General features: G+C 72.7%; 99 protein-coding genes and 1 pseudogene (1 of these 100 cut by a window edge). 55 read left to right on the plus strand and 45 right to left on the minus strand.

The window, feature by feature from the left end; all coding sequences use genetic code 11:
- Positions 1-1,668 (minus strand): annotated as a pseudogene (locus tag ACFZB9_RS23180) (hypothetical protein); the annotation flags it as partial.
- A gap of 328 nt (positions 1,669-1,996) precedes the next feature.
- On the opposite strand from ACFZB9_RS23180, the gene ACFZB9_RS23185 reads away from it, so the two are divergent.
- Positions 1,997-6,793 carry a hypothetical protein gene (locus ACFZB9_RS23185; RefSeq protein ID WP_391449983.1) on the plus strand — a complete coding sequence of 1,599 codons (4,797 nt, stop codon included), beginning with the start codon at positions 1,997-1,999 and terminating at the stop codon, positions 6,791-6,793.
- Positions 6,794-6,933: 140 nt separating this feature from the next.
- Here the strand turns inward: ACFZB9_RS23185 and ACFZB9_RS23190 are convergent, their stop codons facing one another.
- Both ACFZB9_RS23190 and ACFZB9_RS23195 read right to left on the minus strand, forming a co-directional pair.
- Positions 6,934-7,737 (minus strand): thioesterase family protein, encoded by an 804-nt coding sequence (locus tag ACFZB9_RS23190; protein ID WP_391449985.1) that lies wholly within the window; start codon positions 7,735-7,737, stop codon positions 6,934-6,936.
- A gap of 50 nt (positions 7,738-7,787) precedes the next feature.
- A complete protein-coding gene (locus tag ACFZB9_RS23195) occupies positions 7,788-8,810 on the minus strand; it encodes a serine protein kinase RIO (protein WP_391449986.1) in 1,023 nt (340 codons plus the stop codon).
- Positions 8,811-9,211: 401 nt separating this feature from the next.
- Here ACFZB9_RS23195 and ACFZB9_RS23200 point away from each other — a divergent pair, with 401 nt between their 5' ends.
- Positions 9,212-9,679: a calmodulin-binding protein gene (locus tag ACFZB9_RS23200; protein WP_391449988.1), complete on the plus strand. Its 468-nt coding sequence runs from the start codon at positions 9,212-9,214 to the stop codon at positions 9,677-9,679.
- Here ACFZB9_RS23200 and ACFZB9_RS23205 read toward each other — a convergent pair.
- The 3 genes from ACFZB9_RS23205 to ACFZB9_RS23215 all read right to left on the minus strand — a co-directional run bounded on the left by ACFZB9_RS23205 (position 9,666) and on the right by ACFZB9_RS23215 (position 12,868).
- A complete protein-coding gene (locus tag ACFZB9_RS23205; RefSeq protein WP_391449990.1) occupies positions 9,666-10,928 on the minus strand; it encodes a CaiB/BaiF CoA transferase family protein in 1,263 nt (420 codons plus the stop codon). The two genes, ACFZB9_RS23200 and ACFZB9_RS23205, sit on opposite strands and share 14 nt — an antisense overlap.
- A 55-nt stretch (positions 10,929-10,983) precedes the next feature.
- Entirely contained in the window at positions 10,984-11,541 is a 558-nt protein-coding gene (locus ACFZB9_RS23210) for a DUF2165 domain-containing protein (RefSeq protein WP_391449992.1), read from the minus strand.
- A 178-nt stretch (positions 11,542-11,719) separates the two neighbouring features.
- The gene (locus ACFZB9_RS23215) at positions 11,720-12,868 is read right to left on the minus strand and encodes a PP2C family protein-serine/threonine phosphatase (RefSeq protein WP_391449993.1); all 1,149 of its coding nucleotides are present in this window, start codon (positions 12,866-12,868) and stop codon (positions 11,720-11,722) included.
- Positions 12,869-13,057: 189 nt separating this feature from the next.
- Here ACFZB9_RS23215 and ACFZB9_RS23220 point away from each other — a divergent pair, with 189 nt between their 5' ends.
- The gene (locus tag ACFZB9_RS23220; protein WP_391449995.1) at positions 13,058-13,291 is read left to right on the plus strand and encodes a hypothetical protein; all 234 of its coding nucleotides are present in this window, start codon (positions 13,058-13,060) and stop codon (positions 13,289-13,291) included.
- 66 nt (positions 13,292-13,357) lie between these two features.
- Here ACFZB9_RS23220 and ACFZB9_RS23225 read toward each other — a convergent pair whose 3' ends face one another.
- The 4 genes from ACFZB9_RS23225 to ACFZB9_RS23240 form a co-directional block, all read right to left on the minus strand.
- Positions 13,358-14,416, minus strand: a complete 1,059-nt coding sequence (locus ACFZB9_RS23225) for a DUF3048 domain-containing protein (protein WP_391449997.1) — start codon at positions 14,414-14,416, stop codon at positions 13,358-13,360.
- Positions 14,417-14,684: 268 nt separating this feature from the next.
- Complete coding sequence (locus ACFZB9_RS23230) at positions 14,685-16,778, minus strand: NEW3 domain-containing protein (RefSeq protein ID WP_391449998.1); 2,094 nt, start codon at positions 16,776-16,778, stop codon at positions 14,685-14,687.
- A gap of 43 nt (positions 16,779-16,821) precedes the next feature.
- Positions 16,822-18,933: an alpha-galactosidase gene (locus tag ACFZB9_RS23235; protein ID WP_391449999.1), complete on the minus strand. Its 2,112-nt coding sequence runs from the start codon at positions 18,931-18,933 to the stop codon at positions 16,822-16,824.
- 94 nt (positions 18,934-19,027) lie between these two features.
- A complete protein-coding gene (locus ACFZB9_RS23240) occupies positions 19,028-21,256 on the minus strand; it encodes an RICIN domain-containing protein (protein WP_391450001.1) in 2,229 nt (742 codons plus the stop codon).
- A gap of 475 nt (positions 21,257-21,731) precedes the next feature.
- Here ACFZB9_RS23240 and ACFZB9_RS23245 point away from each other — a divergent pair, with 475 nt between their 5' ends.
- The 3 genes from ACFZB9_RS23245 to ACFZB9_RS23255 all read left to right on the plus strand — a co-directional run bounded on the left by ACFZB9_RS23245 (position 21,732) and on the right by ACFZB9_RS23255 (position 25,058).
- Positions 21,732-23,078 carry an ABC transporter substrate-binding protein gene (locus ACFZB9_RS23245; protein ID WP_391450003.1) on the plus strand — a complete coding sequence of 449 codons (1,347 nt, stop codon included), beginning with the start codon at positions 21,732-21,734 and terminating at the stop codon, positions 23,076-23,078.
- A gap of 97 nt (positions 23,079-23,175) precedes the next feature.
- Positions 23,176-24,111, plus strand: a complete 936-nt coding sequence (locus ACFZB9_RS23250; RefSeq protein WP_391450005.1) for a carbohydrate ABC transporter permease — start codon at positions 23,176-23,178, stop codon at positions 24,109-24,111.
- Entirely contained in the window at positions 24,108-25,058 is a 951-nt protein-coding gene (locus ACFZB9_RS23255) for a carbohydrate ABC transporter permease (RefSeq protein WP_391450007.1), read from the plus strand. The genes ACFZB9_RS23250 and ACFZB9_RS23255 overlap by 4 nt, the downstream gene beginning before the upstream one ends.
- 86 nt (positions 25,059-25,144) lie before the next feature.
- On the opposite strand, the gene ACFZB9_RS23260 is transcribed toward ACFZB9_RS23255, so the two are convergent.
- Positions 25,145-25,954 (minus strand): DeoR/GlpR family DNA-binding transcription regulator, encoded by an 810-nt coding sequence (locus ACFZB9_RS23260; protein ID WP_391450009.1) that lies wholly within the window; start codon positions 25,952-25,954, stop codon positions 25,145-25,147.
- Positions 25,955-26,348: 394 nt separating this feature from the next.
- Between ACFZB9_RS23260 and lgt the strand changes: the two genes are divergently transcribed.
- The 4 genes from lgt (at position 26,349) to ACFZB9_RS23280 (ending at position 31,040) form a co-directional block, all read left to right on the plus strand.
- On the plus strand, positions 26,349-27,227 hold the full coding sequence (gene lgt, locus ACFZB9_RS23265; RefSeq protein ID WP_391450010.1) for a prolipoprotein diacylglyceryl transferase: 879 nt from the start codon (positions 26,349-26,351) through the stop codon (positions 27,225-27,227).
- A 208-nt stretch (positions 27,228-27,435) separates the two neighbouring features.
- Positions 27,436-28,896, plus strand: a complete 1,461-nt coding sequence (locus tag ACFZB9_RS23270; protein ID WP_391450012.1) for an MFS transporter — start codon at positions 27,436-27,438, stop codon at positions 28,894-28,896.
- 78 nt (positions 28,897-28,974) lie between these two features.
- A complete protein-coding gene (locus ACFZB9_RS23275) occupies positions 28,975-30,456 on the plus strand; it encodes an alkaline phosphatase family protein (RefSeq protein ID WP_391450014.1) in 1,482 nt (493 codons plus the stop codon).
- Entirely contained in the window at positions 30,453-31,040 is a 588-nt protein-coding gene (locus ACFZB9_RS23280) for a hypothetical protein (protein WP_391450016.1), read from the plus strand. Before ACFZB9_RS23275 ends, ACFZB9_RS23280 begins: the two co-directional genes overlap by 4 nt.
- A 42-nt stretch (positions 31,041-31,082) precedes the next feature.
- On the opposite strand, the gene ACFZB9_RS23285 is transcribed toward ACFZB9_RS23280, so the two are convergent.
- From ACFZB9_RS23285 to ACFZB9_RS23315, 7 genes are all read right to left on the minus strand, one after another.
- Positions 31,083-31,862 carry a hypothetical protein gene (locus ACFZB9_RS23285; protein WP_391450018.1) on the minus strand — a complete coding sequence of 260 codons (780 nt, stop codon included), beginning with the start codon at positions 31,860-31,862 and terminating at the stop codon, positions 31,083-31,085.
- 22 nt (positions 31,863-31,884) lie between these two features.
- Positions 31,885-32,160, minus strand: a complete 276-nt coding sequence (locus ACFZB9_RS23290) for a hypothetical protein (protein ID WP_391450020.1) — start codon at positions 32,158-32,160, stop codon at positions 31,885-31,887.
- 245 nt (positions 32,161-32,405) lie between these two features.
- On the minus strand, positions 32,406-33,095 hold the full coding sequence (locus tag ACFZB9_RS23295; protein ID WP_391450022.1) for a response regulator transcription factor: 690 nt from the start codon (positions 33,093-33,095) through the stop codon (positions 32,406-32,408).
- On the minus strand, positions 33,092-33,715 hold the full coding sequence (locus tag ACFZB9_RS23300) for a response regulator transcription factor (RefSeq protein ID WP_391450024.1): 624 nt from the start codon (positions 33,713-33,715) through the stop codon (positions 33,092-33,094). The genes ACFZB9_RS23295 and ACFZB9_RS23300 overlap by 4 nt, the downstream gene beginning before the upstream one ends.
- Before the next feature lie 246 nt (positions 33,716-33,961).
- Positions 33,962-35,524, minus strand: a complete 1,563-nt coding sequence (locus ACFZB9_RS23305; protein WP_391450025.1) for an AMP-binding protein — start codon at positions 35,522-35,524, stop codon at positions 33,962-33,964.
- A 1-nt stretch (position 35,525) separates the two neighbouring features.
- On the minus strand, positions 35,526-36,767 hold the full coding sequence (locus ACFZB9_RS23310; RefSeq protein ID WP_391450027.1) for an acyl-CoA dehydrogenase family protein: 1,242 nt from the start codon (positions 36,765-36,767) through the stop codon (positions 35,526-35,528).
- Positions 36,768-36,824: 57 nt separating this feature from the next.
- Positions 36,825-37,673: a 2,3,4,5-tetrahydropyridine-2,6-dicarboxylate N-succinyltransferase gene (locus ACFZB9_RS23315; protein ID WP_391450029.1), complete on the minus strand. Its 849-nt coding sequence runs from the start codon at positions 37,671-37,673 to the stop codon at positions 36,825-36,827.
- Between the two features lie 534 nt (positions 37,674-38,207).
- Between ACFZB9_RS23315 and ACFZB9_RS23320 the strand changes: the two genes are divergently transcribed.
- Positions 38,208-39,410, plus strand: coding sequence for a multicopper oxidase domain-containing protein (locus ACFZB9_RS23320; RefSeq protein WP_391450030.1), 1,203 nt, complete (start codon positions 38,208-38,210; stop codon positions 39,408-39,410).
- A 68-nt stretch (positions 39,411-39,478) separates the two neighbouring features.
- Here ACFZB9_RS23320 and ACFZB9_RS23325 read toward each other — a convergent pair whose 3' ends face one another.
- On the minus strand, positions 39,479-41,113 hold the full coding sequence (locus ACFZB9_RS23325; protein ID WP_391450032.1) for an FAD-dependent oxidoreductase: 1,635 nt from the start codon (positions 41,111-41,113) through the stop codon (positions 39,479-39,481).
- A 222-nt stretch (positions 41,114-41,335) separates the two neighbouring features.
- Here ACFZB9_RS23325 and ACFZB9_RS23330 point away from each other — a divergent pair, with 222 nt between their 5' ends.
- The 10 genes from ACFZB9_RS23330 (at position 41,336) to ACFZB9_RS23375 (ending at position 50,603) form a co-directional block, all read left to right on the plus strand.
- Complete coding sequence (locus ACFZB9_RS23330) at positions 41,336-42,553, plus strand: SchA/CurD-like domain-containing protein (RefSeq protein WP_391450033.1); 1,218 nt, start codon at positions 41,336-41,338, stop codon at positions 42,551-42,553.
- Between the two features lie 3 nt (positions 42,554-42,556).
- A complete protein-coding gene (locus tag ACFZB9_RS23335; RefSeq protein WP_391450035.1) occupies positions 42,557-42,997 on the plus strand; it encodes a cupin domain-containing protein in 441 nt (146 codons plus the stop codon).
- The gene (locus tag ACFZB9_RS23340; protein ID WP_391450037.1) at positions 42,994-44,262 is read left to right on the plus strand and encodes a beta-ketoacyl-[acyl-carrier-protein] synthase family protein; all 1,269 of its coding nucleotides are present in this window, start codon (positions 42,994-42,996) and stop codon (positions 44,260-44,262) included. Before ACFZB9_RS23335 ends, ACFZB9_RS23340 begins: the two co-directional genes overlap by 4 nt.
- Entirely contained in the window at positions 44,259-45,524 is a 1,266-nt protein-coding gene (locus tag ACFZB9_RS23345; RefSeq protein WP_391450038.1) for a beta-ketoacyl synthase N-terminal-like domain-containing protein, read from the plus strand. The genes ACFZB9_RS23340 and ACFZB9_RS23345 overlap by 4 nt, the downstream gene beginning before the upstream one ends.
- Before the next feature lie 43 nt (positions 45,525-45,567).
- Entirely contained in the window at positions 45,568-45,825 is a 258-nt protein-coding gene (locus tag ACFZB9_RS23350) for an acyl carrier protein (RefSeq protein ID WP_391450039.1), read from the plus strand.
- A 1-nt stretch (position 45,826) separates the two neighbouring features.
- A complete protein-coding gene (locus ACFZB9_RS23355; protein ID WP_391450041.1) occupies positions 45,827-46,312 on the plus strand; it encodes an SRPBCC family protein in 486 nt (161 codons plus the stop codon).
- Between the two features lie 32 nt (positions 46,313-46,344).
- Positions 46,345-46,677: a TcmI family type II polyketide cyclase gene (locus tag ACFZB9_RS23360; protein ID WP_391450042.1), complete on the plus strand. Its 333-nt coding sequence runs from the start codon at positions 46,345-46,347 to the stop codon at positions 46,675-46,677.
- Positions 46,678-46,742: 65 nt separating this feature from the next.
- A complete protein-coding gene (gene accD, locus ACFZB9_RS23365; protein WP_391450044.1) occupies positions 46,743-48,509 on the plus strand; it encodes an acetyl-CoA carboxylase, carboxyltransferase subunit beta in 1,767 nt (588 codons plus the stop codon).
- Positions 48,506-49,102, plus strand: a complete 597-nt coding sequence (locus ACFZB9_RS23370) for an acetyl-CoA carboxylase biotin carboxyl carrier protein (protein ID WP_391450046.1) — start codon at positions 48,506-48,508, stop codon at positions 49,100-49,102. Before accD ends, ACFZB9_RS23370 begins: the two co-directional genes overlap by 4 nt.
- A gap of 97 nt (positions 49,103-49,199) precedes the next feature.
- On the plus strand, positions 49,200-50,603 hold the full coding sequence (locus ACFZB9_RS23375) for an acetyl/propionyl/methylcrotonyl-CoA carboxylase subunit alpha (RefSeq protein ID WP_391450048.1): 1,404 nt from the start codon (positions 49,200-49,202) through the stop codon (positions 50,601-50,603).
- A 96-nt stretch (positions 50,604-50,699) separates the two neighbouring features.
- On the opposite strand, the gene ACFZB9_RS23380 is transcribed toward ACFZB9_RS23375, so the two are convergent.
- The 5 genes from ACFZB9_RS23380 to ACFZB9_RS23400 form a co-directional block, all read right to left on the minus strand.
- Positions 50,700-51,767 (minus strand): methyltransferase, encoded by a 1,068-nt coding sequence (locus ACFZB9_RS23380; protein WP_391450050.1) that lies wholly within the window; start codon positions 51,765-51,767, stop codon positions 50,700-50,702.
- 64 nt (positions 51,768-51,831) lie between these two features.
- A complete protein-coding gene (locus tag ACFZB9_RS23385) occupies positions 51,832-52,965 on the minus strand; it encodes a nitrous oxide reductase family maturation protein NosD (RefSeq protein WP_391450051.1) in 1,134 nt (377 codons plus the stop codon).
- Positions 52,966-53,244: 279 nt separating this feature from the next.
- Positions 53,245-53,988 carry a YcnI family protein gene (locus ACFZB9_RS23390; RefSeq protein ID WP_391450053.1) on the minus strand — a complete coding sequence of 248 codons (744 nt, stop codon included), beginning with the start codon at positions 53,986-53,988 and terminating at the stop codon, positions 53,245-53,247.
- Positions 53,989-54,090: 102 nt separating this feature from the next.
- Positions 54,091-54,864, minus strand: coding sequence for a hypothetical protein (locus tag ACFZB9_RS23395; RefSeq protein WP_391450055.1), 774 nt, complete (start codon positions 54,862-54,864; stop codon positions 54,091-54,093).
- A 108-nt stretch (positions 54,865-54,972) separates the two neighbouring features.
- A complete protein-coding gene (locus tag ACFZB9_RS23400) occupies positions 54,973-55,521 on the minus strand; it encodes a CGNR zinc finger domain-containing protein (RefSeq protein ID WP_391450057.1) in 549 nt (182 codons plus the stop codon).
- A 90-nt stretch (positions 55,522-55,611) separates the two neighbouring features.
- Here ACFZB9_RS23400 and ACFZB9_RS23405 point away from each other — a divergent pair, with 90 nt between their 5' ends.
- Entirely contained in the window at positions 55,612-57,258 is a 1,647-nt protein-coding gene (locus tag ACFZB9_RS23405; RefSeq protein WP_391450059.1) for an FAD-dependent monooxygenase, read from the plus strand.
- A 149-nt stretch (positions 57,259-57,407) separates the two neighbouring features.
- Positions 57,408-58,517, plus strand: a complete 1,110-nt coding sequence (locus tag ACFZB9_RS23410) for a threonine aldolase family protein (RefSeq protein WP_391450061.1) — start codon at positions 57,408-57,410, stop codon at positions 58,515-58,517.
- Positions 58,518-58,612: 95 nt separating this feature from the next.
- Here ACFZB9_RS23410 and ACFZB9_RS23415 read toward each other — a convergent pair whose 3' ends face one another.
- Together ACFZB9_RS23415 and ACFZB9_RS23420 are read right to left on the minus strand one after the other, a co-directional pair.
- A complete protein-coding gene (locus ACFZB9_RS23415; RefSeq protein ID WP_391450063.1) occupies positions 58,613-59,038 on the minus strand; it encodes an ArsR/SmtB family transcription factor in 426 nt (141 codons plus the stop codon).
- A gap of 75 nt (positions 59,039-59,113) precedes the next feature.
- A complete protein-coding gene (locus ACFZB9_RS23420; RefSeq protein ID WP_391450065.1) occupies positions 59,114-59,572 on the minus strand; it encodes a MarR family transcriptional regulator in 459 nt (152 codons plus the stop codon).
- Between the two features lie 63 nt (positions 59,573-59,635).
- Between ACFZB9_RS23420 and ACFZB9_RS23425 the strand changes: the two genes are divergently transcribed.
- Positions 59,636-60,535, plus strand: coding sequence for an alpha/beta fold hydrolase (locus ACFZB9_RS23425; RefSeq protein WP_391450067.1), 900 nt, complete (start codon positions 59,636-59,638; stop codon positions 60,533-60,535).
- 5 nt (positions 60,536-60,540) lie between these two features.
- Here the strand turns inward: ACFZB9_RS23425 and ligD are convergent, their stop codons facing one another.
- On the minus strand, positions 60,541-61,566 hold the full coding sequence (ligD, locus tag ACFZB9_RS23430) for a non-homologous end-joining DNA ligase (protein ID WP_391450069.1): 1,026 nt from the start codon (positions 61,564-61,566) through the stop codon (positions 60,541-60,543).
- Positions 61,563-62,279 carry an HAD family hydrolase gene (locus tag ACFZB9_RS23435; RefSeq protein ID WP_391450071.1) on the minus strand — a complete coding sequence of 239 codons (717 nt, stop codon included), beginning with the start codon at positions 62,277-62,279 and terminating at the stop codon, positions 61,563-61,565. The genes ligD and ACFZB9_RS23435 overlap by 4 nt, the downstream gene beginning before the upstream one ends.
- Before the next feature lie 163 nt (positions 62,280-62,442).
- On the opposite strand from ACFZB9_RS23435, the gene ACFZB9_RS23440 reads away from it, so the two are divergent.
- The 7 genes from ACFZB9_RS23440 (at position 62,443) to ACFZB9_RS23470 (ending at position 70,454) form a co-directional block, all read left to right on the plus strand.
- Positions 62,443-62,991 (plus strand): SigE family RNA polymerase sigma factor, encoded by a 549-nt coding sequence (locus ACFZB9_RS23440; protein WP_391450073.1) that lies wholly within the window; start codon positions 62,443-62,445, stop codon positions 62,989-62,991.
- 76 nt (positions 62,992-63,067) lie between these two features.
- Positions 63,068-64,447 carry an LCP family protein gene (locus ACFZB9_RS23445; RefSeq protein ID WP_391450075.1) on the plus strand — a complete coding sequence of 460 codons (1,380 nt, stop codon included), beginning with the start codon at positions 63,068-63,070 and terminating at the stop codon, positions 64,445-64,447.
- Positions 64,448-64,583: 136 nt separating this feature from the next.
- On the plus strand, positions 64,584-65,075 hold the full coding sequence (locus ACFZB9_RS23450; protein ID WP_391450076.1) for a DUF6542 domain-containing protein: 492 nt from the start codon (positions 64,584-64,586) through the stop codon (positions 65,073-65,075).
- A 203-nt stretch (positions 65,076-65,278) separates the two neighbouring features.
- Positions 65,279-66,889: a D-alanyl-D-alanine carboxypeptidase/D-alanyl-D-alanine-endopeptidase gene (dacB, locus tag ACFZB9_RS23455; RefSeq protein WP_391450078.1), complete on the plus strand. Its 1,611-nt coding sequence runs from the start codon at positions 65,279-65,281 to the stop codon at positions 66,887-66,889.
- Positions 66,883-68,499, plus strand: a complete 1,617-nt coding sequence (locus ACFZB9_RS23460) for an ABC transporter substrate-binding protein (protein WP_391450080.1) — start codon at positions 66,883-66,885, stop codon at positions 68,497-68,499. The genes dacB and ACFZB9_RS23460 overlap by 7 nt, the downstream gene beginning before the upstream one ends.
- 94 nt (positions 68,500-68,593) lie before the next feature.
- Positions 68,594-69,520: an ABC transporter permease gene (locus tag ACFZB9_RS23465; RefSeq protein ID WP_391450082.1), complete on the plus strand. Its 927-nt coding sequence runs from the start codon at positions 68,594-68,596 to the stop codon at positions 69,518-69,520.
- Complete coding sequence (locus ACFZB9_RS23470; RefSeq protein ID WP_391450083.1) at positions 69,513-70,454, plus strand: ABC transporter permease; 942 nt, start codon at positions 69,513-69,515, stop codon at positions 70,452-70,454. Before ACFZB9_RS23465 ends, ACFZB9_RS23470 begins: the two co-directional genes overlap by 8 nt.
- A 7-nt stretch (positions 70,455-70,461) precedes the next feature.
- On the opposite strand, the gene ACFZB9_RS23475 is transcribed toward ACFZB9_RS23470, so the two are convergent.
- Positions 70,462-70,671, minus strand: a complete 210-nt coding sequence (locus ACFZB9_RS23475; RefSeq protein WP_391450085.1) for a DUF6011 domain-containing protein — start codon at positions 70,669-70,671, stop codon at positions 70,462-70,464.
- A gap of 135 nt (positions 70,672-70,806) precedes the next feature.
- Between ACFZB9_RS23475 and ACFZB9_RS23480 the strand changes: the two genes are divergently transcribed.
- From ACFZB9_RS23480 to ACFZB9_RS23490, 3 genes are all read left to right on the plus strand, one after another.
- On the plus strand, positions 70,807-71,526 hold the full coding sequence (locus ACFZB9_RS23480) for a hypothetical protein (RefSeq protein WP_391450087.1): 720 nt from the start codon (positions 70,807-70,809) through the stop codon (positions 71,524-71,526).
- A 110-nt stretch (positions 71,527-71,636) separates the two neighbouring features.
- Positions 71,637-71,861, plus strand: a complete 225-nt coding sequence (locus ACFZB9_RS23485) for a hypothetical protein (RefSeq protein ID WP_391450089.1) — start codon at positions 71,637-71,639, stop codon at positions 71,859-71,861.
- Positions 71,862-71,958: 97 nt separating this feature from the next.
- Positions 71,959-72,558 carry a TetR/AcrR family transcriptional regulator gene (locus ACFZB9_RS23490; protein WP_391450090.1) on the plus strand — a complete coding sequence of 200 codons (600 nt, stop codon included), beginning with the start codon at positions 71,959-71,961 and terminating at the stop codon, positions 72,556-72,558.
- A 16-nt stretch (positions 72,559-72,574) separates the two neighbouring features.
- Here the strand turns inward: ACFZB9_RS23490 and ACFZB9_RS23495 are convergent, their stop codons facing one another.
- The gene (locus ACFZB9_RS23495) at positions 72,575-75,313 is read right to left on the minus strand and encodes a molybdopterin-dependent oxidoreductase (RefSeq protein ID WP_391450092.1); all 2,739 of its coding nucleotides are present in this window, start codon (positions 75,311-75,313) and stop codon (positions 72,575-72,577) included.
- Positions 75,310-76,152, minus strand: coding sequence for an FAD binding domain-containing protein (locus tag ACFZB9_RS23500; protein WP_391450094.1), 843 nt, complete (start codon positions 76,150-76,152; stop codon positions 75,310-75,312). The genes ACFZB9_RS23495 and ACFZB9_RS23500 overlap by 4 nt, the downstream gene beginning before the upstream one ends.
- A gap of 676 nt (positions 76,153-76,828) precedes the next feature.
- Here ACFZB9_RS23500 and ACFZB9_RS23505 point away from each other — a divergent pair.
- The 4 genes from ACFZB9_RS23505 to ACFZB9_RS23520 are packed head-to-tail and all read left to right on the plus strand — an operon-like array spanning position 76,829 to position 82,699.
- Positions 76,829-78,721, plus strand: a complete 1,893-nt coding sequence (locus ACFZB9_RS23505) for an ABC transporter substrate-binding protein (protein WP_391450095.1) — start codon at positions 76,829-76,831, stop codon at positions 78,719-78,721.
- 52 nt (positions 78,722-78,773) lie between these two features.
- On the plus strand, positions 78,774-79,718 hold the full coding sequence (locus ACFZB9_RS23510; protein ID WP_391450097.1) for an ABC transporter permease: 945 nt from the start codon (positions 78,774-78,776) through the stop codon (positions 79,716-79,718).
- A complete protein-coding gene (locus ACFZB9_RS23515) occupies positions 79,718-80,635 on the plus strand; it encodes an ABC transporter permease (protein ID WP_391450099.1) in 918 nt (305 codons plus the stop codon). Before ACFZB9_RS23510 ends, ACFZB9_RS23515 begins: the two co-directional genes overlap by 1 nt.
- 3 nt (positions 80,636-80,638) lie before the next feature.
- Entirely contained in the window at positions 80,639-82,699 is a 2,061-nt protein-coding gene (locus tag ACFZB9_RS23520) for a dipeptide ABC transporter ATP-binding protein (RefSeq protein ID WP_391450100.1), read from the plus strand.
- A 162-nt stretch (positions 82,700-82,861) separates the two neighbouring features.
- Here ACFZB9_RS23520 and ACFZB9_RS23525 read toward each other — a convergent pair whose 3' ends face one another.
- Positions 82,862-83,704 carry an SAM-dependent methyltransferase gene (locus ACFZB9_RS23525; protein ID WP_391450102.1) on the minus strand — a complete coding sequence of 281 codons (843 nt, stop codon included), beginning with the start codon at positions 83,702-83,704 and terminating at the stop codon, positions 82,862-82,864.
- Between the two features lie 263 nt (positions 83,705-83,967).
- Between ACFZB9_RS23525 and ACFZB9_RS23530 the strand changes: the two genes are divergently transcribed.
- Together ACFZB9_RS23530 and ACFZB9_RS23535 are read left to right on the plus strand one after the other, a co-directional pair.
- Entirely contained in the window at positions 83,968-84,576 is a 609-nt protein-coding gene (locus tag ACFZB9_RS23530) for an RNA polymerase sigma factor (RefSeq protein ID WP_391450104.1), read from the plus strand.
- Positions 84,573-85,421, plus strand: coding sequence for a glycoprotein (locus ACFZB9_RS23535; RefSeq protein WP_391450106.1), 849 nt, complete (start codon positions 84,573-84,575; stop codon positions 85,419-85,421). Before ACFZB9_RS23530 ends, ACFZB9_RS23535 begins: the two co-directional genes overlap by 4 nt.
- A 61-nt stretch (positions 85,422-85,482) precedes the next feature.
- On the opposite strand, the gene ACFZB9_RS23540 is transcribed toward ACFZB9_RS23535, so the two are convergent.
- Entirely contained in the window at positions 85,483-86,289 is an 807-nt protein-coding gene (locus ACFZB9_RS23540) for an SDR family NAD(P)-dependent oxidoreductase (RefSeq protein ID WP_391450107.1), read from the minus strand.
- 118 nt (positions 86,290-86,407) lie between these two features.
- A complete protein-coding gene (locus ACFZB9_RS23545) occupies positions 86,408-87,331 on the minus strand; it encodes a SigB/SigF/SigG family RNA polymerase sigma factor (protein ID WP_391450110.1) in 924 nt (307 codons plus the stop codon).
- A gap of 272 nt (positions 87,332-87,603) precedes the next feature.
- On the opposite strand from ACFZB9_RS23545, the gene ACFZB9_RS23550 reads away from it, so the two are divergent.
- Positions 87,604-88,002, plus strand: a complete 399-nt coding sequence (locus ACFZB9_RS23550) for an STAS domain-containing protein (RefSeq protein WP_391450112.1) — start codon at positions 87,604-87,606, stop codon at positions 88,000-88,002.
- A 130-nt stretch (positions 88,003-88,132) separates the two neighbouring features.
- Positions 88,133-88,621, plus strand: coding sequence for an ATP-binding protein (locus tag ACFZB9_RS23555; RefSeq protein ID WP_391450114.1), 489 nt, complete (start codon positions 88,133-88,135; stop codon positions 88,619-88,621).
- A gap of 19 nt (positions 88,622-88,640) precedes the next feature.
- Here the strand turns inward: ACFZB9_RS23555 and ACFZB9_RS23560 are convergent, their stop codons facing one another.
- On the minus strand, positions 88,641-89,645 hold the full coding sequence (locus ACFZB9_RS23560; RefSeq protein ID WP_391450116.1) for a YdcF family protein: 1,005 nt from the start codon (positions 89,643-89,645) through the stop codon (positions 88,641-88,643).
- Positions 89,646-89,861: 216 nt separating this feature from the next.
- Between ACFZB9_RS23560 and ACFZB9_RS23565 the strand changes: the two genes are divergently transcribed.
- Together ACFZB9_RS23565 and ACFZB9_RS23570 are read left to right on the plus strand one after the other, a co-directional pair.
- Entirely contained in the window at positions 89,862-90,293 is a 432-nt protein-coding gene (locus tag ACFZB9_RS23565; RefSeq protein ID WP_391450118.1) for an SsgA family sporulation/cell division regulator, read from the plus strand.
- 106 nt (positions 90,294-90,399) lie between these two features.
- Positions 90,400-90,756: a PRC-barrel domain-containing protein gene (locus ACFZB9_RS23570; protein ID WP_391450120.1), complete on the plus strand. Its 357-nt coding sequence runs from the start codon at positions 90,400-90,402 to the stop codon at positions 90,754-90,756.
- Between the two features lie 39 nt (positions 90,757-90,795).
- Here ACFZB9_RS23570 and ACFZB9_RS23575 read toward each other — a convergent pair whose 3' ends face one another.
- Positions 90,796-91,377 carry a nuclear transport factor 2 family protein gene (locus ACFZB9_RS23575; protein ID WP_391450121.1) on the minus strand — a complete coding sequence of 194 codons (582 nt, stop codon included), beginning with the start codon at positions 91,375-91,377 and terminating at the stop codon, positions 90,796-90,798.
- A 101-nt stretch (positions 91,378-91,478) separates the two neighbouring features.
- Here ACFZB9_RS23575 and ACFZB9_RS23580 point away from each other — a divergent pair, with 101 nt between their 5' ends.
- Both ACFZB9_RS23580 and ACFZB9_RS23585 read left to right on the plus strand, forming a co-directional pair.
- A complete protein-coding gene (locus tag ACFZB9_RS23580; RefSeq protein ID WP_391450123.1) occupies positions 91,479-92,021 on the plus strand; it encodes a TetR/AcrR family transcriptional regulator in 543 nt (180 codons plus the stop codon).
- Between the two features lie 314 nt (positions 92,022-92,335).
- The gene (locus ACFZB9_RS23585) at positions 92,336-94,483 is read left to right on the plus strand and encodes an MMPL family transporter (RefSeq protein ID WP_391450125.1); all 2,148 of its coding nucleotides are present in this window, start codon (positions 92,336-92,338) and stop codon (positions 94,481-94,483) included.
- A 7-nt stretch (positions 94,484-94,490) separates the two neighbouring features.
- Here ACFZB9_RS23585 and ACFZB9_RS23590 read toward each other — a convergent pair whose 3' ends face one another.
- On the minus strand, positions 94,491-95,246 hold the full coding sequence (locus ACFZB9_RS23590) for a TIGR00266 family protein (RefSeq protein WP_391450127.1): 756 nt from the start codon (positions 95,244-95,246) through the stop codon (positions 94,491-94,493).
- A gap of 164 nt (positions 95,247-95,410) precedes the next feature.
- Positions 95,411-96,316 carry a hypothetical protein gene (locus tag ACFZB9_RS23595; protein WP_391450129.1) on the minus strand — a complete coding sequence of 302 codons (906 nt, stop codon included), beginning with the start codon at positions 96,314-96,316 and terminating at the stop codon, positions 95,411-95,413.
- Positions 96,317-96,556: 240 nt separating this feature from the next.
- On the opposite strand from ACFZB9_RS23595, the gene ACFZB9_RS23600 reads away from it, so the two are divergent.
- The 8 genes from ACFZB9_RS23600 to ACFZB9_RS23635 all read left to right on the plus strand — a co-directional run bounded on the left by ACFZB9_RS23600 (position 96,557) and on the right by ACFZB9_RS23635 (position 103,943).
- Positions 96,557-97,444 carry a 4Fe-4S domain-containing protein gene (locus ACFZB9_RS23600; protein WP_391450131.1) on the plus strand — a complete coding sequence of 296 codons (888 nt, stop codon included), beginning with the start codon at positions 96,557-96,559 and terminating at the stop codon, positions 97,442-97,444.
- Positions 97,445-97,532: 88 nt separating this feature from the next.
- Positions 97,533-99,014, plus strand: a complete 1,482-nt coding sequence (locus ACFZB9_RS23605) for an amidase (protein WP_391450133.1) — start codon at positions 97,533-97,535, stop codon at positions 99,012-99,014.
- Positions 99,015-99,446: 432 nt separating this feature from the next.
- Positions 99,447-99,830, plus strand: coding sequence for a hypothetical protein (locus tag ACFZB9_RS23610; protein ID WP_391450135.1), 384 nt, complete (start codon positions 99,447-99,449; stop codon positions 99,828-99,830).
- On the plus strand, positions 99,827-100,783 hold the full coding sequence (locus tag ACFZB9_RS23615) for a transcriptional regulator (RefSeq protein WP_391450137.1): 957 nt from the start codon (positions 99,827-99,829) through the stop codon (positions 100,781-100,783). Before ACFZB9_RS23610 ends, ACFZB9_RS23615 begins: the two co-directional genes overlap by 4 nt.
- 34 nt (positions 100,784-100,817) lie before the next feature.
- Positions 100,818-101,234, plus strand: coding sequence for a roadblock/LC7 domain-containing protein (locus tag ACFZB9_RS23620; RefSeq protein WP_391450139.1), 417 nt, complete (start codon positions 100,818-100,820; stop codon positions 101,232-101,234).
- Positions 101,235-101,328: 94 nt separating this feature from the next.
- The gene (locus ACFZB9_RS23625) at positions 101,329-101,703 is read left to right on the plus strand and encodes a hypothetical protein (RefSeq protein ID WP_391450141.1); all 375 of its coding nucleotides are present in this window, start codon (positions 101,329-101,331) and stop codon (positions 101,701-101,703) included.
- Between the two features lie 185 nt (positions 101,704-101,888).
- The gene (locus tag ACFZB9_RS23630) at positions 101,889-102,662 is read left to right on the plus strand and encodes a ferritin-like domain-containing protein (RefSeq protein ID WP_391450143.1); all 774 of its coding nucleotides are present in this window, start codon (positions 101,889-101,891) and stop codon (positions 102,660-102,662) included.
- 54 nt (positions 102,663-102,716) lie between these two features.
- Positions 102,717-103,943: an NAD(P)/FAD-dependent oxidoreductase gene (locus tag ACFZB9_RS23635; protein WP_391450144.1), complete on the plus strand. Its 1,227-nt coding sequence runs from the start codon at positions 102,717-102,719 to the stop codon at positions 103,941-103,943.
- Here ACFZB9_RS23635 and murF read toward each other — a convergent pair.
- A complete protein-coding gene (gene murF, locus ACFZB9_RS23640) occupies positions 103,930-105,372 on the minus strand; it encodes a UDP-N-acetylmuramoyl-tripeptide--D-alanyl-D-alanine ligase (RefSeq protein ID WP_391450146.1) in 1,443 nt (480 codons plus the stop codon). The two genes, ACFZB9_RS23635 and murF, sit on opposite strands and share 14 nt — an antisense overlap.
- Positions 105,373-105,655: 283 nt before the next feature.
- Here murF and ACFZB9_RS23645 point away from each other — a divergent pair, with 283 nt between their 5' ends.
- The gene (locus ACFZB9_RS23645) at positions 105,656-106,564 is read left to right on the plus strand and encodes a glycosyltransferase family 2 protein (protein ID WP_391450148.1); all 909 of its coding nucleotides are present in this window, start codon (positions 105,656-105,658) and stop codon (positions 106,562-106,564) included.
- On the opposite strand, the gene murJ is transcribed toward ACFZB9_RS23645, so the two are convergent.
- The 6 genes from murJ to ACFZB9_RS23675 all read right to left on the minus strand — a co-directional run.
- Complete coding sequence (gene murJ / locus ACFZB9_RS23650; protein WP_391450150.1) at positions 106,510-108,288, minus strand: murein biosynthesis integral membrane protein MurJ; 1,779 nt, start codon at positions 108,286-108,288, stop codon at positions 106,510-106,512. The two genes, ACFZB9_RS23645 and murJ, sit on opposite strands and share 55 nt — an antisense overlap.
- Entirely contained in the window at positions 108,285-110,003 is a 1,719-nt protein-coding gene (locus ACFZB9_RS23655) for a UDP-N-acetylmuramoyl-L-alanyl-D-glutamate--2,6-diaminopimelate ligase (protein ID WP_391450152.1), read from the minus strand. Before ACFZB9_RS23655 ends, murJ begins: the two co-directional genes overlap by 4 nt.
- Before the next feature lie 181 nt (positions 110,004-110,184).
- Positions 110,185-110,490 (minus strand): hypothetical protein, encoded by a 306-nt coding sequence (locus ACFZB9_RS23660; protein ID WP_391450154.1) that lies wholly within the window; start codon positions 110,488-110,490, stop codon positions 110,185-110,187.
- 140 nt (positions 110,491-110,630) lie between these two features.
- A complete protein-coding gene (locus ACFZB9_RS23665) occupies positions 110,631-111,389 on the minus strand; it encodes a class I SAM-dependent methyltransferase (protein ID WP_391450155.1) in 759 nt (252 codons plus the stop codon).
- 41 nt (positions 111,390-111,430) lie between these two features.
- Entirely contained in the window at positions 111,431-112,669 is a 1,239-nt protein-coding gene (locus tag ACFZB9_RS23670) for an aminotransferase class V-fold PLP-dependent enzyme (RefSeq protein ID WP_391450157.1), read from the minus strand.
- Positions 112,670-112,680: 11 nt separating this feature from the next.
- Positions 112,681-113,722, minus strand: partial view of a pyridoxal-phosphate dependent enzyme gene (locus ACFZB9_RS23675; protein ID WP_391450158.1) — the 3' portion only. Its footprint extends 311 nt past the window's final position; the window shows 1,042 of its 1,353 coding nt (coding positions 312-1,353); its start codon lies off the right edge, out of view; its stop codon occupies positions 112,681-112,683.

Raw genomic sequence — 113,722 nt, forward strand, 5'->3', positions numbered from 1 at the left:
ATACACCGTCGAGGCGGTCATGCCGTAGTCGATCCGCGTCAGCGTGCCGCCGCGCGTGTAGGCCACGCCGGTGTTCTGCGCGTTCGCCCCGTAGTGGTTCGTCTCCGGCTGGTAGTAGTACGCGGTCGCGTTGTTGTGCAGATCGACCGTGTAGTCCAGGTTCCAGCGCCAGCCCTGCACACACGAGGACGCCGCGAACGAGGAGGCGTTGCACGGGTCACCCGGATGCGCGCCGTAGACCGGCATCGTGTACACCGACTGCGTGGTCTGCTTGCCCGCGCTGTAACCCGGCAGCTGGTTCAGGCCGAAGTAGTACTGCACACCGTTCTCGGTGACCCGGAAGTACTCACCGTTGTACGTCCCGTTCGACCCGCCGGTGAGCTGCTCGATCTTCTCGGTCGACGAATCATCCGCCAGGTGGAACGACGTCCCGTCGTAGACGATCTGCGTCGACTTCCCGTTGAGCGACAGGGTCAGCACCTGCCCGGCCCAGCACTCGTCACCCGACCCCAACGGCGCACCCGAAGTGGTGTCATCCGCACAGGACTTGTACGAACGCTCGATATACGAATCGGTGGAGGACCAGCCGTCCCCCAGCCACGAGGACTGGTTGTTCGTCCCCGAGGTCCGACCGTCCTGCGAGGACGAGTCGTAGGACAGCGACAGGTCCGGCGCCGGACCGGCGATCGACTTGGGCGCCTGGATCGGGTACGCGTACGTGAACGCACCCGTGTTGGCCCCCTCGGCCCACGTCCCCGCCGGCGACAGCGAGGTCGCCGAGTAGGTACCGGACGAGCCGTCCGGCGCCGAGGTCGCCGCCAACACCATCGCCGATGACGAGACGGACTGCGCCTGGGCCTGATCGGTCAAGGCAAGCGGAGCGGATCGGTCGCTCGCGCCGGCCCCCGGCGCGAGGTTCACCTTGGCCGTCAGCGGTGCCCCGGGCGCTACGGCCACCGGCGTCTGCGTTTGACACTGCGCCAGCTCCGGTGTGGTCAGCGCACATGCGGGCAACTGCACCAGGTGCAGCCGGGAGGCGTAGTCACCACCGAACGCGGCCCGGAACGAGGACGGATCCACCGTCACCGTCGCCGCGCCGGAACCCGCCGAGGCATCGGCCGACTCGACCGAGAACAGCACCCCGTGCACGCCCGCCTTCGACGCCACCGACTGGTCCGCCGTGGTCACCCGCACTCGCGACAGCGGCGCCGAACCCGCCCCGGCCGCCTCGGCCTTCGCCCCGGTCTTCGCCCCGGTCTTCGCTCCGGCCGTCTCGGCGGGAGCCACCGAGATCGGCAGCGTGCCGGCCCGGCCGCCACCTGCGGGCTCCCGTCCCTGCGGGGTGGCCAACGCCCGCGCGCCGCCGCCCGTCGCGGCGGTCAGGTCCACCACCGCACTGCCGGCCCCCGGCAGCTTCGAGGCAACGGTCGGATCGTAGGCGGTGAAGCCACCCGTGGTCGGCACCTTGCCGGGAGTCGCCCGTTTGAACGGGATCCGTCGCTCCACCGGAGCCGCCGGCCTGTGCGGTTTGGCTGCCGGCGCCGCATAGGCCACCACCGGCGCACCCATCGAAACAACGATCGCGCTTGACAGCAGCACGGCGCCGGTTCGAGCGAGTTGTCCGGATTTAAGTCTTCGCACGGCCTGAAACAGACCTGCCCCCACCATCGTCTCTCCCCTGGTTGAAACACGATGGGCCGCAGCGCTCGCGACCGCCGGGGAGGCCGGGTGCGAAGGCGGCCCTGACACATCGTCATGCGGCGGTTATCCGCCGGGCCATGCTGGCACGAAGTGATCATCGACATGATCACAGTTTGATGACGACCCATCTCAACCGCGTCCGCCCTGTGCCCACTTAGTCACATCAATCCGCGTAAATCACCCACCCGGTCTCCGGGGCGATGATCGATTTCGTCAGAGTCAGCGAGCAGAATGCCTGTCGCACGGGGCGCCCAGCGAGGGCACCCCCTTTCGGGGAACAGGAGACCCGGCCTCGATGGCCCTCTCTACCGCACATACCAGCCGGGGCAGATCAGCGCTGCTCCGAGGATCGCGCGCGGCAGCCGGCATAGCCGTGGCCGCGCTCACCGCCGGACTGCTCTCCGGCTTCGCGGCGCCTGCCCGGGCCGCCGCGCCGACGCCTTCGGCCAAGCCCACCACCCCGACCGCTCCCGGCAGCCCGGCCAAGCCGGCGAGCCCGCCCAAGGCGCCGGCCCTCGACCCGACGGCCCAGGCCCAGGCCCAGGCCCAGCACGACGCCTCGGTGCAGGCGAAGAAGTCCGGCAAGCCGGTGGTGGTCGACGCACTCACGGCGGAGAACGCCCAGACCCTCGCGAACCCGGACGGCACCTTCACCCTCCAGCAGTCCGCCGCCCCGGTGCGTGCCCGCAAGAACAACGCCTGGGTGCCCGTCGATACCAAGCTGACCAAGAGCGCCGGCGGCCGCTACGCCCCCGGCGCCACCGACGCCGACGTGTCCTTCTCCGCCGGCGGCACCGACCCGCTGATCAGCATGGTCCGCGAGGGCAAGCGCATCTCGATCAGCTGGCCCGGCAGCCTGCCGAAGCCGACCGTCAGCGGTGACACCGCCACCTACCCGTCGGTGCTCCCGGACGTCGACCTCACGGTCACCGCGCGCGCCGACGGCTTCAGCGAGGTCCTGGTCGTCAAGAGCGCGGCGGCTGCCGCCGACCCAGCGCTCGCCACCCTGCACTTCGCCACCACCACGGACGGTCTGAGCCTCGGTCAGGACAGCGCCGGGGACGCCACCGCCACGGACGCCGGCGGCACCACGATCTTCCGGGCGGACCCGCCGCTGGTCTGGGACTCAGCCACCCGGAGCACTCCGCCGAGCACCCCGCCCGCCGCGCCCCGCGCCGCCGCGAACGCCGGTGCCGCGAAGGCCGACGCGAACCCGACGGACGGTGCCCCGGCCGGACAGCCCGCCGCCGATCCCCAGGCCGTCTCCGGCATCCGGGGCCCCGGCGACAGCGCGCACACCACCCGGATGGGCTTCACGGTCGGCAAGAACGACCTCGCCATCACCCCGGACAAGGGCCTGCTGACCGACTCGCACACGATCTACCCGCTCTACATCGACCCGGCCTGGTCCGGCAACCCGTCCGTGGTCTCCTGGGCCTCGATCAACTCGGCCGGCTGGAAGGCCACCACGGGCAACACCGCGAAGGCCGGCTACCTCGGCAACTGGTCCGGCTGCGGCAGCTACTGCTACCAGACGTACCGCTCCTACTTCGAGATGAACACCGCCGGGTTCCAGGGCGCCAAGGTCACCGACGCGCACTTCTACCCGTACTTCACCTGGAACGCCGCATCCGGCCAGGACAGCAAGGTCTTCGTCGACCCGGACTTCGGCGGCGACCTGGCCTGGGGCAACAAGCCCGGCGGCAACTACGTCACCAACTGCGGCGGTTGCAACACCGGTACCGTCGACTTCAACGTCACCTCGGCCGCCCAGGGCGCCGCGAACGGCGGCTGGCGCGACCTCGAGGTGGAGGCCGCGAACGAGGGCGACCAGAACGACTGGAAGCAGCTCGACCCCACCCAGACCAACTGGTCGGTCACCTACTACACCACGCCGTACATCAACAACACCTGGCCGCAGCTGATCACCACGCCGCAGACCAACGGCCCGGGCGGCACCTTCGTCACCGGCAACAGCGTGACCATGCAGGCCACCGGCGGCGACAGCGACGGTGAGCAGGTGATGTCCGGCTACGAGATCTACAACGCCCCCGGCGGCAACGTCGGCTCCCTGGTGCACAGCCAGCTGTGGAGTCCGTACAGCGCGGTCGGCGGGTCCTACACCTTCTCCGGGCTGGCCGACGGCCAGTACGTGTGGCATGCGCTGATCCACAGTCATGACGGCAACCTGGAGTCCGGCTGGTCGGCCTGGGTCCCCTTCACCGTCAGCACCGCCGTACCGCCCGCGCCGGACGCCTGGTCGGTGCAGTTCCCCAAGAACCAGTTCGGCGCCGCCTACCAGGACAACGGCACCTTCACCTTCACCACCTACAACAACCCCAACGTCTACGGCTACATCTTCTCGCTCGACGGCGACCTGGGGTACACCGTCTGGAACCAGAGCGCGCCACCGCCCACCTTCGGCGGCGGGACCCCGAGCCGCGGCCAGCAGTACTGGGTCCGGTACAGCGGGGACATGACCCCGGTGACCCTCTCCGTCCCGACGGTGGGCCCACACGTGGTCTACGTCAAGGCGGTCAGTGCGGCCGGCTACGTCTCCTCCGAGTTCTCCTACGGCTTCTGGGCCGGAGTGACCACCCCGCGCTACGTGACCGGTGACCAGTTGGCCGGCGGCTACAGCGCCACCAACGACGACAACAGCACCACCAGCGTTCCCTCGGCGGTGGTGCACGGTGCCAACGGCGCCAACGTCATCAGCCAGGGCAACTGGTGGCAGACCCACTGGGCCGGCGCCGGGCAGGCCATGTTCGGCAACGGCAGCGGCGCGGTGGGGGTCAACGACACCGCGACCTTCAGCTTCGACGTCCCGCACGCCGGCTACTGGAGCCTGGGCGCCAACCTCACCAAGGCGGGCGACTACGGCCAGTACAACCTGGTCCTCGACCAGGGCAGCGCCACGCCCAGCACCCTGATCACCGGCTACGACGGCTACACCCCGGCGCCCAACGTCGCCACCGAGTTCCATGACTTCGGTCCGCCGAAGGACAGTTCGGGCAACGTGATCAAGCTCGCCCAGGGCCTGCACACCATCACCCTCATCGTCACCGGCAAGAACGGCTCCTCCGGCGGCTACCAGGCCGGCATCGACGTCCTGCGGCTGGCGCCGATGAGCGCCACCTGCAAGATCACCGACCTCACCGCCTGCCAGAACAACATCGCCATCAGCGCCGACAACAACCACCTCGCCGCGGACGCCGACGGCGGCGGCATCAGCTTCTCGGCCGGTCAGCTGGCCGCCGCGGGCTGGAACCCGAACACCCCGATCACGGTCAACGGCGCGCCGATGACCGTGCCCAACTACAGCGTCGGCAAGGCCGACAACATCCTCTCCAGCGGCCAGACGGTCACCGTCAACGACACCGGCCAGTCCGCCGTGGGCGGCAACTCGGTTGAGTTCCTGGCCTTCTCGACCGCCGGCAACGTCACCGGCGCGACCGGCACCATCACCTACCCGACGCAGGCCGACGGGAAGACCAGTACCTGCGGGACGACCACGAGCTACCCGTACACGCTCGACAACGTCCCGGACTGGTCCAACGGCGCCCCGAGTTCGCACGTCGTCGGCTTCGCCAACCGCAACACCCCCTCGGGCACCGACCCCTGGGCCCCGCAGCTGTACCCGGTCTCCATCGCACTGCCGTGCCCGGGGCTGCCGATCCAGAGCGTCACGCTCCCGGTGGTCACCAACCGCCTCGTCTACGGCACCACCGCGCTGCACATCATGGGCGTCGGCATCCGGCCGGCCTCCTACGTGCCGGGCACCTCGCTGGGCTCGAACTGGACCGCCACCTGGGGGGCTCAGCAGGACACCCACCAGGCCGGCGTGGACACCCGCACCGAGCGGACCTCGGTGACCACCACCCTCGGCGGCAGCAACGCCCGGATCCACCTGTCCAACGCCCTGGGCACCCAGCCCATCACGCTGGACCACGTGACGATCGCGCAGCAGCAGAGCGGCCCGACCCCCACCGCGACGCCCGTGAACCTGACCTTCAACGGCCAGACCAGCGTGACCATCCCGGCGGGCAGCGAGGCCACCAGTGACGGGCTCGCCTTCCCCACCACCAGCGGCGAGGTCCTGCTCATCTCGTACCACCTGGCCACCGCCACCAGTGACGCCGCCCTGCACCTGGACACCAAGGGCTCGACCACCTGGTACTCGGCGACCGCGGGCGACGCCACCACCGACAGCACCGGCACGCCGTTCACCACCTCGAACGACAGCGTCTACTGGCTGACCGGCGTCGACGTCGCCCCCACCAGCAACAACACCGGGGCGCTCGCCCTGGTCGGTGACCAGACCGTCAACAGCGACACCACCACCCCCGACGGCCACCACATGCTGTCCGACCTGATCTACGGCGACGTGGTCCAGGCGTACAACAACGACCCGATCGACAACCCGGCCCCGTACGGCGTGATCAGCGAGAGCAGCAACAGCTGGACCGTCGCCAACAACCTGCTGCCCGCCCTCTCCGGCAGCAGCAACCAGCTGACGCCGCCCAGCGCGACCGACCCGATCGACCGCACCGCGCTGGACGCCTCCAACGTCCACACCGTGCTGATCTCCACCGGGACCAGCGACCTGCTGAGCGGCACCAACGCCACCGACCTGGAGAACCGCCTCGGCGCGCTCGCCCAGCAGATCCGCCAGCGCTACGCCGACGCCAACGGCGGTTCGCGCAAGATCGGCGTCTACGTCGCGACCATCCCGCCGAGCCTGGCGATCACCGGCGCCGCGGAGACCACCCGACAGACCGTCAACAACTACATCCTGTGCGGCAAGTCGGACCCGACCGCCGGCATCTGCACGAGCAACAGCGGCTGGCTCGGCGGCAAGGCGGACGGGGCGATCAACTTCGCCGCGGCCCTGGCCACCGACCACACCGACACCGGGCCGCTCAACGCGACCCGCGACCTGTACACCGACAGCACCGGCAAGCAGTACCCGTCCCAGCTCTACTACGAGGACCTGGCCGCCCAGTACACCAAGGACAGCGCCAACCTCAACCCCACCACCCCCGGCGGCGGGGTCGGCGTCCAGCCGATGACGGCCAGGCGCGCGCAGTAGCGTCACCGCCGCACCGCCGCCCAGCAAGGCGCAGCTCAGCTCAGCTCGGCACAGCTCGGCACAGCAAGGCGAAGGCCGCGGGCCCCCGGATCGGGTGGCCGCGGCCTTCGGCCTTGGCGGGAAGCGCCTGTGGCGCCGCGTCAGCGCTCGGCGACGAACAGGGTCTGGAGCACCTGCCCGCAGGCGCCCGCGGCGTCGTCCAGCCGGCCCAGCGCCAGGCCCGAGCCGAACGGGCTCGCGGTGGTGGCCGCGCTCAGGCAGAGCCACTCGCCGACCGGGTCGCGGTGCAGGGCGAGGGTGACGTCGGTGTTGATGACCATCTGCCGGACGTGGTCGAGCTCGAAGGCCACCGCCCAGTTGCTGTCGGCGAGGGTGAGCGCGCGGGTCAGCGGGGTGTCGGTGCTGCCCGCCACCAGCGGGATCCGCTGGCGGGCCCAGGCCGCGCCGGGGCCCGGCCGGTCGAAGCCCGCGCCGGGCGGGAAACGCCACTCCATCGCCGAGACGTAGCCGTCGAGGTTGCCGCCGCGCAGGCCGTGCGGCGGCTGCGGCCCGGGCAGCGGCGGCGGGGTCGGCTCCGGGCGCAGCTCCGGAGTGTCCGACGGGCTCGCGGCCAGGCGCCAGGCCCGCGCCAGCATCACCACCTGACCGTCCGCGGTGATCTCGCCTTCGAGCAGCTCGGTGCGCGCACCCGACCGGACCGTGCGCACGGCCACCGTGAGTTCGGCCACCGGGACGGGACGCGGGATCTCCAGCGTCACCCGCGCGATCCGGAAACCCTCGCGCGCCTGGTGGCGTTCCAGCGCCCGGCCCAGCAGCGCCGACGGCGGGCCGGCGTGCTGGGCCTTCGGACTCCACGGCCCGGCCGTGGACTTGGTGCTCTCGAACCGGCCCTCGCCCAGGTCCAGGTAGAAGGACTCGGGCTGGTGCGGTGAACCACCGGTCATCTGGTGCTGCTCCCTCGCTCTGCCATGTGCTCCTGTCGACCGACCATAGATCAGTCGAGCCGGGCCTCGAAGGCCAGCTCCCGGGCCAGCTCCTCGACCTGCCGCTCGGCGAGCCCCCGGGAGGTGAACCAGGCGCCGACGTTGCGCACATCGCGCTCCAGGAAGGAGCGGCCGCGCGGGTTGGCGATGACGTCGACGATCTGCGGCACGTCGATGATCACCAGACGGCCCTGGTGCACCAGGATGTTGTAGGCGGACAGGTCGCCGTGCGCGTAACCGTCCCGGGCGAGCACGGCCAGGCTGGCGCCGAGCTGCTGCCAGAGGTCCGCCAGGTCGGCCTCCTCGGGCCGCAGTTGGGCCAGCCGTGGGGCGGCGGCACCGGAGGGGTCGCCGATGAACTCCATCAGGATCTCGGTGCCCAGGATCTGGACGGGGTAGGGCACGGCCACGCCGGCCGACCAGAACCGGCACAGCGCGGTGAACTCCGCGGCGGCCCACTGGCCGGCGATCGCCTGCTTGCCGAAGTCGGTGCGCTTGGCCATCGCACGGCTGACCCGGGACTCCTTGTGGGCGCGACCCTCCAGGTAGCCGGAGTCGCGGTGGAACATCCGGTGCTGGCCGTCCCGGTAGCGCTTGGCGGCCATCAGGGTACGGCGCCCGGTGCCCGGCACGGCGCGCTCCAGCAGGAAGACGTCGGCCTCCTTGCCGGTCTTCACGATGCCGAACTCGGTGTCGACGGCGGCCAGTTCGGTCACCACCCAGCCGGGGCGCGGCTCGGGGCCCTTCTCGGTGGGGGTGGACCGGTCCCAGGTGGACCAGCGGTCGCCCTCGGCCGGCCCGTCCCCTGCCGGGACCGCCTCGTGCTGCTGGTCACCGTCGACGTCCTCGGTGGCGTCATGGCCGCCGAACTCGTAGCCCTGGGCCTCGTTGCTCTGGGCCTCGAAGCCCTGGTACTCGAAGCCCTGGTATTCGGCGAACGCCTGCTCGTAGGCGTCGTCGTCGAAGGCGCGGCGACCCGCGCCCTTGCTGCGGATGCGGCTGAAGGACTCGTTGTCGGAAAAGCGCTTGCGCATGACTGGTGTGCTCCTGATGGAGATGGCCCACCGGAGGGTGCGTCAGCGGACGCGACGTCAGCCGGCGGGCAGGAAACGAGGGAGGGCGTAGGGCGCGCACGCGAAGGCGCGCCGCGTCACGGCGGCGACCACCAGCACCTCACCTCGCTCTCTCACCTCGTCGGAACCTCACAGGAACGCGACGATGCTATCGGGCCACGGGCCGGGCGCAACTGATTTACCTGGTGCGGCCGGAACTGATCTGCCCAGACGGGAACAGAAGCCCCATGGGGCAGAAAGCATGATCATTCGACGCCCCTTGGGGCAAACTTTGCCTGTGCCAGACCATTCCTTTGTCTTCTCGATTACGTTCAGAGGACGGTCGCAGAGCGCGACCCGACAGGCACCGGAGGTACTGACTCATGCGACGGATCATTACCAAGTTCAGTGGTCTCGCGGCGATTTCGATGCTCGCGCTGGCCGTGGCCCAGCCGGCCCAGGCGGCTCAGGCAGCTCAGGCGGCTCAGGCGGCTCAGGGAGGCGCGGGCGCGGCCTACTTCGAGTTCACCGACACCACGCACCAGACCTTCGTCTTCAAGCTCACCGACCAGGGCAAGATCCAGCAGGCCCGGAACATCCTGGCCGGCACGGAGACGGAGCGGACCCAGGTCATCGGGAAGGTCGTCAAGTCCCCCGCCCCCTACAACAAGCCCTGGAAGTACCAGCTCGACCCGGACTCGGTCTCCTTCTTCGGGATGGCCGTCGAGGCGTGCGACTCGAACATGGTCTACCTGGGCCAGCACCTCAACGAGGTGGGCGGCGCCTTCCTGCCCGGCTCCACCTGGTGTGACTGGACTTCGAAGCTGACCCGCGAGGTCACCCCGCAGTAGGCGACGGCCTCCCGAGCGCCCCCGCCGAGCGCAGGGCGGCGATCCGCTCCGGCGGGTAGCCGAGTCGGCGCAGCACCGGCTCGGTGTGCTCGCCCAGCGCCGGCACCGGGCCCATCGGCAGCTCGACGCCGGCGAAGCCGAACGGCGGCAGCAGCCCGCGGATCTCCCCGGCCGGGGTCGCCACCGGGCGCCAGCGGTCCCGGGCGGCCAGTTGCGGGTGTTCCAGCAGGTCGCCGACGTCGTTCACCCGGGCCGAGGCGATGGCCAGTGCGTCCAGGAGCTTGATCACCTCCGGCGCGGTCATCGTCACGGTCCGCCCGGCCACCAGCGCGTCGACCTGCCGGCGGCGGCGCACCCGCTCGACGTTGGTCGCCCAGTGCGGGTGCTGTGCCAGATCGGGGCGGGCGAGGAAGCCGTCGGCGAACCTGGCCCACTCGCGGTCGTTCTGGATGCCGATCAGCACCTCCTGCTCGTCGGCCGTGGGAAACGCGTCATAGGGCGCGATGCCGGGGTGGGACAGGCCCGCCCGGCCCGGCGAGCGACCGGTGCCCTGGGTGTGGTGCAGCTGGTGGCCCATCCATTCGGCCGTCGCCTCGAACATCGAGACCTCGACCGCGCTGCCCTGCCCGCTGCCGGCCCGGCCGACCAGCGCGGCCAGCGTGCCCGACAGGGCATACATACCGGCCGCGATGTCCGAACTGGGCACCCCGGTCTTGGCCGGCTGCTCGGGCGTGCCGGTGAGCGAGACCAGGCCCACCTCGCCCTGGATCAGCATGTCGTAGGCGCGTTTGTCCTGGTAGGGCCCGCCGGAGCCGTAGCCGGAGAGGTCCACCGTGATCAGCCGCGGGTGCCGGGCGCGCAACTCGGCGGCCCCGAAGCCCAGTCGGGCGGCGGCCCCGGGTGCCAGGTTCTGCAGGAAGACGTCCGCGGCCGCCACCAGGTCGCGGAGCACCGCCCGCCCCTCGGGTGTCCGCAGGTCGAGGGTGATCGACTCCTTGCCCCGGTTGAGCCAGACGAAGTGGCTGGCCAGTCCGCCCACGCTGCGGTCGTAGCCGCGCGCGAAGTCGCCGCCGTCGGGCCGCTCGATCTTCACCACCCGGGCACCCAGGTCGGCCAGATGCCGGCTGGCCAGCGGTGCGGCCACCGCCTGCTCCAACGCGACCACCGTGACACCCGCCAGCGGCAGCGGCAGCAGTGGCGGCGGCAGCGACTGCGACTGCGACTGCGACTGCGACTGCGACTGCGACATACAACCGCCTCCCCGAACGCCGGCCTCCCCCAGCCCTACCCCCCGAACGCCCGTCTCAGTCGGCCGACCAGTGTGCCGAGGGCAGCTGCACCACGAGCAGCGCCAGCCCCGCGAGCGTCACGTTGCGGATCGCGGCGTCCAGCCCGTTCCAGGCCTTGGACTGCCACATCGCGAACCACTCGCCGCCGATCGCGATGAACCCGACTCCGAAGAGCACCAGCATCATCAGCAGCCCCAGCGTGGCCGCCCGCCGCACCCGGGTGAAGTCCCGTCGCCACAGCGCGGGCAGCCACCAGACCGTGGCCACCAGGAGCAGCAGCGCGGCCAGCGCCTCCCAAATGATGATCAGAACGTACGCGGTGTCCTGCAGCGCGGGCGAGGTGATGGCCCGCCACATCAGGTTCCGGTCGTGGAAGGTGGTGTCCATCGCGAGCACATGGTGGACGAACTGCTGGTTGGTGCCGAAGTCGGTGATGTTCCCGAAGACCACCAGGAGCAGGTAGAGCGCCACCGTCGCGGTCAGCACGGCGGCCGCCACCGGCAGCGTGCCCAGCGTCAGTGCACTGTCACGGACGGCGCGCGTGCGGGCGCGGGTGGTTCCGGTTGCCGGCATGCCGGGCCTCCCAGGTGCGTCGTGGCTGTTGCGAACGGTAACCGATCGGTCGCTGACGGGAACTCTAGCGGCGCGGCACCGCAGGCGTGCAGCACCCGCAGGCACCGCAGGCGTGCGGCACCCGCGTGCAACACAGGCGTGCGGCACACGCGAGCGGCGCGCCACCCCCGCCGCCCGCTCAGTGATGCACGATCCGGCCCAGCTGGCGGCCCAGTTCGGGTCCGGCGGCGCGGTGGATCGCGATCAGGGCGGCGTCGTCGCCCAGGTGGCCACCCGCGTGGGCGAGCAGGTCGCGGCGCAGGTGGTGCGCCAGCGCCTCGGTGCCGAGCCCGGTCCACTGGGCGGCCCGCTCGGCCAGGGGGTAGAACCGCCCCTCGCGGTCACGGGCCTCGACCACGCCGTCGGTGAACAGCAGCAGGGTGTCGCCGGGTTCGAACGCGGCGGTGTGGATGGTGTGGTCCGCCGGTCCCAGCGGGCCGATCCCCAGTGGCGGCGAGGGATACAGCCCCGCGACGGGTGTGGCCTTGCCACGGCGCAGCAGCAGCGGCACCGGGTGCCCGCAGCTGGTCAGCCGGAGCACCGGCTCCTCGTCGGGGATGTCCAGCAGTAGCGCGGTGATGAAGTGCTCCAGCAGCTCGCCGTCGGCCTCGGCGGCCTCGGCGAAGTAGCGGCGCACACTGCGGTCCAGGGCGGCGGCCAGTTCGGGCAGGGTCGGGTACTGGTAGGCGGCCTCGCGGAAGGCCCCGAGCAGCGCGGAGGCCTCGCCGATGGCGGCCAGGCCCTTGCCGCGGACATCGCCGATGATCACCCGGGCCGCGTTCTCGGTATGGGTCGCCGCGTACAGGTCGCCGCCGATCCGCGCCTCGTGCTCGGCGGCCAGGTAGCGGCTGCTGATCCGCAACGGGCCGAGCCGGTGCGGCAGTGGGCGCAGCAGCACGGTCTGTGCGGCCTCGGCGACCGAGCGCACCTGGGCCAGCTCCTGTCGGCGGTGTTCGCGGACCCGGCAGAAGAAGACGATGAAGGCGGAGAGCACCGCGAGGGCGGCGACCTGCACCATCACGTTGCGCGAGGAGAGCACCCCGAAGTGCAGCCCGATCCAGGCCTGCGCCCCCACGGCCAGGACGCCGATCAGCGCCGTCAGTCGAGGGCCGGCGAAGGAGGCGGTGATCGCGGGCGCGATGACCAGCAGCGGGCCCAGGTGCACATCCGCGGGCACCGCGAGGTCGACGAGGGTGATCACCGCGATCAGCACGAGCGGAATGATCACCAGCGCATGGCTCGACCGCCACGGCTGCCCGACACCGGCGAAGCGCTGCCGCAGACCCATGTCTTCCACTGTGCGCCGTCGCGGGGCGGCGGACGAGCGGACGGACGAGCGGACGGACGGGCGCCGGCGGACGGGCACGAGCGGGCGCGGGCGCCCGCCCGGCGCAGGGGCGAGGATGAAGGGAGAGGTGAGCCGTACCGGCCGATCCTCGACGAAAGCTCCGAGCCTCGACGAAACCTGGAGGGCGAGATGAGCGACGATCCCCGCATCGGCACCCCCGGCACTTACGAGTTCTCCGCTCCGGACGGCGTCCTGGACGTCGAGTGGATCGGCCTGGACCCCATGGCGGACACCCGGGCACGGGCGCACGCCCAGCGGGTGGAGAGCGGGAGCGGCGGCGAGTACGTGGTCACCCAGATCCGGCGCCGCGCCGCGACCGGATGGCAGGCCGTCCCACGAACCACATCGACCCCATCGGGCTGAGCGGACGACAGCGGGCCGAGCCGGATCGACCCCAGCGGACCCGAGCAGCCCGAGCAGCCCGAGCGTTCAGGACGGTGCGAGGACCACCCAGACCTGGCCCGGGTGGAAGTCCATCGGCTGCCCGTCGGGCTGGGTGAAGGTGGTGGGGTCGGCGTCGGTGGGCCGCGACCAACTGGCGTTGTAGGCCTTGCCGTCGCGCAGCACCGTGGCGCTGCCGCTGCCGACCGTGGGAGCGTAGGGCGACGGGACGCCCGGCGAGTCCTCGAAGCCGCGCGGCGAGGTGGTCTCGGCCACGTGCTGGATCACCACCGTCGGTGCGCCCATCTGCCCGGCGTCGGTGGTCTGGGCGGGCTTGCCGTCCATCGATACCAGCCACTTCTGCGCCTGCTGCGACCAGTCGAAGGTGAACTTCGCTGCCGGGAAGGCGACGTTGTAGCTGGTCTCGGCCTGCCCACCGGCGGGCGCGGGGCCGAACCGGAACCCGATGTCCTTGGCCTGCGCGGAGTCGGGGTAGGCCGCCAGGATGCTGCTCGGGCGGACGAAGAGGTTGTACGGAGCCACCCCGGGGCCCCGGAAGTACGAGGAACCGGCCTGCGTGGCCGAGGCGTTGAAGATGTTCGCGTCGGCCAGCACCGGCAGGAACTTGGTCAGCGCACCCGAGTAGGCGAAGGCCACCTTCCCGTACTGCTCGAGGATCGGCAGGTCCGACTCGCGCGCGCTGCGCACGGGTCCGGCCACCGAGGGCAGGTGGTTGGTGTCGAAGACCGCCAGGAAGCGGGTGATGCCGCCTTCCACCTCGATCGTGTAGACCACGTCGGCCGAGTTGATGCCGGTCTGCGGGCGGGCGTTGACGATGTTGTCGATCTTCACCGCGACGATCCGGCCCTCGGGCTGGTCGAGCCCGGTGAGCGGGGCGACCCCGTTCGGCGAGCCGGCCGGCGGCGCCGTCGGGGCACCGGAGGACGGACCGGTGGCCGTCGGGGAGGAGACCGTGGTGGGGTGTCCGCCGCCACCGCCGCCGATGGTGGCCAGCGCCGTGCCGACGCCGATGGCGACCAGCGGGACACTGACCACCGCGACCTTCCCCGCCGTCGAGCGGCGCTCCCACCACTGTCTGAGCCCCATGAGAAATCTCCCGCCTGCCGCGCGGTCCGTGTCCCCCACTCCAGACTGCTCGCGCTCCCCGCAGCCGTCCATATCTGGCGCGGCGACCGCTCCCGGCGCCCGGTCGCACCGCCCGGTCGCACCGCCAGGCGGCCCGCTGGGCGAAACGCAGCGGCGCCACGAACCGTGGGGCCCGGCCGAGTCGATCTCGGCCGGGCCCCGTCCTGCTACAGGTCCTGCTACAGGTGCCGCTGCAGGTTCCGGTACAGGTGCCGCTCCAGGTGCCGGGTCAGCTCTGGCTGAAGCCCGAGAAGTCGGCCTCCCCCGAGGTCCCGTCGCTGTGCGAGGTGGTGAAGACGCCCACGTCCTGCGTCGGCTGCACGCCCGGCACCGTGGCACTGCCGACCTGGGTCCAGGTGCTGCCGTCCGTCGAGTAGTAGCCGGTGAAGACCGAGCCGCTGCGCACCAGCTTGAGCCAACTCGGGTACGCGGCGGTGCCGGTGCCCTGGTTGGACGGTGCGCTGTTGGAGTCCAGCTGCCCGCTGCCGGTGCTGTCCCACTGCAGCACGTAGCCCTTGCCCGGGGCCTCCGCCAGGATCACGTAGCCCGCCGAGGCGCCGGGCCGGGTGAGGTCGTCGCGCACCATGATCCCGGACTTGGCCCAGTCGCTGGTGTCGGCCTGGCCGGTGACCTTGACGATCGTGGTGGAGCCGTCGTGCTCGGCGCCCGGCTGGTAGACCGTGCTGTACTGGTCGGTGCTGCCCCACAGGTCGGCGCCCGCACCGTCGACGGCGATCGCGTCGCCCTGCTTGCCGAAGATGGCACTGTTGTCGGTGAAGGTCTTGAACGGCGCCGCCACGGGGGCGGACACCTCGACCGGGTTCGCCGAGTCGGCCGTCACGCTGCCGCCGCTCCAGCGGGCGGCGGCGGTGCCGGTGAGGGTGGCGTGGGTGATCGGAGCCGGCAGCGTGGTCGGCGCCGTGACCTGGAAGGCCGCGATCGCCTCGTGACCGCCGGGCACCTTGCCGAAGGCGGTGCCGGTCAGCGGCTTGACCTGCCACCCGGCCGGGGCGTTCAGCCCCAGGCGCACGTCACTGACCGCCTGGGCACCGTTGTTGGTGAACGTCGCGGTGACCGTGCTGCTCTGACCCGGCGTCTGATTCGGCACCGAGGTCGCGAGTTGGATACTCGGCGCGTAGTGGCCCGGCGAACTGGTCGGCGCCACCCGGTACATGACCGTACCGTGGGCCGGCACCGAGGCGCTGATGGTGCCCGCGCTCTCGCTGGTCCGGTGCGCCCACAGGTCCCGTAGCGTGTAGCCGTGGGCGCTGGGCAGGCCGACGGCGGCGGCCGTGGTGGAGATGACGGCCGGGGTGGCGTTCTCGTTGAAGAGGGTCACCGCCACGCTGCCGTCCGCCAGCGGCTTGGCCAGCACGTCCAGACCGCCGGCCAGCGTCACCGGGGTGCCCTGGCGGCCCAGCCTGTCCTGGTCGACCGCGATCACCTCGCGGTTGCCGTAGTCGGCCAGGGTGTCGGCGCTCGCGGTGGTCAGGTCGGTACCGGAGATCAGCGGGGCGGCCATCTCGGCCCAGAGCGAGAACTCGGAGCGGTCCTCGGTGGCCGTCATGCCGTTGCCGACCTCCAGCATGTCCGGGTCGTTCCAGGCGCCGGGCTCGGCGGCGGAGGCGAGTTGGACGTTCTGGTGGAAGTTGGACAGCATGCTGCCGAAGGAGGCGTTGATGTCACCGGTGGTGCGCCACAGGTTGCCCACGCCCGGGCCCCAACTGGGCACGTTCTCCAGGCCCCAGTCGCAGAGGCTGTAGACGATGGGCCGTCCGGTGGCGGCCAGCGCCGTGCCCATCGCCTGGTAGCGCTGCGGGGCCGGGACGCCCTGGTTGTAGCAGTTGTCGTACTTCAGGTAGTCGACGCCCCAGGCGGCGAAGTCGCCCGCGTCGGTGGTCTCGTGGCCGAGGCTGCCTGGGTAGCCGGCACAGGTCTGGGTGCCGGCGCTCTCGTAGATCCCCAGCTTGAGGCCCTTGGCGTGCACGTAGTCGGCGACGGCCTTGATGCCGCCGGGGAACTTCACCGGGTCCGGGACGAGGTGGCCGCCCGCGTCCCGGTTCGAACTCATCCAGCAGTCGTCGATGTTGACGTACTGGTAGCCGGCCGCCTGCAGGCCGCTGGAGACGATCTTGTCGGCGGTCTGCTCCACCAGCTTCGCGCTGACGTTGCAGCCGAAGGCGTTCCAGTCGTTCCAGCCCATCGGCGGGGTGAGGGCCAGCCCGTTGTCCAGGGCGGCGGCGGGGGTGGCGGTCAGCGAGACGGTGGCCAGGGGCGCCACCGTCAGGGCGGCGGCGACTAACCCGGCCCAGGTCCTGCGCATGTGGGTTCTCCAGAGATGGTTGGGGTGGGTAGGCGGAAAATGGTCAGGAAAGGGTGGTCCAGGTCTGACTCGCGGCGCCGGAGGCCGGGTTCAGCGCGGTCGCGGTCGCCGGGCCGCCGCCGGCGCCCGGGCCGTCGAGCACCAGACCGGTGGCGGGGTTGCTGATGGTCAGCGTCCCGGTCGCGCTGTTCTGCCGTACGGACCACTTCTGGGCGGCGTTGCCCGGGTCGTAGCCGTTGGTGACGTAGGCCGCGCCACCGGGCGAGGCCGGCGCGGTCAGGGTGCCGTGGACCTGTGTGCCCGTGGAGCAGTTGTCGGTGATCCGCACCGTGCCGTCGGCGTTCGGGGCGAAGCTCCACTGCTCGGAGGTGTGGGTGTTCCACCAGGTGTTGAGGTCCGTGGGCGCGCCGTCCGCGGCGCTGCAGGTGCCCGCCACCTCCAGCGCCTGGCCGCCGCTGCCGCCGGGGCTGAGGCTGTGGTAGTGACCGTCGCCGATCACGGCGGCCGCGGTGGTGGCGGCCGCGGCGGTGAGACGGTAGAGCGCGACGCCGTGCGGGGCGACCCAGTTGCCGCCGACGGTGCCGGTGAACTGGCCGGTGGCGCCGGTCCACAGCTCCTTGTAGGTGTAGCCGGAGCCGCTCAGGCCCAGCGCGGTGAGGCTGGTGGAGACGGTCTGCCAGTTGTTCGGGTCCTGGTTGACCAGCAGGACGGCCGTGTCGCCGTTCGCGAGTCGGCGCTTGAGGACGACCGGCGCGGTCGGCGAGTTCGGGGGGCTGCCGACCAGCGTCGCGGGCTGGCCGAGGCTGTCCTGGTCGATGCCGATCACACCGGCGTTCTTGTAGACGGCCAGGCTGTCGGCGTTGATCCCGGTGGACCAGGTGTAGCCGTTCGCACTGTGCTGGGAGTCCGCGGCGGTGCGGAAGTCCGCGCCGGAGATCAGCGGGGCGGCCATCATCGACAGGACGGACATCTCGGTGCGCGACTCGTCGTCGGTGAAGGGCTTGTGGCCGGGGTAGGTGTCGGTGACGCCGTAGTCACCGTAGACGTCGTTCCAGCCGGCGAACATCATGTCCATGTCGTTCCAGCTGCCGGGCCGCACGTTGCCCGCGTACTGCAGCGCGGTCTGCAACTGGCCGCCGTAGAGCACCCCGCTCAGCTCGCTGTCGCGGTCGCCGCCGATCCGGCAGAGGTTGGCCACCTGCCCGCACCAGGTGCCGGTGGGCGAGTAGCCGGGCGCGTCGTACGGGGCGGTGCCGGCCGCCACCACCACGGGGTCGGTCCGGGCCGGGTCGCTCGGCGACTCCAGGTAGGGCACGCCGCTGTGCACGGGCTGGGCGGAGACGCTGAGCGTCACCTTGGGCCGGCCCTGCGCGGCGGAGGCGGCGTCCAGCGCGTGCTGGAAGGCCTGCACCCGGGCGTACATGGACTCGGTCAGCTCCTTGCCCTCGCCCTGGGTACCGTAGTTGTGGCCGTCGGGCCCGGTGATCGGCGGGCCGTAGGGGCAGTCGTCGTACTTCACGTAGTCGACGCCCCAGGAGACGAAGTCGCTCGCGTCGGTGCTCTCGTGACCGAGGCTGCCGGGGTGGCCCTGGCAGGTGGTGTAGGTGTCGGTCGCGTAGAGCCCGAACTTCATGCCCTTGCTGTGCGCGTACCAGGCCAGGTACTGGATGCCGTTGACGGTCTGTCCGTTGACGGTCTGCGGCGGGAAGTTCGCCGGGTTGGGGAGCAGGTCGCCCGAGGTCGGGTCGTTGCCGGTGCCGTCGGTGCCGCTGACCGGGTTGCCCGCGTTGTCGTAGAGCTGCATCGAGCCGTAGGCGTCCTTGGCGAAGTCGCCGCTCTGCCCGCTGCGGTGGCCCAGTGACCAGCCGTCGTCGATGGTCACGGTGTTGTAGCCGGCGGCGACCAGGCCGTTGGCGCTCATGAAGTCGATCGTCTGGACCATCTGCTGTTCGGTCACCCCGGTGCCCAGCGAGTTCCAGGAGTTCCAGCCCATCGGCGGAGTGAGGGCGACGCCGTTGCCGAGCGCGGCGGCCGGGGCAGCCGCGCCCAGGGCGGCCACGCCGAGGCCCGAGGTGGCCAGGGCGAGGGTGAGCAGGACGCTGGGCAGCCGCCTGAGGCTTCTGCGCCGGGGCGGGTGGGGCAGCGTTATGGGCATGGGGGCTCCCGGGAGGTGGGTGGGTGGAGGGTGGGTCCCGCCGGCGGCAGGACCCACCAGGTTCAAACAGGATCACACGTGAACGAACAGATCCTCAGGAGGACGGCGGGACCAGGCTCCAGGTCTGGTTGGCGCCACCGTCGGCGTGCCACTGCAGCACGGACCCGTCGAGGTTCAGCGTGCTGTTGTCCAGGTCGACGAGCTGGCCGTCGTAGGAGCTCTTCAGCTGGATCCGGTTGGGCCCGGCGTCGACCAGGGTCCAGCGCGAGTTGCTGTTCCCGTCGTCGTAGTACTGGATCAGCTGGGTGCCCTCGATGGTGCTCGGGCCGGGGATGTTGAGCAGCTTGCCGCTGTTGGCATTGGCCACGGTGTAGACACCGCCGCCCTGCGCGTTGAAGGTCCAGAGCTGGTCACGCGCGCCGTTGTCGCTGAACTGCACGATCGGGGCACGGTCGGCGGTGGAGTCGGTGAAGACGTCCATCCGGCCGCCGCTGGCACCGTTGACCAGCTTGTACTGCGCACCGGGCACCGGCACCGGGACCAGCTGCCAGTTCTGGCCGGCACCGCCGTTCGCGGGCTGCTGCACGACGGCCGCGCCGGAACCGCCGCTGACGTCCACGGCCTGCCCGTCGGAGCGCGCCGTCAGGGTGTAGGAGCCGGTGCCGGTGGGGGTGAACGTCCACTTGGTGTCGGCGGCGCCCTGCTCGTGGTACTGCACCAGCGGGGTGCCGGCGGCCGTGGAGTTGCCCGGGACGGTGAGCAGCGCGCCACTGTTCACGTTGGCCAGCGTGTAGCCGCCGTCGCCGGTCGGCACCAGCTGCCACTGCTGGTCCGCGGCGCCGTCGGCGGGCTGCTGCACGATGGCCGCGCCGTCCGCGCCGGAGCCGCCGCTGACGTCCAGGTACTGGCCGGTGGCGGAGTTGACGATGGTGTAGTGCAGGGTCGCGGCCCGGCTGCCGGCGGCGGGAGTGACCCGCAACAGGCGGGAGGCGTGCGGGGCCAGGGTGGCACCGACGCTGCCGGTGGAGCTGCCGAGGTCACTGCCGCTCCACAGGTCCTTCACGTCGGCGGAGCCGCTGAAGCCCACGTCGGAGAAGTGCGCGGTGACATCGGCGCTGGCGGAGCCCAGGTTGAACAGGGCCACCGTGTAGCTGCCGTCGCCGTTGGCGGCGGTCCACACCTGTTGCTGTGTCAGCTGGTCCACCGGACGCGCCGGGTGGCCCGCCTGGTCGACGCCGATCACCGCGTCGTTGCCGAGCAGCGCCAGGTCGCCGCTGTCCAGATTGGTCAGGTCGGTGCCGAGCAGCAGCGGTGCGCCCTCGATCGCCCACAGGGTGAGCTGGGTCTGGCGCTCGGTGGGGGTCAGGCCGTCGTTGTCGCCGTTGCCGACCTCGACGGAGTCCAGGTCGTTCCAGCCGCCGGGACCGGCGTAGGAGGCCCACTTGGGCGCGTCGGTGAACCGGGCGGCGACGTTGTTCCAGTCGGTCAGGGGATAGGAGGAGCCGCCGAATCCGCAGTAGCACTCGACGTCGCCGTCGATCCGCCAGCCGTTGGCGTCACTCTGCCAGGTGGTGGCGTTGTTGACGTCCAGGCTGTTGGACAGCTCCAGGTGGATCGGCCGTCCGGTCTGGTTCAGCGCCTGCGACCAGTGCTGGATGTCGGGGACGTCCCAGTCGCCGACGCCGTCGATCTTCAGGTAGTCCACACCCCAGGAAGCCAGCTCGTCAGCCCAGGAGTTGAGGTAGGCCTGGGCGGCGGCCGGGTTCTTGGCGTAGTCGATGTAGTACATCGAGCCGTTGGTGAAGTTGTAGTTGGTCTCGTGGTCGACGGTGTCGGAGACGATGTCCCGGGCGTGGTAACCGGTGCCCTGGATGGGCGTGTTCTGGTTGTAGGCGGCGACCGGGATGCCCGGGGTGAGGTACATGCCGAACTGCTCGTGCAGGTTGTGGACGTAGCCGCCGACCGCGCCCATGCCGTCGGGGAACTTCGCCGGGTCGGTGGACCAGCGCCCGTAGGCGTCCACGGTGGTCGTGGGGTCGAGGTAGTAGAAGTCGTCGATGTTGACGTAGCGGTAGCCGTGGGCGACCAGGCCACTGGTGGACATCGCCGTGGCCTGGGCCTCGATGTTCGCCTCGGTGGGGGTCTTGCGCAGGTAGCTCCAACTGCTCCAGCCCATCGGGGGCGCGGCCGCGACGCCGTTGGCCTCGGCGTGCGCGGGCGCGGCGCCCGCGAGGGCGGCCGGGACCGCCGCGCCGGCCAGCGCCGCGGCGAGAACCGCCCGGGTGAGCCGTCGGCTCAGCCGGGCGGAGAGGGTGAAGGACACGGTGTCTCCAGGGGTGGGGACCGGATGGGACCGAGCCACAGCGGGGGCCGGACCGGCCTACCGCCGGCCGACGTGGGATCCGCAAGGAACACCAGAATCGGACACTTCCAAACGGATCTGCCCACATAAGAACGCAGCGCCGGAGGGGTGTCAAGGGATCCCGCAGCCTCGGCGGGCCGCCGCCGCGCTCGGGTCGCGATTCGATCACGATGGCCGCGCCGAACCACGGGACCGGAGGTCCGCCCGGCCGGGCCTGATCGGCGCCCCGCCCCACCTCCTGACAACACCGCAGGTCAGCGCGGTCAGCGGGAACAGTACGGCCCGATCACCGCCGTTCAGTGCCGGTGGGGGCATCGAAGGGTGCCCGGGCGGCCGCAGATTGGTCACCCCCAGAGCCTTGACACACTCTCCTGCTGTTGGTGATATCTGAACGCTCACGTTGGTTTCTGTTTCATTAGCACCCTCAGGAGGGGCCATGGCCCAGCCCTCTGCCGAAAACCGGCAGTCCACCACCGCAGCACCGGACACGTTCACACAGCCGTTCTCACGGCGCTCTCTGCTGCGCGGGGCTCTCATGGCCACGGGTGCGGTCGCCGTGCCCTCGTTCCTCGCCGGGTGCAGCGGCTCCTCCGGCGGCTCCGGCGACCCCAAGACCGTCACGCTCGGCTCCAACGCCGCGATCCCCGAGCCCAAGGGCGCCTACCAGACGCTCTTCACCCAGGTGCAGCAGAGCACCGGACTGACCGTCAACGTCAACTGGGTCGACCACAACACCTTCCAGCAGAACATCACCACCTACCTGCAGGGCAACCCGCAGGACGTGTTCAGCTGGTTCGCCGGCGAGCGCATGCAGTTCTTCGCCGCCCAGGGGCTGCTCAGCAACGTCGACGACGTGTGGACGAAGATCGGCGCCAACTACACCGACGCCATGAAGGCGCAGAGCAAGGGCGCGGACGGCCACTACTACTTCGTGCCGTTCGACTACTACCCCTGGGCCGTCTACTACAGCAAGAGCCTGTGGGCGAGCAAGGGCTACACCGCGCCCACCACCTGGGACGACTTCATAGCCCTGGCCAAGAAGATGAAGGGCGACGGGATCATCCCGATGGCCTTCACCGACAAGGACGGCTGGCCCGCGATGGGCACCTTCGACTACCTCAACATGCGGATCAACGGCTACGACTTCCACATCGACCTGATGCGCAACGGCACCAAGTGGAACACCCCGCAGGTCAAGGCGGTCTTCGACCAGTGGCGCGAGCTCATCCCGTACTACTCCCCCGGCTTCCTCGGCCTGACCTGGCAGGAGGGCGCGCAGCAGCTGCTCAACAAGCAGGCCGGCATGATGGTCCTGGGCCTGGACCAGATCGGCACCATCTTCACCGGCGCCCAGGCCGACGACCTCGGCTTCTTCGCCTTCCCCGAGATCAACCCGAGCTTCGGTCAGGACGCGGTCGAGGCCCCGATCGACGGCTTCATGATGTCCAGGTCGCCGAAGAACAAGACCGGCGCCCAGACCGTGCTCTCCTACCTGGGCACCGCCGCCGCGCAGCAGATCTGGCTCGGCTCCAACCCCGCCGACATCGCCACCGCCGGCGGCGTGGACACCACCAAGTACACCGCCCCGCAGGCCGCTTCGGTGCAGTTGATCCAACAGGCCAAGCACCTCTCGCAGTTCATGGACCGCGACACCCGCCCGGACTTCGCCGACCCGGTGATGCTGCCGGCCATCCAGCAGTTCCTGAACAACCCGGACGGCGCCGCCGGGATCCTCTCCAACATCGACAAGCAGGCCAAGACCATCTGGTCCAGCAACGGTTGACCCGGCCGGCCGAGACCCACCGGCCGGCCCCGCTCAGCGGCGTACCACCCCGGACCACACCCCGGACCACACACCCTGCACAGCATTGAGGAAGCGCATGACTGCACCGGACCGCAAACCCACCGAACGCATACGCAGCAGGCCACGGCGTCTGTCACCGCGGGACCGGCTGACACTCACGCTGATGGCGGGTGTGCCCACCGTGCTGACGGTCGGCTTCGTCTGGCTCCCGGCGCTGCTCTCCGTGGTCCTGTCCTTCTCCAGCTGGCCGGGGATCGGCGGCATCGACACGATCCACTGGATCGGGCTGCAGAACTACCGGACCATCTTCACGATCTACCCGCAGTTCACCCCGGCCGTCCAGCACAACCTGCTCTGGCTGGTCGTCTTCTTCTGCCTGCCCGCGCCGTTCGGCCTCTTCCTCGCCGTCCAGCTGGACAAGCAGATCCGTTTCTCCCGGCTGTACCAGAACGTGCTCTTCCTGCCGGTGGTCCTCTCGCTCGCGCTGATCGGCTTCATGACCGAGCTGATCTTCTCCCCCACCCAGGGGCTGATCAACAACCTGACCGGGCACGCCGGTCAGCACGGCATGATCGACTGGCTGGGCGACCCCAAGCTGAACATCTGGGCCGTACTGGTGATGGCCTGCTGGCGGCAGACCGGCTACATCATGATCATGTACTTGGCCGGGCTGAAGAGCGTGGACCCCGCCATGAAGGAGGCCGCCGCACTCGACGGCGCCAACCAGTGGCAGACCTTCCGCCACGTGGTCTGGCCGGCCCTGCGTTCGATCAACGTGGTGGTCCTGGTGATCACCGTGATCGAGTCGCTGCGCGCCTTCGACATCGTCTACGTGGTCAACAAGGGCACCAACGGGCTCCAACTGCTCTCCGTGCTGGTGACCGACAACATCATCGGCGAGGCCAGCCGGATCGGCTTCGGCTCCGCGCTGGCCACCATCCTGCTGCTCATCTCGATGGTCTTCATCGTGCCCTACCTGATCACCGTCTTCCGAAAGGACCAGCGCGGATGACCGCCGCCACGGACCGGCGCCCACACTCCCGGGGCCCGCTGTCCCCGGGCCGCCTCGCGGACCCCGCGGCGGACCGCGGCAGGACGGCCGCCCGGCCGCCGCGCACCGGTCGGATACTGCTGCACGTGTTCCTGATCGGTACCTCGCTGGTCTGGCTGGCACCGCTGCTGTACGCCTTCTACACGGCGCTGCGGCCCTATCAGGACACCGCGAAACACGGCTATGTCTCGGTCGGCGGCCACTACGGCTTCGCCAACTTCACCGCCGCCTGGACCCAGGCCGACCTGCCGCGGTACTTCTGGAACTCGATGATCATCACCGTGCCGGCGCTGCTCATCACGCTGGCGCTGGCCAGCATGGTGGCCTTCGTGGTCGCCCGCTACGACTTCCGGATCAACGTCGCGCTGCTGATGATCTTCACCGCCGGCAACCTGCTCCCCCAGCAGGCGATCATCACCCCGCTCTACAAGCTCTACCAGCTCATCCCGCTGCCCGAGTGGCTGGCCGCCTCGGGCAAGCTGGACGACTCCTTCATCGGCCTGATCCTCATCCACGTCGCCTTCCAGACCGGGTTCTGCGCCTTCGTCCTGTCCAACTACATGCGCACCATCCCCGCCGAACTCGGCGAGGCCGCGGTCGTGGACGGCGCCTCCGCCTGGCGCCAGTACTGGCAGATCGTGCTGCCGCTGTGCCGTCCGGTGCTGGCGGCCCTGGCCACGCTGGAGTTCACCTGGATCTACAACGACTTCTTCTGGGCCACCGTGCTGATGCAGACCGGCGACAACCGGCCGATCACCGCCGCGCTCAACAACCTCACCGGCGAGTTCTTCGTCAACAACAACCTGATCTCGGCCGCCGCCCTGATCGTGGCGATCCCGACCCTGGTGGTCTTCTTCGCCCTCCAGAAGCAGTTCGTCTCGGGCCTGACCCTGGGCGCCAACAAGTGAGCCGCCCGGGCCCGCGCCCGGCCTGACGCAGAGCGCCCCGCCGGATCACCGGCGGGGCGCCACGCGTGCCCAGGGCCTGTCCGGGCTCACCCGTGGGCGATGACGATCTCGCGGACCTGCTCGGCCACCGCCGCGCGGATCTCCTCCGGCAGCGGCGCCTCGGTCACCAGGGTGTCCACCTCGCTGAGCCGGGCGAAGCTGGACAGGCCCACCGTCCCCCACTTGGTGTGGTCGGCCACCGCGACCACCCGGCGCGCCGAGGCGATGAAGCAGCGGTTGGTCTCCGCCTCCGCCAGGTTCGGGGTGGACAGGCCGGCCGTAACCGAGATGCCGTGCGAGCCGAGGAAGAGCAGGTCGAAGTGGAGCGATCGGATCGCGCGGTCGGCCAGTGGGCCCACCAGCGCGTCCGAGGGCGTGCGCACCCCGCCGGTCAGCACCACCGTGGCCGGGTGGATCCCGGGTCCGCCCTGGCGCAGCGCGTGCTCGAAGGCGTCGGCGACCCGCAGCGAGTTGGTCACCACCGTCAGCCCCGCCACCTTCAGCAGGTGCGGCACCAGGGAGTACGTCGTGGTGCCCGCCGACAGCGCGACCGCACTGCCCGGTGCGACCAGCCGCGCGGCCTCCCGGGCGATGGCCTCCTTGGCGGTGGGCTCCAGCCCCGACTTGGCCTCGAAGCCCGGCTCGTGGGTGCTGGCCTCCAGCACCGGCACCGCGCCCCCGTGCACCTTCGCCAGCATCCCCTGCCCGGCCAACGCGTCCAGGTCCCGGCGGATCGTCATGTCCGACACGTTCAGCCACCGGGTCAGCTCGTTGACCCGCACCCCGCCCTGCCGCCGCACCTCGTCGACGATCAGCGCACGGCGCTGCTCCGCCAGGAGATTGCTGTTCTCAGACACCTGTGCTGCTCCCTTTCCGCCCCCGCGGCCGCCGGACTCGCCCACGACGCGTTCGATCCCGTCGCGGCCGGTCATCCGGTCAACCCTAAGCGGCGACCCTCCCGACCGGCCAACTCGCCGATGGACATGCCCTCTTCACACCCGCCCAGCGGGTCCTGCGGACCCCGGTCGGCGTGCGCGGACCGGGGCCGTCATGCCACACCGCATCCGATGCCAACATATTCAAACATGACGGCTCATCAGTCAACAGACCGGGAGCCCACCGGCACCGCCCCGGCACCGCCCCGGAGCTGCCCCGGAGCCGTCCCGGAGCTGTTCGGCCCCCGAGGTACTGTGGTGCCCCTCGCGCGGCGGGACCACCACCGCGCCCCAGCCGGCAAGGGAAACGGCCCGCATGCATCACCTGGCGTATCTGCCCAGCCCCTCCCAAGGCGTCTGGCACCTGGGCCCCTTTCCGATCCGCGCCTACGCGCTGTGCATCATCGCGGGCATCGCCGCCGCGGTGTGGCTGACCCGCAAGCGGTGGGCGGTGCTGGGCGGCAACCCGGACGACATCTCGGACATCGCGGTCTGGGCGGTCCCGTTCGGCATCGCCGGCGGCCGGCTCTACCACGTGATCACCGACCCGGAGCTCTATTTCAAGGCCGGGGAGCAGCCGATCCGGGCGCTGTACATCTGGGACGGCGGCCTGGGGATCTGGGGCGCGGTGGCACTCGGCGCGGTGGGCGCCTGGCTCGGCTGCCGCCGCCGGGGCATCAAGCTGGCCGCGTACGCGGACGCGCTGGCGCCCGGCCTGATCCTGGCCCAGGCGATCGGCCGCTGGGGCAACTACTTCAACCAGGAGCTCTACGGCAACCCCACGCACCTGCCCTGGGGCCTGCTGATCGACCCGGCCCACCGCCCACCGGCCACCCCCGACATCGCCACCTACCAGCCGACCTTCCTCTACGAGTCGCTCTGGGACCTGGGCGTGGTCGCCCTGCTGCTCTGGGCCGACCGCCGGTTCAGCCTGCACTCGGGACGGCTCTTCGCACTGTACGTGGCCGCCTACACCGTCGGGCGCGGCTGGGTGGAGGCACTGCGCGACGACCACGCCAACCACATCCTGGGCCTGCGGCTGAACGACTGGACCGCGCTGATCGTCTTCCTCGGCGCGGTGACCTACCTGATCCTCACCCGCAACCGGCCGGCACCCGAACCCGCACAGTCCACGGACACCGCCGAACCCACCGAAACCACCGAGGCCACCGAACCCACGGAGGCCGCGCACTGAGCGGTCCGTCCCACCCAGACAACCTCCCCTACCGAATATGTCTGCCGCAGATGTAATCTGGTGACGTGCCCACGTCCGGGTGCGCCGGTTCGCATATCCGGCCGCACCTGGGCGCGCCCGCACAGACCGTGCGGGCGTGGGCTCCTAGGCTCGAAGGCCGAGCCAGCCGAGCCGTTCAGGCCTGGCCCACCCCCTGGGGGACGTCACCATGGCGCTCAGCGAGCACAGGCAGCACCGGCCGGACCCGTCGGCCCCGCGCCTGCGCACCCTGCGCACTCTGCTCACCACCGAACGCCCACGCCCCGACGCGGTCCGCGAACACCCCTGGGCCTGGCGGCTGGCCGTGGGCACCGTCTGCTTCGGCGCCTTCATGGGCCAGCTCGACGCCAGCATCGTCACCCTGACCTACCACTCGCTGCGCACCGACTTCCACAGCTCGCTGGCCGGCGTCGAATGGGTGTCCCTGGCCTACCTGCTCGCCCTGGTCGCGCTGCTGGTCCCGGTCGGACGCCTGTCCGACGTGCACGGCCGCAAGCTGATGTACCTCTACGGCTTCGCCGTCTTCACCGCCGCCTCGGCCGCCTGCGGACTCGCGCCCACGCTGGCCGCCCTGGTCGGCTTCCGCGTCGTCCAGGCGGTCGGCGCCGCGCTGATGCAGGCCAACAGCGTCGCCCTGGTCACCACCAGCGCGCCGCCCGGCAAGATGCGCTCCGCGCTCGGCATACAGGCCGCCGGGCAGGCCATCGGCCTGGCCCTCGGCCCCACCGTGGGCGGCGCGCTGGTGGCCACCCTGGGCTGGCGCTGGGTCTTCGGCGTGAACGTCCCGATCGGGATCGTCGCGCTGGTCGCCGGCCACTACCTGCTGCCCCGCACCCGCGGCTGCGCGCGTGCGGGCCGGATAGACGCCACCGGAGTGCTGCTGCTGGCCACCGCCACCACCGGCGCCCTGCTCGCGCTCTCCGTCGCCTCCGGCCTCGGCCTGCCCGGCTGGAGCACGGCCGTGCTGCTCGGCCTGGCGGGGCTGGCCGGCTGGGCCTTCGTCCGGCGCCAGGCCCGCTGCGCCAACCCGCTCGTCGACCTGGCCCTGCTGCGCTCCGGGCGGATCGGCCCGGGGCTGCTGGCCGGACTCTGCGGCTACCTGGTGCTCTTCGGGCCCCTGGTCCTGGTGCCGGTGGTGCTCTCCTGGCACGGCGCCACGCCACTGGCCACCGGCCTGATCCTCACCGCGCTGCCGGTCGGTTTCGCGCTCGCCGCCACCACCGCCGACCGGCTGCTGCCGACGAGCTGGGACGACACCCGGCGCAGCCGCCTGGGCGCCGCGGGCTGCGTCGCCGCCCTGGTCCTGCTCACCGCGCTGCCCCAGCACGCCGCGCTGCTGCCCTACCCGCTCGCGCTGCTCGGCCTGGCCCTGGGCACCTTCATCCCGGCGAACAACACCCTGGTCATGCGGGCCATCCCGAGCACCTCGGCGGGCACCGGCGGCGGCATGGTCAACATGACCCGCGGCCTCGGCACCGCGATCGGCGTGGCCGCCGTGACGCTCGCGCTGCACCTGGTCCCCGGCGACGGCGGGGCCCGTACCGCCGCGCTGACCCTGCTGGCCTTCGCCGTGCTGGCGCTCGCCACCACGCTCCCGCGACAGCGGCCGGCCCCGGACCTCCAGGACTGACGCGAACTCAATTGCCCCTATATGCAGTGTTCATGCCAGTATATGGCCATGAATCTCAGGGGAATCCGGCTTCGCCGGATGAGCACAGGTCGACGCCCGCGGATAGCGGCGACGCTGGTGGCGGGAGCACTGGCGGCCGCAGGACTGGTCGGCGGAAGCGGCGCGGGCACCGCGGCCGCGGCCTCGCACAACTTCCAGCCACCGAAGATCAAGCATGTCTGGATGATCATGCTGGAGAACAAATCCTACGAGGCTTCGTTCACCGGCCTGAACCAGAACAGCTACCTCTGGAAGACACTGCCGCAGCACGGCGAACTGCTGCGCCAGTACTACGGCACGGGCCACTACAGCCTCGACAACTACATCAGCGCGGTCAGCGGCCAGGCCCCGGCGCCGGCCACCCAGAACGACTGCCCGCAGTACCAGGACGTCGCGCCCGGCACCCCGGCCGCCGACGGCCAGACCCACGCCGCCACCGGCTGCGTCTACCCGGACTCGGTCTACACCCTGTTCAACCAGCTCGACGACAAGAACGTCAGCTGGAAGGCGTACATGCAGGACATGGGCAACACCCCGGGCCGCGAGGACCCGTACAAGTGCGGCACCCCCGGTGACCCCTCCGGCGCCGGTGTGGTCGACCCGGGCGGCGCCACCGCCCAGGACCAGTACGTCCCCAAGCACAACCCGACCGCCTGGTTCCACTCGCTGATCGACGACCCGCAGGAGTGCGCGCAGGTCGTGCCGCTGGACGGCCGCCCGGCCGAGCCGGGCCACGCCGCCCTCACCGGCCTGGCCCAGGACCTGAAGAGCGAGGCCACCACGCCCGAATTCTCCTGGATCACCCCGGACAACTGCTCGGACGCGCACGACTCCACCTGCAAGGGCGACAACGGTTCGGGCGACCCGACCAACCACCAGGGCGGCCTGTACGCCTCGGACCTGTTCCTGGAGAAGTGGATCCCGCAGATCATGGCCTCGCCGGCGTTCCAGGACAACGGCATGATCGACATCACCTTCGACGAGGCGTTCCCGCCCTACAAGCTCTACGGGAACTCCGGCGCCGACTACACCGGCAACAGCGACCCGACGCTCAACACCCCGACCGACACCGCGCAGTCCGTGGTCGCCTGCTGCAACGAGCTGCCCGGGCCGAACACCCCGCAGCCCGGTGACCAGGCCTTCGGCCAGGACACCACCCCCGGCGGCGGGATCACCGGCTCGCTGCTGATCTCGCGCTACATCAAGCCCGGCACGATCAGCGACCAGCCCTACAACCACTACTCCTGGCTGCGCAGCATGGAGGACCTCTTCCACGTCACCAAGGGCGGCACCGACGGCCACGGCCACCTCGGCTACGCCGCCACCCCGGGCCTGCGGGCGTTCGGCCCCGACGTGTACAACAACCCGAGCGGCCGGGCGATGCAGCCCGCCGCCATGGGCAGCAACGGCGTCTGGTCGGCCACCGGTCAGCAGCCGAAGGACCAGCCCTCCGTGGTGGCGCCCGACTTCACCGGGGCCTCGGCCGCCGAGGACAGCCTGAAGCCCGGAGCCGGCAAGTGACCGACCGCTCCAACCGAGGCCGTGCCCCCCGTGGGCCCGGCCTCGGCCGTCGGCACCGCACCGCCCGTGCGCTGCCCCTGCTCCTGACCGCGCTGCTGATCGGTGCGGCGGGGTGCGCCAGTTCGAAGCCGGACGATCTGGGGCGGGTGCCGATCCCCAGCGCCCCGGGCACACCGATCGTGGTGACCGCCGTGCCCGGGCACGCCCAGCTGGTCGCGATGGGCGACCGGGTCCATCTGGACCTGGGCGCCGAGCAGGGCGAGATCACCGCGAACGGACCGGAGCTGGCGAACAGCGCCCCCTCGCCGGGTGCGGCGCCTGCCAGTCAGTCCGCCGGCTCGCTCACCGTCACCCTGCACCTGACGGCCGGGCAGCAGCAGCTCAGCGCCCAGGACCTGACGGCCACCGACGAACTCGGCCACGGCATCCCGCTCACCGCGGACAACGCCTCGGTCACCGTCGCGCCGGGCCACGACGGTGTGCTCCACCTGTCGGGCACCTTCGCGGCCGGCCACTCCACGCTGACCTGGAGCAACGCGGGCAAGCCACTGGCCACCTGGGACTTCGAGGTGGAGCTGGACTGACCGGCGGCGCCCCCGGCGGCCGGGCCCGGCCGCCGGGGGGAGTCAGCGTCGCACGAAGAAGGTGGCCACATCGCGGTTGCCGAGCCAGCGCAGGGTCAACGGGCAGTGCGACAACGGGCGCCAGTGGGCGGCCAGTTCGGTGAAGAACGCGTAATCGGCACAGATCCCGCCCGGGCGGTCGCCGAGGTACAGCAGGCCGGGGCCCCGGTAGGCGCGCAAGGCGTCGAGCGCCATCGGGTCGCGGTGCGGGGGCCAGAGCAGTGCCAGCACCCGGTCGGGGTGTGCGGCCGCGTCCTCGGCCGCCCCGCCCGGGCGGACGGCGGTGAACTGGAAGCGGTCGGTCCAGCCGTTGTGCTCGGTGTCCGTCGCCGCATCGGTGGCCAGCACGTCGATGCCCTGGGCCCGGAGCAGCCAGGCCCAGTAGCCGCTGCCGGCGCCCACCTCCAGCAGGCCGCGCCCGTCCAGGCAGGCGGCGATCCAGTCCAGCGCGGTGCGGGAGGCCAGCGCCCAGCTGTAGATGCGCGAGAGCTCCTGGCGCCGGGGCAGCGCCGGGCCCAGCTCCGCGGGCAGGTGGTCGAACACGTCGATCACGGGCGCCCGGCGGGTGCCGTGGCGCAGCGCGGGGTACCAGAGCAGCGGCACCATCTGCGGGTTGTGCGCGGCGAACTCGGCGTCCTGCTCGGGCAGGAGCTCACCGAGCGGCCGGAAGGGGCGCTGCCAGCCCGGGTGGTGCAGCTCGGACCGGCCGGCCCAGAGTCGCACCAGCCGTTCGGCGGTCTCGGCGATGAACCGGGCCGTGGGGTCGCCCGGCTTGTCGGCCATGATGGTCAGGGCGCCGGTGACTTCAGAAGATCGCGATGTGGTCGGGGACCACCAGCGCCATGTGGTCGGCCAGCGCCATGTGGTCGGGGACGACCAGCGCCATGTGGTCGGGGACCACCAGGTCGTCGCCGGCGGCGGTGACCGCGGCCGGCGGGTTCGCTATCGCCATGTGAGCCTCCACCACGATGCCGTGGGTGCTGCCGGACTGCTCGCCCGCGCTCACCCCCACGACCGCCGCCGCGGCGAGCGCGGCGGTGGCAGCGCCGATCAGGACGGTGTGACGGTTGCTCAGCTCCATGGCACGACCTTCGGTTCGGAAGATGATCACCGCGAGCCTAGCCAGGGGCACCAGTTCGATCAACCGCCTTTTCAGCAGGCCCACCCCGCCCCGTAACTGATATCCGAGCCGAGCCTGCCCTGGGGCGACGTGCCGCACGTGCTGCACCGCGGGCCGGTGCCGCTCGGCCTCTTCCGACGGTGAGCGCGCTCAGCGCGTCGGCCGTGTCGCCGCCGGAGACGACGGCGACCGGCTCGCCGCGCCGGTCAGATCAGTCCCGAACGCACGGCGTACGCCACCGCGTGCGCCCGGTTGCGGACCTGGAGCCGAGCCATCATCTCGTAGATCACGTTCTTGACGGTGTGCTCCGAGCAGCACAGCGCGCGGGCGATCGCCGCGTTGCCGTGCCCCTCGGCCATCAGCGCGAGCACCTCGGTCTGCCGCGGGGTGAGCGAGACGCTGCTCGCCACGGGCGCGGGATCCACCGTCCGCGCCTCGGCGACGCCGCCGAGCAGCGCGACCAACACCCCGTGCGGCAGCCGCCCTTCACCGTGATGGGCGGAGTGCACGGCGGCCACCAGCCGCTCCGGGGTGGCCCGGGCGGACTGGAGCATCGCCACCGCCCCGATCCGTACGGCACGCAGCACCCCGCTGCGCGACAGCACGTCCGCGACGACCAGCAGGCGCAGTTCGCCGTCGCGCGGGCTCGCCCGGCAGGCGTCGATGGCGTCGTCCACGGTGCCCCCGGCCGCCACCACCACGGTGTCGGGCCCCCGTTCGGGGTCGGACAGCGGTGCCAGGCCGCCGTGCCGCAGCTTGCTGACCACGGACTCGCGCACCGCCGCGTCGCTCGCGTCCACCCGGACCCGCAGCCGGCCCGCCCCGGCCCCGTCCGGGGCGCACCGCATCGTGCCGCTCCCCGGCGCCGCTCCCCCCAGCAGCGCGGTGTCGATCACAGCAGCCCTGCCCGCAGCGCGTAGGCCACCGCGTGGGCCCGGTTGCGCAGCCGGAACCGCTGGGTGACGTCGTGCAGCACGGCGGTCACCGTCCGGGGCGAGTAGCACAACTCCCGGGCGATCTCCCCCGTTTCGTGCCCCTCCGCGACCAGCCGCAGCACCGCGCGTTCGCGTTCGCTCAGGCCTGCGGCACCCCAGGGCGTCGCTGCGGTGGCCGCGCCCTGGGCGCCCGCCCCCTGGTCGAGCAGGCCCTCCAGCAGCTCCGGTGGCACCGTGCAGTCGCCGCCGGCGGCCGCGAGCACGGTCCTGGCCAGTCGGTCCGCGCTCGCCTCGGTGCGGCGCAGCAGGCCGCGGGCGCCCGCGGCGATCGCGTGCATCGCCTCGGCGGGCGCCAGCTCGGTGGCCACCAGGACGACCTCGGGGCGGTGTCCGGCGTTGCGGGTCGCGCGCACGACGTCGAGCACCTGCTGGGCGATTCGGTCCACGATGATGACGGCGACCTCGGCCGCTTCGTTCGGCAGCGCCACGGCAACATCGGCGTTGCTCTGCAAGGTGCTCCTGGCGCCGGCTTCCAGCACCGGGTCCAGGGCGACGATGCTGACTCGCACGGGCTCACCCATCGGTTTCTCCTGGGTCGATGTGCCACGAATTCTCCGTCAGCAGCATGGGCCAAGGGCCGGTCCCGCACATCGGGGCGCGGCCCCCATATTTCCGCTACGCGGCCCCCACTGGTCCGTCAAATTCCGCCGACCGCCGCATCGTCGACCGCCCCGCCACCGGTCGTCCACCGGATTCTCCCGGGGTCGACAGGCGTTCGCGCAGGCCGGCGCAGCGCCCCCCGACGCTCCGCCATGCTCCACCGTGCGCTACCCGGCTGCGGCCGCCAGGGCCTGCTCGGCCAGGCCCCGCAGCACCTTCTTGTCCGGCTTGCCGGCGTCGGTCAGCGGCAGCGCCTCGGCGAAGCCGATCCGGGCCGGCTCATGCGTCACGCCGCGCCGCTCGCGCACCAGGGCGCACAGCTCCCGCGCCGTGACCGTAGCGCCCGCCACCGGCACCACCACCGCGTGCACCCGCTCCACCTGGTCCGCGTCCCGGACCCCGAAGACCGCGCTCTGGCGCACCTGGGGATGGGAGTTGAGCAGGTTCTCCACCTCGGAGGTGTAGACGTGCCCGCCCCCGGTGTTGATCAGGTCCTTCAGCCGGTCCACGATGGTCAGGTAGCCGTCCCGGTCCAGCCGGCCGATATCGCCGGTGTGCAGCCAGCCGTCCCGGACCGCGGCAGCGGTCAGCTCGGGCTGCTTCCAGTAGCCCTGCATCAGGGTGTCGGAGCGCACGCAGACCTCGCCGGGCGTGCCGGCGGGCAGCTCGCGGCCCGACTCGTCGCGGATGACCACCTGGTAGCCGGGCGCGATCCGGCCCACCGAGCGCAGTCGCTCGGGGCGCAGCGGGTCGTGGTCCTCGGCGGCCAGCACACTGACGATGCCCGCCTCGTGCTGCCCGTAGAGCTGGACGAGGACCGGCCCGAGCCGTCGCAGCGCGTCGGTGATCCGCGCCGGGGAGGCCTGGCAGCCGCCGTAGCTCAGCCGCCGCAGGCTGCTGGTGTCGGCCCCGGCCGCATCCGGGTGGTCGATCATCTGGTAGAGCAGCGGCGGCATCAGGAACAGGTCGGTGATCCGCTCGGTCTCGATCGCCGCCAGCACGGTGGCCGCGTCGAACTCCGGCAGCAGCACCACACTGCCGCCGGCCCGCAGCACCTTGTCGGTCATCTGTCCGGCCGCGTGCGCGATGGTGGTGCACACCAGCAGCCGGGGCGGCCGCCCGGGCTCGCTGGGCAGGTCGGGACCGAACGGCCGGACCTGGCCGTAGCTGACGCAGATGCCCTTGGAGTGGCCGGTGGTGCCGCCGGAGTGCCGGATGGTCCGCACGTCCTGCGGCCTCGCCCGGCTGGGGAACGGGTCGGCCGGCTGCTCGGCGGCCAGCGCCAGCAGGTCCCGCGCACCGGCCGCCGGGCCCAGGACCAGCACGCCGGCCCCCGGGACCGACGCGATGAGCTGGGCGGCCCGTTCGGCATGCGGCGGGTCGACGATCAGGGTGTGCGTCTCGACGTCGCGCACCATGACGGCCTGGGTCTCGGCCGGCAGCTTGTTGTACAGCTGGTTGACCCGGCAGCCGAGCAGGTTGGCGGCGTAGCGCGCGGCGATCGCCGCCGGCAGGTTCCCGCTCAGCAGGGTGACGGTCCGCCCGCGTCCGATGCCCCGGGCCTGCATGGCCCGGGCCAACCGGTGGGTCAGGTCGAGCAGTTCACCGGCGGTGAGGACCTGTCCCTGGTGCCGGATCGCCTCCCGCTCGCGATCGGCCGCCAACACGTCCAGGATCTGGACGACTTCGGATCGGAAGGGGGCGACGGTGGGGTTCGGCCGGCTCCCCATGTCAGCGACTGGCCAGCGGTCGCAGGGAGTCGGACGGCGCCGCCGGCACCAGTTCCTGACCATCCGTCAGCAGTGCGTGGGCCAGCACGCTGTAGAGCGTGTCATTGGGTCCGTCCGCGATCCGCAGCCCGCGGATGTCCCGCAGCCGCTTCTCCATCGGGGTCCGCCGGGTGTAGCCCTCGCTGCCGTGCAGTTGAAGGGCCAGGTCCACCGCGCGGTAGGCCACGTCGGTGGCCAGCGCCTTGGCGGCCGAGCAGGCGGCGGCGTCCACGTCCCCCTGGTCGATCCGCTCCAGCAGCGCGAAGCACCAGGCGGTGGCGGCCTCGACCTCGGCCGCGGCCGTCCCCATCCGGGCGGCGACGGAGGGGATGGCCGCCAGCGGCAGCCGTCCCACGGTGCGTCGGCGGGTGCGGTCCGCGGACTCCTGGATCGCGGCCGCGGCGGCCCCCAGGCAGACCAGCGACATCATCAGCCGCCAGGCGGAGAAGTGCGCGTCGAAGATCCGCCGGCCCTCGCCCGGCGCCCCGAGCAGCAGGCCGTGGGGCAGCTCCGCGTCGACGAAGTGCAGGTGCCCGAAGCTCCAACCCCGCATGCCCAGCGGGTCGGTGGTCTCGGTCAGCACGCCCTTGGTGTCCATCGGCAGCCAGACCGCGGACAGCGGCACCTCGCGCAGGTCGACCGTGCCGTGCTGCGCGGCCGTGACGATCTTGGCGAAGACGACGAACCCGCACGCCTCCTCGACCCGGCTGATCAGCCCCTTGGAGCCGGACAGCGTGTAGTGGCCGCCGTGGTCGACCAGCACGGTGCGAAAGCCGCGCAGATCCGAGCCGGACTGCGGCTCACTGGACGCGACACCCGCCAACTTGCCTTCGACTACCACCTGTTCGTGGACCAGCCGGGCCAGCTCGGGCGTCCCGTAGTGCAGCGCCATCGCGCCGTGCCCGCTGCTGAAGAGCTCGCGCGCGTCGCAGTCCCGCTCCCCCGCGAGGAACATGGCCATCCCCTGGGCGACCCGCCCGCCCGCCGCACTCCCCTCCCGCACGGCGGCGCCGGGGCCCACCAGGTCGATGCCGGTGAGCCCGGCCGCGGCCGCCTTGCGGCGCAGGTCGAGCCAGTCGGGCCGGTCGGCGTCCTCGCACAGCGGCACGGGCAGCTGGGCGTCCAGGAAGGCGCGCAGCCGGGTGTGCAGCTCGCCGAGTTCCGGGTGGCGTTTGAGTATCGGAAGGATTCCGTTGGCAGACACGGGAAAGGTGCTCCTCGAACAGGTCGGATGTGACGCGGCGACAGGGTGGGTTCGCGGTCAGAGAGTCAGCGTCGGCGGCTGGGTGCGCACCACGTCGTTGAGCTTGGCCTTGTCATGGCGCTCGCCCTTCTTCAGGTGCTTGATCACCAGCAGGCAGGGCAGGCCGAAGGTGCCGCCGGCGAACTCGCGCGGCCGGCTGGCGGGCACCGCGACGGTCCACGGCGGCACCGAGCCGCGGCTGAGCTCCTCGCCGGTCGCGGCGTCGATGACCGGGATCGTGTCGGTCAGCAGCGAACCGGCGCCGAGCAGGGCGCCCTCGCCGACCCGGGCGCCGCTGTAGATCATCGACCGGGCGCCGATGAACGCGTCGTCCTCGATCACCACCGGCCTGGCCATCGGCGGCTCGATCATCCCGCCGAGCCCCACCCCGCCCGACAGGTGCACGTTGCGGCCGATCTGGGCGCAGGATCCGATGCCGACCCAGGAGTCGACCAGGGTGCCCTCGCCGACGTAGGAGCCGATGCCGATGTGACTGGGCATCACCACCGCGCCGGGCTCCTGGAAGCTGCCGCGCCGGATCACGGCGCCGGGCGAGACCTGGACGCCGGAGCCGGCGATGCCGGACTTCAGCGGGATCTTGTCGGCGCACTCGAAGGGCCCGAACTGCGAGGGCTGCGGCTGGGCCTGCTTGTAGAGCAGCAGGATCGCGGCCTTCAGCCACTCGTGGACCACGATCTCACCGTCCACCAGCTCCGCCACCCGGGCCCGCCCGGTGTCCAGCAGCCCGATCGCCGCGTCCACGGCGGCCGCCGCCTCGGCGCCGTCCAGCGGGATCTCGTCCCGCCGCTCCCAGAGCTCCTCGATCTCGGTTCGCAGGGTCGCCACATCGGCAGTAGGGCTCTGCATGACACCAACGCTTTCCAGCTCGCAGGTAGGGCCTCGCCGGTCAGCACCGGGGCCCGGAATCGCCAGCTCGGGTCTGCTCCGCGCCGTGCGGCACCCGCCACGGACCCAGATTGGCTGGGTCGGCGGGGCAGCGGCCACGGCGGGTTACCTCTTGGTAACGGCTGGCAGCACAGCCTTACACGCTTGGATTCCTAGTTCAAATCGAGCTTTTCCCATGCATAACAAGATCACCAAGCGATGTTTTGGCAGGTTGAAAGGTTGTCTTATCAGTGCGTGACGCGACCGTCACAGCCCCCGCACGCGCGGCGCCCGCGCCGCCCCCGGAGCAATCGGCACCCTCGGAGCAACCGGCTCGGCCGACTGGGCGATAGCACCCGAGCAGCTCCCGGCGCTGGCGCCCGAGTGTGCCTAGGGTCTCTCTCATGAGTCTTGCCGGGCGCGCGACGCCGGGCATCCCGACACCGCACGCTGATCCGACAAGACCCATGAGAGAGACCCCAGTCTCGGCGGGACTGCTGATCCGGAAAGGGACCCATGTCGGCTGATCAGGCCCAAGACGAGAAGCGAGACGACAAGAGCGAGCACGGCCGCCGGGCCGTGGTGCGGACCCTGCTGGGCGGCGGCGCCGTCGCCGCACTGGCCGCCGGCGCCCGGCCCGCGGCCGCCGCGACCCCTCCGGCCGCCCCGGCCCCGGCCAGGCGCCAGGCGCCCTACGACCCGTTCGCCGCCGACACCTTCCAGCCCAGCGGCCGGGTGCGCGAGTACTGGGTCCAGGCCGACTCGTTCCAGCACAACCCGGTGCCCAGCGGCTACGACGCCATGATGGGCCGTCATATCCCTGCGGACAAGCTCACGTTCTGGGCGGTCGGCTTTCGCGCCTACGCGCCGGACTGGGACCACCCGCTCGATGCCGACCTCGGCCCCGACGGACTGGGAGCCAACCAGGGCATCCCCGGCCCGGTGCTGCGCGCCGAGGTGGGCGACCTGATCCGGGTGCACTTCCGCAACAACGACGACCACTACCGCTGGCCGCACAGCATGCACCCGCACGGCGTGCTCTACGACCGGGAGAACGACGGCGGCTGGCTGGCCGACGACCCCGACCGGCCCGGCGCCGCCGTCCCGTTCGGCGAGACCTACACCTACACCTGGGCCTGCCCGCCCAGTTCGGTGGGCACCTGGCCCTACCACGACCACTCGATGCCGCAGTCGATCCCCGGTCCGGCCGCCGCGAGCAGCGCGCCCGCGCACAAGGAGTACGGACTGGACGAGTCCCAACGGCTCAGCCCAGGCGACCCGGTGATGGAGATCGGCGCCGAACTCGGCCTGTTCGGCGTCGTGGCGGTCACCGACGAGAACACCCCCCAGGTCGACCGCGAGTTCGTGCTCTTCCTGCACGACACCTACAAGGCCGACATCCCCTCGCTGGGCCAGAACCTCAACCTCTTCAACGGTGGCGCCTACCTCGGCAACACCCCGACCTTCACCGCGAAGGCGGGCGATCGGGTGCGGTGGCGGATCGCCTCGCTGGGCCAGGAGTTCCACGTCTTCCATCTGCACGGCCATCGCTGGCGCAGCGGTCCGAACAGCCCGGACTGGGTGGACTCGCAGCTGATCGGCCCCTCCACCACGCTGACCATCGAGTACCTGGAGGACAACCCCGGCGACTGGCTCTACCACTGCCACGTCATCCACCACATGATGGGCGGCATGGTCGGTCGCTACCAGGTGACCTGACGGTACGTCAGGCAGATCAACGGCGGGGGCGCCGAGCGCGGCGCCCCCGCCGCTGCCCGTCCCGGCGGTCAGCCGGTGCGGACGTCGAGCACCCGGCCCAGCACCTCGGCCAGCAGCTGCTCGGGCTCGGCCGCCGAGCCGCGCGCCCGCCAGGCCACGAACCCGTCGGGACGCACCAGCACCACACCGTCCGCCGCGACCCCGTGCAGGTGCTCCCAGTCGGCACCGTCCTCGGGCACCAGCCCGTCCGGCGCATCCGAGCCCACCTGGTAGCAGGTGAGCGGAACGCCCGACCGCTCGGCCACCCGCTGACCGGCGGCATGCCACGCCCCGCCCTCGGGGCCGCTCAGCAGCACCGGCACCGTCTCATAGAGGTCCAGCGTCGAGACCCTGGCCCCGTCCCGGCGCAGCCACAGATGCGGCGCCCGGCCGCCCGGCTCGGCGATCGGACGGAAGTCCTGCGGAACCGGCGATCCGGCAGCAGCGCTGTCCACCACGGCAGTCGAGTCGTAGCGGTACCCCAGCACCACCGCCATCATGCCGGCCTGCCGCCCGGCACCGGGAGTGACCTCGTACCCGGGGTGCCGGTGCTCGGCGGAGCGCGCCGAGGCACGGGCACCGGTCGCCACCGCCACCGGACGCCGCTCGGCGTCGTAGGTCTCCAGCAGCCCGGGTCCGGCCCAGCCGCGCAGCACCGCCGCGAGCTTCCAGGCCAGGTTGTGCGCGTCCTGGATCCCGGTGTTGGATCCGAACGCGCCGGTCGGGGACATCTCGTGCGCCGAGTCCCCCGCGAGGAAGACCCGGCCCTCACCGTAGCGCTCGGCGACCCGTTCGGCCGCGTGCCAGGGCGCCTTGCCGGTCACCTCCAGCTCCAGGTCGGGCACGCCGGTCGCGGCCCGGATCAGCGCCTCGCACCGCTCGTCGGTGAAGTCCGCCAACTCCTCGCCGCGGTCCGGGTGCCAGGGCGCGTGGAAGACCCAGTGCTGCTGGTTGTCGACCGGCAGCAGCGCGCCGGCTCCCTCGGGGTTGGTCAAGTAGCAGACGATGAACCGTCGTTCACCCACCACCTCGGCCAACCGCTTGGCCGAGAAGGTGATGCTCACGTTGTGGAACAGGTCGCCCTGCCCGGTGCGCCCGATGCCCAGCTTCTCCCGCACCGGGCTGCGCGGCCCGTCCGCCGCGATCAGGTAGTCGGCGCGCACCGTGCGCACCTGACCGCTCTCCCGGTCCCGGATCAGTGCCGTCACCCCGGCCTCGTCCTGCTCGAAGGAGTCCAGCTCGGTGCCGAACCGCACCTGACCGCCCAACTCCTGGGCGCAGCGCAGCAGTACCGGCTCCAGGTCGTTCTGGCTGCACAGGCACCAGCCGGAGGGGCTGAGCCGGGAGAGCGTGCCGCCCGGGTCGATCTGCTTGAACAGCCACTCCTGATCGGCGCCGGTCAGCGTGCCGGCCTGCAGGATGCCGTGGTTCTCGGCCAGCACGGCGGCCGCCTGCCGGATCTGCTGCTCCACCCCTGCCGTCCGGTAGAGCTCCATCGTGCGCACGTTGTTGCCACGCCCGCGCGGGTGGTGCGAGGTGCGCGCATGTCGTTCCACCACCAGGTGTTCGACACCCAGGCGCCCGAGGAACAGTGAGGCGGACAGCCCCACCAGGGAACCGCCCACGATCAGGACCGGCACGCGGTCGTCGACCTGCGAGGTCATGAGGTCTCTCCAGCCGTACGGGGAAGGGGCCCGGCCGCCGCGCAGGGCACGGCCGGATCGGGCCGGGCCCTAGCTATTCCCAGCGGCGGCCGCCCGGAAGCGATCTTCACCCGCGCGACTCACGCATCGTGCGGAGATCGTTGCGGTACGTAGTATCGAACGCATGCGATCAGGCCCCGGAACGTGCGCAGGGGCCGGGATCGAGCGAGAGGAACAAGCACCGTGACAACCCTGTCCGACAGGCAAACCCCACCCTCCACTCCGGCCACCGACTCCCGGCTGCGCGTCGTGCTGCTGCTCGACGTGCACGACGGCCAGGAGCAGCGCTTCCTGGCCGCCTACGAGCAGATCCGCCACCAGGTGGCCAAGGTCCCCGGCCACATCAGCGACCAGCTGTGCCAGTCGCTCGGCAACTCCTCGCAGTGGCTGATCACCAGCGAGTGGGAGAGCGCCGAGCCCTTCCTCAGCTGGGTGGACAGCCCCGCCCACCGCGATGTGGTCGAGCCGCTCCACCAGTGCGTCAGCGACACCCGTTCGCTGCGGTTCGTCATCGCCCGGGAGACCCCCGAGCCGGTGGCCGCCCCGGACGGCGCGCCCCTGCGCAGAACCGCGGCGGTCGCCGCAGGGCGCCGGCCCACGCGCAGCACCGACCCGCTGCCGGCCCCGCCACTGGCCAGCGGCGGCGTGGTGCGCCACGCGCTCACCTTCACGGTCAAGCCCGGCAGCGAACGGGCCGTCGCCGACATCCTCTCGGGCTACCGCTCGCCACGGGCCGAGGTGGACCGCACCACCCGGCTCTGTCGCACCTCGCTCTTCATGCGCGGCAACCGCGTGGTGCGGGCCGTCGAGGTGCAGGGCGACCTCGGCAACGCGTTGCGGCACGTGGCCACGCAGCCCGAGGTGCGGGCCGTCGAGGAGGCGGTCAACCCGTACCTGGAGGAGGCCCGGGACTTCGCCGACCCGGCGTCCACCCGGGCCTTCTTCGCGCGCGCGGCGCTGCCCGCGGTGCACCACACCGGCGGTGAGCCCACCGCGAAAGACCTCACCCGGCTGGCCTTCCTGTACCCCGTGCGCCCCGGCCACGGCGCCGCGGCCGTCCAACTCCTCGCCGAGCAGGACAAGTCGGCGGCCGGGGACGCGGCGCACCCGCTGGCGGCCGGCACGATGTTCCTGCGCGACGGCCTGCTGCTGCGCCTGGTCGACCTGCGGGTGCCCTACCGGCAGGCCCCCGCGCAGGCGGCGGGCCTGGCCCCGGGCAGCGCGCTGACCGCCCTGATCCGCTACCTCGACCTGCCCGCGGACACCGACCTGGAGAGCGCGGCGGGGATCACCCGCTTCCTGGACGACTGTGCCATGGACCTGGTCACCGACCGCAAGGCCCCGTCCCCCGACCCCCAGGCCCCCGGCGCCGCCCCGGCGTCCGCCGCCACCGGAGAGTGACCCGTGAGCGTCAATCCCGCACGCATCGTGCACCTCGACGAGACGCAGCCCAACCGGCGGCGCGGCGGCGACCTGCGCGCCATCCTCACGCCGACCAGCGTGGGCGCCACCAGCGGCTTCATGGGCCTGGCGATCATCCAGCCCGGCGAGCGGATCGGTGAGCACTACCACCCGTACTCCGAGGAGTTCGTCTTCGTCGTCAGCGGCGAGCTGGAGGTGGACCTGGACGGCGCAGCGCACCCGCTGCGGCCCGACCAGGGCCTGATGATCCCGCGCGACGTCCGCCACCGCTTCCGCAACGTGGGCGGCACCGAGGCCCGGATGGTCTTCCACCTGGGGCCGCTGGCGCCCCGCCCCGAACTCGGCCACGTGGACACCGAGGACACCACACAGGTGGCCGGCGCCCTGTCGATGCCGCCCGACCCGACCGGGGCGACGGCGTGATGCGCCGTGTCGCGGTCACCGGCCTCGGTGTGGTGGCCCCCGGCGGGATAGGGGTGCGGGCCTTCTGGGACCTGCTCACGGCCGGCCAGACCGCGACCCGCGGGATCACCCTCTTCGATCCCGCGGGGTTCCGCTCCCGGATCGCGGCCGAGTGCGACTTCGACGCGCTGGCCTGCGGCCTGGAGCCGGAGCGGGCCGAACGCGCCGACCGCTACGTCCAGTTCGCGCTGGCCGCGGCCGCCGAGGCGCTGCGCGACTCGGGGCTCGACCTCGGCGTGCAGGACCCCTGGCGGATCGGCGTCTCGCTGGGCTCGGCCGTCGGCGGCACCACCCGTCTGGAGCACGACTACGTGGCGGTCAGCGCCGGCGGCGGCCGCTGGGACGTGGACCACCAGGGCGCCGGCGCCCACCTGCACCGCGCCTTCTCCCCCAGCGCGCTGGCCTCCGAGGTCGCCGAGGACATCGGCGCGCACGGCCCGGTGCAGACCGTCTCCACCGGGTGCACCTCGGGGCTGGACGCGGTGGGGCACGCCTTCCACGCCATCACCGAGGGCAAGGCGGACATCGTCGTGGCCGGCGCCTCGGACTCGCCGATCTCCCCGATCACGGTCGCCTGCTTCGACGCGATCAAGGCGACCTCCACCCGCAACGACGACCCCGCACACGCCTCGCGCCCCTTCGACGCCGAGCGCGACGGCTTCGTGCTGGGCGAGGGCGCGGCCGTGCTGCTGCTGGAGGAGCTGGAGCATGCCCGCGCCCGCGGCGCGCGGATCTACTGCGAGATCCGCGGCTTCGCCACCTTCGGCAACGCCTACCACATGACCGGCCTCACCCAGGAGGGCCGGGAGATGTCGGAGGCGATCGACCGCGCCCTGGCCGAGGCCCAACTCGACCCCACCGACGTCGACTACGTCAACGCGCACGGCTCGGGCACCAAGCAGAACGACCGGCACGAGACGGCGGCCGTCAAGCGCTCGCTGGGCGCGCACGCCTACACCGTGCCGATGAGCTCGATCAAGTCGATGGTCGGGCACTCGCTGGGCGCCATCGGCGCGATCGAACTGGCCGCCTGCGCCCTGGCACTGACCCACGGAGTGGTGCCGCCGACCGCCAACTACGAGACGCCGGACGCGGAGTGCGACCTCGACTACGTGCCGCGCACCGCCCGCGCCGCGCACCTGCGCACCGTGCTCTCGGTCGGCAGCGGCTTCGGCGGCTTCCAGTCCGCGGTGGTGCTCACCCGCGCCGACGGGAGGACGGAATGACCAGATCACGCGGCCCCGAGCCGGCACTGAACGACCGTCAGGTGGTGGTCACGGGCCTGGGCGTGGTCGCACCCAGCGGGGTCGGCACCGACGCCTTCTGGAAGGCGGTGCTGCAGGGCACCGCCGTGCTCGGCCCGGTCTCCCGGGAGGGCTGCACCCACCTGCCGCTGCGGGTGGCCGGCGAGGTCCGCGGCTTCGACCCCGCCGGGCTGATCGAGAACCGCTTCCTGGTGCAGACCGACCGGTTCACCCACTTCGCCATGGCCGCGGCCGAACTCGCCCTGGAGGACGCCCAGCTGGCGAAGGACCCGCAGGCGCCGTTCGGCATCGGCGTGGTGACGGCGGCGGGCTCCGGCGGCGGCGAGTTCGGCCAGGGCGAGCTGCAGAACCTGTGGGGACAGGGGCCGCACTTCGTGGGCCCCTACCAGTCCATCGCCTGGTTCTACGCCGCCAGCACCGGCCAGATCTCCATCCGCGGCGGCTTCCAGGGACCGTGCGGCGTGCTGGCCAACGACGAGGCCGGTGGCCTCGACGTCTTCGCACACGCCTGCCGGACCATCCGGCACGGCACGGACGCGGTGGTGGCCGGCGCCACCGAGGCGCCGCTGGCCCCCTACTCGGTGGTCTGCCAGCTCGGCTACCCGGAGCTCAGCCTGGCCGCGGAACCGCACCGGGCCTATCTGCCGTTCACCGACGACGCCTGCGGCTTCTCCCCGGCCGAGGGCGGCGCGATGTTCGTCGTCGAGGAGGCGGGAGCGGCACACCGGCGCGGCGCCCGGGTCCGGGCCGTGGTGGCCGGCCATGCCGCCACCTTCACCGGCACCGCCGGCTGGGAGGCCTCCCGGCAGGGCCTGGCGCGGGCGATCCAGGGCGCGCTGGACGAGGCGGGCTGCGCGCCCCACGAGGTCGACGTGGTCTTCGCCGACGCCCTCGGCGTCCCCTCCGCGGACCAGGCCGAGGCGCTGGCGATCGCCGACGCACTGGGCCCGCACGGCGCCGAGGTCCCGGTGACCGCGCCCAAGACCGGCTACGGCCGGGCCTATTCGGCCGCCTCGGCGCTGGATGTGGCCACCGCGGTGCTCGCCCTGGAGCACGGCCTGGTGCCTCCGACGCCGAACATCACCGAGGTGCGGCACGACCTCGACCTGGTCACCGGGCATGCCCGCAAGCTGCCGCTGCGTACCGCGCTGGTGCTCAGCCGCGGCCTGATGGGCTGCAACTCGGCGCTGGTGCTGCGGCGCGGTACCGACGACCGTCCGTGATCCTTCCCCACCCGCAACTCCCGTCCACCCGAAGGAGATCAAGATGAACGGCCCCGTGACCTTCGAAGAACTCGCCTCGCTCATGAAGGGCCGGGCCGGACTGTCGGTCGACGCCGCCGACCTGGAGCGCCAACCCGACACGCTCTTCGAGCAGTTCGGGCTCGACTCGCTCGGGCTGCTGGGCATCGTGTCCGAGCTGGAGAACCGCTACGGGAAGCCGATCGGCAACGAGCCGGAGAGCTGCAAGACCCCCGAGGACTTCCTCACCCTCGTCAACGACCAACTCACCGCTGGAGCCTGAGATGACCGGACACACCGAGAACGAGATCCTGATCGCCGCACCCGTCGCCCTGACCTGGGACCTGACCAACGACCTCGAAGGCTGGCCGCAGCTGTTCAGCGAGTACGCCTCCGTCGAGGTGCTCGACCGGCAGGGCGAGAAGGTCACCTTCCGGCTGACCATGCACCCCGACGAGAACGGCCAGGTGTGGAGCTGGGTCTCCGAGCGGGAGACCCACCGCCCCTCGCTCACCGTGAAGGCGCGTCGGGTGGAGACCGGCCCGTTCGAGCACATGAACATCCGCTGGGAGTACCGGGAGGTCGACGGCGGCACCGCGATGCGCTGGATCCAGGACTTCGCGATGAAGCCCACCGCGCCGGTGGACGACACCAAGATGACCGACCACATCAACCGCAACTCCAAGATCCAGATGGAGCTCATCCGCGACAAGGTCGAGCGGCACGCCCGCGAGACCGGCCGCGGCGCCCCGGCCGCCCTGCCCAACTGAGCCCGCCCAGCCATCACGAAAGGACGCGACCCATGCACCGCGCTCTGATCGTCGCCCGGATGAAGCCCGGCGCGGCCACCGACATCGCCAGGACCTTCGCCGACTCCGACCGCGGCGAACTGCCCGAGCTGATCGGGGTGACCGGCCGCAGCCTGTTCCAGTTCGGCGACCTGTACCTGCACCTGATCGAGGCCGAGCGCCCCCCGGGCCCCGAAGTGGCCAAGCTGACCGGCCACCCGGAGTTCCGCGACGTCAGCGAGCGGCTCGCCGCCTACGTCCAGGCCTACGACCCGCAGACCTGGCGGGAGCCCAAGGACGCCATGGCCCGCGAGTTCTACCGCTGGGAGCGCGGCATCACCGCGTGAAGATCCGCCGGACAGGCCCGCGCAGCGCCCGGCGGTAGCGGACGCACAGGCTGGAAGGAAACCCCATGGTCGAGGTGGAGAACCCGGCGGCCGACCAGGCGCCCTCCTGGGTGCGGTGCGAGCGCTGCGTCACTCTCATCTACGGCAAGCGCTTCAGCCGGGCGCTGCGCGTGTGCCCCGACTGCGGGTCGCACGCCAGGCTCACCGCGCGCGAGCGGCTGGACCAGCTGCTCGATCCGGGCTCGGCACAGCCGCTCGACCACGTCGACTGCGTCAGCGACCCGCTCGGCTTCGCCGACACCCGGCCGTACCCGGAGCGGCTGCTGGACGCCCGGACCACGACCGGGCTGCGGGAGGCGGTGCTCTGCGTGCAGGGCACCATCGAGGGCCACCCGGTGGTGGCCGCCGCGATGGACTTCCGCTTCCTCGGCGGCAGTCTGGGCTGCGGGGTCGGCGCGCTGATCACCGAGGCCGCCCGGACCAGCCTGCGGCTGCGGATCCCGCTGCTGCTGGTCACCGCCTCCGGCGGGGCCCGGATGCAGGAGGGCGTGCTGTCGCTGATGCAGATGGCCAAGACCTCCCAGGCGCTGGCCGAACTCGACGAGGCCGGCATCCTGGTGGTGTCGCTGGTCACCGACCCGACCTACGGGGGCGTGGCCGCCTCGTTCGCCACCCTCGCGGACGTGATCATCGCCGAGCCGGGCGCGCGGCTGGGCTTCGCCGGGCCGCGGGTGATCGAGCAGACCATCGGCGAGAGCCTGCCGGCCGGCTTCCAGACCGCGGAGTTCCTGCTGCGCAACGGGCTCGTCGACGGTGTGGTGCCGAGGGCCGCGCTGCGCGCCACGCTGGCGCAGCTGCTCAGCCTGCAGTCCGCGCGGGACGACACCCCGGCCACCGCACAGGCCCCGGACAGCCCGGCAGCCGACACCCCAGGAGCGGACGCCCCGGACACCGCCGGCCCGGGTGGGCCGAGCGGCCGGATCCTGCGCAGCGCCGAGGAGTTGCCGACGAGCGACGCCTGGACCACCGTGCGGCTCGCCCGCCATCCCGAGCGGCCCACCACGCTCGACTACGCCGCGCACCTGCTGGACGGCTTCCGTGAACTGCACGGCGACCGGATCTCGGAGGACTGCTCGGCCGTCGTCGGCGGCCCCGGCCGGCTCAACGGACGGCCCGTCATGCTGATCGGGCACCAGAAGGGCGGCAACGACCTGGTCGAGCGCCAGCGCCGCAAGTTCGGCATGCCGAGCCCCGGCGGCTACCGCAAGGCGGCCCGGCTGATGCGGATGGCGGCCAAACTCGGCCTGCCGGTGGTCACACTGATCGACACCCCGGGCGCCAACCCCGGCCCGGACGCGGAGCGCGGCGGCCAGGCGGTCGCCATCGCGGAGAACCTGCGCCTGATGGCCCGGCTGCCGGTGCCGATCGTCGCCGTGGTCACCGGCGAGGGCGGCAGCGGCGGCGCGCTCGCGCTGGCCGTCGCCAACCGGGTGCTGATCTGCGCCAACGGGATCTACTCGGTGATCAGTCCGGAGGGCTGCGCCGCCATTCTGTGGAAGGACGCACAGGCGGCGCCAACCGCGGCGGCGGCTCTGCGCGTCGATGCGGGGGAACTGCTGCGCCTCGGTATCGTCGACGGTGTCGTGCCGGAGCCACCGGGTGGTGCGCACACCGACCATCTGCAGGCCGCCGCCCTGTTGGGCAACGCGGTGACCGCCGCCCTGGACGAGCTGAAGCCGTGGGAGCCGCAGCGACTGCTGAGCGAACGCCGCGACCGCTTCCACCGCTTCGGACTCGACAGCGGCCTGAGTGCTGAAGGAGGGGCCCGGTGAAGCCGGACCGTGTGGAGTGGGAACGCCGTGAGCTCGCCCGCCGCGAGGAGGACCGCCTCAGGCTGGACCCCGAGGACGGACGACACGTGGGCCAGGGTGCGAACGGCACGCGGGCCGAGCGCCCGGCGCCGGCCCCCGGCGAGCTGCTGGACGCGGTCTGCCGCAACGTCGCCCAACTGGCCAAGGCCGCACCGGCGACGCCGCGGCGGATCCGGATAAGGGACGGGCAGACCAGTGTCGAGGTCGAGTGGCCCGACCCGGTCGACCCGGCGCAGCGCGCGGGCCACGCGCCCGCCGGCGAGCTGCCCGGCGGCCCGGCGGTGGAGGAGCAGGACGACCTCGCCTACGTCCGCGCCCCGATGGTCGGCACCTTCTACCACGCCAGCTCACCGGAGGCGCCGCCGTTCGTCAGCATCGGCGACCTGGTCCAGCCCGGCCAGCCGGTGGGGGTCCTGGAGGCGATGAAGATGATGAGCACCATCACCTCCACCGTCGGCGGGCGGGTGGTCGAGCTGGTCACGCCGAACGGCCGGCCGGTGGAGTTCGATCAGCGCCTGATCGCACTCGAACCCGTCACCGCCGAGGAGGACTAGGGCTTGTCAGACGGGCCCGAAGGCTTGTGCGACAAGCCCTCGGGCCTTCCGGCGTACGTCCGCGCCCCAGGCCGTCCCGAGCACCGAGGTGATCTCCATGTTCTCAACCGTTCTCATCGCCAACCGTGGGGAGATCGCGCTGCGGGTGGCCCGCGCCTGCCGCGAACTCGGCATCCGGACGGTGGCGGTGTACTCGACCGTGGACCGCGACTCGGCCGTGGTCCGCTTCGCGGACGAGGCGGTGCACATCGGTCCGCCGCCCGCGAGGGCGAGCTACCTGAGCGTTCCCGCGATCATCGAGGCGGCGCTGCAGACCGGGGCGCAGGCCATCCACCCCGGGTACGGCTTCCTGTCGGAGGATCCCGACTTCGCGGAGATCTGCGAGGCCAACGGCATCGTCTTCATCGGCCCGCCCGCGCACGTGATGCAGCAGCTCGGCGACAAGGCGGTGGCCCGGGCCCTGATGGCCCGGGCCGGACTGCCCGTCCTGCCCGGCAGCACCGATGCGCTGACCTCCTCGGCCGAGGCCAAGGAACTGGCCCAGCAGGTCGGTTATCCGGTGATCCTCAAGGCGGTCGCGGGCGGCGGCGGTCGCGGCATGGCCGTGGTGGAGGACGCCGACGGCCTGCGGCTGGCCTATGTCGAGACCCAGGCCCACGCGCGGGCGGTCTTCGGCGACGACCGTCTCTACCTGGAGCGGTTCGTCCAGGACGCGCGCCATGTGGAGGTGCAGGTGCTGTGCGACCGGCACGGCTCGGTGATCCACCTGGGCGAGCGCGACTGCTCGGTGCAGCGCCGGCACCAGAAGCTCATCGAGGAGGCCCCGGCGCCCGAGCTGCCGACCGAGCTGCGCGAGGCGATGTGGGCGGCCGCGGTGCGCGGCGCCGCCGCGGTGGGCTTCGTCGGGGCCGGCACCTTCGAGTTCGTCCTGACGCCGGATCACGAGTTCTACCTGATGGAGATCAACTGCCGCCTGCAGGTGGAACATCCGATCACCGAGCTGGTGACCGGGGTGGACATCGTGCGCGAGCAGATCGCCATCGCCGCGGGCCTGCCGCTGTCGGTGCGTCAGGACGAGGTCCGCACCCGGGGCGTGGCGCTGGAGTGCCGGGTCAACGCCGAGGACCCGGCCCGCGACTTCGCGCCCGCGCCGGGCCTGCTCACCGAGTTCGTGCCGCCCGGCGGCCCCTTCGTGCGGATCGACACGCACGCCTACCCCGGCTGGCGGGTCGGCCCCGACTACGACTCGCTGCTCGCCAAGGCCGCCGTCTGGGCCCCGGACCGCGAACAGGCGATCGTCAGGATGGACCGGGTGCTGGAGGAGTTCCGGGTGGCCGGCCCCGGCGTGCGGACCACCATCGGCTTCCTGCGCGACACCCTCGCGCACCCGCTCTTCCAGACCGCCCGGCACACCACCGGATTGGTCGCCACGATGTCCGAGGAGCAGCAGCAGGCCCTCGCCACCCCGGTACCGGCCCCCGCTCCCGTCACGGCCGGCTGACCACCTCCCCGCAGCCCCCGGAGACGACGGCCACGCACAGCACCGCGCCGGCAGCGAGATCGCTGCCGGCGCCGTGCTGTGCGTGCCGCTGGGCCGTCAGCCCGAGACGGTGCAGTCGAAGGCATGCAGGTAGGCGTTGACCGGGCGGATGTCGCCGACGGCCAGGCCGGCCTCCGTCATCAGGGTGACCAGGCTGTCCTTGGAGTGCTTGGCACCGCCCACGTTGAGCAGCAGGAGCAGGTCCATGGCGGTGGTGAACCGCATCGAGGGGCTGTCGTCGACCAGGTTCTCGATCACCAGGACCCGGGCGCCCGGCCGGGCCGCCGCCACCACGTTGCGCAGCGTACGGCGGGTGCTGTCGTCGTCCCACTCCAGGATGTTCTTGATGATGTACAGGTCGGCCTGGATCGGGACCGCGCTGCGGCAGTCGCCCGCCAGCAACCGGACCCGCGAGGCGAGCGCGCCGTCCTCGCGCAGCCGCGGATCGGCGTTCGCCACCACGGTGGGCAGGTCGAGCAGCGTGCCGTGCAGGTGCGGGTAGCGCTCCAGCAGACTGGCCAGCACGTGGCCCTGACCACCGCCGATGTCCACCACCGACTCGACCCCCACCAGGTCGACGAAGCGCGCGATGTCGTCGGCCGACTGGCGGCTGGAGTGGGTCATCGCCTTGTCGAACACCCGGGCGGTGTCCGCCGCGTCGTCGTGCAGGTAGTCGAAGAACTCCTTGCCGTACAGGTCGGGGAAGACGCTCTCGCCGGACCGGACCGCCTCGTCCAGCCGCGGCCAGGCCTCCCAGGTCCACGGGGCGGTGCACCACAGTGCGATGTACCGCAGGCTGTTGGGGGCGTCCTCCTGGAGCAGCCGGGACATCTCGGTGTGGACGAAGCGGCCGTCCCCGGTCTCGGCGAAGATGCCGTAGCAGGACAGGGCGCGCAGCAGCCGGGCGAGCGGACCCGGCTCGATCCCCAGCGCCGTGGCCAGCTCGTGGGCCGTGGCCGGGGTCTCGCCGAGTGCGTCGGCGACGCGCAGTCCGGCCGCTGCCCGCACGGCCGCCGCGCAGGCCGCGCCGAAGACGAGCTCACGCAGCCGCATGGCCGCCGGGGCGGCGGCCGAGGAACTGGGTGCGGTGCTGGGCGTGGTGGAAGTGGAAGATGCGGTGGTCATAAGCGCCGCCGTTCTCTCGATGGGGTTGGGGAGGCTGGGGCCCGGTCCGTCGGCTGCCGACCGCTCAGCACCGGCCCGCGGGCTCGGAGAGCCGGCAGGTGTTGCCGGTGAAGCTGTTGTCGGGGCCGCCGTCGCGGTCGGCGAGGTCGGCGGTCCCGTTGCCCTCGGCCGTGTTGGCGCTGATGGTGTTGTTCGCGCTCAGGCCGCCGACGTAGCTGCGGAAGAGCACGATGCCGCCGGACAGCGGCGAGGCGCCGACGTTGTCCATGACCTCGTTGCCGGTCACCCGGGTCTGCTCCACACCGGTCAGCACGATGCCGGTGCCCTGGATGTAGGGCAGGCGGTCGCTCGGCGGGCAGTACTGGTTGTTCCGGTTCACCTTGTTCTGCCGCACGGTCAGATCGCCCGCGCGGGGCCTGCCGTCGTCGCCCACGACGAAGACGCCGCCGCAGTTGCCGGTGATGGTGTTGTGCTCGACGACCAGGTCGCGCAGCCGCCGGACCACCACCCCGATCCGGTTGCCGGTCAACCGGTTGCCGCTGACCTCGGCCCCCTCGGTGTCGATCGCCCCGCCCTTGCCGTCGGCGATGTTCGCCAGGAAGATGCCGGACTGCCCGTTGCCCCTGGACTCGTTGTCCTGGAACCGGCCCCGGATCGACTTCTCCTGGCTGATGCCCTGCTCGCCGTTGTTCTCGGCCAGCACATGGCGCACGGTCATCCCCTCGGTCTGCGAGGCCGAGAGGCCGTTCTTCGGGAAGCCGGAGACGGTGAGCGACTCGATCCGCACACCGGTGAGGCGGGCTCCCTGCGCGCCGGTGACGCAGATGCCGTGGCCGGCCTGGGCACACGCGGCGGCGGAGCCGTTGGCGACGGCCGGACCCCGGGTGATCACGCTCAGGGCGCCCGTGCCCCGCAGGGTCAGGTCGGAGGTGGTGATCTGGACGCTCTCGCGGTAGGTGCCGGGCAGCACGAGGACGGTGTCCCCCGGCCGGGCACTGTCCACGGCCTGCTGGATCGACTGGCCCGAATGGACGGTATGGACCGCATGGGCGGTGCGTGCGGTGTGCGCGGGGTTGCCTGCTCGGTCGCTGACGACGGCGGTATGCATCGCGCCGGCATGGGCGGGCGTCGCGGCCCCCAGCCCCAGCAGAAGGCCGGCGGTCGCGCCCGCCACTTGGCGAGCCCGTCGTGTGGGCATGGTCCCAACCTGCTTTCCAGGACCCCGGCAAGGAGTTTCCGTGCTCAGCGGCGGACCGGATGGCAGTCCGTCGGCGACGCCGCGCTCGGCGCCCGGCTGCGCGTGTCCGTTGAGTCGAAGCTATGGGCGCGGGTCACCGCCCGCCACTTCTGCTCACTCTCCGGTGTCTGACGAAGCGTCGCGCCGCGCGACCGGCCGGGAAACCCCGTACCGAGAACTCCGGGCCGGGCTGCCGAGGAGGCTGCCCGGCCCGGAGCCCGGGTTCGTGTCGGACGGGCCCTACGCGGCCGGGTCACCGCCGGGGCGGCGGCGCAGGCCGAAGAAGGCCGCGGCTCCCAGACCGAGGGCGCCGACCACCAGGCCGGCGATGCCCAGCCCCCGCGCCGTCGAGTCGTCGGCCGAGGCGCTCCTGACCGGAGCGGCCGGGGCGGCGGAGGTGTCCGGGTCGGCCGCGGCGGCGGTCAGCTTGAGGGTCGGGGCCGGGTGGTCGGGCTCCGGCTGGCCGGGCTGGGAGGTGTCGATCCAGCGGACGACGGTGCCGTTGGAGTAGGTCTGCAGCGCCTTGAAGACCAACTGGTCGGTGTCCGAGGGCAGCTGGCCGAAGTCCAGGGTGAAGTCCTGGTAGTGCCCGGGCGCGATGCTCCCGCCGCTCCAGGTCACCTCGGAGACCACGTCGGTGATGTCGCCGTCGTCGGTCTTGATCGGGGTGGTCAGCTTGGTGGTCTGGATCTGGTCCGTCCAGCCCGGCACCGGGGCGATCAGCGCCGAGGCGATCGGGTGGTCGGTCGGGAAGTAGAGCTCGACCTTGACGGTGCTGGCGGTGTCGTCCTCGTTGGGCACCCGGAACGCGAAGCTCTGGTCGGCCGCGCCCTTGGGGGCAGCGGACGGCTGGACGGTGACGTGGGCGGCGGCCGGGCCGGCGACGAGCAGGACGGTCGCGGCGGCCAGCGCGGCAGCGGCGGCGGCCCGGCGCGGCAGCCCGGCGGGCCGGGCGGACCTGGGCGCGCGGGTGGTCGTAGACATGGTTCGGTGTTCTCCATCCGAAGGAGGGCGCGCGCGGGGCGGGCCCGGGTTGGCGACGAGACGCGGGGCCTGCCGAAGGGCCGCGCGTACGCGCCGATCGGGTCAGGCCGGGAACACCGCCGCCGGTGGGCCGCGCCGGATCACCGAGTGCCGCAGCCGGGGCGTGGCGCGCAGCTCGCGGCCGCCGCCGTCGCGGTCCAGCCGGGCGATCCAGGCCGACGCGGGGGCGGCCGCTCGCCACGGGCCCGACGGCAGCGCGGTGCGCAGCACGGCCTGTTGGACGAAGGCCGCGGCCGCCCGGGCCGACCGGCGCAGCAGCCGCGCCAGCCGGGCCAGCCTGACCAGGCGCCAGATCGCCGCCTCGCCGCGCCGCAGCCACCAGCCCGCCGCCAGCGCGGCGGCCAGGTGCGCGGTGGCCATGGCCGGGCTGAGCCCCAGCAGCACCGGGTGCGTCCAGAGGGCGAGGTGCGGCGCGGCGGCCGCCAGGTGCGGGGGCGGCGGCGCGGGCATCCGCATCCCGGGCATCCGCATCCCGCCCATCGGCGGGCCGGCCGGAGTGCTGGGGCCGGTGCTGGTGCCGTGGGCGGGCCAGAGGTGGAAGAGCGTGTGCAGCGCCGCCTCGGCCCCGGTGAGCCCGCCGCAGATCGCCCGCAACGACCGCTCGCGGCCGCCCTGGGCGAGCGCGAACGCGCCGACACCGACCCAGCCGACCAGCAGGGCGGCCACCGGTACCGGGCACCCCGAGGCCAGCACGTGCCCGGCGCCCGAGAGCACGACACCGAGCGTCGCGAAGACCGCCGCGCGCAGGACCCGCAGGTCGACGGCGGCAGGGCGCACGGGTGCGCGCACGGGCGTGGCGGGCGGGAGGACGGGCATGGTGCGGACATCCTGCCAGCCCAGTCTTCGAGCACCGAGCACGGGGCGCTCCTTCCGGGCCGGCAGCGAAGCGTGGCCTACCCCCGGGCCGACGGCGGGAAACGCGGATCAGTCGGCGGCGGCTCCGCGCTGGGCGCGGTGGGCGGCCACCCGGACCCGGGTGGCGCAGCGGGTGGAGCAGTAGCGCTGCGGGGTGCGGCGGCCGGTGTCGATGAAGTAGTGCTCACAGTCGGGCGCGGCGCACCGGCCCCAGGCGCAGCCGCCGCGTTCGCTGAACCAGAGCCCCAGGGCCAGCGCGGCGGTGGAGAGCAGCCAGGGGGCGGGGCCGGCGCTCCGGTCCGCCTGGGCGTGCAGCGACCAGGGGCGGCCGGGGAGCCGGACCAGGTGCGGCCGGGCCGGGTGGCGGCCGAGCAGGGCGTTGATCGCCTCGGCTGCCGCGTCCGGATCCGTGGTGGCCAGGATGCCGATCAACTCGCCGGTGGCTTCGCACAGTTGGCCGGCCTCGGCCTCGGTGAGCCGGAACGGCGGGCCGCCATGGCGGGCCAGCAGGTCCATCAGGTCCGCCGCGCCGACCCGGGTACCGTCCTGGACCGCGTTGGCGAGTTCGACGATGAAGTGCAGGCCTCGGGGGTTGGCGTCGGTGAGGTTCTCGGGCACGGCTTCGTCCCTCCGGTCGGGGCGGCGGCTGGGCGACACCTCCATGGTAACGTCAAAATGACATGTTAGACGTTACTACCTTGGAGAGCCATGCAGCCACCGACGACCCCGGTGACGACGACCCCGGTACTGATCGTGGGCGGTGGGCCGGTGGGGCTGACCCTGTCGATCCTGCTGTCCGCGCAAGGCGTGGACCATCTGCTGGTCGAAGCACGCACGGACACCTCGCCGCATCCCAAGGCCCGTGGGATCTCCGCTCGTTCGATGGAGATCTTCCGGCGCTGCGGGCTGGAGGCGGCGATCCGCGAGCTCGCGCTCCCCGCCTCGCAGGTCTCCTTCTACCGCGGCCGGAACCTGGTGGATCCGGACTTCGTGCGCACCGGGGTAGCGGCTGACAGGTCCGGGGCCGACCCGGTGGACGGGCCCGAGCACACCCCCTCGCCCGGGCTGGTCTGCTCCCAGGACCTGCTGGAGCCACTGCTGCTGCGCCGGGCCCGCGAGCTGTCGGCCGACCGGATCCGGCTCGGCGTGCGCCTGCTCTCCTTCGAGCAGGCGGCGGACCAGGGAGCGGGCCCGGGCGTGCGCGCCGTCCTGCGGGACCGGGACGGCGGCGAGCCCTACCCGGTGACCGCCGACTGGCTCATCGGCTGCGACGGCGCGGCGAGCACCGTGCGCACCGGCGCCGGCCTGGCCATGGCAGGGCCGACCGACCTGCGGCACTTCCTCAGCATCCGCTTCGACGCACCGCTCGGCGCGGTGGTGGCCGATCGGGCCAGCACCTCGTACTTCCTCACCCCGCCCGGGCTGGGCGGCTTCCTCGCGATCGACAACGACCGCCGGTGGATCTACCAGTACCCGTTCGACCCCGGCCGCCCCGGGCCGCACGAGGACCTCACCGACCACCGCCGGCTGGCCGACCTCGTCCGCTCGATGGCCGGCCTGCCCGAGCTGGACGTCACGATCCGCTCCACCATGACCTGGCGGATGGACGCCCAACTGGCCACCGCCTACCGCCGCGGCCGCGTCCTGCTGGCCGGCGACGCGGCCCATGTCACCCCGCCCACCGGCGGCCACGGCATGAACACCGGGATCGGCGACGCGGACAACCTGGCCTGGAAGCTGGCCGCCGTCACCGCCGGCCGCGGCACCCCGGCGCTCCTGGACAGCTTCCAGGCCGAGCGCCGGCCCCTGGCGCGGCAGGTCATCGAGCTGTCGAGCGAGAACGCCCAGGCCCGGGCCGGCGGCTACCGGATGGACGACGAGCTGCTGCTCACCGCCGTCTACCGGTCCGGCGCCGTGATCGCCGAGGAGGGTTTTGAGGACCGCGGGCAGCAGACCCAAGGCGCCGCGGCACGGCCGCCGTTGGAGCCCACCGGCTACCGTCCCAGCGGTGCGCCCGGACACCGGCTGCCGCACGCGCGGCTCGGCGGCCCGGCCGGCGTCGGCTCCACGCTCGACCTGGTGGGCCCCGGCTTCGTCCTGCTCACAGCGCGGGACGACCCGGCCTGGCGGCAGCAGGCCGACGCCGCGGCGGCGGGCGGACACCCGGTCACCGTGCACGCCCTCGACGGCGGGCCGCTGCGCGAGGCGGTGCCGGGCACGGTCGGCGAGCTCTGCGACCTCCCGGCGGCCGGGGCCGTGCTGGTCCGCCCCGACGGTCACATCGGCTGGCGGGCCGCCCGGCCGTCCCGCCCCGGCGAGCTGCTGGACGTGCTGCGCCGCATCCTCGGGTCGTAGGGCTTGTCCGACGGCCCGTCCGGGTGCTCGGCGCTCACGCCCACCGCCATCCGTCCAGCGCCGGTACACCGTGGTGCGGTGGACGGCGGCGCGGCATGAGAGCCGGAAAATCGGTTGGCCGGATTGGATGCTGATCAGACAATCGCCGAATGAGTCATGATCAGAGTGCCGTTCAGCGGCGCCGCGCAGCCCGTCGCGCCAGCACGCGGTTCCTGTCCGACGGGCCCCTGCGCACCATGCGCGAGCGGCTCACCACCATCGCCGCCATGGACGGGCTGGACGAGGTGCCGGACTTCTACGGCACCGACGGCCCGGTGCGGCAGCTGGAGGAGCGCACCGCCGAGCTGCTCGGCACCGAGGACGCCGTGTTCTTCCCCACCGGCACCATGGCCCAACAGGTCGCACTGCGCTACGGCGCCGAACTGACCGGCCGCCAGGCCGTGGCGCTGCACCCGCTGTGCCACCTGGAGCAGCACGAGCGGCAGGCCTACAGCCAGCTCACCGGCCTGCGCGCGCTGTGGCCCACCACCGAGCAGCGTCAGCCCACCCCCGCCGAGCTCGCCGAGCTGGGCGAGCCGGTGGGCACCCTGGCCGTCGAACTCCCGCTGCGCGACCCCGGCTTCCTGCTGCCGAGCTGGGAGGAGCTGGTCGAGCTGACCGAGGCGGCCCGGGCCGTCGGCGCCCGGGTGCACTTCGACGGCGCCCGACTGTGGAACACCACCACCCACTTCGGCCGCTCCCTGGCCGAGATCGCGGCACTGGCCGACAGCTGCTACGTCTCCTTCTACAAGGACCTCGGCGGCATCAGCGGCGCCGCGCTGGCCGGCACCTCGGCGCTGGCCGGATACGCCCGCGCCTGGCGCCACCGGATGGGCGGCATGCTGTTCCAGCAGTGGCCCGCCGCCGTCGCCGCGCTGCACGGCCTGGACACGGTCCTCCCCCGGATCCCGGGCTACACCGAGCACGCCGCCACCCTGGCTCCGGCCCTGGCCGCGCTGCCGGGCGCGCGGATCAACCCGGCCACGCCGCCGACCCACGAGTTCCAGCTCTGGCTCCCGTACTCGGCCGCGGCCCTGAACGCGGCCAACCTCGCACTCGCCGAGCAGGAGGGCACCTGGTTCGTCGGCTACTGGTCCGACGCCGCCCCGGGCCTGGCGATGGGCGAGGTCAGCCTGACCGGCCCGGCCCTGCAGTGGACGCCGGACGAGGTCACCCGGGTGGGCCACCGCTTCCTGGAACTGGCGGCGGCACACGGCTGACGGCTGGGGGCTGGCCCGGCCGGACATGCGGCCGGGTGCAACGCCGGTGCGGGCGCCCGCAATCGATCACGCCGAGGGCGTGGCGGACGGCCGGCTCAGCCGGGGTTGGCCGCCGGTGCGGGCACCGCGTCCGGCGCCACGTCCGGCACGGCGTCCGCGTCCGGGCCCGCCGCGTCGCTCAGGCCCAGGCGCAGGTGGTCGATGTGGTAGACGGCCTGGTCGAGGAGTTCGGCGACGTGGTTGTCGTAGAGCGCGTAGACCACCGAGCGGCCGTTGCGGCGGCCGATCACCAGCCCGAGGTTGCGCAGCAGGCGGAGCTGGTGGGAGCAGGCGGACTGCTCCATGCCGACCTCGGTGGCGAGTTCGGTGGCGGCGCACGGGCCTTCGCGCAGCCGGGAGAGGATCAGCAGCCGGGACGGGGTGGCCAGGGCCTGCAGGGTGGTGGCCACCCGGGCGGCAGCGGCCGCGTCCAGGCGCGTGCGCGGGACGGCGTTCTGCGGGGATGCGGCTCCATGACCCATGCGTCTCATCATACAGGCGGTTAATGAATGACCGTTCATATATTTTCGGCCCGCCAGAGCCCGCATCCAGCCAGGTCAGCGCTGTTCGCGCTGTTCGGCGACGGCCCCCTGCACCGCGCCGAGGAAGCGCTGAACCGCCGCCAGCTCCGAGTCCGACAGCGCCCGGGCGGCGGCGACCACATCCGCGATCAACGGGCCGAAGAAGGACCAGCCGAGCGCGACCGCCCGCTCGTCCACCTCCAGCAGCACCCGGCGCCGGTCCCGGTCGTCCCGGGTGCGCCGCAGCCGGCCGAGCCGTTCGAGCCGGTCGATCACCGCCGTGGTGCCCGCCGAGTTCAGGCCGAGCTGACGGCCGAGCCAGCCCGGCGTGGCGGGGGTCTGCGCCCGGGCCGCGTCCAGCAGGCAGATCAGCGCCCGCAGGTCGGTCGGGTGCAGGCCGTTGCGCTGCGCGAACTCCGCGCCCAGCAGGTGCAGTTCGAGGGTGACCGCGCGCAGCTGGTGCACCACCTTGAGGCCGGGCTCCGTTTCGTCCATGCAGGCGATATTATCTCGCTCAGCGAGATACTTGCTCAGCGACTCATCTCGGGGAGAGTTCTCATGCCTGCAGCAGCTCCGACCGCCTTCTACGCCGCGTACGACGCCGTCCTCGACCGCTGGCCCGCCTCGACCGCCTCCCCCGCCTCCCCCGCCGGTCGCGTCGAGCGGATCGACCTGGACTCGGCGTACGGCACGACCCGGGTCCTCGCCCACGGCCCTGCGGACGGCGAACCGCTGGTCCTGCTGCACGGCGGCGGCAGCACCGCGGCCGTGTGGTTCGCCAACATCGCCGACCTCGGCGGCGAGCGCCGCGTCTACGCCGTCGACCGGATCGGCGAGGCGGGCCGGAGCCGGTGCGGCGAGCGCCCCATCCGGTCCGTCCCGGACCTGCTCGACTGGCTGGACGGCGTGTTCGACGGCCTCGGCCTCGACCGCGCCGACCTGTGCGGCCACTCCTACGGCGCCTGGCTGGCCCTGACCTACGCGCTGCGCACACCGCGGCGGGTGCGTGGGCTCGTGCTGCTCGACCCCACCCAGTGCTTCGCCGGCCACCGCCCCGGCTACCTGCTGCACGCGCTGCCGATGCTGCTGCGGCCCACCGCGGGCCGCGCCCGTGCCTTCCTGCGCTGGGAGTCCGGCGGCGCCGAGCTCGACCCGGGTGTCCTGGAGCTGTACGGGCTGGCCGCCGAGTTCCCGCGCCGCAAGGTCGTGGTGGGAAAGCGCCCGACCACCGCGCAGCTGCGGGGCCACGCACTGCCGACGCTGGTCGTGCTCGCCGGGGCGAGCCGGGCGCACGACGTCCGGCGGGTCGAGAAGGAGGTACGGGAGCAGCTGCCGCAGGCCGAGACAGCGGTGCTGCCCGGTGTCTCGCACCACGCGATGCCCGCCGCGCGGGCCGGCGAACTCGACAAGCTGATCCTGGACTTCCTGGCCACCCGAGTCGGCCGGCCGAGCAGCTGAGCCGTCTACGGCGTGGACTCGCGGACCACCTCCCGCGGACGCTTGTCGTCGCGCAGGCCCAGGAACCGGGGGTGGCGGAGCAGGCCGGCCCGGGTCCACTCGGAGAAGCCGACCTGTGCGATCAGCACCGGCCGCACCCAGTGGGCCCGCTGTTCCGCGGGCTCGTCCACGAACGGTGAGCGGGCCTGCTCGATGGTGTCCAGACCGCCGCGCAGCACCCGCAGCGCGGCGGCGTCGAAACCGGTCCCCACCTTGCCGGCATAGCGCAGCCGCCCCTGCTCGTAGTAGCCGAGCAGCAGCGCGCCGAACCCGATCCGGCCACCGGCCGGTTCGGTGAATCCGCCGATCACGAACTCCTGTCCGCCGACACACTTCAGCTTCTGCCAGTCGGCGGAGCGGCGGTGCAGGTAGGGACCGTCGGCCCGCTTGGCGACCAGCCCCTCCCAGCCGCGGGCGCACGCCTGGTCGAGGAGTTCCCGGCTGCCGGGGGCGCCGTGACCGCCGGGGTCGTGGTGCTCGGTGTAGTGCAGCGGGGCTCGGAAGGCGAGGGCGGCGCGCAGCAGGGCCTTGCGGCTGCGCAGCGGCAGCCGACCGGTGTCGCTGCCGTCCAGGCGCAGCAGGTCGAAGAGGAAGTAGCTGACGGCGACGGGGCTGGCACGGACGGCTGCGGGTTCGGTGAGCTGCATGCGCTGTTGCAGGAGCGAGAAGTCGGTCCGGCCGCCGTTCAGTGCGACCAACTCGCCGTCCACCACGAAGTCCTGGCAGTCCTGAGCCGCCAGCGCCGTCACGACCTCCGGGTAGCCGGTGTCCAGCGAGCGGCCGCTGCGGGAGAACAGGTGCACCTCCTGCCGGTCGCGGACGGCGAGCAGGCGGATACCGTCGAGCTTCCGCTCGAAGAGCCAGCCGTCGCCGAAGGAGCCGGCGGCCTCGGGGGTGCTGGAGACGGCGAGCATCGGGGTACCGAGGTCGGCGCAGGCCGGGCGGAGCAGGCGCTGTTCGCGGGGCGGCAACCCGGCCAGCAGACCGGTCACGGGGAGCGCCAGGACGAAGTCACCTCCCCACCTGCCCGAATCCCCGCCTGCCCGAACACCCGCGGCCGGGCCAGCAGGCTGTCGTCCAGCTGGGCCAGCAGCGCGCCGACGTCGGGGTGCACCTCGGCGGCGCCGGCCGCCAGCAGGTCCTGCTCGGCGATGCCACTGGTGCGAACCGCGACGCAGGGCAGCCCGACCCGCCCGGCCGCCCGCACGTCCCAGACCGTGTCGGCGACCAGCACGGAGTGCTCGGCAACGGCGCCGGCCAGGGCGAGCGCGGTCCGCAGCAGCTCGGGCCCCGGGGAGCCGGCGGCCACGGGCGGCTCCTCGCCGTCCAGCGCGCGGCCCAGCACCGCCAGCTCCCGCGCCGCGACCGGCCCGGCCGGGCTGACCAGCACCACCTGCCAGCCGCGCAGCAGGCACTCGCGCAGCAGCGGGGCCGCCTCCGCGAAGGGCTGCAGCACCGCCGAGTACCGGGCACAGAGCGCGGCGTGCCCGGCGCTGATCGGCTCGTCCTCGTCCCGGTCCCGGCCCGGACCGAGCAGCTCGTCCAGCAGTCGCCCCCCGCTCAGTCCGAGCGCACCGTGCACCCGCGCCATCGGCACCCGGTGGCCGTGCTCGGCCAGCGCCTGCCACCAGCAGACGGTGTGCAGGTAGCCGCTGTCCACCAGGGTGCCGTCCAGGTCGAAGAGGACCGCTGCGGTCGGCTCCATGGGGGCTGCCCCCTTTCCTGACCGACTCCTCTCCATCCTCCCGCGCGCCCCGCAACCCCGGCCAGCCCGAGTCGGTGCAAAAAGATTTCCGGCAACAGCTGTAACACCGTCCCCACCCCGACACGTCTTAGAGCTGGATGACGCCGATGCGGGGGTACGAGGAGTGGCGCTGGGCAAGAGCAGCGGTGCGCGGGAGAGTGCGGACGCCGGGTTCCTGGAGTTCGCGAACGGGCGCACCGGGCAGCTGTACCGCTCCGCCTACTTCCTCACCGGCGGCGACACCCACCTCGCCGAGGACCTGCTGCAGGAGACCCTCGGACGGATGTACGCACTCTGGCACCGGACGTCATGGCGCGGACGGCGCGGGCAGATCGACAACCCGGCCGCCTACGCGCAGCAGGTGCTGGTCCGCATCTTCCTGTCGCACCGGCGCCGGCGCAGCAGTACCGAGTGGCCCACGCACCAGTTCCCCGAGCTGGCGGGCGAGGAGAACGACCCGGCGCTGCGGGTGTCCCTGCTCGGCGCGCTCGCCCGGCTCCAGCCCGCCGACCGGGCGGTCCTGGTGCTGCGCTACTGGGAGGACCGCAGCGTGGAGGAGACCGCGGAGATCCTGCGGGTCAGCTCCGGCGCGGTGCGGGTGCGCAGCAGCCGGGCGCTGGTCAAACTGCGCGCCCTGCTCGGCGACTCGCTGCCCGAGCTCGCCGCCCGCTGACGCGCACCGGGCCATCACCCCCGACACCCCACGAGGGCCGAGCGCACGGCCCGCAGAGAGAGAGTGATCGCACACCATGGCCACCGATCCGACGCCGGATCCATCGTCCGAAGACGAGCTCGTCGAGATCTTCAAACGCGCGGCCGACGGACTGCCCGTCAGGACCGAGGCACTGATCGCCGGCGGCCTGGCGCGCGGCCGGGACCGCCGCCGACGTCGACGGGCCGCACTGACCGGCGCGGCGGTGGCCCTCGCACTGGCCACCGCGGGCGGACTGCTGGCCAACGGGCTCGGCAACCCGCCCGTCACCACCTCGCGGGCACTGGACCTGACCGCGCAGAGCTCGCCGACGGTGCCCGCGCGGCTCGACAAGTCCGTCAACCTGCTGCTGATCGGCCTGGACAGCCGCAAGGACCTGGCCGGCAACGACCTGCCCGCGCAGTTCGTCCGGGATCAACTGCACGCCGGCAGCAGCGCGGTGGGCGGCTACAACACCGACACCCTGATCCTGCTGCACATCCCGGCCGACGGGGGCCAGGTGAGCGGGGTGTCCATTCCGCGCGACGACTACGTCCAGACCTACGGCGTGGACGGCACGAACGGCACCGACGGCGCCAAGGGCCCGATGGACAAGATCGAGGGTGCCTACGGCATCGCGATGGCCGCCGCCCAGGCGAAGCTGACCGGCCACGGGCTCTCCGCGAGCCAGGTGGAGCAGCAGAGTCGCGAGGCCGGACGCGCGGCGACCCTGGCCACCGTGCAGAACCTGCTCGACGTCCGGATCGACCACTTCGCGGAGGTCGACCTGGCGAGCTTCTACGACATCGTGCAGGCGATCGGGCCGGTGCGGGTCTGCCTCGACCACGCCGTCTCGGACCCGGCGGTGCGGGGGCAGGGCTCGGGCGCCGACTTCGCAGCGGGCGTCAACACCCTGAGCCCGGCGCAGGCGCTCGCCTTCGTCCGTCAGCGGCACGGGCTGCCGGGCGGCGACCTGGACCGGATCCGCCGTCAGCAGGCGTTCCTGGCGTCCGTGCGCAGCACCCTCGCGAACGCCGGTGTCTTCGCCGATCTCGGAAGGCTGCGGTCGCTGCTGGACGCGGTACAGAAGGACGTGGTGATCGACGACCGGTGGAGCGCCCTGGATTTCCTGCGGCAGGTGCCGAACCTGACCGGCAGTGAGGTGAGTTACAGCACGCTACCGAGTGACGGAGTCAAGACCGTCCATGGCATGGAGGTGAGCATGGTCGACCCGACAGCGGCGAAGGCGTTCGTGCAGGCGCGGTTCGCCGCGCCGCAGGCGGCGACGGGGACGGCGACGGCGACGGCGACGGCGACGGCGACGGGATCACCGGATACCGGGGGCGGCGGGGGCGGCGGCGGTGGCGGACAGGCCGCGGTCCTCGCGGGCAGGGCCGGCACGACGCCGCAGGCGGGCTCCCCCGCCTGCGTGGACTGATCGCGTGGCCGCCGTCGGCGGGCCGCCGTCGTCCCGGCGTGCATCGCGACAGAAGGTGACGGATCGTCAGATCCCTGCTCCTGGAGCCGAGTCCAGGGCCAGGAGGCGCCACCGGCCCGAGGCGGGAGGCGGCCGAGTGCCCAGCGTGCTGCCCGCCCTGGGACTGCCCGTCTGCGGAGCGGTGGTGGACGAACTGACCCGCTCCGGGCCCGGTCCGGTGTTCGCCGTCTGCGCGGTGCTCGGTGCGGGTCTCGCCGCCGCGCTGAGCAGCCGGGCGGGCTGGTGGTGGGTGAGCACCAGTGCGCCGATCACCGTACTGGCGGTGGCGTCCGGGTCGCAGTACCTCGCGCACCACGACAGCCTCCGGGGCAGCGCGCTGGCGACCGCCGCCGCGCGCTGGGTGGTCCACGCGTTCCCGGTGATGGCGGCCGCCCTGCTCGCGGCGCTGCTCGTCATCGCACTGCGGGCCGTCCTCGCCCCCCGCCGCGCCCGCCGTGCGGCGAGCGGGCGGGGTGGAGCCCGGGCCCGGCGGCGCTCGGCGACGGCGACGGCAGGGACCGCGACAGAGGTGGCACCGGCGACGACGGCCGGGAGGGTGCCGGCCCAGCGCTCCGGCGAGGCCGACTGACCCGGCGGCCCCGGACCGATGATCTGTCACCCTGTGCGCCGTGCGGGCGATTTCTCGGCGCGCGCGTGTCATCATCCGCCCCTGGCCGCCGGTCGGCGCGAAGGTGGGGTGGTTGGCCGGACAGCAGCACGAGGCGCGAACAACCGCGGCTCGGCTCCGGCCGCCCCACCCAAGCCTCAGCCCGCCCGCCCCCTGGAGGCGCCGTGCGTTGCATCCCGCTCGGCCGGTCGGCCGCGCCGCTCGCCGCCGCCCTCGCCGCGCTGCTGCTGACCGGGTCGGGCCCGGCCCCCCGGACCGTCCATCGGGGAGCCGAGGCGGCACTCGCGAGCCCCGCGCCACTCGCCACCGCCGCCCTCGACCACCTGCTCGCCGACCACCGGCTGACCGGTGCCGCGGTCTCCGCGCTGGTCACCGACGCCGGCACCGGCGAGGTGCTCTACCAGCACTCCCCCGACGCGCTGCTGATGCCCGCCTCCACCCTCAAGACCGTGACGGCGGCGGCCGCCCTCGACCTGCTCGGCGCGGACCACCGGTTCACCACCGCGGTGCTCACGACGGGCTCGCGCACCGGCGCCACCCTGGCCGGTGACCTGGTGCTGCGCGGCGGCGGCGACCCCAGCCTGCTGCCGGGCGACCTGGACGCGCTGGCGGCGCGGGTCGCCGCCGCCGGGATCGGCGAGGTGTCGGGCAGCGTCCTGGGCGACGCCACGCGCTACGACGATGTCCCGCTCGGCGCCGGCTGGGCCTGGGACGACCAGGGTGCCTACTACAGCCCGGAGATCTCCGCCCTCACGCTCACCACCGACGCCGACGACGACGTGGGCAGCGTCCGGCTCACCCTGACCCCGGACCCGGCACCCGGCCACCCGGCGGCGGTGCGGCTCACCCCGGCCGAGGCGCCGGTGCGGATCAGCGGGCGCGTCGGCACCGGGGAGCCGGGTGGCGAGACCACGGCCGAGGCGGACCGGCGTCCGGGCGGCAACGAGATCGTGCTCTCCGGCAGCCTGCCGGCCGATGCGGGGCCCACCGAGGAGTGGGTCGCCGTCACCGACCCCGCCCAGCTCGCCGCCACCGTCTTCCGGGCGGCGCTGGCCCGGCACGGCGTCGCGGTGCGCGGCAGCGTACGCGAGGAGCCGGCGCCCGCCGACGCGGCCCTGCTGGCCGACCACGACTCGGCGCCGCTCGCCGCGCTGCTGCCGCCCTTCCTCAAGCTGAGCAACAACGGCATCGCCGAGCACCTGGTCAAGGAGATCGGCCGGGTGCGGTCCGGATCGGGCAGTTGGGCCGCGGGGCTCGCCCAGGTGGCGGAATTCGCCCAGCGCGCCGGCCTGACAGCCGCCACCGCACGCCAGGTCGACGGATCGGGCCTGTCCCGACAGAATCTGACGACCACTCAGAATCTCACCGCACTCCTGCGGTTCGCCCACCGGCAGCCGTGGTTCGCCGCCTGGTACGACGCGCTGCCGGTGGCCGGCGATCCGCGCCGGATGGTCGGCGGCACCCTGAGCAACCGGCTGCGCGGCACCCCGGCCGAGGGGCGGGTGCACGCGAAGACCGGGTCGATGACGGGCGTGGAGGCGCTGGCCGGTTACCTGGACCGGGCGGACGGACGCACCCTCGCCTTCGCCGTCCTGCTCAACAACTTCGCCGGCCAGAGCCCGCGTTCGGCACTCGACGCCTTCGTCGCCCAGCTCGCCGACACCGCCCCGCAGCCCCCCAGGACGGCCCCGGAGCAGAGCCCCGCCCCGCGCCGCACCCCGCCGGGTATCGCCCACGACTGGGAGAGCGACTGCACGACAGCGGCCCGATGCTGACGCTGCGCCGGACCGGTGCGTCGCTCGCCGCCCTCGCGCTGCTCGCCGCGACCGCCACCGGCTGCGCGCGCGGCAGCGTCGACGACGACCGGCCGATCCCGGCCGTCCCGGGCGGTTCGTACTCCGTCGCGCTGACCGAGCCCGACCACCTGACCCCGGGCCGGACCACCAGCAGCTACGCCCTGCAGGTCCTGGAGGGCCTGTTCGACACCCCACTCGCCCTGGACCCGCACGACGGCCACCCCGTCCCGCTCGCGGCCCGCTCGGTGACCAGCGACGACCAGCGGGTCTGGACCATCGCGCTGCGCCCCGACGGCGTCTTCCACAACGGCGAACGGGTCACCGCCCACAGCTTCGCCGCCGCCTGGGAGGCCGCCGCCTACGGCCCGGACGGCTGGGACGCCAACGCCTACTTCGCCCAGATCGAGGGCTACGACGCGCTGAACCCTACCGACGGCCACCCGCCCGCGAGCCGGCACCTGACGGGCCTGACCGTGCTCGACGACAGCACCCTGCGGGTCACCCTCAAGGCCCCGTTCAGCCAGTTCCCGATGCTGCTGGCCTTCCCGGCCTTCGCGCCACTGCCGCAGGCCGCGTTCAGCGATCCGGACCACTTCGACCTGCACCCGGTCGGCAACGGCCCGTTCGAGATGGCGGGCGACTGGCAGCGCAACCAGCGGATCGACCTGCGCCGGGCCGCCGGCTACACCGGGCCCCGGCCGCCGATGGCCGACGCCGTGCACTTCACCATCTTCACCAGCACCGACACCGCGTACACCGAACTGAGCGCCGGCCACGTGGACTTCGTCACCAACGTACCCGCTGCCCGGGCCTACGAGGCCAAGCGCACCTTCGGCCATCACTACGCCGTGCGCCCCAGCGGCACCATGGACTACCTCGGACTGCCGCTGTGGGACCCGCGTTTCGCCAGACCCGAGGTCCGCCGGGCACTGTCGATGGCGATCGACCGCAAGGGCATCACCCGGGCCATCTACAACGAGGTGTACCTCCCGGCCGACTCACTGGTCGGCGTCACCATCCCCGGCCACCGGGCCGGCGCCTGCGGCCAGAGCTGCGACTACCAGCCGGACAGGGCACGGGAGTTGCTCCAGCAGGCGGGCGGCTTCAGCGGGCGGCTCGAACTGTACTTCGCCAACTCCGATCCCAGCTACCTGCAGTGGATGACCGCGGTGGCCAACGAGCTGCGCCAGAACCTCGGCATCCGGGACGTCGCGTTCCGCACCATGCCCGGCGCCGACCTGGCACCGATCCTCAACAACCGCAAGGCCACCGGCCCTTACCGGCAGAACTGGGTCGCCGACTACCCGAGCGAACAGGACTACCTGGCCGGGCTGCTCGGCCACGGCAACCGCCCGGGCTGGAGCAGCCCGGCCTTCGACGACCTGCTCGCCCGCGGCGACGCGGCCCCGACCCCCGCGCAGGGCATCGCCGACTACCAGCAGGCGGAGGACCTCGCGCTCCAGCAGCTGCCGCTGATCCCGCTGTGGAACTGGCAGGACCAGAGCGCCTGGAGCGGCCGGGTGGGCAACGTCCTGTTCGACCCGTACGTGGCGGGGCTGCACCTGGAGCAGGTGACCGTGCGGCACTGACCCTCCTCGAACCCCGCCCGGCCGTCCACGGATCGGCCGTCCGCCACCCAGCTGTCCGCCACCCAGCCGTCCGAGCACCAAGGGGCCTTGCCCGATGGGCCGTTACCTCGCCCGCCGCCTGCTGTACGCCATCCCCGTCCTGCTGGCCACCACCTTCCTGATCCACACCCTCGTCTTCGTGCTGCCCGGCGACCCGATCCAGGCGCTGGCCGGGGACCGGCCGGTGTCCCCCTCCGTCGTCGCCGAGCTGCACCGGCGCTACCACCTCGACGACCCGCTCTTCGTGCAGTACGCCAGGTACCTGCGCGGCCTGCTCAGCGGCGACCTCGGCCGGACCTTCACCGGGGAGCCGGTGGCCGACGCGCTGGCCGGGCACTGGCTGGTGACCCTGCGCCTGGGCCTGACCGCCTGGTTCCTGGAGACGGTGCTGGGCATCGGGCTCGGCACCTGGGCCGCGCTGCGCCGCGGCCGCTGGGCCGACCGGGCGGTGCTCGGCGGGACCACGCTGGCGGCCGCCGTACCCGTCTACATCCTCGGCTACCTCGCCCAACTGGTGCTCGGCGTCAGGCTCGGGTGGTTTCCGGTGGCCGGGGTGGAGGCCGGCTGGCCGAGCGCCTACCTGCTGCCCGCCCTGGTGCTGTCGAGCTTCGGGGCCGGCTACGTGGCCCGGCTCACCCGGTCCTCGGTGCTGGAGAGCCTGGGCGCCGACTACGTGCGCACGGCGACCGCCAAGGGCCTGTCCCGGCGCCGGACGGTGGTGGTGCACGCGCTGCGCAACTCGCTGGTACCGGTGGTGACCTTCCTCGGCATCGAGTTGGGCTCGCTGCTGGCCGGTGCGGTGGTCACCGAGTACATCTTCAACCTGCCGGGGATCGGCCAGCAGGTCTTCCAGGCCATCCAACTGCGCGAGGGGCCCACCGTGGTGGGCATCACCACCGTGCTGGTGCTGGTCTTCTGCCTGGCCAACCTGGCCGTCGACCTGCTGTACGGCCTGCTCGACCCGAGGATCCGGCATGACTAGCCCCCCGCCCGTGACCGCGCCGCCCACCCCCCAGGAGCCGCCACCGCCCACCGGCCCACCCCGCCGCGAACGGGCCGGCGGTCGCGCCCGGGCCCGCGCTCGCGCCCTGCCGGTGTTCGGGGCCCGCCCCGGCGCACTCGCGGCCGCCGCGGTGCTGCTGTTGATCGCGCTGATGGCGGCCTTCCCCGACCCGTTCATCGCGCTGCTGACGCACGACACCGGGCGCTGCGAACTGGCCGACTCCCGGGTCGGGCCGAGCCTCTCGCACCCGTTCGGCTTCGATGTGCAGGGCTGCGACTACCTCGCCCAGACGGTGCGCGGCAGCCGCCCCTCACTGCTCATCGGCCTGGCGGTGACGGCCGGGGCGCTGGCGCTCTCGGTGCTGCTCGGGCTGCTGGCCGGCTTCTACGGCGGCTGGGTCGACGGGCTGGTCTCCCGGGTCGCCGACGTCTTCTTCGGCCTGCCGTTCGTACTCGGCGCCACCGTCGTGCTGGTCGCCTTCCCCGACCACGGGCTCGGCGCCATGACGCTGGTGCTGGTGGTGCTCGGCTGGACCACCATGACCCGGGTGATGCGCGCCCAGGTGATCGGGGTGAAGGAGGCCGACTACGTGCGGGCCGCGCTGGCCACCGGCGCCGGCTCCACTCGTCTGATGCTCCGTCACATCCTGCCCAACGCCGTGACACCGGTGGTGGTGGTCGCGATGCTGGGCGTCGGGAACGTCATCTCGGGCGAGGCGACGCTGGACTTCCTGGGCGTCGGACTGCAGTACCCGACGGTCTCCTGGGGGCTCGAACTCAACGCCGCGCAGGCCTACTTCCTCGACTTCCCCCATCTGCTGCTGTTTCCGGCGCTGTTCCTGTCGGCCACCGTGCTGAGCTTCATGGTGCTGGGCGACGCCGTGCGGGACGCCTGCGACCCGCGACTGCGCTAGTGCCGCGTCAGAGCCCGGGCAGGGTGTCCTGGTCGACCTCGTGCCGGCGCACCGGCTCGCCCGGGTGCCGGCAGCCGGGGCCCAGCCGGAGCATCCGGGATTCGGGATCGTGCAGCACCCGGCCGCAGCCGCGGCAGGTGACCCGCACGGTCAGGCGCTCCTCGTCCGCCGGGGCGGGCAGGAGCGCCTCGGGCTGGTCCAGGGCTTGATCGCGCATGCCTGGCAGCATAGGGCCTGCGCCAGGGGTCGCGCCGCGGCGCCCGTTCTCATCCGAACCACAGGTTCGCTCAGTACGTTGTCAGCAACGGCAGCAGTCCTCCGCCACCCCCTGATCGGACAGGACGTTCGGAGCATGGTCAACAACATCATGACGGCCCGTCGCACCGTCCTCGGCGTCCTCGCCGCCGCGGTGCCCGCCCTCGGTGCCTGGGGCGCCGAGGCGCAGAAGAGTTCCAAGCACCACGCAGCCGGGTCCGTCCAGGCCGCCGGCACCCCCGCCGGACCCGTTGACGGCTCCAGCGTGATCATGATCATCCGTCATGCCGAGAAGCCCACCGGCTCCGGTGCCCCGTACGGGGTCACCGACCAGGGCACGAAGGACTCCGAGTCGCTGACCATCCGGGGCTGGACCCGGGCCGGCGCACTCGTCGCGCTCTTCGCGCCACGGACCGGCGCCGGGGCGGCGGCCCCCGCGCCGGCGGGCCTGACCAGGCCGGCCACGGTCTATGCGGCCGACCCGGACACCGGCGGCAGCAAGCGCCCCGCGCAGACCGTCACGCCCCTCGCCGCGGCCCTCGGCCTGACCCTCGACACCCGGTACGCCAAGGGGAACGAAGCCGGCCTCGCGGCCGCGCTGCTGGCCACCAGCGGCCCCCAGCTGGTGGCCTGGGAGCACGAGAGCATCGCCGCGATCCTCGCCCACCTCGGCACCATCACCCCGGCACCGCCCGCCCACTGGCCCGACACCCGGTTCGACGTGGTCTGGGTCCTCACCGCCGACGGCGCCGGCTGGACCTTCACCCAGGTCCCGCAGCTGCTGCTGGCCGGCGACTCGCCCGATCCGATCAGCTGACCGACGCCGCCGCGTGGTGCGACCAGCCGGTCGCACCACGCGGCACCCCCGTAACCTGCGGCGCCGCCGACGGTTGATCAGGTCAGCCCGTCCCTATCCACGGAGGCCTGATGCGCACCGCGACCCGACTCACCATCACCACCCTGCTGCTCGGCACCGCCGTGCTCGCCGCCGCCGGCGGCGCGGCCGCGGCGACCGCCGGCGACCCCAACTACCCGGCGCCGTCCAAGCAGGAGCACACCTACAGCATCCCGGTCGGCGCGGTCTCCGACCTGGGCGACCTCACCAAGGTGGCCAACCTGGGCACCGATTTCGCCGCGCTGCTCGGGCACTGAGACCGCGCCAGGGGTTGTCCGGCCATGGCCAACGCAGCGTGGTCGACCCGTGACCCTGGTGCCGCCCCGGTCGGGAGCGGTCGCCAAGATGGGCGCCATGAGCACACCGCCGCGGGCCAAGGCCGGACGTCCCCCACAGATCGGCCGCGAGGCCATCATCACCGCGAGCGTCCAGGTCATCGACGCCGACGGGCTCGACGCCCTGACCATGCGTCGGATCGGCGCCGAGCTGGAGGTGACGGCGATGTCCCTCTACCGGTACCTGCCCGGCCGGGCCGCCGTGCTGGCCGCCGTGGTCAACCGGCTGGTCGTCGAGGTGCGCTTCGAGGTCGACCCGCAGGCCCCCTGGACCGACGCGCTGCGCCGCTTCGCCCTCGGCTACCGGCGGATGCTGCTGGCCCACCCGCGCGCGGTGCCGCTGCTGGCCACCCACCCCGTCGACCCCACCATCGGACACGCGATGACCGCCCCCGCGCTGGCCCGGCTGCGCGCGGCCGGCATCCCCGACCAGGACGGCCTGGCGGCCGTCCAGTCGGTCGGGTGCTTCCTGACCGGCCAGGCCCTCGCCCAGGTCGGCGCGCCCCCGGGCGTCAGACGCCCGCCGGCCCACGCCGGCGCCGAGTGCTACGAGCACTGGTTCACCATCGGCCTGGAGGCCATGCTGGGCGGCTTCCAGCAGCAACTCACCGGGCGGTAGCGGGTGCTGGGCTCGCTCACGGCCGTGCCCGCCGCTCGGCCAGCCGCTGCCAGACCCGGTCCCGCAGCAGCGGCACCTCGGTGAACCGCACCCCCGTGGCATCGCGCAGCGCGTTGGCGAAGGCGGGCGCGACCGGGTTGAAGGGGCTCTCGCTCATCGACTTGGCGCCCAGCGGCCCGATCGCGTCGGAGGTCTCCATGAAGTGCACCTCGGTCCGCGGCACATCCGCGTAGGCGGGCAGCCGGTAGCGGCGGAAGGCGGCGGTGGTGACCTGGCCGGCCTCGTCCACCAGGACCTGCTCGAAGAGGGTGGCGCCGAGCGCCTGGGCGACGCCGCCCTCCACCTGGCCGCGGCACTGCATGGGGTTCATCACCTTGCCCGCGTCAGCCGCGTGCACGCTGCGCAGGATCCGGATCTCCCCGCTGTCGGGGTCGACGGCCAGGCTGAACCACTGGGCGTTGAACGCCACCGAGCGGGGCGAGCCGCCCCAGTGGCCGTCCGCGCTCAGCGCCACGCCCTGCTCGCGCGCGGCCTCGAAGAGCTCCTTGAGCGAGACCGGACGCCCCTCGCACTCCACCGCCTCGGCCAGCAGCCGGCACAGGGCGCGCGGGGTGCGGGCGTGTTCGGCGGCGAAGCTGAGGATCCGCTCGGCCAGCGCGTTCGCGGCCTTCATCACCGCCTTGCCCGCCACCACGGTGCCCGCCGAGCCGAACGCACCGGTGTCGTGCCGGACCACGTCGGTGTCCGACTGCCGGATGGCGATCCGGTCGACGGTGGTGCCCAGCGCACCGGCGGTGATCTGCTTGTGCACGGTGGTGGTGCCGTTGCCGAACTCGGCCGTGCCGACCGCGATGTCATAGCCGCCGTCCTCCAGCAACTTGACGGTGGCGTCGGCGAAGTGGCCGCCGGGCGGTCCGGTGGCGATCATCGACAGCGCGGCGCCGTGGCCGACCAGCCAGCCCTCGGGCGCGGTGGCCGCGCTGCGGTCCTCGGCGATGGCCGCGCGGACCACCCCCAGGCACTGGTCCAGGCCGTAGCTGGCGATGTGCAGGTCCTCCTCCTCGCCGCCCGGGCTGAGCATCGGCTCGCCCGGGCCGATGATGTTGCGCTCGCGGAAGACCAGCGGGTCGATGCCCAGCCGGCGCGCCATCTCGTCCATCGCCGACTCCACGGCGAAGGTCACCTGGCCCAGGCCGTAGCCCCGGAACGCCCCGGCCGGCACGCAGTTGGTGTAGACGGAGTAGGCATCGACCTTCTTGTGCGGGGCCCGGTAGACGGCCATCGACTCGCCGACGCTGTGGAACATCACGGCCGGGCCGTGGTTGCCGTAGGCGCCCGTGTTGGCGACCACCCGCAGCTGAAGGGCCGTCAGGACGCCGTCCCTGGTGGCCCCCGCCTTGAAGGCGATGGTGAACGGGTGCCGGGTGGTGGCACCGTGGAACTGCTCGGCTCGGGTGAACTCCAGCTTCACCGGGCGGTGCAGCTTCAGCGCGGCCAGGACCGCGATGTCCTCGGTGAGCATCTCCTGCTTGCCACCGAACCCACCGCCGACCCGGCCCGCGACCACCCGGACGTACTCCTGGGGCAGGTCGTAGAGGTCGCACAGCGCGCGCCGGGTCAGGAACGGCACCTGGGTGCTGGAGCGGACCACGATCCGCTCCGCTCCCTGCTCGTCCTCCTCGAAGTAGACCACGCAGCCGTGGGTCTCCAGGCTGGCGTGCTGCACCCGCTGGGTGCGGAAGCTCTCCTCGTAGACCAGGTCGGCCGCCGCGAAGCCCTGCTCGACACTGCCGATCTCGCCGTGCACCTCGCCGCACACGTTGGCCTCGGCGCGGGCGATCCGGGACTCGGGGCCCTTGGGGTGCAGCACCGGGGCGCCGGCGGCCATGGCGAGCTCCGGGTCGATGACGTACGGGAGTTGCTCGTACTCCACCACGATCCGCCGGCAGCCCTCCTCGGCCGCGCCCTCACTGTCGGCGACCACGGCGGCCACCCGCTGCCCGGCGAAGCGGACCACGTCGTCCAGCACCCGGGTGTCGTCCGGGTCCTCGGTCGGGTGCTCGTGCCGGGCGGAGGAGTAGAGGCGCTCGGGGGCGTCGTGGTGGGTGAGGACGGCGTGCACACCGGGCACCCGCAACGCGGCCGAGGTGTCGATCGAGACGATCCGGGCGTGCGGGTGCGCGGAGCGCAGCAGCTTCAGGTGCAGCAGGCCCTCGACCTCGAGGTCGAAGGTGTAGCGGGCGGTTCCGGTGACCACCTGCGGTCCGGCCGGCGCGCCCAGGTTACGGCCCACCGCCTGCCCGGCGCAGGGCAGTTCGGTGTGCGTGACGCCGCGGATCGCGTCTTCGATGGCCCGGTACCCGGTACAACGGCACAGGTTCCCCTTCAACGACCTTGGCAGGTCGTCGAGCTGATGCTCCGTCAGAGCCGAGCTGGTCATCAGGAAGCCGGCCGTGCAGAAACCGCACTGGAAGCCCTGCGCATCCAGGAACCTGCGTTGCATCGGGTGCAGTTCGCCGTCCTTGGCCAGCCCCTCCACGGTGGTCACCGAGCGGCCGTCGGCCCGCACCGCCGGATAGAGGCAGCTGTGCACCGGCTCGCCGTCCACCTGCACGGTGCAGGCGCCGCAGTCCCCGGCGTCACAGCCCTTCTTCACCCCGAACCAGCCGCGTTCGCGCAGATAGGTGCGCAGGCACTGGCCGGGACGCGGATCGGCGTCGAAGGGCTGGTCGTTGACCTGGATCGAGAAGCTCATCGGTCCCTCTCCTTGCCGAGCTCGCCGCGGATCTCCTCGGCATAGCGCAGCGTCATGTGTCGTCGCCAGGACGGGAGTCCGTGAATGTCGTCGAAGTACTCGCCCGGCTCGACCGCGTTCTCCACCGCCTCGCGCATCGCCCGGGCGTTGGGTGGCACCGGAAAGCGCAGCTGGATCGGGCGCACCGTGGAGGCGGTGATGGTGAGCGTCAGGGTGCCGCAGGGAGCCTGCCCGCCCAGCGGGGCGTCGAGCACCCCGATCAGCAGCGCCCCCGAGCGGCCGAGGCCGTAGAGCGAGGCCTGCCGGAACGCGGTGCGCGCGGCCAGGGCCCGGGCGGGCAGCGTCACGGCACGCAGCAGCTCGCCGGGGCGCAGCACATTGCGCCCCGCCCCGGTGACGAAGTCCGCGACCGGCACCTCGCGCACCGCGCCGCTCTGGGAGAGCAGGCGGCAGCGCCCGTCCAGCGCGGCCATCAGCGAGATCATCGGTCCGGCGGGCAGTGAGTTGCACAGGTTACCGCCGACGGTGGCCATGTTCCAGATCTTCCAGGAGGCGAGAAAGGCCCGGCAGCACTGCTCGAAGAGCGGCGCCGAGGCCCAGCCCGCCTCCTCGGCACCGCGGGAGAGCTGCGCGATGGTGCAGGTCGCGGCGATCTCCAGGTCGCCCTCGGCGGTCACCCGCAGGGGCGGCCAGCCGGTGCGGCTCAGGTCGATCAGCCGGCGCAGCTGCGGCTGCGGCTCCGAGAACAGATAGGTCCCACCACCCAGCCAGGCGTCACCGGAACGCCATACCCCGCGACTGCGGGCGTCGCGCACCTCCAGCACCGTGTTCAGGTCCACGCTCTTCACCGTCCTCCACCAGATCGATGGAAGGATTGAAGCAACGCGTCCGGATGGCGGGCAGTGGTGCACCGCACCAGTGATCCACCCCGGCCCTGGACGATCCACCAGCGAAGACGACCTGATCAAGGCCCGCATGACCCTCGGATCGGGGATCGGACATGCTCACGCCAGGTGCCGAGCGTGCTCGTTCATGGTCCATTCCTTGATGGAAACGTGACCACCTGTGTCCTTCCGGCCTCTTCTCTCCGGTTCGGAAATCCGTCTAACTAGGTAGCACAACTCGCGGCCAGGCTCAGCAGTTTCGAGCCCGCGAGGAGTCCGGGCTGCGACGTCCACGATCGGTCGTACCCGACTCGCAGCACCGGCGGCATGACGGCGCATCAGCTGTCGGCCGATGGCGGCTCGCGCCCTCGAACCTGCGGGGGCGACCCGTCGCCGGAACAGCGCACGCGCCCGCACGTACTCGCACCTCGCACTGCACAGCACTGCTCAGCACAGCTCAGCACAGCGAGAACCAGCACCGAGTCAGTTCTACTTCGCTCAACCGCACGGCAGCAAACCATTTATGAGCAGACATCACCTCGCGTCCGCCGAGACCCGGCCGGTCGCGCAGGGCGGCAACCCGCTGATGTCCGAATTGGGATAAGGGGCGTGTCACGCAATGAGGAAACCCGTGGGGCCACGCAGGCTCTCCAAGGCCGCGGTACTGATCGCGGCACTTGCGACCACGGCCGCGTGTGGGGGCAGCGGCGGTGGCGGCGGTAACGGTGCCAACGGTCCGACCGGGACACCGGTGCACGGCGGCGTGGTGCGGGTGGCCGAAGCGCCCTCCACCTTCCCGAACGCCATCTGGCCGTTCGACACAGCTCCGCAGGAATCCACGGTGAACACCACCCAGTTCCAGCAGCTCATGTACCGCCCGCTGTACTACTGGGGCCTGAACGACAAGATTTCGCTCGACTCCGACGTGTCGATCGGCGAGCAGCCCACCTGGAGTGCGGACGGGAACACGGTCACCATCCAGCTCAAGGACTGGAAGTGGTCCAACGGGGAGACCGTCACCGCCCAGGACGCGCTGTTCTGGGTCAACATGGCGGCGGCGGAGACCGCCAACAGCGGCAACTACACGCCGCCGAACCCGGCGATCGGCGCCAAGTACTTCCCGGACAACATCGCCTCGGCCACCGCCTCCGGCCAGACCCTGACGCTGACGCTGAACACCCAGGTCAACCAGACCTGGTTCCTGGACAACGAGCTCAGCCAGATCGTCCCGATGCCGGTCGCCTGGGACGTCACCGGAGCGGGCAAGCCGGGCAAGTGCGCGACGGACACGTACGGTTCGGACGCGATGAAGAGCGACTGCACCGCCGACTACACCTACCTCAGCGGTGAGTCGACCAAGGGCAGCACCTACGTCAGCAGCCCGCTCTGGTCCGTGGTGGACGGTCCCTGGAAGCTCAAGAGCTACGACGGCACCTCCGGTGCCTACGGCATGGCGCCCAACCCCACCTACTCCGGCCCGCAGAAGCCCTACCTGGACGAGGTGGACTTCGTCCCCTACACCTCGGACACCAAGGAGTTCGCGGACCTTCAGGCGGGCAGCTCGGGTGCCAACGCGATCAACGTCGGCTACCTGCCGGCCGCGAACTCCGCGACGTACAACGCCAAGAACCCGGACGCCGGCAACCCACTGAGCGGCCAGGGCTACTACGTCCCGGCGCCGACCTACCTGGACTCGATCTCGTACTACCAGATCAACTTCGCCAACCCGAACGTGGGCCCGCTGTTCAAGCAGCCCTACTTCACCAAGGCGATCCAGGAGACCGTGGACCAGCAGGGCATCATCGACGGCATCTACAAGGGCTGGGCCTACCCGACCACCGGTGCGGTGCCCTCGCAGCCGTCCGGCAACCCGCTGTCGCCCAAGAGCGCTTCCGAGCAGGTCAACTACGACCCGGCGGCCGCCAAGCAGCTGCTGACCAGCCACGGTTGGGACACCGGCCAGTCCCCGGCCGTGTGCACCTCGCCGGGTACCGGTGACAACCAGTGCGGTGCGGGCATCGCGGCCGGCACCAAGGCCGCGTACACCCTGGACTACCCGTCCGGATCGGCGGCGAACGACACCATGGCGGCCGACATGCGCTCGGACGCGGCCAAGGCCGGGATCAGCATCAACACGGTCAGCCAGGCGCAGAACACCATCGGCAACGAGGGCGTGGCCTGCTCCCCGTCACAGCCCGCCGGCTGCCAGTGGCAGGCCCTGCTCTACGGCGGCTGGGTCTTCAACCCCGACTACTACCCGACCGGTGACGCGCTCTTCGCCACCGGGGCCGGCCCGAACATCTGGGGCTTCTCCGACCCGAAGCTCGACCAGTTGTCGGCCACGGTCACCAAGAGCAACGACGTCAACGACATGTACGCCTACGAGGACTACATCGCCAACGACCAGCCGGTGATCTACAACCCCAACCTGCTGGCGATCGGCGAGGTGAGCAAGAAGCTGCACATCGACGCGGGCGACCCGTTCCAGGGGTACGAGCCGGAGTACTGGTACTACACCAAATGATGACGACAGCTGAACTGCCCGCTGCGGCCCCCCTGTTCTTCGGGGGGCCGCAGTGACGGCCTACCTCATCCGCCGGTTGTTCCAGGCCCTGATCACGGTCTTCATCGTCACCGTCATCTCCTTCGGCCTGATGCAACTCATGCCGGGTGGCCCGGTGCGAGCGATCCTCGGCTCGCACGCCACCCCGACCACCATCCACCAACTCACCCACCAGATGGGCCTGGACCGCCCGGTCTACGTGCAGTACTGGAACTGGCTCGACGGCCTGCTGCACGGCAACCTGGGCTTCGACTACGCCCAGCAACGCCCGGTCTCCGACCTGCTGTTCAACGCGTTGGGCGCCTCCGCCTTCATCGTCGGCTCCGCCCTGCTGCTGGCCCTGCTGATCGCCGTACCGGTCGGCATGGTCCAGGCGATCAAGCGCAACAGCGCGCTGGACCACGGCTTCACGGTCTTCTCGTTCGTCGCCTACGGGATCCCGACCTTCTTCCTGGGCTTCCTGATCCAGCAGTGGTTCGAGGACGACCTGAAGTGGGTCTCGGTGCAGAACCAGGTCTCCACCTTCGGCGACGCGCTGAGCAACCCCGAGGCGGTCGTCCTGCCGGTGCTGACCCTGACCCTCACGACGGTGGCCGGCTACAGCCGCTACATGCGCTCGGGGGTGCTGGACCAGATCACCCAGGAGTACGTGCGCACCGCCAAGGCCAAGGGCGCCTCCAGCCGGCGCACCCTCTACGCCCACGTGCTGCGCAACGCGCTGATCCCGATGGTCACCCTGATCGGCCTCTCGCTGCCCGCCCTGGTCGGCGGCGCGCTGATCGTCGAGTACGTCTTCAACATCCAGGGGATCGGCCTGCTGACCACCCGCGCGGCCCAGCAGAACGACTACAGCATCACCTTGGCGGCAACCCTGCTGACCGCGGTGGTCACGGTTGTCGGCTCGCTGATCGCCGACCTCAGCTATGCCGTGCTCGATCCCCGAGTGAGGCTCGCCTGATGACAACGACAACTGACGTCACGTCAGATGCTTCGGTTCCCGCGCCCGGCACCGAACCGGTCGAGCGGCCCCGCTCGATGCTCCAGCGCGGCTGGGAGGTCTTCGCCGAGAACAAGCTGGCGCTGGCCGCGGTGAGCATCCTGGTGGTCATCGTGGGCTTCTGCTTCCTCGGCCCGCTCTTCTACCACTCGAACACCACCGTGGTGAACCTGCACACGGTCACCCGGCCGCCCGGCAGCGGGCACCCGCTGGGCACCGACAACGACGGCATCGACGAGCTCGGCAAGATGATGGTCGGCGGGCAGACCAGTCTGGAGATCGGCCTGGCCGCCGGCCTGATCGCCGCGGTGGCGGGCGCGCTCTACGGCGCGGTCGCCGGCTACCTGGGCGGCTGGATCGACGCGCTGATGATGCGCGTGATCGACTCGCTGATGTCCTTCCCGCTGATCTTCCTGCTGATCTACCTGAGCGGCGTCTACGGCAAGAGCAAGACGATGCTGATCATGGAGGTGGGATTCACCTCCTGGTTCGGCATCACCCGCCTGGTGCGCGGCGAGGCGCTGACCCTCAAGGTCCGCGACTACGTCTCCGCCTCCCGGATGATGGGCGCCGGCGGCGGCCGGATCGTGCTGCGGCACATCCTGCCGAACACCATCGGCACCACGATCGTCAACACCACGTTCTCGATCGCCGACGCGGTCTTCGCGCTCTCCACCCTGAGCTACATCGGCCTGGGCCTGCAGGCGCCCAACAACGACCTGGGCGGCATGCTCGACATCGGCACCACCTTCGCCAGCCAGGGGTACTGGTGGATGATCTATCCGCCGGCCATCGTGATCATCCTGATCATCCTGTGCTTCAACGTGATCGGCGACGCTCTGCGCGACGCCTTCGAGACCCGTCTACAGAAGCGGTGAGTCGTGGCCCTTCTAGAACTGACCGACCTGCGCACGGAGATCCGGCTCAAGCGCTCGGTGGTACACGCCCTGGACGGGGTCAGCCTGAGCGTCGACACCGGGCAGACCCTGGGCATCGTCGGCGAGTCGGGGTGCGGCAAGACCATGACCGCCATGTCGATCATGCAGCTGCTGCCCAACGGCGGTGACGTGGTCGGCGGCCAGGTCCTGCTGGACGGGCGGGACCTGCTGAAACTGGACGACGCGGCGATGGACCACGTCCGGGGCAACGAGATCGGCATGATCTTCCAGGATCCGGCCACCTCGCTGAACCCGACCATGACCATCGGCAAGCAGATCTCCGAGTCGGTGCGGATCCACCGCCACGCCTCCCGCAAGGAGGCGCACGAACGCGCCGTGGAGGCACTCTCGCTGGTCGGCATGCCCAGCCCGGGGCAGCGGGCGCTCGCCTATCCGCACGAGCTCTCGGGCGGGATGCGCCAGCGCGCCATGATCGCCATGGCGCTGGCCAACGAGCCCAAGCTGCTGATCGCCGACGAGCCGACCACCGCGCTGGACGTCACCATCCAGAAGCAGATCCTGGAGCTGATCGACCAGTTGAAGCACCGGCTCGGCATGGCCGTCATCCTGGTCACCCACGACCTGGGGGTGATCGCGGGCCGGGCCGACCAGATCGCGGTGATGTACGCGGGCAAGGTGGTGGAGACCGCCGACACCGAGACGCTGTACACCAACCCCCGGCACCCGTACACCGAGGCGCTGTTCGCCTCGCTGCCGGAGCGCGGCGCGGAGTCCGGGGAGCGGCTCTACTCGATCCCCGGTCTGCCGCCGGACCTGACCCGGCCGCCGGCCGGCTGCCGGTTCGCCCCGCGCTGCCGCTACGCGACCGACGAGTGCCGCACCACCGAGCCGCCGCTCGCGGGCGAGCTGCCCGAACACCGGTTCGCCTGCTTCTATCCGGTCGGCGAGACGGAGACCGGCGACGCCCCGCAGCAGCCGCGGACCGCGGCGGTGGCACAGGCCACCGAGCGGACCGGAGCGGTGCGCGAGATCGCCGAGGGCGAGCCGCTGCTGCGGGTGGCCGGCCTGGTCAAGGAGTACCCGATCACCTCGGGGCTGCTGTTGCGGCGGGCAGTTGGCGCGGTCAGCGCGGTGGCGGACGTCTCGCTGACGGTGCGTCAGGGCGAGACGGTGGGCGTGGTCGGCGAGTCCGGCTGCGGCAAGACCACCCTCGGCAAGCTCATCGTCGGCCTGGAGGCGCCCACCAGCGGCCAGTTGCTCTTCGACGGCAAGGACCTGACCCGGGCCCCGCGCCCGGAACGCCGTCGACTGCGCCGCGAACTGCAGCTGATGTTCCAGGACTCGTACGCGGCGATGAACCCGCGGATGACCGTGCGCACCATCATGCGCGAGCCCCTGGACATCCACCGGGTCGGCAGCATGGGCGAGCGGGACAAGCGGCTGCGGGAGATCCTCGACGTGGTCGGCCTGCCGTCCAGCGCACTGGAGCGCTATCCGCACGAGTTCTCCGGCGGACAGCGCCAACGCATCGGCCTGGCCCGGGCGTTGGTGCTGCAGCCACGGCTGATCGTGGCGGACGAGCCGGTCTCGGCGCTGGACGTCTCGATCCAGTCCCAGGTACTCAACCTGATGAGTGACCTGCGCGGCGAGTTCGGCCTGTCCTACCTGTTCATCTCGCACGACCTGTCGGTGGTGCGGTACCTGGCCGACCGGATCGGCGTGATGTACCTGGGCAAGCTGGTGGAGATCGGCCCGGCGGAGTCGGTCTACTCCTCCCCCGTGCACCACTACACCCGCGGCCTGCTGGACACCGTCCCGGTGGCCGACCCGGTGCTGGAGAAGGCCAAGAGCAGCCAGGGCGTGGCCGGCGAACTGCCGTCCGCGATCGACCCGCCGTCCGGCTGCCGGTTCCGCACCCGGTGCGCGGCCGCGCAGGAGCTGTGCGCGAGCACCGAGCCGCCGCTGGTGGCCTTCGGTGCGGGTGACCATCTGGCCGCCTGCCACTTCCCGCTGCGCGAGCCGGCGGTGGCCGAGCCGGCCTGACGCACGCGTCCCGGGGATCCGGTGCGGTCGGCTGCCCGCCGACCGCACCGGATCGACGCGTTCCGGGCTCAACGGCCTGCGCTCAGCCGGCCTGTGGTCGAACGACCTGTGCTCGAACGACCTGTGCTCGAACGACCTGTGCCCGACCGGCCTCGGCCGCGCTCAGGGCTTGAGCGCCACCGCGGCGTAGACCGAGGACTCGATGTCGCTGGCCGCCACCTCGGGGCCGTCCGGGCGCCAGCGCTGGGTGGGCACCACGCCGGGCGCCACCAGCTCCCAGTCGCCGAAGAACCGGGTGAACTCCTGCTCGCTGCGCGACTGCAGCGCGGTGCCGGCTCCCTGGTAGATCTCCACCAGCCGGGCGATCTCGGTGGGCGCGAAGTCCGAGGTCACATGCGTCATCGCGAGCGCGCTGCCGGAGACGAGCGAACCCTTGAAGTGCTCGACGATGTCGTAGGTCCCCAGCTCGTCGGGCACGAAGTGCAGCAGCGCGTTGAGGCTCAGCGCGATCGGCCGGGAGAAGTCGAGCGCCTCGCGCAGCTCGGCCGAGGCGAGCAGCGCGGCCGGATCGGTCACGTCGGCCTGGACGTAGGCGGTGCGGCCCTCGGGCGTGCCGATCAGCAGCGCCTTGGCGTGCGCCAGCACGATCGGGTCATTGTCGGCGTAGACGACCGTGGCCCCCGGGTTCACCCGCTGGGCGATCTCGTGCAGGTTGGGCGAGGTGGGGATGCCGGTGCCGACGTCGAGGAACTGGTCGATGCCGGCCTCGGCCAGCGCGCGGGTGGAGCGGTGCATGAAGGCGCGGTTGATCCGGGCCGTGGTCTCGATCCACGGCATGACCGCCTTGGCCCTGCCCGCGGCCTCCCGGTCGGCCGCGAAGTTGGTGACCCCGCCGAGGAAGTAGTCGTACATCCGGGCCGAGTGCGCCCGGTGCAGTTCCAGGTTGACCCCGTCGTAGTCGGTCATCGGCTTCCCCCCAGGTGAGCGCGGACGGACGTCCGCCATGATCTGATCATCATGGTTCCCGAGGTCGACCAGCCGCAACCACCGGCACCAAGCCTCCCAAGAAGGCTTGTGCCAAAAGCATATGACAATATGTCAGAGTGTGATGCCCGACCGGTTCTCCGACTGTAGGACTGTCTGAGCATCACAAACTGTTCTTGTCTTGCACCAGAGCGTATCCATTCTGGTTCCATAGGTCCGCGAGGGTGTGACCCAGGCTTCCCGCGGCGGCCCGGCCGCACCGACGACCGACTAAGGCAGGACCCATGACGTTCGACAGGGGCGGCCAGACCGCTGGACGCCGGGGAGGGCAGGCGGTGGACAGCACCGGCAAGGACGCGGCCAGTGCGCGGCTGCGTCTGTCCTACCAGGTGTTCTGCGAGATACACGGGCGGGCCTGGCTCGCCTTCGCCCGCACCAGGATCGGCAACCGGGCGGACGCCGAGCTGGTGGTCACGGCGATGCGCACCGACCTCGCCGAACAGTGGTCGCACGCGCTGCGCCACCCGCTGCCGGCCGCCTACGCCTGGCGGCTGCTCAAGTCCCATCTGCACTCCTGGACCTGGGACGAGGACGCGCTGGCCGTGGAGGCCACCACCTTCGCGGCGGTGATCGGCGGGTTCAAGGAGCTGGCGGGCGAGAGCCTGCGCACCGAGGAGGACCAGATCGGGCTCTACAGCTCGATCCTGGCGCTGCCCGACCGCCAGCGCGACGCGGTGATCCTGCGCTACGTGCTGGACCTGGACGACCAGGAGATCGCCGCCTACCTCGACCGCCCGGTGGAGACCGTCCGCTCCAGCCTGCGGCACGCCCGCGAACGACTGGCACGCCGGCTGGGCATCGCCGAGCTGCCGGATCGCAGGGCCGAGCGGTGAGCCGGCCGCACCGGAGCCCGGGCGAGCCCCAGGCGCTGGAGAACTGGCTGGGCCTGGACCCCGCGCAGCCGCCCGAGGCCGCCGCACCGGACCAGGGCGCACGGCCCGGCACGGGCGCGGGGGCGAGCGCCGGCCCGCTGGTGGTGCCCGCGCCCCCGCGCCCGTACGACGAGCGGATCGCCACCGCCCGCGAGGCGCGCCTGACCGCCGCCCCGGTCAACCTGCACTCCGAGCACGAGCAGGCCCGGTTCGAACTCGGCCTGGTGGTCGCGCTGGTGCTGGACGCACCGGAGGCGGCCCGGGGCCTGGACCTGCTGGTCAACAGTCAGCAGATCCAGCCCGAGGGCGCCGAGGTGTTCGCCGCGCTGCTGTACGCCACCGACCGGATCGACGGCGCCGAGTTCTGGTGGCGCTTCGCCGCCGGCTCCGGCAGCCGGATCTCCGCCTACTGCCTGCACCTGCACCACCTGCACCTGGGCGAGCTGAGCGACGCCGACTACTGGCAGGCCTGGTCCCGCGACCTGGCCGAGCGGGCGGAGCGGGCCGAGGACTCGGGGCGGGCGGAAGGGTCGCCACCGCCGCGACCGCTGCGCTCCAGCCAGCCGCTGCTGCCGGACGCCGTCCGTCGCGACATCCTGGCCCGCTGCCACCGCGGCCTGGCGCCCCAGCTGCCCCCGGCGCTGGAGGCGGTGATCAAGCAACTCCCGGTCAAGATCGACGACTTCGACCTCCGCGAGATCCCGCAACCGGACTCGCTCGGCACCGGGACCCTGGCCCCCGACCCGCCACCGACAGCGGACGGGCGGCGCAGCTGCCGCACCCACCCCGGCCGGAACATGCCCTGACCCTCGGACCGGGCAGGGCCCAACCCGCGGCACAGCACGGGCCCTAACCCTCGGACGGGCCCTAACCCTCCGACGGGCCCTGGTCGAAGGGCGGCGACATCGCCTGGTTCAGCCCGAGGTTGCTCACCAGCAGCCCGCCGTCGACGGGCAACGTCACCCCGGTGATCCAGGACGCGTCCGCCGAGGCCAGGAAGGTGACGGCCGCCGCGATGTCCTCGGGCCGGCCGACCCGTCCCAGCGGGTACTGGGTCGCCGCACGCCGCAGGACACCGGGGCGGTCGTCCCACACGCTGGTGCCGATGGTGCCGGGCTCGACCAGGTTGACCCGCACACCGCGCGGGGCGCAGTCCACCGCGAGCGTGCGGGTCAACGAGGCGAGCGCGGCCTTGGCGGCGCTGTAGGCGTGCACCCCGAACCAGCGTTCGGCGTTGACCGAGCCGATGTTGACGATCGCGCCGCGCCCGCCGGCCTCGACCAGCCTGGGCAGCGCGGCCCGCACGCAGCGGTAGGCGCCGTGCAGGGTGATCTCGAAGTCCTGGTACCAGGGCGCGTCCTGGTGGTCCTCGAAGAACTCCGGATCCGGGTGGCAGGCGTAGGCGTTGTTCACCAGCACGTCCAGACCGCCGAAGGCCCGCACGGCCCGGTCGACCGCCGCCGTCACCGCCGCGCGGTCGGCGACGTCGCAGCCCACCGCCTCGGCCGCGCCGCCCTCCTGCCGGATCGCGCCGGCCACCTGCTCGGCCCGCGCCGGGTCCAGGTCCGTGACCAGCACCCCCGCGCCCTGCGCGGCGAAGCGCCGCGCGATCGCCGCGCCGATGCCCTGCCCGGCGCCGGTGACCAGCACCCCGTACCCGTCGAATCCCGCCATGGCGCAACGATAGGCGCAACCGTGCCACCAGCACCACGAGTTGGACCGATCACTGATCACTGATCACTGATCACTGATCACCGGCCACCGGCCACCGGCCACCGGCCCAGGCTCAGGCTCAGACCTCGCTGAGCAGCGCCGTGCGCAGCCGGACCAGGATCCGGTTGAGCAGCCGCGACACGTGCATCTGCGAGATGCCCAGCTCACGCCCGATCTCGGCCTGGGTGAGCTCGGTGCCGAAGCGCAGCGACAGGATGGTGCGGTCGCGCTCGGGCAGCGCGGCGATCAGCGGCTTGAGCGCCTCCAGGCAGAGCACCGTCTCGAAGGCCCGCTCCTCCACGGCCAGCCGCTCGCCCAGCGGGCACCCGTCCACGGCCCCGTCCGGGCCGGCCGGCGCGTCCAGCGAGGAGGTGCTCTGCGCCTGGGCGGCGGTCAGGCCCTCCAGCACCTCCTCCTCGGTCAGGTCCAGGTGGGCGGCCAGCTCGGCCGCGGTCGGCACCCGGTCCAGCAGCTGCTCCATCGCGTCCGAGGCCTTGGCCAGCGTCAGTCGCAGCTCCTGCAGCCGGCGCGGAACGTGCACCATCCAGCCGGTGTCCCGGAAGAAGCGCTTCATCTCGCCGCTGATGGTGGGCAGCGCGAAGGTGGAGAACTCCACCTCGTACGCCGGGTCGAAGCGGTCGATCGCCTTGATCAGGCCGATCGTGCCGACCTGCATGATGTCCGCCAGCGGCTCCCTGCGGTGGGCGAACCGGCCGGCCGCGAACCGGACCAGCGCCATGTTCAGCTCGATCAGGGTGCCGCGGACGTAGGAGTACTCGGCGGTCCCCTCCTCGGCCGCGCGCAGCCGGTCGAAGAGCACCTTCGACAGCGCCCGGGCGTCCGCCGGGCAGACCCGCGCCAGGTCGTCGGTGTCGATTCCGAGGTCGGCCGCGATCCTGGTCAGGTCCGCGGGGCCGGTCACGCCCGGCACGGGCGCGGGCTCGGTCGGCCGGGCGCCGTCGCGCTGGGCAGCGGTCGAAGGGCCGGACACGATGGTCGGCATGCTCTCTCCTCTGCTGGAAGTCGCTCGCTCCTGGCAACAGGGAGTCCGGTGCCCCGGTTGACCCGGGGCAGACCTCCTTTCGCCGAGATTCCACCGAGACATCACGCATTCACCACATCCGACCCGAAGGCTTCACAGCCTCGCCACCGGGATCGCGGACCGGGCTGCCGCGCCTACCCGCGCGCGGGCCACACCCGTATGGTCTAAGCAGTGCGTCGCGCGGCCGGCTCCAGCACGGCGTGGCCCCGGCGAAGGCCAGACGAAGGAGCACCATGCGCAACAGCGTCCCCGCCCAGGGCGGGGCCAATGTGCCGCCCAGCAGGCGGCAGCCGGCGGCCCGGCTCACCGCCGAGGTGCGGGCCACGGACGGCGCCGTCGTCGTCTCCCCGGTCGGCGAACTCGACTACGACAGCGCCGGCCTGCTGCACGAGCGGCTGCGGGAGGCCATCGGCGCGGCGGCCGAGCGCGTGGTGGTGGACTGCCACGGCCTGTCCTTCTGCGACTCCACCGGCCTGAACCTCCTGCTCACCACTCGCATGGAGGCCCAGCAGGCGAACCTCACGCTGGTCCTGGCCGACCTGCAGGCCGCCGTCGCCCGGGTCTTCGAACTCACCGGCACCGACGCCGTCTTCGACATCCGCCCCGACGTCCCCGCGGCCGTCCGCGGATGACCGTCCGTCGGCCGTGCCGCTGCTCGCGCTCCGGGCACCGACGCACCAGGTGTCCGGCCCGTTCCAGTGGGCACACGAGACAGCGAGTGTCGACCACCGCCACTTCACCGGGCCGCCGAAGTGAGGACAGATGAGCGCCAGTGAGTTCCGGACCAGCGACCGGCCCGCGCTGCCCGGCCTGCGCACGCTGCCCGGCCTGCCCGCCTCGGGGCAGACCCGCCGGCTGAGCCTGGCCGGTACCCGCGGCACGGTCGGGCAGTGCCGCGACCACACCCGCCAGGCACTGCACGACTGGGGGCTGCTGCCCACCCAGGACCCGGACCAGCAGGCCAGGGCGGACGACCTGCTGCTGCTGGTCTCCGAGCTGGCCACCAACGCCTGCCAGCACACCGGCGGGGCGGACCAGCTGGTGCTGCGCGCGACTGCCCGGTGCATCCGGATCGAGGTCTTCGACGCGGTCGCCACCCCGCCGGTCCCCCGGGTGCCGCACACCCCCGGGCACCCCGGCGGCCACGGGCTGCACACGGTCGCCCTGCTCGCCAGCCGCTGGGGCCACACCCCGCGCACCGACGGGCCCGGCAAGGCGGTCTGGGCCGAGATCGACCTGCCCGCCGGCTGACCCCGCCCCCCGATGGGCCTCAGCGGTGCCACCCGGCACTCGTGCCCAGCAGCACGAGCAGTGCGCAGACCCCCAGGTTGGTGACGGGGTGGCCGACCAGGACGGCGACGAACTCGCGCAGCGTCGCGCTGGGCCAGTAGTACGGCGCGGTCGGCGCGCCGAGCACCTGGCCCGGCACCCCGGCCCGGCGCGTGATCACCGCCGCGCGCAGCACGTGGAAGCTGCTGGTGACCACGGCACAGCGGTAGCCGGGCCGCTCCGCCTCCATCAGCGCCCGGCTGAACGCCAGATTCTGCTCGGTGTTGGTCGAGCGGTCCTCGCGCCTGATCCGCGCAGCAGGCAGGCCGCGGCCGATCAGGTAGTCCGCCATCGCGTCGGCCTCCGAGCGGGACTCGTCGGAGCCCTTGCCGCCGGAGACCAGCAGCAGCGGCGCCGAGCCGCGCCCGGCCTGCGCCTGGTAGAGGGCGAGTCCGCGCTCCAGCCGGGCCGCGAGCAGCGGTGGCACCCGCGCCCCGTCGACCAGCCCGGCTCCCAGCACCACCACGAAGTCCACCGGGCGCCGGCGGATCAGGCGGCTGTAGAGGAGGGCGTAGCCGACGAAGCAGAGCAGCAGGAAGCCGAAGTAGCCGGCGAGCAGGAGCAGCACGACGGCCAGCATCCGCAGCGGGCGGCTGTCCAGGTGCACGGCGGCCAGCAGCAGGCCCAGCAGCGCGAAGATCCCCAGTCCGGCCAGGCCCGAGAGCAGGTTGGGCAGCCTGCCGCCCTCCCGGCGGACCATGGTGACCCCGTTGGCCACCAGCAGGATCGCGGTCGCCAGCACGCTGAGCCCGACCAGGGTGGGCAGCACCGCCAGCACCAGGTGCCCCGCCCGGACCGGGAACCGGCTCAGCTCGCCGAGCAGGCCCAGCGCCAGGCAGCACAGCGCCAGGCCGAGCAGCACCCCGTTGCCGAACCGCCGCCGGTCGCGGCGGGTCCGGACGGCGAACGCGGCGCCCAGCAGGGCGGCCAGCAGATAGGCGAGCATGCGATGGATCCTAGGGAGCGGGCGCGCCGCACCGGCCCCGTTGTTCCGAAACCGGCTCGGTCCTGGTACGAGATCCCGACCTTGGGTGCCGGTGCCGGGCGCCCCCGGATCGACGGCTCGATGCCGTGCGACACGCCCGGCATGGAGCGCGGTTTTCCGGGCAGACGCGGCACTGCTGATAGCAAAGTACAACCGTTTGCCGCCAGGAGGCCGGGCATGCCAGAGACCGTCGAGTACCTCACCACAGGGGAGCTGACCGGCCCGCTCCCGCGCCGCCTCCAGGTGATCCTGCGCTACCGCTCCGACGACCCGTACGCCGTCCACCTCTGTTTCCCGAGCGGAGCCCGGTTCGACAACGATCCGGGCGCGGCGGGCAGCGGCCTGTCCTGGACGGTGGGCCGGGAACTGCTGGCGGAGGGCAGCCACGAGCCGGCGGGGCTCGGCGACCTGCGGGTGCGGCCGGTGCCCGCGGCGGGCACCGTGTGCCTGACCTTCCACTCGGTGGACGGCTTCGCGGCCTTCCACCTGGAGGAGGCCGACCTGCGGGAGTTCCTGGCGGCAAGCTACCGCCTGGTGCCGCCGGGCACCGAGAGCGAACGGCTGTGCTGGCCCGGCACGGCCGAGGAGTTCGCCAACCGCCGGCAGTGAGACGGCGCCCACCGGGCGGACGCGCCGCCGCGGCGTACCCGCGAGACGATGGATTGTCACAGCGCGAGCGTGCCGGAGCAGCAGCCGAGCGCGAGGAGGTCGAGCAGTGTTCGAGCCCGAGGACATCCGAGAGTGGCGCGGCCATGACGTGGTCGACGTCGAGGGCCGCCGGATCGGCCCGCTGGAGGCCGTCTACGTGGACACCCTCAGCGACCAGCCCGCGTTCGCCACCGTGCTGGTCGGCATGCCCACCCGGCGCCGGCTGACCTTCGTGCCGCTGGCCGGCGCGAGCGTGGGGCCGGGCTATCTGAAGGTCCGCTACCCCCGTGACCAGGTCAAGGACGCGCCGTCGATCGGCACCGACGACGTGCTGCCGGCCGAGGACGAGGCGGCCGTCTTCGCCCACTACGAGCTGGCCTACGACACCGCCCCGGGCGGCGCGCGGCGCCTGGGCCGCCCCTGACCGGCCCGCCGGACAGGCCCGTGCGCCCGGGCCGGCCGGTCAGGCGCGCAGCCAGGCGAAGGTCTCGCGGTAGAAGGCGGCCACCGGCTCGGGCCGGTCGTCGCCGTAGAGGTCGTCCGCGATCCGGTAGCCGCGGCGGCCGAGCAGGTGGCCGAGCAGCCGGTAGGCAGGGCGCAGCCCGGTCAGCTCCGCCGGGTCCAGCTCCAGCCGGGCGCCCGGGTGGCTGGGCACCAGGGTGTCGCGCTCGTAGACGGGGTCGAAGGATTCGATCAGCCAGCGCCCCTCGTGCCGCGCCGCGCGGTAGACCAGCCTGGCGTAGGAGGTCAGGTCCACCTCGACGCCGTCCAGCTCGGCCCGCAGCTCGATCGCCGCGGGCAGCTCCACCACCGCCCGCGCGCCGTGGATGTCGACGACCGGCGGGCCGAGCCGGTGGGCGGCCCGGTCACCGCTCTCCACCATCCGCTCGGAGGCGGTGACGAAGTCCGCGGCGCTGCCGCGGAACCAGCTCAGGCGCACGGTGGCCGTGGACGCGAAGCAGGCACGCATCGGCTCCCACCAACCGCGGTCGCGCGCCTGGCGCTCGTGCAGGACCAGTTGGGTCACCTCGACGACGTCGTTCACGGGCGTGTCCTCTCTCCGTGGGCTCCTTTCCGGCAATCTATGGGACAGGTTGCTCCATAAGCAACAGAGTGTTCCCTATAGGCTGTCCGCGGAGGTGGGCGATGGATCCCCGAGTGGACCGGACGCGGCAGCACGTGCTCGCATGCGCGCGCGAGCTCCTGCTGGCCGAGGGCGCGGCAGCCGTGACGTTCAGCGCGGTGGGCCGGCGCGCCCAGGTGTCGCGCAACACGCTCTACCGGCACTGGGCCACCAGCGAACAGCTGCTGGTCGACGTCACGCTGCACTACTACCTGGACGAACCGGGCGACCGGGACGGCGGCCCAGAGGCTCCGGCGCCCAGCGTGGGCGCCTTCCTGCACGGGGTGCGCGAGAGCCTGCGCACCCCGGGGACGCTGGCGGTGCTCGGCGCCCTGGTCGCCCAGGCCGAGCGCGACAGCACCAGCGCCGAGGTGCTGCGCCAGGTGGCCGACCTGCGCCAGCGGGCCCTGAGCGCGGCGACCGGACCGCTGACCGACGCCCAGTTCGCCCGCCTGGTGGGGCCGGTCTTCTACCAGGCGCTGATCGCCCGCCGCCCCCTGGACGACGCCTTCCTCGACGAGCTGATCAGCGGCCTGGACCACCAGGGCTTGGCTGACAAGCCCTAGTGCCGCGTCAGGCAACTTTTGCCCGCCAAGGAGCGGCGTTCGGTGCGTGCTATCGGCGTGCCGGCCGGAAGCCCTCGTACTGGACGTACTTGGGCTTTCGGCCGGTGCGGCGAGAGTGCGTGCCGGGCGTCGCGACGGGGCGAAGGTTGCCTGACGCGGCACTAGCCTCCGCGGCTGATCACCGGCCTCGCGCGCACCATCGTCGGCCGATCGGCGCGCCGGGCGTGCGCCTCCCCCGCCCGCGCGCTTTGATCGGAAGGCTGCGCCGGTTCGGCGCGGCCGAGGCGCTCGGCGGCTGACGAGGTGGTCCTGGCATGGCATCAGCAGTCACCCGTCAAGGGCGGATGGCTCGGCTCGGCCGCTTCTGCTACCGCCGTCGCCGACTCGTGCTGCTGCTCTGGGTGATCGGCACCGTCCTGCTGCTGGTCGTCGGCTTCGCCTTCAAGGCGCCCGCCGACAACCACTTCACCGGCGGAAGTTCGCAGTCCGCGCAGGCGCAGAACCTGATCAAACAGCACTTCCCCGAGCGCCAGGGCAGTGAGCTGACGCTGGCGATCCAGGCCCCGGCGGGCGTCGCGACCCCGGAGGTGCGCTCGCGGGTGGACACCCTGGTGACCGAGCTGTCCGGCTCCCCGCACCTCACCACGGTGCACTCGCCGTACAGCAGCCCCGGCCAGATCTCCGCGGACGGCACGATCGCCTTCGCCACCTTGCAGTCCTCCGTCACCCCACTGCCGACCGGCGAGGTGAGCCACCTCATCGACCAGGTGAAGGCGGCCGGCGGCACCGGCGTCACCTTCGCGCTCGGCGGCGCCGACGTGGTGACGGCCGAGACCCCGTACGGCGGCGCGTCCGATGCGATCGGCGGCCTGGCGGCGATGGTGGTCATCCTGATCGCGTTCGGCTCGCTGCTGGCGACGGGCCTGACGATGCTCACCGCACTGTTCGGCATCGGCACCGGACTGGCCCTGATCTTCCTGCTCGGCTACCCGTTCCCCGCGCCGTCGTTCAGTCCGATCGTCTCCACGCTGCTGGGCCTGGGCGTGGGCATCGACTACGCGCTCTTCATCGTCACCCGCTACCGCGAGGGCCTGGCGGACGGGCTGACGCCGGAGGACGCCGTGGTGGTGGCCATCGCGCGGGCCGGGCGCTCGGTGCTGTTCGCCGGGGCCACCGTGGTGATCGCGATGCTCGGGCTCTTCGTGGTCCAGCAGAAGCTGCTCAACGCCACCGCCGTGGCGGCCTCGGTCACCGTGCTGATGACGATGATCGCCGCGATCACCCTGCTGCCCGCGCTGCTCGGTTTCGCCGGTCGCGGCATCGACCGGTTCAAGCTGCCGTACTTCGGCCGGACCGGCTCGCGCAGCCCGATGGCCGAGCGGTGGGCCCGGGTGATCCAGCGCCGCCCGGTGACCGGCCTGCTGGCCGGCGCGGCCCTGATGATCGTGCTCGCCGTGCCCGCCTTCTCGATGCGGCTGAGCTTCGAGGACAACAGCACCGAGCCGCACGACACCAGCGGCTACGCCTCCTACCGGATCCTCAGCCAGGGCTTCGGGCCGGGCTTCGACGCGCCCTTCATCCTGGTCGCCGCGCTGCCCGCCACGCCCCCGCCGGGCGCCCCGAGCGGCGGCGCGCAGCTGGACCCGGTGGTCGCCGCCGTCGCCCGCACCCCCGGCGTCGCCGCGGTCACGCCCCCGCAGACCAGCCAGGACGGCCTGGCCGCGCTCTTCATCGCCTATCCGACCACCGCCCACCAGAACGCGGCCACCCCGAAGCTGCTCGACCGGCTGCGCGGCCAGGTGGTCCCCGCCGCCGTCCAGGGCACCGGACTGGTGGTGCACATCGGCGGTCCCACCGCGGGCGACACCGACTTCGCCGCCGAGGTGTCGGCGCGGCTGCCCTGGCTGATCGCGACCGTGATCGGGCTGGCCCTGGTCCTGCTGCTGGTCCTGGTCCGCTCGGTGACGATCGCGCTGAAGGCGGCGGTGATGACGCTGCTGTCGGTGGGCGCGGCCTTCGGTGTGCTGGTCGCCATCGTCCAGTGGGGCTGGCTCGGCGGCCTGCTCGGGTTCCCGACCACCGCGCCCATCACGGCCTGGGTGCCGCTGTTCGTCTTCCCGATCCTGTTCGGGCTCTCCACCGACTACGAGGTCTTCCTGGTCTCCCGGATCCGGGAGGAGTACGACGCCGGCGCGCCGACCAGGGAGGCGGTGGCCCAGGGCCTGGGCCGCACCGCCCGGGTGATCACCGCGGCCGCCGCGATCATGGTGACCGTCTTCCTCTCGGTGCTCGCCACACCCGACATCGCGGTCAAGGAGTTCGGCCTGGGCCTGGCGGTCGCGGTCTTCCTGGACGCCACCGTGGTCCGGATGGTGCTGGTGCCCGCGATCATGGAGCTGCTGGGCAACCTCAACTGGTGGCTGCCCCGCCCGCTCGCCCGGCTACTGCCGCAGCCCAGTTGACGATGCGTCAGTTCCGCAGCATGCCACCGACGATGCCGCCGAGGCCGACCCCCTCGGCGCCGGCCGTGGCGGCGTCGCGGGCCAGGTAGGGCTCCAGCGCGTGGGCCAGGTTGGACAGCGGCATGCTCTGCAGCCAGATCTGCCCCGGGCCGGTCAGCGCGACCAGGTGGTAGCCGTCGCCGCCGAAGACCTTGTTGGCGATGCCCGGCACCCGGGTGATGCTGAACTGCACCGACTCCTCGAACATCCCGACGTGCCCGGGGTGGACCAGCATGGTCTGACCGGGGCCCAGGGTGTACTGGGTGAGCTCACCGGAGAGTTCCACCCAGGCCCGCCCCTGCCCCTGCAGGCGCTGGAGCACGAAGCCCTCGCCTCCCCACAGGCCGCCCCGGAAGGACTGCTGGAGGGCGACGGTGGGGCTGACCCCCGGCGTGCCGCAGACCCAGCCGTGCCGGTGCACCAGCATGCCGCGCCCCGGTGCGATGTCCACCGGCACGATGTGCCCCGGCACCTTGGCGGCGAAGGCCACCAGGGCCGGGCCGCCCTGCGCCTGGTACTGCGTCAGGAAGATGCCGCCGCCACCGACCGCACGCTTGAGCGTGTTCATCAGGCCGCCGCGGCCGCCACCGGCGTTGGTGGTCTGCGACATCTGCATGTTCGCCGACATCCACGACAGCTCGCCGTGGGCGGAGACCAGGCTCTCGCCCGACTCCAGTTCGACCTCCAGCACCGGCATGGTGCTGCCCTTGACTACCGCCCGCATCCCGAGCTCCTCCCCCTGCCGGGCGGCCCCGCCGCCCGGCGAACCGCCGAAGGCGGTCCGACGCCACCTCGCCCTTGGACGCTACCGCCGCCGACCGCCCCGGCCAAGGCCGGGGGCGCGGTTGGGACAGGACCGGGACCGACCGGTGACAGCGGCCGGGCGACTCAGTGGGGGACGGCCTTGACCACGCTGTCCACCAAGGGCTTCAGCCGGTCCTCCAGCTGATTGAAGTCGCCGGTGTGCCCGTCGGACCACTGGGCCATCCCGACGACCATCGCCGGACCCAGGCCGGCGAACTGCTGGACCAGACCGCTGTCCGCGGGCAGCGCCCGCAGACCCGAGTCCTTGGGCGGCAGTTGGACGGCGACCTGGTAGTCGCCCGGGTCGGCGCCGAGCCTGGTGATCAGACCGGTCGCGTCCATGGGGTCCTTCATGGTGAAGACGGCGAGGTCGTACGCGTTGTTGTCGGCGTCCTTGTAGAGGGCCAGGTCGACCCCGAGACAGCCGTGGCTCTGCGTGATGAGCCCGGCCAGGGTGGGTCCGACCGTGCCGGCGCCCGTACAGCTCCGGTCGGCGCTCTGCGCGACCCGGGTGAAGCCGGCGGTCCGGTCGGGAAAGACGCTCAGCGGGATCGCCGCCGTGACCGGCGCCGGGCTCGTGGCGGTGGCCGTCCCGGCGGGTGCGGACTGTGCCGTGGTGCTGTCCGCCAGCGCCTGCGCGTTCGGCGAACCGCCGGCGCTCGCACCGCCGCGCGATGCGGCCGCGGGGCTCGCCGACGGTGCGGAGCGCTGACCGGCGGGCCACAGCAGGTAGCCGCCGACCGCCGCGGCCGCCACCACCGCGGCGGCGACCACGGACCGCAGGGCCCGTCGACGGGTCCGGGCCGACGGGCGGGGCTGCGCCGACGGGCGGGGCTGGGCCGACGGGCGGGGCTGGGCCGGTGGGCGGGGCTGGGCCGGTGGGCGGGCCTGGGCGCGCTCGGCCGCGCTCGGCTCGTGCACGGCGTTGTCCTTCTCGTACTCCCTGACGAACTCGGCCCACAGTTCGTCAGTGTTCTCATGTTCGGCCACGGCCGCACTGTAGTGATCACCACCGACGGCCGGTCGACCGCCCCCGCCCGCCGGACCACCTGCCGCCCGGCCCATCCGTTCGGCCAACCGTTCGGCCCATCCGTTCGGCCCATCCGTTCGGCAGAGCGCCCGCGCAGCGGAACCACAAGATCCCGGCCCTCTTCCGGTTTCCCTGCCGCGCACGGTACTTCTGAAAGCGGGCGCCCGACCGGGGGCGCCACTGCCGAGAGGGGTCCGACCATGGGTGCTGAACAGCCGACGGATGGCTGGCGGGTCGACGAGCGGTGCACCAACTGCGATGTCGCACGGCAGCTGGCCCCGGGCCTGATCGGTGAGGCCGAGGGCCGCTCGGTGGTCCTGCGCCAACCGCGCGACCAGGCCGAGCGGGAGGCACTGCACGCCGCCGCCCACGCCTGCCCGACCCGCTCCATCCGCCCGCCGCACGGGCCGCTGGACCCGGCCCAGGACCCGTTCCCGCTGGCCCTGGACGAGGGCGTGCGGCTCTGCGGACACAACTCGCCGCGCACCGCCGGCGCCAACTCCTACCTGCTCAGCCGTCCCGACGGCAGCGCGATGATGGTGGACACACCGCGCTGGAGCGCCGCACTGGCCGCCCGCTACCGGGCGCTCGGCCCCGTCACCGACGTGCTGCTCACCCACCGCGACCATGTCGCCCACGGCCGGCGCTACGCCGACGAGTTCGGCGCCCGGCTGTGGATCCACGAGGGCGACCTCGACGCCGTGCCGGACGCCGACCAGGTGCTGCGCGGCACCGAGCCGACCGAGATCGCCGCCGGAGTGACCGCCTTCCCGTTGCCCGGCCACACCGAGGGCAGTGTCCTGTACCTCGCGGACGACCGGTACTGCTTCAGCGGCGACAGCTTCTACTGGTCACGGACCACCGGGGATCTCGAAGTCCCCGACAGCGTCACCTGGTACTCCATCCGCGAACTGGCCGCCTCGCTGGCCCGCACCGCACCCCGGCTGCGCTTCGAGTGGCTGCTGCCCGGCCATGGCGACCGACGGCGACTGCCCGCCGCGCAGATGGCCGAGCGGCTGCTGAACCTGGCCGAGCGCACCGGGCAACTCCGGCCCAGGCCCATCGACTTCACCGCCGTCCGCTGGTAGCCGGCGGCGCTCCCAAGGGTCTTGGTGGCGGACCGGGGCGCGTGTACTGTCCACCCCCAGCAGACCTAGCCTCAGGAGGTACCCCCCGGTGGACTACGCCGAGTACCGGACACACGACGCCGTCGGCCTGGCCGAGTTGGTGGCGGCGCGCAAGGTGTCGCCCACCGAACTGCTCGAACTGGCGATCGCCCGGGCCGAAGCCGTCAACGGCCGGCTGAACGCCATCGTGACCCCGATGTACGAGCTCGCCCGGGCCCGCGCCGAGGAGCCGCTGACCGGGCCCTTCGCGGGTGTGCCGTTCCTGCTCAAGGACCTCCAGCAGGACTACGCCGGACTGCCCACCGGCAGCGGCTGCCGGGCGCTGGCCCACCGGGTCGCCGCCGAACACAGCACCGTGGTCAGCCGCTGGCTGGACGCCGGGCTGGTGGTCCTCGGCAAGACCAACACCCCGGAGTTCGGGATCAAGGGCATCACCGAGCCCGAGGCCAACGGCCCCACCCGCAACCCCTGGGACCTCGGCCGCACCCCCGGCGGCTCCTCCGGCGGCTCGGCGGCCGCGGTCGCCGCGGGCATCGTGCCGGTGGCGGGCGCCAGCGACGGCGGTGGCTCGATCCGGATCCCCGCCGCCTGCTGCGGGCTCTTCGGCCTCAAGCCGGGGCGCGGGCTGGTCCCGGCCGGCCCGCTGTCCGCCGAACACCTGGACGGCGCGGCGAGCAACGGCGTCATCTCGCGCAGCGTGCGCGACTCCGCGGCGATGCTCGACGTCCTCACCGGCACGCCCGACCCCGGCGGTCCCTACCTCGCCGCCCGCCCGGCCCTGCCGTACGCCGAACTCGCCCGGCGCGAACCGGGGCGGCTGCGGATCGGCTTCAGTACCCGCTCCCCGCTCGGCACCCCGGTGCACCCGCAGGCCGTGGCCGCCGTCGAGGACGCCGCCGCGCTGCTCGCCGACCTCGGCCACGAGGTCGAGCCCGCCGAGACCGGCATCGACGAACACCGCATGGCCCTGGACTTCCTGAGCATGTGGTGCGTCCAGGCCGCCCACGCGGTGGCGCAGACCCGGCGCGTCACCGGGGCCGGGCTGGACGGCTTCGAGCTGGACACCCTGCTGCTGGCCGCCGCGGGCCGGGCCCAGCGGGCCCCGGACTACCACGGCACCCGCCAGCGCTGGAACATCTACAACCGCACGCTGGCCGCCTTCCACCAGCGCTACGACCTGCTGCTCACCCCGACGCTGGCCCGCCCGCCGGTGCGGATAGGCGAGTTGGCCACCCCGCGCCCGGTCCGCGCGGTGGCCGGCATCCTGCTGCGCCTGGGCCTGCTGGGCACCCTGTCCGGGACCAAGGCCTGGGAGCGTGCCATCATCGCCAACCTCTCGGCCACCCCCTACACCCAACTGGCCAACCTCACCGGCCGCCCCGCGATGAGCGTGCCCACCCACCGCACCCCGGACGGCCTGCCGCTGGGCGTGCAGTTCGTCGGCCCGCTGGGCGGCGAGGGCACCCTGCTCGCCCTCGCCGGACAACTGGAATCCGCCCGTCCGTGGGCCCAGTTGGCCCCCACGCTCTGAACGGAGCACCGCCCGGCCGAGGACCGGCCGGGCGAGGACCGGCCCGGCCCAGCCGCAGCGACCCGCCGAACGCGAAGAGCAGGGTCACCAGCCCGCTGGGCATCTCCAGTCGGCGCTGCGGCCGCCACAGCGCGAGCCGGCATCCGCGACAGCCCGCCACGCCGGACGAGAACCGGCCAACTCCCGGCCTGCCACGCGGGCATGGCCGGCCCGCCCGGCCACCGAAGCACGACGCAGGAGCGCTGCGGCCATGAGGACGGCGGGCCGACGGGGTGGCCTGAAAGAGTCGCCCAGTCTGTGGATATGCCAATGGCATTGTCATAACGCAGGCGTCACTCAGTAGCCTTCCGTGTCAGAAGAGCGACGCGTCGTAGCGGACGTTCGGCCTCGCGCCGCCCTGCCCGACCGCTGTCACCACCCGAAGGAGCCCAGGTGCCGGGGATCGACGACTGCTTGTCCGCGGCCCTGCGGATACCCGGCGCCCGCGGGGCGGGCCTGTTCGACTGGGGCAGCGGGCTGGCACTGGGCACGGCGGGCGTCAGCGCGGCCGAGGACCACGAGACCACCGCGACCGAGGCGACCGACCTGGTCAGGCTGGCCGCCGAGAGCCTGAGCTTCGCGGACCCGAGCGATCCGCGGCTGCCCCTGCAGGACCTGATCCTCACCAGCAACCGCAGCTACCACCTCTTCCGGCCGGTCGGCACGGTCTTCGACAGCCGGCTGCTGCTGCACCTGTGGCTCGATCGCGACCAGGCCAACCTGGCCGGCGCGCGGCTGCGGTTACAGGCCCTCGCGGAGGAACTGGTGCTCGGGTGAAGACCACCGCCGTCGCCCACCGCGCCGTCACCGAGCACACCGTTCTTGACGAAGCCGCCGTGGCGCGACTGGCCGACCGACGGGCCACCGGGGCGCTGCACACCGAGACCGGCACCCTCTTCCTTCAGCACGGCGCCGTGGTCCACGTCGAGAGCCCGCGTGCCCTGGGCCTGGGCGAGCTGCTGACCGGTTGCGGACGGATCACCCCGGACGCCTGGCAGCACCTCGTGGACCGGTTCGCCGCCGAGCATCTCGTCGGCCGCCTGCTCGTCGCCCAAGGGGTGCTCACCAAAGGCGAGTTGGAGGCCTGCGCGGTTGCCGCGCTGCACGACGCCGCCTACTTCGCGCTCAGCCCCGGCTCACGTCGCACCGGCTTCGAGCCCGGGGTGCGCCACTGGCTGGGCCCGGTGAACGCCGTGACACCGCGGCTGCTGCACCGCGAGGTCGTCCGCCGCCGCCTGCTGCTCCAGCGGATCTGGCCCTGGCCGCAGGTCGACTCGGCGCCGGTGGTGCGCACCGGCCGGACGCTGCCCGGCACGCTGCCGCCCGGCTGCCGACGGCGCGAGATCCTGGAGCACGCCGACGGCCGCCGCACCCCGGCCGAGCTGGCCCGCCTGCTGGGCCGCTCCAGCTACGCCACCGTCCTGGAGGTCCGCCGGCTCGCCGCGGCCGGCCTGGTCGCCACGCCGCCGGCCGCGCCCTCGGGGAGCAGCGCCGCCGGCCCGGTCGAACGCCCGCCGCGCCCCGTGCCGCCCCTGCCCGCGCCGGCCCTGCCTGCGCCCGCCCTCCCCGCGCCGCCCCTCCCCGACGAGCACCCGCTCCCGCTCCCGCACCGCACCCGTGGCGCCCCCCGGTGCCGCGCGGTCCCGGCGGCGGACCACCCGCCGTCCGTCCACGCCCCGGAGATCGCCCTGCTGCTCCGGATCCGAACCGCTCTGGAGGCTCGACTGTGACCCCCTCTCCACCCGCCGCCCCCCGCACCCGGTCATGAGGCGGGCGCTGAAACCGCGCGGCGAACGGCGCCACTCGGCGGCCCTGGAGAACGCCCTGCTCGCCGAGCTGCGGGTGCTGCGCCAGCGGGTGCCGCACCTGGCGGGCGGCCTGGTCGCCAGCGTGGACGGCCTGCTGCTCGCCCATGACACGCACGGCACCGAGCCGGACAGCCTGGCCGCGCTGACCGCCGCCACCCTCGGGGTGGCCCGGCGGCTCGCGGAGACCACCGGTCAGGGCGACTTCCGCGAGTCGCTGGTCCGCGGCGAGCACGGCTACGTGGCGACCTACGCGGCCGGCCCGGTCTGCGTCCTGACGCTGCTCTCCCATCCGGACGTGAGCGTCGGGCGCCTGCACCTGGAGGCGCGGCGCTCGGCGCAGCGCCTGGGCGAGCTGCTCCAGAGCACCCCCTGACCGCCCGCTGACCACCCGCTGACCACCCGCTGACCACCCCCACCTTCCCTGCGCCACTGCACCCCACAACACCAGCAACCTCGGGAGATACGACATGGCAGACGCCGACAACTCGCTGCGCCAGGCGATGAGCACCGTGGAAGGCGCGATCGGCGCCGCCCTGGTGGACTACGGCAGCGGTATGGCGCTGGGCACCGTGGACGGTGGTGGCGGGCTGGACCTGACGGTCGCCGCCGCCGGCAACACGGACGTCGTGCGGGCCAAGCTGCGCACCATGGAGATGCTCGGCCTGGCCGACGGCATCGAGGACATCCTGATCACGCTCAGCAGCCAGTACCACCTGATCAGGCCGCTGACCAGCCGCAGCGGCAAGGGCCTCTTCCTCTACCTGGCGCTCGACCGGCGCCGGGCCAACCTCGCCATGGCACGCCACCAGCTGGCCAAGATCGAGGCGGACCTGGAGGTCTGACGCCCCGGCCCGGCAGGTCGTGGGAAGGGCGCGGACGGGCACGTTGCCCCGTCCGCGCCATCCGCCATCCCCCGAACGGGGCAAACGCGCGGGTCAGCTGTTGCCGCGGCCCCACGGGCTGCGTTCACTGATCGGAGTTCCGACTCCGAATCCCGGCCCAGGCCGGCCGCGCGAGGGTGGTGCAGGTGCTGTCAGCCCGCAGTCTGTTCCAGGAGATCCACAGCAACGACAAGGCGTTCCAGCTCTTCTGCTCGATCGCCGCCAAGGGCGAGGACCAGGGCGGCTGGGAGAACGGGCGGATCGCCCTGCTGGTGGCCGACCAGGAGCTCGCCCCGAAGATCGCCCGCCACGGGGCCGACGAGGACAAGCACGGCCGCATCTTCAACGCCCTGCTGCACAAGCGCGGCCTGGGCACCGTCCCGGTCCCCGACGAGACCGACTACACGATGATCCTGGAGCGCCAGGGCATCGGCCTGGCGCACAGCCGGCTGCGCCGCGACGAGCCGCTGACCGAGCGGGACGTGATCACCTATCTGGCGCACAGCCGGGTCACCGAGCAGCGCGCCGCCGAGCAGATGCAGTTGCTGCGCAAGGTCTTCGGCGGCCACCCCGAGGTCGGCCGCGCGGTGCGGATGATCTCCGAGGACGAGGACAACCACCTCGCCTACTGCCATGAGGAGTTGCTGCGGCTGGCCGCCGCCGGACACGGACGGCTGATCATGCACACCCTCCAGCAGACGGCGCGCGCCGAGATCCGCGCCTACCGGGATGTCAGCCTCGCGGTGATGGCGCACCTGGCCGCCATCCTGCACTGGCCGCGCGCCAAGTCCGCCGTGCTCGCCGGCGGCATCCACGCGGTCTACCGCTACGAACAGCTCGGCGGCTGGCGCCGGATGACCACGCTGCGGATGCCCGAGCGCCGCAACGCGCTGGGCGCCCCCGCGACCGTTGAACCCTAGGGCTTGGCGCAGCTCAGCTCGGCCGAAGCCGAGGACAACCACGCAAGGAGAGCGATGGACGCCACCGCGCCCCACGTCATCGTCGGCGCCGGCCTGGCCGGGGCCCGGGCAGCCGGGACCCTGCGCGAGGAGGGCTACCGGGGCCCGCTGGTCCTGGTCGGCGAGGAGAGCGAACTCCCCTACGAGCGACCGCCCTTGTCCAAGGGCTACCTGCTCGGCAAGGACCCGCGCGAGGCAGTCTTCGTGCACCCCGAGGAGTGGTACCCGGAGCAGCGGATCGAGCTGCGGCTGGGGACGGCCGTCACCGGCCTGGACCTCGCGGCGCACCGCCTCACGCTGGCCGACGGCAGCGAGCTGGACTACGCGAAGCTGCTGCTGACCACCGGGGCCTCGCCCCGCCGCCTGCCGGTGCCGGGCGCCGACCTGGCGGGCGTGCACTACCTGCGCCGGCTGGCGGAGAGCGACCAGCTGCGCGCCCTCTTCCGCACGGCCAAGCAGATCGCGGTGATCGGCGCCGGCTGGATCGGCCTGGAGGTGACCGCCGCCGCCCGGGCCGCCGGCGTCGGCGTCACCGTGCTGGAGTCCCTGGAGCTGCCGCTGCTGCGGGTGCTGGGCCGCGAGGCCGCCGAGGTCTTCGCCGACCTGCACCGGGAGCACGGCGTCGACCTGCGGTTCAACGCGAAGGTGGCCGAACTCGTCGGCACTGGCGGCACGGTGACGGGCGTGCGGCTGGCGGACGGCACACTGGTGCCCGCCGAGGCCGTGGTGATCGGCATCGGCATCGCCCCGAACACCGCCCTGGCCGAGGCGGCCGGTCTGACCGTCACCGACGGCATCGCCACCGACCAGAGCCTGCGCACCTCGGACCCCGACGTCTTCGCGGCCGGTGATGTCGCCAACGCCCGGCACCCGCTGTTCGACCGCCGGATCCGCCTGGAGCACTGGGCCAACGCGATGCACCAACCGCGCGCCGCCGCCCGGGCCATGCTCGGCCAGGAGGTCTCCTTCGACCGGATCCCGTACTTCTTCACCGACCAGTACGACCTCGGCATGGAGTACACCGGCCATGTCGAGCCCGGCGGCTACGACCGGGTGGTCTTCCGCGGCGACCTCCCGGGGCGCGAGTTCATCGCCTTCTGGCTGGCGGGCGAGCGGGTGCTGGCCGGGATGAACGTCAACGTCTGGGACGTCACCGACCCGATCCGCGAGCTGGTCCGCTCCCGGCGCCCCGTCGACGCCGCCGCCCTCGCCGACCCGGACGTCCCGCTCACCGAGCTCTGAGGCGGATCCAGGGCTTGTCCTCTGACAAGCCCTGGACCGGCGCCTGGGCGGGTGCGGGCTCGCGCAGGCGCTGGGCGGTCTCCTCCAGGCCGGCGGTGTGCGAGCCCTTGAGCAGCACCAGGTCGCCGGGGCGCAGCGAGGCGAGCAGCAGGTCCAGCGCCGCCTCGCGGTTGGGGACCAGGGTGCTGGCCACGCCCCGGGCCTGCGCCTGGGCATGGGTCAGCGCGGCCTCCTCGGCGCCGACCGCGATCAGCGCGGTGACGCCGGCGGCCGCCACCTGGCGGCCCAGCTCGGCGTGGTGGGCCGCCGAGTCCTCGCCCAGCTCGCGCATCTCGCCCAGGACGGCGACCACCCGGCGGCGTCCGTCGGCCATCGCGGCGACCGCGCGCAGCGCCACACCCATCGAGTCGGGGTTCGCGTTGAAGGCGTCGTTGACCACGGTGATGCCGTCCGGCCGCTCGCTGACCTCCATCCGCCCGGGCGTCAACTGCCGTGCCGCGCAGAGCGCTTCGGCGACCTGGTCGAGTCCGGCGCCGAGGCCGAGCGCGACGGCGGCGGCCGCGGTGGCGTTGGCGACGTGGTGCACGCCGTACATGCCCAACTCGACCCGGGCGGCGGCGCCTTGGTGGGTCAAAGTGAAGGAGGGCCGGCCGGCCGGATCCAGGCCGACTTCGGTGGCCCGCACCTCGCCCGCCGCCTGACCGAACGTCAGGACCGGGGCCGCGGAGTGGGCGGCCATCGACATCACGTACGGATCATCGGCGTTGAGCACCGCCAGGCCGTCGGCCGGCAGCGCCTGGATCAACTCGCTCTTCGCGGCGGTGATCGCCTCCTTGCTGCCGCCGAACTCACCGATGTGGGCGGTGCCGACGTTGGTCACCAGGCCGATGTTCGGCGCCAGGATCCCGGTCAGGTAGGCGATGTGCCCGGCCCGGCTGGCCCCCATCTCGGCCACCAGGTAGCGGGTTCCCGGCTCCGCGGCGAGCACGGTCAGCGGCAGGCCGATCTCGTTGTTGAACGACCGCGGGGTGGCCACCGTGGTGTCCATGGTCTCCAGCACCTGGGCGAGCAGGTCCTTGGTACTGGTCTTGCCGGCCGAACCGGTCAGCGCGACCACCGTGGGGGCCTCCAGTCGCGCGAACACCCCCTGGGCCAGCCGGGCCAGCGCGGCGATCACGTCGGGGACCACCACGGCGGGCACCCCCACCGGGCGGGCGCCCAGCACGCCCACCGCTCCGGCCGTGACGGCCGCGCGCGCGAAACGGTGACCGTCGGTGTGCTGCCCGGCCAGCGCGACGAAGAGCGAGCCGTGGTCGGCCAGCCGGGAGTTGATCACCGCGGGGCGGTCGACCCGCGCATCCGGATCGGGCGCGTCGTACAGCACACCGCCCACGGTCTCGGCGATCTCTTGCAGGGTCATGGGGACCACGGCGGCTCCGCTCCGTCAGCAGGCATGACCCAGCCAGTGGGGCCCTGGCCGGGCATCTGGGATGGGGGGTGGGGGTGGGAACTTGAGCCTTAGAGGCTAGTCCCCACCCCGGGCCCAGCCGTTCCGACGCGCCTTGGCTTCCGCCGGATGGCTTGCACCGGGCACGCCACGCCTGCCGGCTGCCCGGGCCCCACCGGTCGCGCCCGCACCATGAGGGCGACCGGCGGCCCCACGGACCGGCGACCGGATGAACAGCCCGCAACCGAGCACGAGGAGATGCGCGATGGCCCAGCAGCCGGCACCCGTCAGCGTGGTGATCGCCGCCTACAACGCGGAGCGGACCCTGGGCCCAGCGCTGACCTCCGTCCTGGCGCAGCTGCCCCCGCCGGCGCAGGTCGTCGTCGTCGACGACGGCTCGACGGACGGCACGGCCGCCGTGGCCGGCGCCTTCCCCGGGGTCGAGCTGATCGGACAGCAGAACCAGGGGCCCTCGGCGGCCCGCAACACCGGGATCCGCGCGGCCACCCAGCCCTGGGTGGCCTTTCTCGACGCGGACGACCTCTGGCTGCCGGGCAAGCTGGCCCGGCAGCTCGCCATCGCCGGGCGGCGGCCGGAGGCCGTGCTGCTGGCCGGCGACTGGGTCCGCACCGCGTCCGTGCCGCACCGCCCGGACGGCGACGCCATGGCACCGGAGACCGAGACCCTGCTGGGCTACCGGGATCTGCTGGTGCTCAACCGGTTCCAGACCTCCACCGTGCTGGTGCGCGCCGAGGTGCTGACCGCCTGTGGCGGCTTCGATCCGGCGCTCGACGGTGCCGAGGACTGGGATCTGTGGCTGCGCTGCGCCAAGCTGGGCCCGGCCGTCAAGCTGGACGTCCCGCTGGTGGTCTACCGCGACGAGCCCACCGGCTACAGCAAGGACCTGCCGCGGCTGTACCGCCGGATGCTGACGATGCTGCACCGCGAGCGGCACGGGACCACGCTGACGGCCGTCGGCTTCGCCCGGGTGCTGACCTGGCACCACCTGCGGTTCGCGCTGGCCTTCCTGCTGGCCGGTCAGCCGCATCACACCCGGGGAGTGCTGCGCGAGGTACGCCTGGCGGGCCTGGCCCGGCATGTGCCCGGCGCGGCCGTGGGCTACCTGCTCCCCTTCCTGGGCGGCCGGGTGCGACGCCGGCTGCGCCGGGGCTGAGCCGGGGACCGACGGGCGCCGGCCAGTCGCTCACCCGGCAGTCGCTCACCCGGCAGTCGCTCCCCCCACAGTCGCTCGGCCAACGGTCGACCGCCCAGCAGCCGGTCGCCCAGCGAGAAACCGGTCGGCGCCAGTGCCGCCAGGCCCAGGCTCACCGGCAGCGCGCTGGCCACCACGGTCAGGCCGACCAGCAGCGGCAGCACCGCCCGTACGCCGGCCACCGGCGTCATCGCATGGACCGTCAGCCAGGCGAGCAGCGCGGCCGGCAGGCTGGTGGCCAGCGCCCGGGTCAGCGCCGGTCGCACCGCCGACCCCTCGGGCAGCCCGCCGATCCGCCGCCGCAGCACCGCACCGGCGGCGAGGGCCGCGGCCGCGTAGCCCACCGAGACCGCCACCGCCACGCCCTGCACCCCGGCCGGGCGGTAGAGCAGCAGCGCCAGCAGCACCGTCAGCCCGTTGTTCAGCACGTAGAGCGCGAACGCCGAGCGCAGGTCCTGGATCGCCTGGAAGACCCGGATGAAGTACAGGTAGGCGGAGAACCCGGGCAGCCCTAGCGCCAGCACGGTCAGCACCTGCCCGGTCAGGGCCGCGCCCGCCGCGCTGGTCGCGCCGTGGCCGAGCAGCAGGCGCACGATCGGATCGGCCAGCGCGGCCAGCACCGCGGCGATCGGCACCATCAGCAGGACCAGCAGCCGCAGTCCGCCGGCCACCGCCGTGCGCAGCTCGCGCACCCGCCCGGCCGCCCAGTCGCTCGCCCAACCAGGCTGCCGCGCACCGGTGATGGAGACCGCCACCACGCCGAACGGCACCTGGAAGAAGCTGTAGGCGTAGGTGTAGGCGCTCACCCCGCCGGGCCGGCTGTTGGCGAACAGCAGCACGGCGAAGAGCGCGGCCTGGTTGGCCGCGACCATGGCGAAGGTCCAGCCGGAGAGCCCGGCCACCCGCCGCACCGCGGGCTCGCGCGGGGCCCAGTGCCAGCGCAGCCGGGCACCGCTGCGGCGCAGCCCGACCAGCACGGTCAGCGTCTGCGCGGCGACCCCGGCGGTGGTGCCGAGCCCGAGTACCAGCAGCAGCGTCGGGTCCGCCAGTGCCCGGCCGGTCGAGCTGTGCCGCAGGGTGTCCGAGAGGAACAGCAGCACGGCGATGAGCACCAGGTTGTTGGCGATCGGCGCGAAGGCGGCCAGCGCGAACCGGCGCAGGCTGTTCAGCACCGCGGTGGCCAGCGCGATCACCCCGTAGAGCAGCACCTGTGGGGCGAACAGCCGCAGCAGGCGCACCGCCACCGCGTACTCCGTCCCGGCGGTGCCGCTCGGGGCGGCCAGCGTGTAGCCGCGCATCAGCGGCCCGGCTCCGAGCGCGACCAGGCCGGTGACCAGGACCAGGGCGACCAGGCAGAGCGTCACCACGGCGGACACGCCGCGCCAGCCGTCCTGGTCGGGCCGGCTCCCGTCCGCGTGCCCGTCCGCGTGCCCGCCCCCGCCTTGCAGGCGCGCGACGAAGACCGGGACCAGGGTGGCCGAGAGTACGCCGCCGAGCACCAGGTCGTAGATCATGTTCGGCGTGGTGTTGGCCAGGTTGTAGGCGTCCGCGAGCGGGGTGACGCCGAGGGCGTAGGAGAGCGCGAAGACCCGGCCCAGGCCGGTCAGCCGGGACAGCGCGGTGCCGGCGGCCATCGCCAGTTCGGGGCGCGGGCGGCGCGCGCGGCGCTGCTCGGGGGCGCTCACGGGGGCGGCACCGCGCGGGGCGAGACCTCGTCTGCCGGATCGGTGAAGCCGACCCGCGCCTCCTCGATCGTGCCGTGCGTCAGGTCGCCGACCACCACCCCGTGCCCGCGGCGCTCCGCGCGGCGCCGCCGCCTGGGGGCCGGTCGCCGTGCCGGGGGCCAGCCGCGGGCGGCCAGCGCCGCGCGGGCGTGCTGCCGGTCGTCGAAGGGCAGTTCGCGGCCCCCGACCTGCTGGGTGGTCTCGTGGCCGCGGCCCACCACCAGCACCACGTCGCCGGGCTCGGCCCGGCCGACGGCCAGCCGGATCGCGGCGGCCCGGTCGGGCTCCAGCAGCACCTCGCGGTCCGGGTGGTCCAGCACGCCGACCAGCATCTGCTCGACGATCGCCCGCGGATCCTCGTCACCGGGATTGTCACTGGTCAGGACGGCGGTGTCGGCGCCGGCGGCGACCCGACCGGTCTCGGGGCGCTTGTACCGGTCGCGCCCGCCGCGGCAGCCGACCACCAGGTGCACCCGGCCGCCGGGACCGGCCAGGTCGCGACAGGTGGCGAGCTGGCCTTCGAGCGCCCCGGGGGTGTGCGCGTAGTCGACCACCACCAGGAACGGCTGCCCCATGTCGACGAGTTCGGAGCGGCCGGGGATCGGCTCGCAGCCGGCCATCCCCGCCGCGGCCGGGCCGGGGGGCACCCGCATGGCCCGCGCCGTGAGGTAGGCGGCGGCGAGGTTGGTGCTGTTGCAGGACCCCAGGACCGGGGCGGTCAGCTCGATCAGCCCGTCCGCGCAGTCCAGCCGGATCCGGGTGCCGCGCCGGTCGCAGCGGGTCTCGGTGATCCGGGCCTCGGCCCCCTGGCTGTGCCCGAAGGTGAGCACCGGCACCGGCGCCTGGGCGGCCAGTCGCCGGCCCCACTCGTCGTCCACGCAGACCAGCGCCTGCCGGCAGCGGCCGGGGACGAAGAGCAGCGACTTGGTGTAGTAGTACTGCTCCATCGTGCCGTGGTAGTCCAGGTGTTCAGCCGTCAGGTTGGTGAACACGCCCACGTCGAAGGCGATCCCGGCCACCCGGTGCTGGTCCAGGGCGTGCGAGGAGACCTCCATGGCGGCCGCCCGTACCCGCTCGGCGCGCATCCGGGCGAAGACCCGTTGCAGGTCCGGCGCCTCCAGGGTGGTCAGTGCCGAGGCCCAGCGGTGCTCGCCGATCCGGGTCTCCACGGTGCCGAGCTGGCCGGCCCGCCAGCCCGCGGCGACGAAGGCCGCGTGCAGCAGGTAGCTGGTGGTGGTCTTGCCGTTGGTGCCGGTCACCCCGGCGATCGAGAGCCGGTCGGCCGGACGCCCGTGCAGGGCCGCGGCTATCGGGCCGATCGCCCAGCGCACGTTCGGCACCCGCAGCTGCGGGACGTCGAGTTCGAGGAAGCGCTGCACCAGCAGGGCGCGGGCACCGGCCGCGACGGCGGCCGCCGCGTGGTGGTGGCCGTCGGTCCGGGTGCCGGTGAGCGCGCAGAACAGCCAGCCGGGGCGGACCTGGCGGCTGTCGTGGGTGCAGTCGACCACCGCGGCGTCACCGCCGCGCAGCTCGGCCCCGGGCCAGGTGGTGGCGAGCCGGGAAAGCAGCACCGGCGCGTGTGGGGCCGCGTCCGCCACCGGCCACCCGGCCCGGTCGGGCGAGAGCGGCCCCGGACGCACGGGGCGCGGCCCCAGCGCTCTGCGGTAGCCAGTCATAGCTCGTCTCTCCATCACGCGCAGGGGCCGCCGGGCCCACCGGGGCCGGGCGATCCGCCCGGCCGGGGTCCGGCGCTCCTTGACGACGCTAGGCGAGGTGATCGTCACCCGCAGCTCGGCATCGGCTACGTGGCGTGAGGGAGAGTGGGGTGTGCGGCGGCCCGCCACCGCCGGGCGGCCGTCAGTGGTCGTCCCAGTGGCCCTGGTGGGCCGCGTGACGGTGCCCGTCGTGCACATAGTCCACGTGGTCGCCGTGCGGCACGGCGACGTGGCCGCAGTCGGTGCCGTGCTGGTGAGCCTCGTGCCCCGGGTGCACCGCGTGCCCGCCGGTGGCGCACTCGTCCACATGGCCCTCGTGGACCCGGTGCAGGTGCCGGTCGTGGGCGTAGTCGACGTGGTCGCCGTGCGGGATCGCGACGTGGCCGCAGCCCTCGCCGTGCTGGTGCGGGTGATCGGTGTGGGGCTCGTGCTGCGTGGCGGCGGTCATCCGGGGGCGTCCTCTCGGGCGTGCGGGGAACGAGCTGCGGGAAGCGGGGCAAAACGCTCCGCTGCCGCCCGAAGATAGCGAGATCCGCCCGGAACGGGCGCGCCCGACACGGCTGGTCGCACCGGCCGCCCGATTGGCGGTCAGCGCACCGCCACCAGCACCGCGCTCGCGCCGCACCGCCACACCACGCCGACGTGCCGAAAGCCCGCCTCCCGCAGCAGGTCCTCGTGGTGCTGCGCCGACAGGCCGTTGCCGTCGCCGCTGCCGGGCGCGGTGCGCGCCGCGCGGGCCGCCAGCAGCTCGGCGAACTCGGGGACCCGACGCACCTCGGCCCACCAGCCCGCCCAGTCCTCGCCGTCGCCCGCACCCTGGCGGCGCGTGCGGCAGTGGCCCACGGCGGTGGCGAGCGCGGCGATGGCGGGGTCGGCCGGGGCCAGGTGATCGCCGTTGACCAGGACGCCGCCCGGGCGCAGCACGCCGGCGAGTTCGCGGTAGATCGCGCGCAGCCGCTCGGGCTCGGGGTAGTGCAGGGCGGTGGTGGACACGGCCGCGTCCACCGGGCGGTCCAGTCCCAGCGCCGCGATCCAGTCCTCGCCCCCGATCAGCGCCTCGACGTAGCGGGCGGCCTGCGGGGCGTGGGTGCGGCCGAGTTCCAGCAGCAGCGGGTCGATGTCCACGGCGACGATCCGCGCGCTCGGGATCCGGGCGACCAGCCGCACCGCGAGCGAGCCGGGGCCGCTGCCCAGGTCGACCACCAGCGGGGACCGCTGGCCGCGGGTCACCCGCTCCACCAGGTCGGCGATGACCGCGAACCGCTCCTCGCGGTCCACCGCGTAGCGCTCCTGCTGGCGCTCCCAGCGGCGCACCCAGGTCTCGGCCAGCGCCGTGCTCACGCCCATCCGTCCGCCGCTCCGTCCGCGCTCCTGTAGCTGACGGTCGGTCAGCCTACTGACAGAGAGCGCAGCACCTCCAGCAGCCGGTCGATCTCCGCCGGCGTGTTGTGGAGGTGCACGCTGACCCGCACCGAGCCCTCGCGCTCGTCCCGGCCTGCCTGGCAGAGGCTGTCGGAGCGCACCAGGAAGCCGTGCGCGGCGAGCACGAAACCGAGGTCGTCGGACTTGATGCCGTGGTGCCGGAAGGTGACAATCCCCTGTCGCTGCTGGACGGATGAGTCCGCGGCCAGGCTCAGCTGGCAGCCGAGCACCTCGTAGTCGGCCAGTCGGCGCAGTCCCTCGGTGAGGCGGGCGGCCAGCGCCACCGTCCAGCGTTCGATCCGGGCCGGGTCGGCGGCGGCCAGCCAGTCCAGCGCCGCGGTCAGCGCGACGGCACCGACGGTGTTCGGGGTGCCCGACCAGCCGCCGGGCTCGAAGCGCGGGCCGCGGGTGTTGCGGGCCCACACCGCGCCGCTGCCCGGCAGCGCCATCGCCTTGTGGCCGGAGAAGACCACGAAGTCGACGTCGAGCTCGCCGACGTCCAGCGGCAGATGGCCGACCGACTGGGCGGCGTCCAGGCAGATCGGCACCCGGGGGCCGACCACCTGGCGGATCCGGTGCACGTTCAGGTTGCCGCCGTAGACGTGGTGGACGTGCGTGGCGGCGACGAACGCGGTGCGCTCGCCCACCAGTTCGGTGAGCGCGGTGGTGTCGTAGTCGTACGAGGACGCCTGGTAGGGCAGCGGGTGCACGGTGATCCGCACGCCCCGGGCGGCGAGCAGCCGCTGGGCCTCCAGCCAGGGCAGCAGGTTCGCCTGGTGGTCGGCGAACGGCACCAGGATCTCGTCGCCGTCGGTCAGCAGGGTGGTGAGCCAGTCGCGGGCGATCGTGCGCAGGCCCTCGGTGGTACCGCTGACGAAGTGGACGGCCGAGGGCCCGCCCGGATCGCCGTCACCGTCGCCGTCGCGGTCGCGGTCGCGGTCGCCGAGGAACTCGGCGACCCGCTGCCGGGCCTGGGCCAGCAGCGCGGTGGTCCGGTTGGCCCAGGGGTAACTGCCGCGCCCCGCATTGGCGTTCACGGTGGTCAGATAGGTCTGCACGGCCGCCAGGACGGCGTGCGGCTTCTGCGCGGTGGCCGCGCTGTCCAGGTAGGCCAGTTCGGGGTTGGCCACGATGATCGGGAACTGCTCGCGCAGCTCCCGCTGCCACCCCGCCAGGCTTGCCAAGTCCTCGTCGCCGGCTGTCATTTCGCGGCGCCTCAGTCCCGCACCAGCGGGGCGCCGGCGTCCCGCCAGCCGACGATGCCGCCGGCCAGGCTGCGGGCGTCCCGGTGGCCCATCCGGGTCAGCAGGGCGGCGTAGCCGAGCGACTTCTCGCCCACCGGGCAGGCCAGCAGCACCGGCTGACGACTGCTGAACGGCAGTCCGCCGTGCAGGAGTTCGTCGAACAACTGATCCACGATGTTGATCGAGCCCTCGATGTGCAGCGCGGCATAGGCGGAGGGGCCGCGCAGGTCGATCACCAGCGGGTGCTCGGCGGCGATCCACTTGCGGGCCGCCTCCAGGTCGACGGCGGGCGCGGCGGCGAGCTCGGCGGGGGTGAGCGAGGCGAGGGAGTTGCGGCGCGGCGGCTGGCCGAGCAGCTCGGGGCGCCGTCGGCGGATGTAGCTCAGATAGCTCTCCACCCGGTCGCAGACGATGAAGACGGCGGTCTGCCGCGGCGCCGCAGGGCCGGTCGGCCCGCCGTCCCGCGCGGCCTGTTCCTCCTCCAGACGGCGCAGGTGGCGCACGGCGCCGAAGTAGGCCGCGCCACCGGTGGGGCCGGCCAGCAGGCCGCAGCGGCGGATCAGGGCGACCATGCCGTCGATCGCCTGGTCAGCCGTCACCGACTCGATGGCGTCATAGGTGGCGGGGTCGAACAGGCCGACCTCGTGCACCTCGTCGATGGTGCGGATGCCGGGGATGAAGTCCGACTTGTGGGCGACCAGGCCGAGCACGCCGAGGCCGGGGTTGCTCGCGCGCAGCGCGGCGGCCACGCCGGTGGAGGAGCCGGCGGTGCCGACGCAGGCGATGAAGTGGTCGGGGGCCCGCCCATCCAGGTCGCGCAGGATCTCCGGGCCGGTGCCGGTCAGGTGCGCCTCGGTGTTCAGGGCGCTGTAGTACTGGTCGGTGTGCAGGTAGCCGCCGCCCGCCTCGGTGAGCATCCGGTGCATCCGGGTGAGCGGGTCGTCGGTGTCGGTGGGGTCCAGGCACTCGGCCTGGCCGGGCAGTTCCTCGATCTCGGCGCCGAGCAGCAGCAGC

This window comes from Kitasatospora sp. NPDC008050 (assembly GCF_042957465.1).
Classification (GTDB): domain Bacteria; phylum Actinomycetota; class Actinomycetes; order Streptomycetales; family Streptomycetaceae; genus Kitasatospora.

Excerpts from the sequence above, each read along its gene's own strand:
- ACFZB9_RS23600 (WP_391450131.1), top strand. The coding sequence starts at position 96,557 with ATGGGTGCTGAACAGCCGACGGATGGCTGGCGGGTCGACGAGCGGTGC.
- ACFZB9_RS23465 (WP_391450082.1), top strand. The coding sequence starts at position 68,594 with ATGGGCCGTTACCTCGCCCGCCGCCTGCTGTACGCCATCCCCGTCCTG.
- ACFZB9_RS23385 (WP_391450051.1), bottom strand. The coding sequence starts at position 52,965 with ATGCCCACACGACGGGCTCGCCAAGTGGCGGGCGCGACCGCCGGCCTT.
- ACFZB9_RS23275 (WP_391450014.1), top strand. The coding sequence starts at position 28,975 with ATGAGCACAGGTCGACGCCCGCGGATAGCGGCGACGCTGGTGGCGGGA.
- ACFZB9_RS23580 (WP_391450123.1), top strand. The coding sequence starts at position 91,479 with ATGGATCCCCGAGTGGACCGGACGCGGCAGCACGTGCTCGCATGCGCG.
- ACFZB9_RS23250 (WP_391450005.1), top strand. The coding sequence starts at position 23,176 with ATGACTGCACCGGACCGCAAACCCACCGAACGCATACGCAGCAGGCCA.
- ACFZB9_RS23290 (WP_391450020.1), bottom strand. The coding sequence starts at position 32,160 with ATGGAGCTGAGCAACCGTCACACCGTCCTGATCGGCGCTGCCACCGCC.
- ACFZB9_RS23655 (WP_391450152.1), bottom strand. The coding sequence starts at position 110,003 with ATGACTGGCTACCGCAGAGCGCTGGGGCCGCGCCCCGTGCGTCCGGGG.
- ACFZB9_RS23345 (WP_391450038.1), top strand. The coding sequence starts at position 44,259 with ATGACCAGATCACGCGGCCCCGAGCCGGCACTGAACGACCGTCAGGTG.
- ACFZB9_RS23490 (WP_391450090.1), top strand. The coding sequence starts at position 71,959 with ATGAGCACACCGCCGCGGGCCAAGGCCGGACGTCCCCCACAGATCGGC.
- ACFZB9_RS23410 (WP_391450061.1), top strand. The coding sequence starts at position 57,408 with ATGAGTCATGATCAGAGTGCCGTTCAGCGGCGCCGCGCAGCCCGTCGC.
- ACFZB9_RS23285 (WP_391450018.1), bottom strand. The coding sequence starts at position 31,862 with ATGGCCGACAAGCCGGGCGACCCCACGGCCCGGTTCATCGCCGAGACC.
- ACFZB9_RS23470 (WP_391450083.1), top strand. The coding sequence starts at position 69,513 with ATGACTAGCCCCCCGCCCGTGACCGCGCCGCCCACCCCCCAGGAGCCG.
- ACFZB9_RS23255 (WP_391450007.1), top strand. The coding sequence starts at position 24,108 with ATGACCGCCGCCACGGACCGGCGCCCACACTCCCGGGGCCCGCTGTCC.
- ACFZB9_RS23550 (WP_391450112.1), top strand. The coding sequence starts at position 87,604 with ATGCGCAACAGCGTCCCCGCCCAGGGCGGGGCCAATGTGCCGCCCAGC.
- ACFZB9_RS23635 (WP_391450144.1), top strand. The coding sequence starts at position 102,717 with ATGGACGCCACCGCGCCCCACGTCATCGTCGGCGCCGGCCTGGCCGGG.
- ACFZB9_RS23355 (WP_391450041.1), top strand. The coding sequence starts at position 45,827 with ATGACCGGACACACCGAGAACGAGATCCTGATCGCCGCACCCGTCGCC.
- ACFZB9_RS23625 (WP_391450141.1), top strand. The coding sequence starts at position 101,329 with ATGGCAGACGCCGACAACTCGCTGCGCCAGGCGATGAGCACCGTGGAA.
- ACFZB9_RS23305 (WP_391450025.1), bottom strand. The coding sequence starts at position 35,524 with ATGGGGAGCCGGCCGAACCCCACCGTCGCCCCCTTCCGATCCGAAGTC.
- ACFZB9_RS23210 (WP_391449992.1), bottom strand. The coding sequence starts at position 11,541 with ATGCCGGCAACCGGAACCACCCGCGCCCGCACGCGCGCCGTCCGTGAC.
- ACFZB9_RS23190 (WP_391449985.1), bottom strand. The coding sequence starts at position 7,737 with ATGACCGGTGGTTCACCGCACCAGCCCGAGTCCTTCTACCTGGACCTG.
- ACFZB9_RS23670 (WP_391450157.1), bottom strand. The coding sequence starts at position 112,669 with ATGACAGCCGGCGACGAGGACTTGGCAAGCCTGGCGGGGTGGCAGCGG.
- ACFZB9_RS23540 (WP_391450107.1), bottom strand. The coding sequence starts at position 86,289 with ATGGCGGGATTCGACGGGTACGGGGTGCTGGTCACCGGCGCCGGGCAG.
- ACFZB9_RS23565 (WP_391450118.1), top strand. The coding sequence starts at position 89,862 with ATGCCAGAGACCGTCGAGTACCTCACCACAGGGGAGCTGACCGGCCCG.
- ACFZB9_RS23585 (WP_391450125.1), top strand. The coding sequence starts at position 92,336 with ATGGCATCAGCAGTCACCCGTCAAGGGCGGATGGCTCGGCTCGGCCGC.
- ACFZB9_RS23195 (WP_391449986.1), bottom strand. The coding sequence starts at position 8,810 with ATGCGCAAGCGCTTTTCCGACAACGAGTCCTTCAGCCGCATCCGCAGC.
- ACFZB9_RS23415 (WP_391450063.1), bottom strand. The coding sequence starts at position 59,038 with ATGGGTCATGGAGCCGCATCCCCGCAGAACGCCGTCCCGCGCACGCGC.
- ACFZB9_RS23515 (WP_391450099.1), top strand. The coding sequence starts at position 79,718 with ATGACAACGACAACTGACGTCACGTCAGATGCTTCGGTTCCCGCGCCC.
- ACFZB9_RS23320 (WP_391450030.1), top strand. The coding sequence starts at position 38,208 with ATGTCGGCTGATCAGGCCCAAGACGAGAAGCGAGACGACAAGAGCGAG.
- ACFZB9_RS23300 (WP_391450024.1), bottom strand. The coding sequence starts at position 33,715 with ATGGGTGAGCCCGTGCGAGTCAGCATCGTCGCCCTGGACCCGGTGCTG.
- ACFZB9_RS23350 (WP_391450039.1), top strand. The coding sequence starts at position 45,568 with ATGAACGGCCCCGTGACCTTCGAAGAACTCGCCTCGCTCATGAAGGGC.
- ACFZB9_RS23205 (WP_391449990.1), bottom strand. The coding sequence starts at position 10,928 with ATGTCGCAGTCGCAGTCGCAGTCGCAGTCGCAGTCGCAGTCGCTGCCG.
- ACFZB9_RS23420 (WP_391450065.1), bottom strand. The coding sequence starts at position 59,572 with ATGGACGAAACGGAGCCCGGCCTCAAGGTGGTGCACCAGCTGCGCGCG.
- lgt (WP_391450010.1), top strand. The coding sequence starts at position 26,349 with ATGCATCACCTGGCGTATCTGCCCAGCCCCTCCCAAGGCGTCTGGCAC.
- ACFZB9_RS23395 (WP_391450055.1), bottom strand. The coding sequence starts at position 54,864 with ATGCCCGTCCTCCCGCCCGCCACGCCCGTGCGCGCACCCGTGCGCCCT.
- ACFZB9_RS23425 (WP_391450067.1), top strand. The coding sequence starts at position 59,636 with ATGCCTGCAGCAGCTCCGACCGCCTTCTACGCCGCGTACGACGCCGTC.
- ACFZB9_RS23360 (WP_391450042.1), top strand. The coding sequence starts at position 46,345 with ATGCACCGCGCTCTGATCGTCGCCCGGATGAAGCCCGGCGCGGCCACC.
- ACFZB9_RS23560 (WP_391450116.1), bottom strand. The coding sequence starts at position 89,645 with ATGCTCGCCTATCTGCTGGCCGCCCTGCTGGGCGCCGCGTTCGCCGTC.
- ACFZB9_RS23485 (WP_391450089.1), top strand. The coding sequence starts at position 71,637 with ATGCGCACCGCGACCCGACTCACCATCACCACCCTGCTGCTCGGCACC.
- ACFZB9_RS23200 (WP_391449988.1), top strand. The coding sequence starts at position 9,212 with ATGCGACGGATCATTACCAAGTTCAGTGGTCTCGCGGCGATTTCGATG.
- ACFZB9_RS23545 (WP_391450110.1), bottom strand. The coding sequence starts at position 87,331 with ATGCCGACCATCGTGTCCGGCCCTTCGACCGCTGCCCAGCGCGACGGC.
- ACFZB9_RS23445 (WP_391450075.1), top strand. The coding sequence starts at position 63,068 with ATGGCCACCGATCCGACGCCGGATCCATCGTCCGAAGACGAGCTCGTC.
- ACFZB9_RS23530 (WP_391450104.1), top strand. The coding sequence starts at position 83,968 with ATGACGTTCGACAGGGGCGGCCAGACCGCTGGACGCCGGGGAGGGCAG.
- ACFZB9_RS23555 (WP_391450114.1), top strand. The coding sequence starts at position 88,133 with ATGAGCGCCAGTGAGTTCCGGACCAGCGACCGGCCCGCGCTGCCCGGC.
- ACFZB9_RS23215 (WP_391449993.1), bottom strand. The coding sequence starts at position 12,868 with ATGGGTCTGCGGCAGCGCTTCGCCGGTGTCGGGCAGCCGTGGCGGTCG.
- ACFZB9_RS23380 (WP_391450050.1), bottom strand. The coding sequence starts at position 51,767 with ATGACCACCGCATCTTCCACTTCCACCACGCCCAGCACCGCACCCAGT.
- ACFZB9_RS23435 (WP_391450071.1), bottom strand. The coding sequence starts at position 62,279 with ATGGAGCCGACCGCAGCGGTCCTCTTCGACCTGGACGGCACCCTGGTG.
- accD (WP_391450044.1), top strand. The coding sequence starts at position 46,743 with ATGGTCGAGGTGGAGAACCCGGCGGCCGACCAGGCGCCCTCCTGGGTG.
- ACFZB9_RS23225 (WP_391449997.1), bottom strand. The coding sequence starts at position 14,416 with ATGGGGCTCAGACAGTGGTGGGAGCGCCGCTCGACGGCGGGGAAGGTC.
- ACFZB9_RS23495 (WP_391450092.1), bottom strand. The coding sequence starts at position 75,313 with ATGAGCTTCTCGATCCAGGTCAACGACCAGCCCTTCGACGCCGATCCG.
- ACFZB9_RS23245 (WP_391450003.1), top strand. The coding sequence starts at position 21,732 with ATGGCCCAGCCCTCTGCCGAAAACCGGCAGTCCACCACCGCAGCACCG.
- ACFZB9_RS23315 (WP_391450029.1), bottom strand. The coding sequence starts at position 37,673 with ATGCAGAGCCCTACTGCCGATGTGGCGACCCTGCGAACCGAGATCGAG.
- ACFZB9_RS23660 (WP_391450154.1), bottom strand. The coding sequence starts at position 110,490 with ATGACCGCCGCCACGCAGCACGAGCCCCACACCGATCACCCGCACCAG.
- ACFZB9_RS23460 (WP_391450080.1), top strand. The coding sequence starts at position 66,883 with ATGCTGACGCTGCGCCGGACCGGTGCGTCGCTCGCCGCCCTCGCGCTG.
- ACFZB9_RS23390 (WP_391450053.1), bottom strand. The coding sequence starts at position 53,988 with ATGTCTACGACCACCCGCGCGCCCAGGTCCGCCCGGCCCGCCGGGCTG.
- ACFZB9_RS23235 (WP_391449999.1), bottom strand. The coding sequence starts at position 18,933 with ATGCCCATAACGCTGCCCCACCCGCCCCGGCGCAGAAGCCTCAGGCGG.
- ACFZB9_RS23475 (WP_391450085.1), bottom strand. The coding sequence starts at position 70,671 with ATGCGCGATCAAGCCCTGGACCAGCCCGAGGCGCTCCTGCCCGCCCCG.
- ACFZB9_RS23620 (WP_391450139.1), top strand. The coding sequence starts at position 100,818 with ATGAGGCGGGCGCTGAAACCGCGCGGCGAACGGCGCCACTCGGCGGCC.
- ACFZB9_RS23220 (WP_391449995.1), top strand. The coding sequence starts at position 13,058 with ATGAGCGACGATCCCCGCATCGGCACCCCCGGCACTTACGAGTTCTCC.
- ACFZB9_RS23590 (WP_391450127.1), bottom strand. The coding sequence starts at position 95,246 with ATGCGGGCGGTAGTCAAGGGCAGCACCATGCCGGTGCTGGAGGTCGAA.
- ACFZB9_RS23405 (WP_391450059.1), top strand. The coding sequence starts at position 55,612 with ATGCAGCCACCGACGACCCCGGTGACGACGACCCCGGTACTGATCGTG.
- ACFZB9_RS23185 (WP_391449983.1), top strand. The coding sequence starts at position 1,997 with ATGGCCCTCTCTACCGCACATACCAGCCGGGGCAGATCAGCGCTGCTC.
- ACFZB9_RS23325 (WP_391450032.1), bottom strand. The coding sequence starts at position 41,113 with ATGACCTCGCAGGTCGACGACCGCGTGCCGGTCCTGATCGTGGGCGGT.
- ACFZB9_RS23645 (WP_391450148.1), top strand. The coding sequence starts at position 105,656 with ATGGCCCAGCAGCCGGCACCCGTCAGCGTGGTGATCGCCGCCTACAAC.
- ACFZB9_RS23665 (WP_391450155.1), bottom strand. The coding sequence starts at position 111,389 with ATGGGCGTGAGCACGGCGCTGGCCGAGACCTGGGTGCGCCGCTGGGAG.
- ACFZB9_RS23270 (WP_391450012.1), top strand. The coding sequence starts at position 27,436 with ATGGCGCTCAGCGAGCACAGGCAGCACCGGCCGGACCCGTCGGCCCCG.
- ACFZB9_RS23230 (WP_391449998.1), bottom strand. The coding sequence starts at position 16,778 with ATGCGCAGGACCTGGGCCGGGTTAGTCGCCGCCGCCCTGACGGTGGCG.
- ACFZB9_RS23375 (WP_391450048.1), top strand. The coding sequence starts at position 49,200 with ATGTTCTCAACCGTTCTCATCGCCAACCGTGGGGAGATCGCGCTGCGG.
- ACFZB9_RS23480 (WP_391450087.1), top strand. The coding sequence starts at position 70,807 with ATGGTCAACAACATCATGACGGCCCGTCGCACCGTCCTCGGCGTCCTC.
- ACFZB9_RS23525 (WP_391450102.1), bottom strand. The coding sequence starts at position 83,704 with ATGGCGGACGTCCGTCCGCGCTCACCTGGGGGGAAGCCGATGACCGAC.